Below are 115,343 nucleotides of genomic sequence, written 5' to 3'. Positions count from 1 at the left end.
GGAAGATCCATTGTCTGATTTGATAAAGGTCATATCTAAACACCACTTCAAGAAAATCCCGGTGGTGGATGAACATAATAAGGTTGTCGGGATAATTAGCAGGGGAGATGCGCTACGGGCCCTTTATAAAGAGTTCGTCCAAAAGCTATAGTATTAAGTATGAAAATGAAATGGGGCTGTCCCAAAAGGGATAATTACACCGAAATTGAATAAATGGTAAAAGGCAGAAACGTTGATTTAACAACATTTCTGCCTCTTTATTTTTGTCAAATTCCCTGGAATAAAGACTTATTAGACAGCCCCATTTTTGTCGATTCACCCGATTTGGATCACTCGGGATTTGAATCAACCGCCTTGTCTTTCTCTGTTTCTCCTTTTAATCTTTTTTCCTTTAATTTGAAATAAGCATCCATCGCCCTTTCACCAATCCGCTTGTTGATATCATCTGCGGCGGAACCTTGGTAAACCCATGGTGCTACGACGGAAAACGCCACTTCTGGTTTATTGTGTGGGGCGTAGCCTACAAGCGTTAGATTGATAGTTGGTTCGGGTTCGCTATATTCATTTCTTCGAGGCCCGTCATAAAAGGCCTGGGCCGTCCCTGTTTTCGCAGCCGGGCGGTATGACTTGCCGGCAAAAGCACTATATGCCGTTCCACCAGGTTCCTGTGCAACCTGTCTAAAGCCTTCTTGGACACGTTGAATCCAAATTTCTTCCCCGCCCAGATCGTTTAAAACTTTCGGACTCACCGATTGAAATACAGATCCCAATTCCCCATGCTTATCGGAAGGGTTCCTGATTTCCTTAACAACATGAGGCTCAAGTCTTTGTCCACCATTAGCAATCGTCGATACGTACTGTGCCAATTGCATCGGTGTATAGGTATCATACTGTCCAATGGATAAATCGAGTAGCAATCCATCTGTCGAAGTATCGACCCCTTTAAAACCTGCCGATTCATTGGGAAGGTCGATGCCCGTACGAACGCCTAAACCAAATTGGGCATAATGGTTTCTTAGTGTGGTAAACGACCCACTCTTAAGACCCAACTTTTGATGTGGACTATAATGACCGCCGCCAATCTTAATTGCCGTCAGGAACATATAAACGTTCGATGATTTTTTTAATGCAGTTACATCTGATAGATACCCCAAGTTGCTATATGACTTTTTGGGTTTAGCCCCAGCCAGATAAAGTGGCTGGTCATACAAGGTTGTCCCGGGAGAGATGACCCCTGTTTGAAAACCTGTGTAAACCGTCGCCCCTTTTACAGAGGAACCCATCGTATAAGATGTGGTAATTGTTCCAAGGGCAAAATCGTTAATCTCGGTCGCACCGGTTTTAGCGTTGTGCCCGTATTGTTTCCCAGACATTGCCAGGACTTCGCCAGTATTAGGATCCATTAAAACGACGAAGGCACGATCTAACAAATATGTATTACCCTTTGCTTTCGTTCTTCTTAACTCCGTTTCAATGATTTCGTCTACTATTTGCTGCAGCTCCATATCGATGGTCAGGACCAGGTCCTTTCCACTTTCTCCGTCAGTCACGGGAATCGTGTCAACCACTTCGCCTTTACTTAAGATGTTTTCCACTTTCGCCTTTTTCCCACGGAGGACATCTTCATATTGTTTCTCAATATAACTTTTTCCGACTCGATCATTCCGGGTATAGTCACGGGCTAGATAATAGTCTAGATTTTCGCTAGGAAGCCCTTCTTCGGAAGAGGAGACTTTTCCGAGTACCGACCGCAACGTTTCATCATATTTATAGGTCCTATCCCAATCCGTCGTAACATCGACACCAGGAAGGTCGGATAAATGCTCACTGACCCTGGCGAATTCTTTTTTGGTCACGCCTTTATTCTTAACGATGGATGGGGTAAGTGCGTATCCACTATTAAACTCTCGAAAAATTGCGAGAACTTCCAATTCATCCTTGGTGAATTCTTTGATGTTTTCTTCGGTTATTCGCTCTAATTGAAGTTCATATAACTTTTTTTCTTTCCACTTATTTTCTTCGACTTTCTTCCGTTCCGCTTTTGTAATCAAAGCCTCCGCTTTTTTAGGATTTTTTAAGATCCAGAAATCCTTCCTATCCCGCTCCGTAATTTTTTTCGTATCCTTTTTTATCAAGGTAGCGAGGATTTCGGCCGTTTCTAGCATTTCTGCTGTCTTTGTATTTGGATATTTCGTATAGGTGATCGCATTAAGAGGATCATTATCGACGACTGGGTTCAAGTACCGATCGTACATTTTACCACGGGGAACGGGGCTGTTGACCACATCATTTTCGGTTCGATCCACCTCGCGTAAATAATTATCTCCATAAACAATTTGAACGATACCCAGCCTTATAACCAGGGCGGAAAATAATATGAATATGAAAAAGAACATAAAGTTCAGTCGGAAAGGAATTGGATTCTTTTTTTTCTTTTCTTTCTTCAATTAGGTCATTCCCTTCTTAATCAAAAGTAAAAAATTCCTAAATCTAATGATATATAAAAACAGCCTATATATCTATGGTTATTCCATAAAATTATTTAATTAGAAAAAATAGGTCGGAAGAATAAGAGAATAACCAGGAGAATTCGGGAGGACGAGAAGAAAGAAGCAGAGGATGAGGGGGAGTATGTACCCTTTTAGATGGGGGATGGAACGCCGCCAAATTAACTGCGAATTTCCCTTCTTAAGGAATTATAAGGAATATACGGAATGCGAGCAATGCCTAATTGGCTTCTTTTCCCTTTGGTGTTAGCGAATAACTCATACGGTCGGATACGCTGATTACTTCATTGAAATATCCGCAAAGTTCAAGCCACTTTTCAGGATAAATCGTGATAAAACGTTCCATTGTTTCGATTGAATGCAGGACAAGGCAATCAATTCGCTTTACTTGTTTATTCTGCAGGTTAAAGAGAAGTACATGAGGGATAGTGTAATACGGATAGAGCTGATATGGGTTCAGTATGACCGGGGAAATATTCTTTTCTTCTATATACTTGTCCGTCATGATTTTTTGGATTGCAAAACTCTCACTCGGATGTAAGTCTCCTATGGCGTGATTCGGATTCATCAGTACAATGCCTCTCATTTGGTTTCTCCCCTTCTTTTTGGTACTCATTGTTTCCAAATGATGGGAGTTGTATTCGTAATGAGAGGCATGGATTCAAATGAAAGATTTCAGTTCATTGATGGTCTTTAAGTGTTGGACATTTTCTAAAACCTTGCTTGTCAGGTCCACCTTTTGAACAAGCGGCAAGTCTTGTAAATCATAAATGAAGGCTTCTTTCGTAAACCAATCAGTCCGGGGCAAAGGGAAAACCGGACAATCACTCCAGGCGGTGGGGAGGGTTGGGCTGTATACCTTCGATTCCACGCTGGAAATGGATGTAGAGGTATACACATCATCCCAATAGTCTGCCCGAGAAGCGGTGTGGGGATGATTGGTTGCGAATTGCTCGACACCTTGGAGGATCATGGGGTGCTGAAAGAGAAGCTGGTATAGGGTCTTGCCGGTCTTGATTCGTTGAAGGGGATCAGCAAATCGTGAAACGGTCAGGCCGGTTAATGAATAGCGCTTTTTCTGGTATGCATAAGGAAAGAGCACCGTCGTAAAGCCTAAAAGTTCCTGTAGCCGGAAATCGAGCCTCCGGAGGATTTCACCATGACGGGAGCGTTTCAATACGCGTTCCTCCATCATCCTTTGTTCATTGATAATGAGGGCGTTTGTTAAAAGTGGAGAATGGGGCTCATGGATAAAGGATTCCCATATGGGGGCCATGAAGTTGGAGATATGGAAGATCCGCAAATATTTCCTTAAGGGAATATTTTTTTGCTTGGCCTTTTCATATAAAAGGAGCTGTGGAAAGGCATCGGCAAAAATGGCCGAATTTGCCCGTTCTAGGAAAAGGAAGAATTTTTGCCGATCCTCGCTGTTGAGAAGATGGGTCATGGAAGAACTGGCCAAGTCCGTCATATGATAGCCACCGTTCCTAGAAACCATATGAGCTAAAAAAGACCAATGCACCTCGGGGTTTCGCTTGTAATAGGAAAGGTAAGCTTGAGTCCTGGTCACGTTATTCCGGTTCTGGGCCGCAGTCTCAGCTCGGATGTTTTTTATAAGGGAGGATTCTTCAGGAAAGAAAATGATGGATTCTTCCGCAGGCTGCTTAAGCTCGAGTTCCAATCTGGATTTCAATGCATCGAAATTCCCGGCATCCAAGACGGGATGAATCTTTTGTGGAGCTCCACCAAACAGCTTCTGCACATATTGCGAGAACATATAATCACCACGAATGTTTTTCGGTTAGTATATGCAGAGCAGTCAAGAAAGGGGCGTTGCTCCTGCAGAGCCATCGTACTAGATCAACGGTTCTTTTTCTTCTTATTCAAATACATGATGATATAGTAGACGACCCAGAAAAGCCCAACTGGAATGAAAGCTAACGGACTGTATTTTTCGGGAACGACAAATGCAATGAAAATGGATAGTAATAAAAATGGAACAGCCAGTAGTATATAGCTTCTCCAATTCATAGAATGAACCTCCTTTAGGGTTACGTTATCCCTATAGGATAAATGATTATTCAACAATAATCTAGAAAAGTCACAATTGACAAAAATATACACCCGTAGTAATCTTTAAAAACAAGTTAATTATTTCCAATGTATCTTTAAAAGGAGGAGGACGTCATGACGAAATTCGATAAGCAAAAAGAAGCAATGATCGTATATTTTCATACGTCAGCCTGGCCCGAAACATTGTCTATATAAGTAATAGACTTATATGTTTCTTTGGATAGCATGTGCGCAGGTTGTGGATATTCGCTGCCTGCTTTTTGATGCGTTTTCTTACGCATATTGAAAGCTTCTGCTAAATGATGCGGGAGCTTTTCCTGTTTAGAGAGCATTGTGGGCAGGCCAGTATCCTTTCCGTATACACGTGTAAGAGGAGGAAGGTCAAGGGGGGCAAAGCTTTGGGATATCTGCTTCGAGCGGGAGAGCCAAATAGTGGCCAATCAACCTTGGTGGTGACTACATAAGGAGGAGGAATTCATGTTTGCGATATTCAAGAAGCTGAGCTGGTTCTTTAAAGAGCAGTGGAGGCGGTATACCTGGGCTATTATCTTTTTATGTTTGGTAAATGTAATGGAAGTCATCCCCCCACGGCTCATTGGGAATGCCATCGATGATATGAACAATGGCAATATGACCCAAGATGCCTTGGTGCGGTATGTTACTTATTTGCTTGTTCTTATGTGTGTCAGCTATTTATTTGGATACTTATGGAGTTACCTTTTATTTGGTGGCGGGAATTTGGTCGAAAGGAAGATCAGGTCAGGATTCATGGGGCATTTATTGAAGATGACACCGACCTTTTACGAGAAAAATCGTACTGGTGATCTGATGGCAAGGGCGACCAATGATTTAAAAGCCATCTCGCAAACGGCTGGTTTCGGAATATTGACACTGGTCGACTCGGTCGTCTTCACATTCATGGTCGTCATCATGATGGGCGTGACCGTCAGTTGGCAGCTAACGATTGCGGCTATACTGCCCCTACCCATCATGGCCCTCATGATGCAGATTTATGTGAAGAAAATTTATAAGCGATTTACGGATGCACAATCAGCATTTGGTGAGCTGAATGACAAAGTGTTGGAGTCCATTTCCGGCGTGCGTGTCATACGTGCATACGTCCAGGAAAGGGAAGATGAAAAGAGATTCGATGAGATGACGGAGAATGTTTATCGCAAAAACCTGGCAGTGGCAAAGATCGATGCCCTTTTCGATCCGACGATCACCATCATCATCGGCATTAGTTACTTAATCGGCCTTGGATACGGAGCGTACCTTGTTTTTCAACAAGCCATCACGCTTGGAGGCCTTGTATCATTCAACGTATACCTAGGCATGTTGATTTGGCCAATGATTGCCGTAGGCGAATTGATCAATGTCATGCAAAGGGGGAATGCATCTTTAGACCGTGTTCAAGATACCCTTTCCTATGAAGCCGATGTGAAAAATCCATTGAAGCCCGGGCAATCTTTGAACGGGGATGATATCGCGTTTCACCAAGTGAGTTTTACCTACCCTTCTTCAAAAGTGGTGAATCTGTCTGATATATCGGTTCAACTGGAACAAGGCCGCACTTTAGGGATTGTCGGTAAAACAGGAAGCGGGAAAACGACGTTCGTGAAGCAATTGCTGAGGGAATACCCACTGGGAAGCGGGGAAGTCGTATTTGCGGGAATGCCGATTGAACGGCTTGAACTCGGGGATGTCCGCGGCAAAATCGGGTATGTCCCACAGGATCACTTTTTATTTTCAAGGTCCGTGAAAGATAATATCCTCTTCGGAAAGCTGGATGCCTCGGAAGAAGAGCTTGCAGAAGCGATCCGGCTTGCAGATTTCGAGAAGGATGTAACGATGCTACCTAACCGGCTTGAAACGCTCGTCGGTGAAAAGGGGGTCGCTCTATCAGGAGGACAGAAACAGCGGATATCGATAGCAAGAGCCTTGATTAAAAATCCGGAAATCCTGATCCTGGATGATTCCCTTTCAGCCGTGGATGCTAAAACGGAAACGACGATCATCAAAAATATCCAAAATGAACGGGCGGGGAAAACGACAATCATCACGACCCACCGCTTATCGGCCGTTCAACATGCGGACCATATCATCGTCCTCGACAATGGGACGATTATCGAAGAGGGAACACATGCAAGTTTACTCAAGAAAGAAGGCTGGTATAAGGAGCAATATGAACGGCAACAAGTTAATGAAGGAACGGAGGTCGGGGCATGAAGGTTGTAAAAAAACTCGTTCAATATGCTTCCCTTTACAAAAAGATAATCATCGGAGCACTGATCATGCTGGCCCTTTCCGTTGCCGCCGATTTAAGCGGTCCATTCGTCGCTAAAAAAATCATCGACTCTCATATAATGGGAATCGAATCATCTTGGCATGAAACGGAAAAAGGGCAAGATGCCGTGGAATACGAAAATCACTGGTACAAAAGGGATGCCTATTTTTCAAAAGGGGAAGAGAAAGGGAAAGAGGTCCGGGTGCTACAGGTCGGTAGCCAATTCGTCTTCGTCGATAAAGCGGTCCCGGTGGATGGGCGCCGCAGTTTAGATGGAAATACATTAGTCATTGAAAAAGGCGGAAAAGAAACGAGGACGGCATTTGAACCCTTATCAACCCAGGAATTGATGGGGTTTTATCAACCGGAAATTCCAAGGATATTGGGACTGGTCGCTTTTTATTTCGGTCTAGTCCTCATTTCCTCCGTCTTTCAATACGGACAGAGCTTTTATTTACAGAAAGCCGCCAACCGGATTATCCAGCGGATGAGAAATGATATTTTCACCCACATTTCCCGTTTGCCAATCCGCTATTTTGACAATATGCCTGCTGGTAAGGTCGTTGCCAGGGTTACAAATGATACAGAGGCCATCCGCGAATTATATGTAACCGTCCTGGCCAATTTCTTTTCGAGTACGATCAACATCATCGGTGTACTTATTGCCTTATACATTTTGGATGCACGTGCGGGTCTCATGGGTCTCCTACTTGTTCCCATCATTATTATCTGGACGAAGGTATATCGTAAATTCGCCTCGAAATATAATCATATCATTCGGGAACGAGTCAGTGATATCAATGGGATGATCAATGAATCGATTTCAGGAATGAATATCATTCAAGCATTCGGACGTGAAAAGGAAACGAAACAGTCATTTGAAACCTTGAACCGAGATCATTACTTTTATCAAAACAAGATGCTTCATTTGAATTCCTTGACGGGGGGAAACTTGATTGGAGTCATCAAGGTTATCGCACTCATCGCATTTGTATGGTATTTTGGCGGGATGTCTCTTACAGCGACCTCAGCCGTTTCACTCGGGATGATGTATGCCATCGTCGACTTGATCAGCCGACTGCTTCATCCGTTACATGGAATCGTCAATCAGTTCGCGAACCTGGAACAGGCATTGGTTGCGGGGGAGAGGGCTTTCAGTCTGTTGGATGAGCCGGGCATTCAAGTCAGCGATCGAAACATTCCCAGATATAAAGGCAATGTGGCATTCGAACATGTATCGTTTGGCTATAAGGAAAATGAATATGTCTTAAAGGACATATCCTTTTCAGCTAGTCAGGGAGAAACGGTAGCATTGGTGGGCCATACTGGTTCAGGGAAAAGTTCCATCATGAATTTACTGTTCCGTTTTTATGACAGCAATGAGGGATCCATTAAGATTGATGGAAAGGATATTTTGGATATTCCCCATCAAACCTTAAGGGAACATATGGGAATCGTCCTTCAGGATCCTTACTTATTCACGGGAACGATTGCTTCCAATATCAGTCTAGGCCAGGAAAGGATCACAAGGGCCACCATAGAAAAAGCGTTAAAGGATGTTGGTGGAGATAAAGTGTTGCGGCATTTGCCATTAGGGCTTGATGAACCGGTGATTGAAAAAGGTGGGACATTGTCCTCGGGACAACGACAGCTGATTTCCTTTGCTCGCGCCCTGGCCTTCGATCCGGCGATTTTGATCTTGGACGAAGCAACAGCGAGCATCGATACGGAAACAGAGGCCATCATCCAAGAAGGCATGGAAGTGTTGAAAAAAGGAAGAACGACTTTCATCATCGCGCATCGATTATCCACGATCAAGAATGCCGACCAGATTCTCGTATTGGATAAAGGGCGGATAGTGGAACAGGGGACACACGAAGGGTTGATGGAACAAAAGGGGAAATACTATCAAATGTATGAACTGCAGGCTGGACCTAATAAGGGGATGGCTGGATAGATTCATAATATGTAGGATGAGAAAGAAGAGGGGCATTTGCTCCTCTTCTTTCTCATTTGCTCATATAGATTACATTTCCTTGTAAACAAATTCTCGGTATTTTACAAACTCATTCTTCTTATAAAAGTGCCTTGCAATTTCGTTATCGAACCAATAATCCAGTTCAATCCTGTTAATGCCGTTTTCTTTTGCAAAATCAGTAATTCTATCCATCAACGTAGTAGCATATCCTTTTCTTCTTTGACTATCCACTATACTTATTTGATGAACATATACAGATTTATACGCTTTTTTAAAGGCATTTTCGGGAAGGTTTCTTAACTCAATCCAAGCATATCCCAAAGGTTTTCCTTCATCCTCCAACTTCAGGAAAGTGAATTCGTCTCGATGGATGATTCCTTGGAAAAAAGCTTTAACTTCTTGGAAGTTATATGGCTTAAAATAATCAGGATATAAATTCGCATGTAAATCGTGCACGTATTTATTCAATCTAGCAACTAATTCATAATCGTCTGTTCGATCGATTTTCAAATCCTTTTCTCCTTTGAAATATCCTGAATTAAAATCCTAACATTACTTGTTCCTTTTATCCTTCTCATCCGATTATTTAGTAGAAACGGCCTGTTTTTCTGCACTTTTCTTAAGGGCTAAATCAAAGTCCCTGATCAAATCATCAGGATTTTCCAAACCGACGGACAAGCGAAGCAAGCTGTTCGTGATGCCGCGTTTTTCCCTTTCTTCTGCAGGCATGGCCGCATGGGACATTTTAGCCGGGTAAGATAGAATCGATTCGACGGCCCCGAGGCTTACAGCAAATACGGGTAACTCGACATGGTTTACGAACGAGCGGAAAATTTCTTCGCTTTCCAATTCGAATGATAGAACAGCTCCCGCTCCCCTGGCTTGATTTTCCTGGATGCCGTGTTGTGGGTGGTCGGAAAGACCAGGGTAATACACGTTTTTCACTAACGGTTGCTGTTTTAAATATTCCGCAATTCTCTCAGCACCTTTTTGAGAGTGCTCCATCCGGACGGATAGGGTTTTCAGACCTCTCATCACAAGCCAGGCATCCTGAACACCGAGCACCGCTCCAAAAGAGTTTTGGAGGGAACCAAGTCTATCGGCAAGGTCCGGGTCTTTTACGACGGCAAGGCCTGCTACGACATCACTATGTCCAGACAAAAATTTCGTTGCACTGTGCAGGACAATATCGGCCCCGAGGTTTAACGGTCTTTGCAGGGCAGGTGTCAGGAATGTATTGTCTACAAAGCTTAATGCGCCAATGCTTTTGGCGATATCACATACCGCTTTAATATCGGTTACTTTAAGCAAGGGATTGGAAGGCGTTTCAATATAGATTGCTCGCGTATTTGGCTGGATGGCCGCTTTTACACTCTCAAGATCCGTCATATCCACGAAGGTATGTTCGATGTTAAAACGGGTCAGCACGGTTGTTACCATTCGGAATGTGCCTCCGTATACATCTTCAGAGATGACGATATGGTCACCGGCAGAAAGCAGGAGGAAAGCCGTTGAAATGGCAGCCATCCCGGATGAAAAAGCGAATCCGCGCGTGCCTTCTTCCAGTTCCGCAATGATATCTTCCAGTGCTTCTCGCGTCGGATTCCCGCTCCGGCTGTAATCGTATTTGCCAAATTGATCAATGTCGGTTTGATGGAAGGTGGAAGCATGCTGGATCGGAACACTCACCCCACCTGTTGTTGGATCAAATTTATGTTGGTTGTGTAGTAATTTGGTTTCAAAACTGAATTCTTGGTTTGTCATCGTATTGCCTCCTTTTTTACTTGAGCAAATGCCTGCTGCAGGTCTTCGATTAAATCTCCGCTGTCCTCGATGCCGACAGAGAATCGAAGGAGTCGATTGCAAACTCCATTTGCCGTTCTAACTTCAAGAGGCATATCGGCATGTGTCTGTGTCGCCGGATATGTGATGAAGCTTTCAACACCACCAAGGCTTTCGGCAAATGAAATCAATGAAAGGGACTGTAGAAATGGGTTGACCACCGCTTCATCATTGACCCGGAATGAAATCATGCCGCCACGACCAGGATAGAGAACATCCGTTACACTTTCATGTTCCGTCAAATAATCAACGATAACCTTGGCGTTCTTTTCATGACGCTCCATTCTCAGTGCCAAGGTTTTCATCCCGCGCATCAACAGCCACGAATCAAATGGGCTCAAGACCGCACCCATACCATTATGGTGGAAAGCAAGGGACTCACATAACTCGGCGCCTTTTGCCACAATCAAGCCGGCCAACACGTCATTATGGCCACCTAGATATTTCGTTGCACTGTGAATCACGATGTCAGCACCAAGTAAGAGGGGCTGTTGGATGATCGGCGTGTAAAAAGTATTGTCAACAATCAATAGTAAATTGTATTGTTTGGCAAGAGCGGCGACGGCTGGAATGTCCGTTTGCTGCATAAGAGGGTTTGTGGGAGTTTCAATAAAGATGGCCTTTGTTTGAGGGGTGATTGCTTTTTCAATATCCTCCAGGCAACATGTATTGACATATTCGCATTGTAGCCCCCATTTTTTAAAGCCATGCTCTAATAAACGATATGTACCGCCATATAAATCTTCGCTACTGATCCATGCATCCCCTGATTTGAATAAGGAAAGGATGGTGGCAATGGCAGCCATTCCCGAGCTACATGCATATCCTTGATCGCCATGTTCTAGTTTGGCGATAGATTGCTCCAATAGCTGGCGTGTAGGGTTTCCTGTTCGTGTATAGTCGAATCCTGTTGATTGACCAATTCCTTCGTGACGGAAAGCCGTCGAGAAGTAAACGGGCGGATTGACCGTTCCTGTCGCCGTTTCACTGCGGTTTCCAAGCTGAGCAAGATAGGTTTCTGTTTTGTACATAATTTTTCACTGCTCCTTTTAGTTAAATAAAATAAAAAAAGTCTTCTTTAAGAAGAAGACTTGAATAAGTAGGATAGAGTCATTCTTCTTATCTTCCAAGTTACACAAACTTGTGGAATTAGCACCTTTTCATTGGTTTGAAACAAATGAAGGTTGCTGAGGTGTCATAGGGCCATTCCCTCTACCTCTCTCGATAAGAGTTTTGATTATTCAATTTCTTTTGAATTTACTATAAATATAGGATTCTGTCAAGGACATTCCTAATAGACGGTTATTTGGGACTAGCTATTATGGAACATGTATCAGATTTATCATTATAAAATTACGAATTCAACAGAGTAATAGAACCGGATTCAGATTAAACGGACTTTTCTGAAGGAAAAGGTCATTTGTGTTCCGTTTTTTTTGCTTTACAATAATAATGTTTGTACAATATATAGGGGATCATATAAAACGTCATTATTCATTACATATACATATTGTTTCTCAGTGGATAGTGCGAATATAGGAGGAGAACACATGGAATATAGAATCGAACGAGATACAATGGGGGAAGTAAAAGTTCCTGCTGATAAGTACTGGGGTGCTCAAACGGAAAGAAGCCGTAATAACTTCAAAATCGGTTATGAAAAAATGCCGATTGAATTAGTTCATGCATTTGCTTACGTAAAACAAGCGGCAGCAAAAGTGAATTTTGAACTTGGCGATCTTTCAGAAGTGAAGAAGGATGCCATCGTTAAAATTTGTGGTGAAATCCTTGAAGGTACGCTTGACGAACATTTCCCACTTGTCGTCTGGCAAACTGGTAGCGGCACACAAAGTAATATGAACGTGAATGAGGTGGTCGCAAACAAAGGCAATAAATGGTTAGAGGAAAAAGGCGAAACTGAGATGCTTCACCCGAATGATGATGTTAACAAAGCGCAAAGCTCTAACGATACATTCCCGACAGCCATGCATATCGCAGCTTATATGGAAGTTGCCGAAAAATTGGTACCGGCCATTAAAGTGCTTCGTGACACATTCGAAGCCAAAGAAAAAGAATTCTGGGATGTCGTGAAAATTGGACGTACCCATCTTCAAGATGCGACACCACTAACTCTTGGCCAAGAAATCTCCGGTTGGAAAGCAATGCTTGATAAAGATTTGGCGATGATCGAAGAAAGTAGCCAAAAATTATTGAACCTTGCATTGGGCGGTACGGCTGTTGGGACTGGAATCAATACGAAAAAAGAATTCCCGGCACTTTCTGCTAAACAAATCGCAGCGGATACGGGACATTCATTTGTCACATCGGATAATAAGTTCCATGCTTTAACAAGCCATAACGAAATTGTTTATGCACACGGTGCTCTTAAAGCGTTGGCTGCTGATTTAATGAAGATTGCCAATGATGTTAGATGGCTGGCAAGTGGCCCAAGAAGCGGAATCGGTGAAATCGCCATTCCTGAAAATGAGCCAGGCAGCTCCATCATGCCAGGTAAAGTGAATCCGACCCAATGTGAAGCAATGACAATGATTGCGACACAAGTTGTCGGAAATGATGCTACAATCGGTTTTGCAGCAAGCCAAGGGAACTTTGAATTGAACGTTTTCAAACCGGTCATCATTTACAACTTCCTGCAAACCGTTAAATTATTGACTGATGGCATTCATTCCTTCAATGATAACTGTGCGGTAGGAATTACAGCGAATGAAGATAAGATCAAAGAAAATGTTGATCGTTCTCTTATGCTCGTAACGGCATTGAACCCACATATCGGGTATGAAAAAGCGGCTAAAATTGCGAAAACTGCATTCAAAGACAACTCCACTTTAAAAGAAGCGGCGTTGAAACTTGAATTCCTAACGGAAGATGAATTCAAAGCATGGGTTGACCCTGCTAACATGGTCAATAAATAATCAACAGGTAAGCATCCTTCCTCGCATGTAGGGAGGATGTTTTAATGTGTTAAAATGATGGAATAAACGAATACTTAAACTAGATAAATCGAACAGGAGGAATGGTCATGTCTTTATGTCCACTATGCAATGGTCTTAGAAAAATGCATTTAGAATGCCCTAAATGCAGCAGTGACCTTGAAGATCAAGGGAAATTGATGGATTATGCCGATGATTACAGTGCTTATATGGATATTGATACATTGAAAAAAAATGACGGTTTTCCCGAATCCCTTCAAAAGGGACAATGCCCGCATATTATGAAGTGCCCCAACTGCGGACACGATGAAGTGATTTTGGTACAGGAATAGAGTTCTTGAATAATAGGGTGAGACCTTAGAATAATTAATGATCGAGACTTTTTCATAAAAATGAAGAAGTCTCTTTTTTGTGGATCGTTATTTCAAGAAGAGGAGGTTACCTAAACTCGGATTTGGAAATTCATAGTGGGAAAATAGAGGGATAGTGGGCTTGTCTCGCCGTATAATGTTATGGTAGTGAGTTATTCGTGGAGAATGGAAAGTAGGGTGGTATCCTTTGGCAATGCTCTTATTGGTTATGATTTACTTGGCTTTCATAAGCCTGGGTCTTCCAGATTCCTTACTGGGTGCTGCCTGGCCGGTCATGCAGTCTGATTATGACCAGCCACTGGAGACTGCAGGCTTACTTTATATGATTGTTGCAGCAGGGACCATTTTCTCAAGCCTGGCTAGCGGCTGGCTAAATAAACGACTGGGGACGGGAAAGGTCACGTGTATAAGTGTGGCCCTGACAGCGGTGGCCTTATTTGGCATTGCCTATTCTCCCTCTCTGGATTGGCTTATTATCTGTGCGATCCCTTTGGGGCTGGGTGCAGGAGCTATCGACGCTGCGCTGAATAACTACGTGGCGTTGCATTATAAAGCCCATCATATGAACTGGCTTCATTGCTTTTGGGGAGTGGGGGCAAGCATAGGCCCAATCATGATGTCTTATTATATGGCTAATCAAGGCACATGGAGAGCTGGTTATGTAACCATTTCCTATATCCAGTTCACCCTAGCCCTTTTACTCGTGTTAACCCTCCCATTATGGAATCTAGTCTCTCAGAGGGTGCCAATCGATGAAGGTAGCACAGTGAATCCGGATTACTCGGAAGAACGGGTATCCAAGGAAAAGCCGCTAAAAATCAAAGGAGTCAAGTATGCATTGTTCACGTTCTTTTTCTATTGCGGCGTTGAATCAACGCTAGGACTGTGGGGAAGCAGCTATCTTGTGAATAGCAAGGGCATGTCTGCAGCTTTGGCCGCTCAAGGAGTCTCTTTTTTCTATACGGGTATTATGCTAGGACGGCTTATTACAGGGTTTATACTTTTGAAGGTCACCAACCATCAGCTCATGATCCGATTAGGACAGATTACAGCACTTATTGGGACGGTACTCCTTATCCTGCCCTTGCCGGTTACGATGTCGCTTGTCGGTTTTGTTATAGTCGGATTGGGCCTGGCCCCCATTTATCCTTGCATGATTCATGAGACCCCCGCCAGGTTCGGTAAAACCCATTCACCGTCCATCATAGGGTATCAAATGGCTGTGGCATACACGGGGACCACCCTTTTGCCGCCCTTTCTAGGGTTAATTGGTTCGTACACTACGCTTGATGTATTTCCGTACTTTGCTCTGGTTTATGTGATGGCCATGCTGTTCGGATCTGAAAAGTTGAATGGAATGTTGAAGAAGCGTTGGGCTAATTAAGATCCCTACCTTGGATGGGAGGACTACCTCATGAATCGTTATGAAGTGATGAACGTGAATGCCATATTTTAAAGTCTTATTGCTTCGTGGTAGGCAGGCGATTAGACGCAGGATAATGAAGCTGAAAAAAGAAACGTGGAGCGGGTCGATAGAAGTGGATGAGGTAAGTTTTTGGAATAGAATAGTTCGGCGAATCGTCCATATATCGAGGAAAAGAGGAGTATAAAGGAGCATGTAATGTGAGTTTAGCGAGCTATATTGGGTGGAACGTGGAACTCCTTCCTTGTGAAGATGGGGAGCATAACGCCTTAATTCAGATTGGAAATTGTTTTTCAAGTAAGTACGACAAACAACATGTGAAAAAGTATCAATTCACGGCACAGTTTGTTTATGAAGTGTCATCCGACTGGGGAATTGAAATTTCAAAAGATATGAGTCCAAGCCAGTGTTTTGAATCAAAAAAGAAGCTTACAGCATTATGCGAAATGATGAATGACTATCTTGAGAAAGGTGAGTATTTCGAATTGTATAGTTGGTGGGTAGGGGAGGAGAAAGAAAAACGAGTAGGTGAGTTAACGTTAAAAATGGATACATTGAATGTTGATTCGATTGAAATGCCTAAAAAGACATTGGTTCGATTTGAGAAATAAGTTGAGGGAAGCCTTGGTCGATAAGGCTTCCCTCAGTTGTATGCAAATCCAAATCAAAAAGTAATTACTTAAGCCATCTTCGTTTGCTGGTTGCCTTCCATTTCTGATTCTTCGTCAAAAATGCGTTGCTCGGACTCTTTATCGAAGAAATGGGTTTTATTCATATCAAGGGCCAGGTCAATGGCATCACCAGCCTGGATGATATGTTTGGCATCCACCCGGGCAACAAAGTCCTGTCCTGCGAATGTCGAATAAAGCATGATTTCGGCACCCATTAGCTCGGCCACATCGACTTGTGCCGTGAAAGTTGAAGTGGGCGATGCGGAAATGAATGTTTCTTCGTTATGGAAATCTTCAGGCCGGATGCCAAGAATGATGTCTTTTCCGATATAGCCTTGATTACGAAGCGTATCCATTTTGAAAGGGGGCACCTCAAGTGTTTGCTCCCCAATTTGAATGAATCCATCCTGCAAGGTACCCGTAAAGAAGTTCATGGCAGGTGAGCCGATGAATCCGCCTACGAAGACATTTACAGGCTTTTCATAGACATCCTTCGGTGCGCCCACTTGCTGGATGATGCCATCCTTCATGACTACAAGCCGGGTGGCCATGGTCATGGCTTCTGTTTGGTCATGGGTGACATAAATCGTTGTTGTATTGATCCGTTTGTGCAGTTTAGCGATTTCTGCGCGCATTTGTACCCGAAGTTTTGCATCAAGGTTGGAAAGGGGCTCATCCATCAAGAAGACTTTGGCATCCCGAACAATGGCCCTTCCAAGTGCCACACGCTGGCGCTGCCCGCCAGAAAGGGCTTTAGGCTTCCGTTGTAAGAAGTCTTCAAGTCCAAGGATCTTGGCAGCATCATGGACGCGTTGCTTGATTTCCTTCTTCGGCGTTTTCCTTAGCTTCAGTCCAAAAGCCATATTGTCATAGACGGTCATATGAGGATATAAAGCGTAGTTCTGGAAAACCATCGCAATGTCCCGATCTTTTGGAGGCACATCATTGACCCGCTTGCCATCTATAAAAAGATCCCCTTGGGAGATGTCCTCAAGGCCGGCAATCATCCTTAAAGTGGTCGACTTTCCACACCCCGAGGGTCCGACGAAAACAATGAATTCCTTATCGGCCACGCTAAGGTTGAAGTCTTTAACGGCTGTCACCTTATTATCATAAATCTTGAAGATATGATCCAATACTAACTCTGCCATGAACTATTCCTCCTCTTAAACTCCTAAATTCGTAATGATATTTATAGTCTACTCTATCAATACTGAAATAAATATGGGCACACTGCACAAAAGGGATAATTATCCTTTTTGCTCATTTAAGAGAATGAGGAGGTAGGCAGCCAAAGCATGCGGGAAATTCCGTACATCCAGTCCTGTTTTTTCAGCGAATTTATCTATCCTGTATTGCAGGCTGTTCCGATGGATATAAAGTTGTTTAGCTGCCGATGAGGCGTTGGAATTACATTCGATATACGTTTTAACCGTTTTGATCAATTCATGATCCTGCCGCGTCTTGCCAAGCAATTCATTGATGTACCATCTTTTATCCATGTCAGTACAGGCATTCATGAGTGCGTAGGGGATAATATTGGGTAATTCTGTCACCTTAACATCGGATAGATGGAGCAAAGAAAGTGTGAAACATTTTCTCTCTTGTATCAGATGGTGATGAAGGTCCGCATCGACAGGGTGAAATTGACCGGCATAGACCCTGATCTTCACGTAAAAGTCACTCTCGAGTGTAGATGAGATGGCGAGAAAATCATGCGTCGATAAGGGTTCATCCATGTCTGATTCAATTAAGGTTCCCGCCGTTCCATTCTCCCAGACCAGGATGGAATCGGATGGTACGAATGAGAGAATCGCTTCCTCGAAATGATCGTGTGAAAAATCCCCATGGGCCAGGTTAAAGTAGGTGAACCGGACATTCTCCCAGTTCGTTAGGGGCTGGGAGGCACGCGGCCCAAATAAAAAATCATTCCAAGTAGTTTGGGTAGTGGAGGTGTTTGGACTTTGGAGTGATGGAGTGTCAAAGAGTAGCGTAAGCAAACGGATTTCCTCCGCCGATATGTCTGAGCGGGGAATGCCAATTGTATGGCCGAATGGATCTTCCAACCAGAAATATGCCGAGATGTCCTGTGCATCTTTTTTATCTGAAAGGGAGTTTGGGAATGTATGTTTAAGCTTATTAAGCATCATGTTCACCTTCTTTCCATTCCATTATATCCAAAAAGGGCAAAGCGGAAAAGAAAACAATGACTGAATTCATAGGTATTGTTAATCAGTAAAGGCCTGCCCCAGACAGGAGCAGACCCATACTTGCTGTTTCCTTATTTCATCCAATCGGGTTTACCGAAGCCTTGGAACTTGTCATCAATCACTTTTTCAAATTCGGCACTTTCTACAACTGATTTAATATCTTTTGCAAATTGGGCGTCTTTATCCTTAGTGTTTACAGCCACGACATTGCGATACGTATCTGGCATGTTTTCTAATGCAAGAGCATCTTGAAGGTCCATTTTGGCGGCAATCGCAAAATTACCAGGAACGGCCGATAGGTCAACACTGTCCGTTGCACGAGGTAATTGTGCCGATTCCAGTGGTTCGAATTGAATGTTCTTCGGATTCTTTGTTACATCTTTCTCAGATATTCTTAATGGATCAACATCCGGATCCACTTCAATCAGGCCCTCATCCAATAAAACTTTAAGTGCACGGGAGAGGTTGACTGGGTCATTGGGAACGGCGATGGTCGCACCATCTTTAATATCGGCCAATGATTTGTATTCCGTGGAGTAAATGCCCATCGGTGCCGTTGGAACAATAATAAGGTCAGAGAGCTCTAAATCATGTTCCTTTGCGAAATTATCCATATACACTTTATGCTGAAAGAGGTTGGCATCGATCGAACCATTACCAAGTGATTTATTCGGCTGGATATAATCACTGAATTCGACGATGTCCACTTTGTAGCCAAGGTCTTCAAGTCCGGGTTGTATGGCCTCTATGACCATGTCGGCATAAGGGCCAGTCGTTGCCCCGATTTTTAATTCTTTTTTGTCCTCCGTTTTAGTTGTCGCATCGTCATTTCCGCAAGCTGACAACCCAAGGGCTAATGCACATATAGATAATAATGAAGTGATTTTTTTCATGAAAAATTCCTCCTTGTTTAATGTAGTGTCATCGTTAACATTCATGAATCTTATCGTTTGTTTACATAGTGAGAGGCCTTATCGCCTATCATTTGGATGATTTGGACAAGACAGATCAGAACGACCACCGTTGTGATCATGATCGTGTTGTCATAACGGTAATAGCCGAAACGAATCGCGAGGTCACCGATTCCTCCTCCGCCGATTGTTCCTGCCATAGCCGAGAAGCCGATGAGTGATATCGTCGTTAATGTCACGCCTTGGATGATTCCAGGCCTTGCTTCAGGAAGAAGCACATCCTTGATGATCATCCATGGGGAAGCGCCCACTGCAATGGCGGCTTCGATCACTCCCTTATCTATTTCCCTCAATGCAGATTCTACGATCCTAGCGAAAAAAGGAATGGCGGAGACTGATAGGGAAACGGAAGCCGCTAGCGGTCCAATCGTTGACCCGGTAAGGAATTCGGTTAAAGGAAGCAAAGCGACTAAAAGAATGATAAACGGAATCGAGCGGACTAGATTAACCACGAAACCGAGGGATCGATTCAACGTGATATTTTCAAAGAACAAATTCCTGGTCGTCGTAAACAGCAATACTCCTAGAGGCAGTCCAATCAGGAGGGCAACCGCAAGGGAAATTCCGACCATATAAATCGTTTCCAGAAAGGCTTTATTAAGGTCAGGTAAAATATTGATGATGGAATCAAGCAGTGACATGCTTTAACACCTCCACAGATTGGGTCCGGCTTATTATGTATTCAAGGGCTACTTGCACTTCTTCAGGCTCACCAATCAATTCGATGATCAAGATTCCTAGAGGGACATCCTGGATATATTCAATTTTCCCGTGCAGGATATTCCCTCTGACAGAATAGTTTTGTAGAGTATCCGAGAGAATCGATTCACCAGCGGTTTGCCCTTCAAATTGTATTTTGATAATCGTTCCTTTGTTTTCCCTTATAAGGTGGGGAGGAAGTTCAAAATCCAACACGCTGCTGATGAACTGCTTAGTCAGTTCTTGTTTGGGTTGGGAAAATATTTCATAAACAGGGCCATCTTCGATAATTCGTCCATCTTGCATGACGGAGACACGATGGCACAGTTCCTTGACCACTTCCATTTCATGGGTGATCAACACGATGGTGATGCCCAGTTCTTTATTGATCTTTTTCAACAACTGTAAGATCGACTTCGTAGTGGTTGGATCAAGGGCTGATGTCGCTTCATCACATAATAGGACGGTAGGGTCATTCGCTAAGGCCCGTGCAATGCCTACCCGCTGTTTTTGTCCGCCACTGAGTTGAGCCGGATAAACATCTTTTTTATCACGAAGGCCAACGATATCCAATAGTTCCAGCACGCGGTTAGTAATGACCTCCTTTGGTTGATGGGCGGCTTTCAAGGCGAAGGAGATATTGTCAAAAACCGTTTTGGAACTGACTAGGGAAAAATGCTGAAATATCATGCCGATTTTCTGGCGTTGTTTGCGAAGCTCCTGGCTTGATAAGGTTGTTAAGTCGACGCCATCGATGATGATGCTACCATTGGTCGGACGCTCAAGAAGATTCAGACAGCGAATCAATGAACTCTTTCCCGCGCCGCTATACCCGACAATCCCATAAACCTCTCCCGTTTGAATGGTTAAAGATACATTATCCACTCCGATAACTCGGGTATTCTTCGAGATATATTCCTTTCGAACTGAACGAATTTCAATCATGATGCTATCCTCCTTATACATAAAAAAGCTACCTCTATCATTCAGAAAGAGGCAGCGAAATTATATCCCGTCTTATCTTTCAGAATGGTATTTCATTCTGCAGGAAGGGGCACCATTCCCGATGTGGGGCGGTTGCCGGACGTCATAGGGCCTGGTCCCTCAGTCACTCTTGATAAGTTAATTACTATTTTAGTATTTTATTATTTTTTTAATATAATCTATATTATTTGTTAAATACAGTAATGTCAATTATTTTTTGAATTTTATCAAGATTATGAATCGAACGATCTACTTGCCCAGATTATAGTGGCCATTTGCTAAGTTACACGGAACGTCCCGGATCTTACATGGCCTGTCTGCGTAAGAATATGGACTTTGATCACTCCCATCATTAGAAAAAATATTATACTTGTAAAAAGTATGGAGAGATAATACATTTATTGTAAGTAAATTAGAAAATAAAGGATGATGAGTTTTTCCAAAAAAATGATTGGGGTGGAAAGTCATGCTGGAAATGAAAACGATAAATGATGTGGTTTGCGTAAAAGGGACACCGGAAGGAAACAAATCAGGCATGAGCGTGAATGTGTTCTTAACCGATGGCATGTTAGTTGATACGGGGGCAAAAATCTTGTTGAAGGAACTTACTCCATTCTTTGAAACCGCTGATTACGATATGGTTGCGCTGACGCATTATCATGAGGACCATACGGGTGGGGCCGCATGGATACAGGAACATAGGAACGTTCCCATCTATATTCATCCGATGTCCCTCGATATTTGTGCAAAGGATGCAGAATATCCCGATTACCGTAGAGTTTTTTGGGGAGATAGGGATGCCTTCAAGGCAGAACCATTAGGAGGGGTCGTCCATTCACGCACTCAAACATGGGAGCCAATCTTTACGCCAGGGCATTCGAGGGACCATATGGTTTACCTGAACCATAGTAATGGCATGCTGTTTTCGGGTGACCTGTTTGTAACGCCGAAAACGAAGCTAGTTTTAAGGGAAGAATCTATCCCGGTCATCATGGAATCCATCAAGAAACTGCTTCAGTATGATTTTAAAGAGGTCTTTTGCTGCCATGCCGGATATGTCCCGAACGGAAAGGAAATGTTTGAAAGAAAGCTCAGTTACTTGGAAAATCTGCGCGGTGAAATTCTGCGTTTGCATGATCAAGGATTGGAAGTCCATGAAATTCAGCAAAACGTGTTGCCTAATCGGTATCCGCTTATCGAGATATCCGGTCATGAATGGGATTCGGAGCATATCATTACATCGATCCTGAAAGAGAGTAGGGTGTATTCAGAGGACAGGAAGAAATGATGAATAAGAGGAAAGAGGATAGATAGGGCCCAAGAACAAGGCAGGAGTCTCATTGTAATCCTAGTGAAAATTTGATACAGTTAAACTGAAAAATAGTATTTCGTCTAGAAATGGGTGCAGATAAGAAAGTGTAGCTTATCTGCTTAAAAGGGAAGTCGGTTAGAATCCGACGCTGTCCCGCAACTGTAAATGAGAGCGATTCGAAGGAATGCCACTGTCTTTTTTGCAAGAAAAGATGGGAAGGTTCGAAAAGCGATGATCATGAGCCAGGAGACCTGCCCGTTTTTAGCACAACGCCAGAAACCTACGAGGATAGGGGGTGTTAAGTGCGAAAAATTAGCAAGAACATGCTTTCTTATTTTTGTAGAAAAATGGGGAATCATGGTCATTTTTGTTATGTTTCGTTTGCACTCTAACAACTTCTGAATGGGAAGTTGTTTTTTGTTTTTTACAAGTCCATATTGGACAACATTCAAAAAGAATCCTGTTAATTAGACAGGACAGCTATCATAGGGGGCCATATCATTGTTTGGTACAGTTGAGCATTTTACGGACTATTTAAAAGCGCAAATCATGCGTAACTTTTGTGTGGAAGAAATGATATCTTTAGATGATTGCCGAGCAAGCTTGATTGAGGAAATCCAGGTTCATGGCAAAAACGTAGAAGATAGGAAAGAATACGAAGCAAATCTTGAAAGAGCCTTTAGCCAAGTGAATCTAGAAATATTCGGCTATCAAGAAATCAAATAAAGAGCCGCCCATAAGGGAAGCCCTTGTTTTCAATCTTTATTGATGTTCGGTTCCGTTTCATCATGAAAGTCATGGGCTTCCTCAATGTTCAAGGTGTCCGCGGCTTCATAGACGTTTCCGCCAGCAAGTCCTTCATTGATGATACGATCGATATCGAGGTATACAGAATCCTTACCGTCATACTCGGTATCCTTCAGAAATGTAATCTTTTCTTTATCCAAATGAAATCCCTCCTTGGCTTTTTAATAGTGTTAGCCAAAGAGGGATTCTTTATTCTGTTTATTCGTACACGTGATACACCATTAAATCATGGATCATGCCCTTAAGTTTTTCTTCCTCTGATTCTTCAGGCGGATTGGTTAACCACTCGATGGACCCATCTTTATGATAGAGGGCTTGGACGGCCAATTTATTGAAGTAAAAGGAAATCTTCCAGCCAGGTAAATTCTTGTGCAGCGGCTTCCATTGAAAATGTGTAATCATATGTATAACCTCCATATCGCTGTTTCTCATTTCATTATAATGGAAAAAGCAGGATGGAGGTTATTTTCTTATGTGATTCGGAAAAGTTAATTCAATGAACAGGTTTTTTAAATGTAGTAGGCGGCTCGCTTCAATTTCCTCTTCATCAAATTGCATGGGTTTTGAATTGACTTCATAAATGAATAGAGCACCGGATGTATCTTCCCCGATATCAATGGAGAATTCCCCAAGAAAGCCAAACTTCCTGGAGAGGATGATTCCACATCTTTGCGCAATGTTCGCCAACTTCCTGTTTAACGGCCTCGTTTGTAGCTGCTGATAGGGAAAAAGCTTTCCCCCCCTTGGCGTATGGGTTGTGATTTCCTGGGTTTGCGACATCCTCACGCCCTTGCCGGTCACTTTATAAAACCCATTTTCATAATGAACAAGAATACGGTAATCGTATCGGTGTCCATTCAGTTTCTTTGGAATGACCGCTCGTTGGGCCAGATACCCCCTCTTTTTGAGCGACGCCTTATTGGCTTCCCAAAACGCGGAGAAATCAGGGTACAATTCCTGATGTTTCAGGCTATTGAATTGGAGGGTGCCATCAGGTTTTTCTAGCAGGGTGTAGATGCCCTTACCTTGGCTTCCTTTGCATGGTTTCAAATAAATATGTTTGTGGAAATGAAAGAAGTCCGCTAGTTGGGTAGGGTCGGATAGGTCTATGGTCGATGGAAGATGGCGGGCTAGAGATCCATCTTCCGTCAATGCTTCGTACATCAAGTACTTATCCAAAAAATGAGGGTTGAATAAAGTGATGCGATGTTCTTTAAAAAAGGAAAGGAGTTCTTGAAAACTTTCCGATGCTTCGAATCCCCTTTTGGGAATGCGATTATAAACGATATCGGGCAGTGGTAATTTTACCTCATTCCATGTGTTCGTTTGTGAAGAAAAGATGAAGCCTTTCATGTAGTTGGAAAGCAAGGATTCAACCGTGAATACATAGGCCAATATCCCATGATTCGATAAATATTGAGATAAATTCTGAAAAAGCGTCAAATTCCCCCCTATACCTGATTCCTTCCTTGGATCTAGAGAGGTCAAGATACCAACGACTAGCACCCGGTTTCCCGGAAATAAAGTAATCGGAAAAAGTGCCTGATCCTGGGTGTCCTGCTTAAAAGGGATTTCCTCATTCGCGGCTCCCGCATATAGCTGCATATCTTCCTCGTTATGGCTCCATCTCTCAGAGGGAACATCATAAAAAATGTTCATTTCTGTGTACCAATCGTTTGTGAAATCGTCTGTTCGGTAAGATAAATGGCATAATCAAGGCTGAGCTTCCTGGTTAAAAGTTCAAATTCCTTTAACTTTGGATGGGAAAAGATAGAACGGCCTGGTTTAGAATTAGCTTCGAACATCCATACTTGCCCTTTTTTATCCAATCCGAAATCGAAGCCGATTTCTCCTATGATGCCATCTAGGTGCTCCTCGATGCTTTCACTTAATATAAGAGCGGCCTCTGATAGCTTTTCCTCGATCCGTTTAGCTTCTTCGTCATCTCCGTATAGTTCGGCAACCGTCTTGATGACCCCGCCGCTTTTAATATGGGTCGTCACACTGCCAGCCCCGGAAACTTTTGCGGCGATGGCCGTCACTTGCCAAACCCCATTGCTGTCCTTGTTCGTATGGACCCTGAAATCCACTGGCCGCTTTGAAGAGCGGATTAACGGGATGCCTTGTTGAACGATCAGGTTCTCAAGCGGTCGATTATGAAATACATGTTTGAGGATGGATTCGAGTGTGGAGAACTTTTGTAATTTGTTTTCCTGTTCCTCATTTTTATACCGGCAATAGTAGACATTTTCATGCTTATCATACAGAATTTGATGAATGCCGAGGCCAAGGCTACCATGAATGGGTTTGATATAGACTTGGCGATAATGCGACAGAAGCGTCTCGACGACGGATAGAGATTGAAAAGGGTAGGTCTCCGGTAAAAATGGCAAAGCCCGATCATCCGCATTCAACCGTTCGTAAACATCCCATTTATTGAAGAAACCAGGATTGTACCAAGGAATCTTATATTCCTTTTGGAACTTTTGCTTCACTTCCTTTGGCCCCTCGCGGTTTTCCGTCATTCGGTTGGGAAGCCGGTCATATACGACGTTGGGAAAAGGGAATTCGTTGATCTGCCAGTTTTCCTTCTCATAGACATATCCTTTAATCGTTTCTTGATCCCAATTGATGACATTCTCACCGAAAACAAAGGGGATACAACCGGTTGTTTGACTGAGCGACAGTAATTTTGAAAAAAAGCCGGAACGTTCCCCAAGCGGTTTATTGGAAATGCCTGTGAAGCCTGATGAGAAAATTCCAATGAGCGGGCCGATATGAAGGCTCTTCCCGTATATAAATAAATGAAGGGGAGTATCGATCTCGTTGAACATCAAAGAATCTGCAAGACTATTCGAGAGTACGATTGATTGCTTGATGGCTGGATTTGGCTTGACGGCTGCAGGGCAGGAATGCTGCCCAAAATAAATTAATTCGATATCCCCCAATTCCCCAAGGTCAGACGGATAAAAAAGGACGTGGCCGGGGATGTTGGCAATCTCTGCAGGGTATGTCTTTCGCATGGGTCATTCACCTGCTTTCAGAAGATGTTCGGATAAATATTGGCAATATTTGAACGGGGCTTGATAAATTTCTTTCATGGACTCTGGTTGGAGTGTTTGGATGATCTTTCTTCCGGGCTTGGAGTTAATGTCCAAGATCCAAATTTTCCCCGCCTTATCGATGCCTAAATCGATTCCAAGTTCGAATAGCCTTTGAAAAGCGCCTTCCGTCTCCACAGGGAGAGTCCGGAGGATATGCTGGATGGTTTGTTCGACGGTTACCGGGATGGAATCAGGATTCTTTTTCATGAAGGCTTCAAGCGATAAGGCTTCTCCGCCAGTCGTCAGATTGGAAGTGATATGATCTTGTTTCCCAAGACGAATGCCCCGCCCCCGTTCCAGCCACTGGTTTTTTTCGTTTTTCTGAAGCAAAATCCGTAAGTCGAATGGTTCGTTCTTCTGGTTGCTCAATTCTAAATAAGGTTGACATAGGTAACTATAGCGAGTTAATAAGTGCTGTAGCCATTTATTCAGTTGCGATTTTGATTCGAATTGGCGGTCATATTTCGTTCCTTTTTTGGTCATGGAGACGGTTGTGCCTTCCTTAGTTTTCGTCAGAAGGTAAATGCCAAGACCGCCTGATCCAAACTCGGGCTTAATGATGATTTTTTCCAGGCGTTCCATGTGCTCGATTATTTGCTCAGATGTCGTGACCCGCTCCGTCTCTGGGATAAAGGCTTGAAGCAGGGGATTGGTTTTCAATGTTTGGTAAACATCCCATTTGCCAGGGAGGCCAAGCCCAAGAAAATTCGAGTTTTCTTTTAACCAACTTATTTTCTCACGTATATCATTATGCTCACGGGAAATGCCATGAAAACAACGGTCATATACAAAATCAGGAAGGTCAAGTGAAGCAGAAAGCCAAACTTCTTTTTCCCCATCAAAGCGCTCGCCCTTGATTTTCTTCGAATCAACGTCAATATTTTCCGGTACGAACTTACAAACATTCATGCCAAGGGTTTTAGCCGTCTTGGCTAGCTCGGTGAAATAATGATTTTCTTGTGTATCTTTCGTGGACATTAGCCCTATTAACACGTGCCAGCAACTCCTTTTATGGATGGTCTTCACTCATTTATCGCATACATAAACTCAATAATCGACTTTACAGATGGCCGGAATGTTTCATAGGTACCTTGGAATTTTTTTGAGGGCTTCGAATTCACTTCTATGATCCAAGGATGCTTGTTACTATCAAGGGCTAAATCGATACCCAGCTCCCCGAATAATTCCGGATGGTTGTCATCAAGCGCAACTGCCGTCTTCTTGGCTAAACGGATGAGGCTTTGATATAAACGTTTGGCTTCTTGGTGATCCACGACCTCTTTTAAAAAGTCGGAACCGTTCTTCATGACACCACCTTGTGCGAGGTTGGAAACGATATTTCCCGAATCCCCGATTCGTGCAACCATGGAGGTGACCTTCCATTGATGCTGTCCGTTTTTATGAAGCAGGATGCGGAAATCCACTAATTTCTGATCGATCTCGAACAAGGAAATCCCCTTTTGAAGGATGTAAGCTTGATTCCGGCAAAACTTTTTCAAGGCCGAGAATAATTTCTCCTTCGTTTCGATAGTATGGATATTGTTTTCTGTTCCGGCATGCTCGATTACCCATCTGCCCGATGATTCGGTCAGCTTGCAGATATTCCGCCCCTGACTGCCTGTCGAGGGCTTTAGATAGCTTACTGGATGCTTATCTAAAAATGTCATGAAGGGTTCCTGTTCATTAAACATCACCGTCTCGGGTAAATGTGGAAGCAGGCTATAATCTGAGAGCAGGAGCTCATGCACATCATGTTTGGAAAGGAACCGCCCGTTGAACATGGGAATGGCAAGGGATTTCAATTCCGATGAAAAGTTTTCGAATAGTGGTGTTCCTTCCACCTTCCGGGAGTGGATCCGATTGTAAAACACATCAGGAACGGGGAGCTCAAGGGTCTCCCACCCATTCGCCCCTGGCCAATATCCTGTAAGGATCCCGTCCGCAAGTGGCTGTGGTTTTGCCAAAAAGAAAGGAAAGCCTTTTTGATTACAATAGGCTATCATCTCCTGATAAAATGGTTCCATTTCACCGAATGTGCCGCTCTGCAAGGGCCCCTGGTTAATGAGGACGGCAAGGAAAGGCGCTATTTGCAACGTTCTCTCCTCTGCATGAAAGGAAACGGAGACCGGTCCCGAGAAGGGAGGCAGAGATAAGAATTGGTTCGTATCATGTGAGATCTTTATGGTGGATTCCGGTGAGGCGAATGTTTGGACAAGTACCGGGACAGAACGCCGTCCGGCAATGAGAGTAAGAGGTTCTCCATATTGAAGGTCCCATTCCTGAAATAGTTTTTCTTCGACAAACAACAGTGCCTTCTTTCTTGTAGCAGCTGAATTTACCGTAATAAAAACTTTTTGGTATTTCAAGGTCATAATAATTCCCCGTTTGCACTAAGTTTGATATCCTTTTATAATTAAATGATGGGCAAAAGTGGATATCACATTCTATGTTTTTCAAAGTAGAACGTGTCATATAGCCCCTATTTCAAGCAATAAAAGGAGAAAAACATCATGGATGAGTTGTGGGTAAAAATACTGTTTATGGTCGTTGTCGGTGCAGTCATAGGAGGGTTCACCAATTTATTGGCAATCCGCATGCTGTTCAGACCCTATAAGCCCATATTTATTTTTGGAAAGCAGGTGCCGTTGACACCGGGTTTAATTCCGAAGCGGCAGGATGAGTTAGCCAAGCAGTTAGGGAAATTGGTCGTCGAACATTTAATCACACCCGAGAGCATTCAAAGTAAGGTTATCAATGATGCCTCTATAAAGAATATGAAGATTTTCGTACAGTCAGAAGTGAAGAAGGCATTGTCCTCGGAAAAAAGTACGGCACAACTGTTGGACCAATTGGGGATGAAGAATTCTTCCCTGACAATGGAACAGCGTTTACAGACATTCGTCCTTGGTAAATACGAAACATGGGCAGCGGAAAACCGAGGAAAGAGTCTACAAGACATCATTCCTTTGAATATCCAGCAAAAAGCGGTGAAATCAATCCCGGACATTTCGAAATATATCGTAACGAAGGGGAAAGAATACTTCAACAGTGCCGATGGCAAGGGACGACTCGAAGAAATGCTTGATGATTTTTTCAAAGAGCGAGGAAAAATGATTAACTTGATTCAAATGTTTATCGGAAATGAAAAGTTAATCGATAAGATTCAGCCTGAGATCATTAAATTCTTTGATCAATCCCGGACGGTCGACTTATTATCGGTCATGATGGAAAAAGAGTTGAGAAACCTTGAAAAATGGGATATGGAGAAAGTGGAAGGGTTAATTGGAAAAGACACGATCCGCACGCTGATTACAGAAAAAACGGGAGAATGGATTCCGGTCGCTTCCATCATGGAAAAACCGGTTCGTGAACTGACGGCTAGTTTTGCGGATACCATCGTCAACAAAGGCGTTCCGATTTTTGTTGAAAAAGCCGCGGACTATTTAATTGTCCATTTCCAGCCACTCTTCCAACGACTGCATTTGGATGATATCGTGGAGGAACAGGTATCTTCCTTTTCCGTTTCACGATTGGAGCAAATGGTCGTCTCCATCACTAAGAAGGAATTATCGATGATCACATACCTAGGTGCCCTTCTTGGTGGGATCATCGGTCTATTCCAAGGATTTGTGACCGTTTTATTAGGATGACGTGTAATTAGTAAAGGGATTTGTTATAGTGGGAAAGGTGTAGGAATACAATGATTACCGGGAGGGGAAAATTTTATGAGTAACGTGTATGATGCAGCATATGAAATGGAAAAAGCGATTCGAGCAAGCAATGAATATGCAGACTTGCAACGGTTATATGATTTAGTCAATTCAGACCCAGCTACGAAAGGGATGTTCGAAAACTTCCGTAACTTACAGATGACATTGCAACAAAAGCAAATGATGGGGCAGGAAATTGATCCCGAAGAAGTGGCACAAGCTCAAAAAACTGTGCAACTTGTTCAACAGAACCCAACGATTTCTCAATTGATGGAAGCGGAACAACGGATGAGCATGGTCATTGCCGACCTTAACAAAATCATCATGAAGCCACTAGAAGATTTATACGGCCCAGCTGAACAACAATAATACCAAAAAAAACTCCTTTGCCTTATGGCGAAGGAGTTTTTTTGAAAAAGAAAGACAAACTGATCCTGTTCTACTCTACAAATTTTAGTCATAAATTTGAAAGAGGATATTACAGATGGGGGAGATCTACATGGTATATCGTCTATTAGCGGTTAACATTGATGGAACATTGCTTCAGTCCAATGGCCGTTTAAATAAATCGACCAAAGAGGCCATTGAGTATGTTCACGATAAGGGTGTCCATGTTGCACTTGTAACGTCAAGAAACTACCATTCTGCCAAAAAAGTGGCCAAAGCCCTAAAAATAAATCCAATGATTGTTGCCCAACACGGAGCTTTTGTCGGTGCATCCATCGAGAAACCCATCATGGTAAAAAGAATGTCAGAAGAATTGACCGTGGAACTCGTGCAAATGCTGGAGAAGACCAATTCCCAAATAATGCTCCATCATGAAAAGTACTCCCTTGGCAATCGAGTTAATCTCCCGGAAAACTTACTCGGTAAAACGGTCATGTATACGAATGACCAAAACATTTATGCCCAAAACTATGTGGATGACATAAGCGAAGAGCTTATGGATCATCCTATGTCCCCGACAAAAGTTGATATCATATTTACTGAGCAGAAAGATCAAGTGGAAATGCACAAACTGGTAAAAGACATGTTTCCGGAAGTTGAAGTGACTACAAATCCTGGGCACAGGCTGACAATCGTTCCGAGAGGTGTTTCAAAATGGAGTGGCGTTTTGTATTTAGCGGATCATTTAGGCGTGAAGCGGACCGAAATCGTATCGATTGGGGACGGACTGGATGATATAGAGATGATCGCGGGATCAGGTTTGGGTGTTGCCATGGGAAATGCGGACCCTGAAGTCAAAAAAGCTGCCAAATGGGTCACCCGCTCGAACGATGATGACGGGATTGCCTATATGTTGAAAGAGTTCTTCCGCAAGCAGCACCCGATTGGATTCTTACAGAAGATGAATATGCTCAAGTGAAAGATGCTGCTCCCTTCCATTGAAGGGTTCTTTTTTTGTATGGTTAGGTTTATCTTTCCAATAAATAATTTCGTTCATTATCCATAAACTAAGTAAATCCCTAAGGAAAGGAAGAATGTAATGGACGTTATTAATGCAAAAGAAGTACAAGTTGGCGATGAGGTGTTTGTCATTTATAATAATCCGCACGTTCCCTCAGTTTCAAACGTAAGGGCTGCAGAAATTGTGCAGCATCCGAAAGATCCTAATGCAGTCGCTTTATTCCTGAACGATACCTTTCATACGATTGAAGATGATGATGCATTATTTTCATCAGAAGCGGCTGCGGAACAAGCCTATAGTAATTTCATTAATGATCAATTGACATGAGAAAAGTAAGAAGGGGCTGTCCCAAAAGGGATAATTACACCGAAATTGAATAAATGGTAAAAGGCAGAAACGTTGATTTAACAACATTTCTGCCTCTTTATTTTTGTCAAATTCCCTGGAATAAAGACTTATTAGACAGCCCCTTCTGTTTATGTCATTTTGCAGCGTGAATCACACGTAGCATCGCATGAATTTGGCCCATATGGTAAGTTTCATGGAAGAGGGCAAGGTTCACCATTTCCCCATATGTTTCGAACCCTTTGAATGGTTCTTCGAGTTTTTCGGCCAAACGCTCTTCAGGAATGGCAAGAAGACGATCAAGTTGTTCTTTAAATTGCTCAATTAATACTTCAACAGATGGGACTTCATCCGTCCAATCAGCAGGACTGGTTCCTTGAGCAAAGAATTCAGCGTAATTGGCGGGCAAGTTACCTGTTGCCGGATGGTCAAGCAAGAACTTTTCCGTTACAAATAATGTATGGCCAAGATGCCAGTGAATATTATTATTAAATCCTTCGGGTTGAATATCTGTCAGTTCAGGGGTAATCCGGTCGATGACCCTCTCGAAGAACTTACCTCTAATTAGGGAAAAACGTTTTTGTAATGGGTTCATGTTAGTAGCTCCTTCTAGTTGTCGCAATAAAAACGTCCACCGCCAACGACAATGGTACGCTTGTCAGCTTGTAATGAGATTTCAGTCTTTCTAATGATAATCTATTTATGAATTAAATCAAGTGATGCATTAGTGTGCTTTTCTTATTTCTGATAAAAGGTGGGGCGCCGCGTTTTGTTATCGTGCATCAATATAAATGAAAATATCCCTATCAAGGCTCGGACGAAGCCTTGATAGGGATAGGTTGAATAGCTATGAATGAACGATTAAGTAAGTACAACTTGTTTTTTGTTTTCTTGTTTCTCACCTAAATCGTTAAAATCATAAGCATATTCTATATAAATTTGATGCCAAATCATAAATACAATGATGGTCCATAACTTCCTGCTATTATCCTTTTTGCCAGCGACATGTTCCTGCATCAAGTCAAAAATCGCTTTTTTATTTAAAAGATAATCTGTGGGGCTAGTACGAATCAAATTGTTGGCCCAATCATACATTTCATCCTTTAACCAATGGCGGATAGGCACAGGGAAGCCTAATTTCTTCCGATTTAATACATGGTCAGGGACGATCCCCTCGGCTGCTTTACGAAGTATATATTTAGTCGTATTGTTTTTGATCTTTTGCTCTGAATGAATCTTTGTCGCGACATTAAACACTTCTTTATCCAAGAAAGGAACGCGTAGTTCAAGAGAGTGAGCCATCGTCATTTTGTCGGCCTTCAACAGAATGTCTCCTTGCAGCCAAGTAAGAATATCTAAATGCTGCATTTTCGTAACGGCATCATATGATCTGGATTGATTGTAAATGGGATCAGTCACGGTCGTATAGCCCAAGTTTGGTTTATATTCCGAAAGCAATGATTTCTTTTCACGTTCTTCAAATATTTTTGCATTACCGATGTACCTCTCTTGCAAAGGGGTGACACCACGTTCAATGAAGTTTTTCCCCTTCACTCCATCCGGTAAAATCCTACTCATCACTTTTAACAGGTGTTTGATCGGATTCGGGATATGGTTGAACATTTTCAATGATTGAGGTTCCCTATAGATATTATAACCACCGAAAAGCTCGTCCGCCCCTTCACCGGATAATACCACTTTTACATGTTTTCTGGCTTCACGAGCCACGAAATATAAAGGGACGGCCGCTGGGTCTGCCAGTGGGTCATCCATGTGCCAAATGATTTTAGGGAGTTCAGCAAGATATTCCTCAGGCGAAATGATATAGCTGATATTCTCTAGATTAAGGGCGTGGGCTGTTTCTTTCGCCACGTCGACTTCACTGAATCCATCCCGTTCAAAACCGACAGAGAACGTTTTTAGTTTGGGGTTGACCTCCTTGGCAAGGGAAACGATGATCGAAGAATCAATGCCTCCGGATAGGAACGATCCCACCGGTACATCACTTCGCATATGCACATTCACCGAATCTATTAAAACATCACGAATTTCCTTGGAAAGTTGTGTTTCGGATAGGCCCATCGGTTTGAAAGTCGGTGCCCAATATCGGCTGATATTCATCTTGCCACCTGGCTTTTTCGTGAAGCAATGGCCTGGCGCTAGTTTTTTAATTTGGCTTGTCATCGTATCGGGTTCAGGTACATATTGAAAGCTAAGATAGTGCTGTAAGGAGTCGGAATCTATCTTTCCTTCCATCGCTAGAAGAATACTCTTCTTTTCTGAAGCAAAATAAGTTAGTTCCTCTTGTTCTGAGTAAAAGAAGGGCTTGATGCCAAACTGATCTCTGGCCCCGAATATCGATTGCTCCACTTTATCCCAGATGACAAAAGCAAACATGCCTCTTAATTTGCTCACCATACGTTCCTTTTGGTCACTGAACAGGGCAATGATGACTTCTGTGTCCGATTCGGTAGTAAATTCATAACCTTTTTGGATTAGTTCTTCGCGTAATTCTATATAGTTATAGATTTCACCATTGAAGATGATCCAATACCGATCATTTTCATAAGAAAGGGGCTGGTGTCCACTTTCGATTCCTATGATACTGAGTCGTCTGAAACCAAAATTGACATACGCATCATTATAATAACCTTCATCATCCGGACCTCTATGTGTAATAAGCGTATTCATTTTATTTATTTGATCTTTCATGTCTATATTCATTTGATTGGGTTTTTGATGCATACAACCAACAAATCCACACATTTTGGGGGTCACCTACCTACTTAATAGTATTAATCTCTGATTCTCGTTTTTTTTAGGAATGATCCATGACTGACAGTAGTTCATCTACATTACATTCGAGGGAAGAGGAGATTGAAGAAAATTGAAAATCCATACATTTTTATCCTAAGATTAAATATTATTACAAACAATCTCATCATTATAATGGAAGAAATTACATTTTTCAACCATTTCACCGGTTTTTATACATCACGCGCTGGATAAATTTTGTTTTTGTGTATAGATTTGAATTCTTTTGTCTGGAATATGAAGGAAACGTAACGAGGAGTAAGTTTCCTACATGACGCGTGCTTGTGGTTTCTATAATAGAAAGGGTTAAAATAGAACGGCTTCTTATCGTGAAGATCGACATGGGCATGGGAAAAAATTGTGAATGGGATGGTCGGAGGGACTCGATCCATTTATTTGCTTTGATGACCATAACATAAAAAAGCCAGGCACCCGGATTTTCTGGAAAATCGGTGTGCCTGGCTTTTGAGTTATCAGTTAGAAGCTTGAACGAGAAGCTTCATCGCATGAATTTGTCCGATATGATTCGTTTCGTGTAAGACGACAAAGCTAATGAAGTCCTCCACTGTTTCCATCCCCTTGAATGGATTTTCCACTTTATCAGCATATTTTTCTTCTGGAATCGCAAGAAGGCGATCGAGTTGCTCCTCTAACTGTAGCTTCAGTGTATCAGTGGATGGGACATCCTCTGGCCAGTCAGCTGGCTTTGAACCATATCCGAATAGTTGTCCATAGTTGTCAGGTAGGTTACTGCCATTTGGAGAGTCCAATAAGAATTTTTCCGCTGCACTCAATACATGACCAAGGTGCCAATGGATCGTATTGTTGAATCCTGAAGGCTGGACATCCATAAACTCTGGCGATAATCCCTTGATTTCACTTAGTAAACTGCTCCGGGTGACTTTTAACTGGTTTTTTATGTAATTCAATTTATATTCCTCCACATCTTGTTAGAAAATTTCTTCTAAATAAAAGTATAACAAGGTTATGGATATTCACCAAGTTTGAGTGAAAGGGTTTTTACGTTTTTCATTTTTCTTCTTGAAATTGTCAGAAAATTATTTATAATGAGAATATGTTATAAAATCTTACATTTCTGTGTTATATATGTGGGTTGACTCGTTTGTAAATCAGTTCTTTTAGAATGATAGAAGGAGAGAAGTCATGCGTTTAACGGCAAGGGAACAGGAGAAATTAATGGTCGTGGTTGCAGCGGATTTGGCTAGAAGAAGAAAAGAGAGAGGAGTGAAATTGAATTATCCGGAGTCCATTGCCTTGATCACGTATGAAATCATGGAAGGGGCACGGGATGGACGCTCTGTTGCGGAGCTTATGCAATTTGGCCGGATGATTCTATCCAGTGAGGATGTAATGGAGGGGATCCCGGAGATGATCCACGATATTCAAGTGGAAGCGACGTTTCCGGATGGAACAAAGCTTGTGACGGTCCATAATCCAATTCAGTAAGGAGGCTGGGGCATGATACCAGGTGAATATATCTTGAAAAGAGATTCGATTGTGTGCAATGAAGGGAAGCTTGCGACAGGCATTTCTGTCATCAATCGGGGAGATCGACCGATTCAGATTGGCTCCCATTTTCATTTTTATGAAGTGAACAACGGGTTGGAATTTACTCGTGAAGAAGCCTATGGGAAACGGTTGAACATTCCTGCGGGAACGGCGGTCCGCTTTGAACCAGGCGATGAAAAGGAAGTGGAGCTGATTCCTTTTGGCGGCAAAAGGGAAGTGTACGGATTAAGCAATCGAACGAACGGACCGCTTGATGTGGAGGGTGAAGGATGAGTCATGAAATGTCACGGAGGCAATATGCCGACATGTTCGGTCCGACGACCGGGGATTTAGTCAGACTGGCAGATACAGAGCTTTTCATAGAAATAGAAAAAGATTTCACTAGATATGGAGATGAAGTGAAGTTCGGCGGGGGAAAGGTCATACGTGATGGGATGGGACAGCATCCAACAGCTGAAAGGGAAGGGGTCATGGACCTTGTCTTCACGAATGCAATCATCGTCGATTATACGGGCATCTATAAAGCGGATATCGGGGTGAAGGATGGGCAGATTGCGGCAATCGGTAAAGCAGGAAATCCCCTATTGATGGATGGGGTGACCATGACGATTGGTGCGGCGACTGAAATCATCGCTGCCGAAGGAAAGATCGTGACCGCGGGAGGCATTGACGCACATATTCATTTCATTGCACCCCAGCAAATAGAGACGGCATTATCGAGTGGGATTACGACGATGATTGGCGGAGGAACAGGACCGGCAACCGGAACGAATGCCACGACGTGTACACCCGGAGCCTGGAATATCCATAAAATGCTTGAGGCGGCTGAACATTTCCCCATGAATTTCGGTTTTTTGGGAAAAGGCAATGCCTCGGCAAAAGAACCACTCATCGAGCAGGTCAAGGCAGGGGCCATCGGGCTGAAATTGCATGAAGATTGGGGGACCACGGCAGCGGCCATCGATACAAGCTTGTCCGTAGCGGATGAATATGATGTCCAGGTAGCCATCCATTCCGATACCCTTAATGAAGGCGGCTTTGTCGAGGATACGATTGAAGCCATCAAGGGCCGTGTGATTCATACCTATCATACCGAGGGAGCGGGTGGCGGACATGCACCGGACATTATTAAGGCCGCGAGTTATCCGAATATTTTGCCTTCTTCCACGAACCCGACGCGCCCGTATACCATCAATACGCTGGAAGAGCATTTAGACATGTTGATGGTATGCCATCATTTGGATCCCTCCGTACCGGAGGATATCGCCTTTGCCGATTCCCGGATAAGGAAGGAAACGATAGCTGCTGAAGACATTCTCCATGATTTAGGCGTCTTCAGTATGATCAGCTCGGATTCCCAGGCAATGGGCAGGGTGGGAGAAGTCATCCTGCGGACATGGCAGACGGCGGATAAAATGAAAAAACAACGGGGAAAGATGTTGGAAGAGAAAGGGGATGGCGATAATTTCCGTGTGAAGCGATATGTCGCCAAGTATACGATTAATCCTGCCATCACTCATGGAATCTCCGATGTTGTCGGATCATTGGAAGAAGGGAAATTTGCAGATTTGGTCGTGTGGGACCCGGCCTTTTTTGGAGTGAAACCGGATATGATCGTAAAAGGGGGAATGATTGCCCACAGCATCATGGGAGACCCCAATGCCTCCATTCCGACCCCACAACCGGTTTTGTATCGTCCGATGTTTGCGAGTTTTGGGCAAGCCGTTTCGGGTACATCAATCACCTTTCTATCTAAAGCTGCTTATGAAGCGGGAATCCACAAGGAAATCGGGTTGAAGAAAATTGTGAAAACCGTCTCGAATATCCGGAATCTTACAAAGAAAGACATGAAGTTAAACGGGGAAACACCCGTCATCGAAGTGGATCCACAAACATATGAAGTGACGGTCGACGGTGATTTAATTACGTGTGAGCCGGCAGAAAACCTGCCAATGGCACAGCGATACTTTTTATTCTGAGGTGAATAGCATGATTGTCGAAAAGGTGATAGGAAACGTTGAGTCCATTCAAAATAAACCGAAACATATGGAACGGGTTTTTCTAGAAAGCGATGCTTTAAGAAAAAGAATTCAACGTGTGAAAACGGACCATGGCAATGAGATTGGAATAAGGCTCAAGGAAAACAAAGATTTAATGGATGGCGATATTTTGTATATGGATGAAAAGAATATGATCGTGGTTCAGACGATCGATGATGATATCTTAACCATCACGCCTACATCCGTCGGGCAGATGGGCAATATCGCACATCAATTGGGAAATCGCCATTTGCCGGCACAGTTTGAAGGGGATGAAATGCTGGTTCAATATGATTATCTGGTTGAAGAGCTGCTTGCAGAGCAAGGCATTCCCTTTCGCCGTGAGAAAAGAAAGGTAAAACAGGCATTCCGTCACATCGGCCATTCCCATGAATGAACGGTTGTTTCCGCTCATCCAGCTTTGTGATTCGAATTTTCCGTCCGGTTCGTTTTCCCACTCCTTCGGGATGGAGACCTATATACAGGAAGAAAAGATTCATGATGCACACTCTTTCAAAGAATTTTTAAAGGTCTATATCTTGAAGTCCTTATCTTATACCGATGGCCTGGGGTGCCGTATCGCATATGCACTCATTCTGGATCAAGATGAGGAAGGGATTTGGGATTTGGATGAAAAGCTATTTGCGAGCTGTTCTGCCAAAGAATCAAGGGAAGCTTCAAGAAGGATTGGGCAGCAGATGGCAAAGCTTTGTATGACACTGTACCCATCCGATATGTTGTCAATCTATCTAATCAAAATCAAAGAAAAGAAATGTTACGGTCATCCGGCAATCGTCTTTGCACTTGTCTGTACGGAGCTTGGCATTTCCGTGGACATGGCCATCACAGCTTGCCTGTATGCGGCCGTTTCTTCACTCATTCAAAATGCAGTCAGAGGAATCCCGTTAGGACAGACGGCTGGACAATCATTGTTGTTATGGACACATGGCATCATACAATCAGCGGTGGTAGTAATCAAGGGAATGACAGAGGATGAGCTTGGGAGGACTTTACCGGGATTGGAAATCTCCCAAATGAGGCATGAGCAATTACATGTAAGGCTATTTATGAGTTGAATAGAAAAGAGGTGAAAGGTTTGCTCTTAGAAGGGACAAACCGATTATGATGAAGCAGGTTGTAAAAATTGGTGTAGGTGGCCCGGTTGGTGCCGGGAAAACGATGCTCGTCGAAAAGTTGACGAGGGCAATGGCAAATGATTTCAGCATGGCCGTCGTCACGAATGATATTTATACGAAGGAAGATGCTCTTTTTCTCATGAAAAACGGTGTGTTGCCTGAAAATCGAATCATCGGGGTGGAAACGGGAGGCTGTCCGCATACGGCGATTCGGGAAGATGCTTCGATGAACTTCGCGGCGATTGATGAATTGGAGGACCTTCATCCTGATCTTGATTTAATTTTCGTTGAAAGCGGCGGTGATAATTTAGCAGCCACATTTAGTCCGGAGCTCGTGGATTTTTCGATTTATATCATAGATGTGGCCCAAGGGGAGAAAATCCCGCGAAAAGGCGGACAAGGGATGATCAAATCGGATTTGTTCATCATTAATAAAACGGATTTGGCCCCTTACGTTGGAGCTAGTCTTGAAGTGATGGAACGCGATACATTGGCAACACGCGGAAATAAGCCCTTCTTTTTTACGAATTTAAAAGATGAAAAAGGATTAGAGGATGTGGTGAACTGGATTAAATCCGAGGCCTTTTTCATAGGGTTAGAGCAATGAATTGGACCGGTAGCATCCGCTTGACGTCAGTACTGAAAAAGGGGCGGACGATTGTGAAGGACAGTTATCATGAGGGAGCTTTCAAACTGTCCCGTCCTGTTTTTCTCGATGAAACTTCACCCACCTACTTTCTCATTCATGTCGGGGGTGGTTATGTCGGAGGTGATTGCTACCAACAGTTTTTCTGTTTAGAAGAAGGAGCACATTTGACGTTGACGACCCAGTCTGCGACAAAGGTATATAAAACTACGGGAGAACCGGCAAGGCAGGAGACTGAAATGGTATTAAGAAAGGGAAGCTTCCTTACCTACGTTCAGGACCCATTGATTGCATATGAAGGTGCACGGTATATACAAGATACGACCATACATATGGATAAAGGGTCAGGGCTACTGCTCACGGATATCTTCACCCCGGGATGGTCCAAGAGTGGCAAGGATTTTACATACGATTGGATTCGTTCGAAAATGAATGTGTTTTATGATGGGAAAAGGCTGATTATGGATCATGTATTATTGCAACCATCAGATCAGATGGAATCCATTTTGTTATTGGAAGGATACAGCCATTTTGGTTCATTATTGTTCATACATGATGGGCTAAGTGAGGACATGATTACGCAATTAGAAGAATCGCTATCTGATTTCGGGCAAAAGGCAAGAATCGGTTTTTCGAGATTGCCTATACGAGGACTGATGGTAAGGGTATTGGCGAATCAAACTCAGTTAATCGAGAAAATATTCGCCGTTTCCGAGAATCTTTTACGGAGCCTTGCATTGCAGAAAGATGTTGTGTTTTACCGTAAATACTAACTTATTAATAGACGGGATTGAGTGGTATGGAAATGAGTTTATTGCTAGTTTTAGGAATCGGATTTTTATTAGGCATCAAGCATGCTCTTGAACCGGACCACGTGATCGCTGTTTCGACCATTGCCAGCCGAAGCAAGAAAATCTGGAGGTCGTCGCTCGCCGGGGTGTTTTGGGGAATTGGTCATACACTGACACTCTTGGTTTTCGGTGTCGTCCTGATCCTGTTGAAAGATGAGATACCGGAAGCTTGGGCAATGTCACTCGAGTTTCTTGTAGGAATCATGTTGGTGTATCTAGGAATGACCACGATTTTTTCCTGGAAGAATGCTCATGAACATGACCATTTTGAAAGAAATACCTACCTGAAATCGATGTTCATTGGGGTCGTCCATGGACTTGCCGGAAGTGCCGCGATGGTCCTTCTTACGATGAGCACGATAGACTTTGCCTGGCAGGGAGCTTTATATATCATTGTTTTTGGGGTGGGAACCTGTTTAGGCATGCTCTTGTTTACGACCATATTGAGCATTCCTTTTGTGACTAGCGCTTCCTCAAAAAAAATGAATCGCTCTCTCGTTCGGTTGACGGGTGTGGTCAGTACGGTTTTCGGAATTTATTATATGTATAACCTTGGTGTGAATGAACAGCTATTTACGATTTGGTTTGGTTGATTCACTCAAATATTCGAGTCGGAAACTTTCAGGCAATCAGCTTGGAGGTTTTTTCCTCTTTCAACTTGAACAATCCTATTATTTTCCATGGGTGAACGAGTATAATGAATATATGGGAAAGTAGTTTGCTCTATAGGGGGTGGTGGTAATGAAGTGGAGATTAATGTTATTCGCACTATGCCTAGTATCATTAACATTTGCTTCGGGTTGTTCTGATAGGGAAGAACGTATTTCAATCCAAAAACGAATAGGAAAAGATACATATAGATTTGAAGCCTATAAAGAAAACATAAACATGAAAAAGACTGTAAAGCCAAAAGAAATTTTGGAAAATGTGACGTGGAAGGAAAATCCCATGGAGAAAGATGACCGGAAAGCAGATTTCATCTTCTACTTTAATGATCGCAACTTTGGGGATGAAATCCCTGTTTACTTTGTGTGGTTGAATTCCGGTGAACATGTGCTGGAAGTTACGAAAGACGATCAAAACAAGTATGTGCAATTAAACGAAGAAGACTCTGCTGTCATCTTGGACTTACTACAATAACCGATTCTTATAAGAAATGGGGGAGAAAAACATGAAAAGTAATCATCCGGTTTTACATTTTCCCAAGACGGGCGTTGAGAAAATGATGGATATCATTTCACTTCTCTTCATCGTAATCAACCTGGTTTATTTAATCAGTGTATGGAACACATTACCCGCCGAAGTCCCGATTCACTTTAATGGAAAAGGAGAAGTGGATGGATGGGGAGGAAGAGCGTTGATTTGGCTCCTTCCTACCATCAGCCTTTTTTTATGGGTTGGCTTGACGTTGATGGAGAGGGTCCCGCACCTTTTTAATTACCCAATCGAAATAACCGAAAAAAATGCTGCATTTCAATATAGAAATGCTCGAATGATGAGTTTGTTTTTGAAGGTGGAGATCATCCTCTTTTTCCTGTATACGAGTTGGGAATCGGTTCATGTGGCGATGGGGAAGGAAGAAGGCCTCGGAACATTAGCTCTGTCCATTTTCCTGATCTTGCTTTTAGGTTCCGTCGCTTTCTTTGTAACCCGGTCGGTCCGTAACGCAAAATAAACCGGGTCTGCCGTGATGAAGACCCGGTTTAAACACCCCGTTTTTAACGGAGTTCAGTGACCTTGTTTTTTGAACGTAAAAGTGGCATCGTACAGCAGCGGAAAGAGCCACCGGATTTGATGATTTCACTTATATCGACTTCAATTACTTCATATCCCCGTTCTCGAAGTTGCTTATTGACCTTTTTATTGCAAGGAAGACTGAATAATTTCTTGTTTCCGATGGAAAGAACATTCGTGCCCAGCGTGAATTGTTCATCTCCGTTCACTTCGATCAGGTCATAACGCGAACCTAAAAAGTCTAGTTCCTTCTTGGTAAGGGCATCAGGGAAAACGAGAGCCTCGGTCGGTGAAAGAATATTGAATATGCAGTCCAAGTGGAGATACTTTGCAACGAAAGGAACCGGTATGACCTCGTATTCGGGTAATAAGCTCTGTACTTCCTTAATGGCCTTCTCATTGGTTCTATCGCTAATGCCTATATAAATCGTATTTCCATCAAGAATAACATCCCCACCCTCAATATTTCCTTTCCTTATATCGAAGTATGGGATTTCATTTAATTCAAGCCACAGTTTCAATAATAGTTCTTCGCCTGAACGTATCGCATTTGCCATTTCGGCAACATAAACGGTATTACCTATGGTAAAGCCGATATCCCTAGTGAAGACTTGTTCTGGATATGTAGATTGGGGTGGTAGTTTTATGACGTCCACTCCTTCATTCCTTAGAGCCGTCACAAAATTTGCATGCTGTTTCATCGCTAATATCCTATCTATGTTATCCTCTTTAAATTCTTTTTGAGTTTCATTGATGATTTCGCGTATTTCCATATACCTTGGTTCACAGACGATTACCTGAGAAAGGATAGAGTATTCACTTGTACAGGAAGCGTCGAGTTCCTCATTAAGATTGTTTGCCATGGATTAACTCCTCTACATATCATTTATCTATACTTTACCTCTATTTTCTATAAAAAAAACAAAATAGAAGTCGATTTATAAAATAAAATGTAAAATCCTGATCAGTTGAAAAAGGATTATTTTTGATGTGGTCGAATATATAGATGGAAGCGTTTTCTATATAAGGAGGAGATTGTTATGATGGACACTCCATTGATTATGACGCAAATCATTGAGAGAGCTGAAAAGTATTTCCCGAAAAAAGAAGTGGTCTCCCGTACGGACGGCGGGGTCCATACATTTACGTATGCAGAAACTGCCCAGCGTACAAGAAGGCTCACAAGCGTTTTCGAAAAAATGGGCATCAAGACCGGTGACAAAATTGGAACACTGGCATGGAATCATCACCGACACCTGGAAGCTTACTTTGCCATCCCTTGTCATGGAGCGGTCCTCCATACAATCAATATGCGTCTATCTCCTCAGCATATTTCTTATATCGTCAATAGTGCGGAAGATCGCCTTTTACTTATAGATCCAGATGTGATTCCATTACTGGAAATGATCAAGGATGAGCTGACTACGGTTGAAGGATACATCATAATGACCGATGAAGAGGCGCTTCCCGAGACTACTTTATCACCCGTCTATCATTATGAAACATTATTGGCTGAAGGAAATCCAGCACAGCCATTCATTAAGGATTTGGATGAAAATGCTCCAGCAGGTTTGTGTTACACATCGGCCACAACAGGGAACCCAAAAGGAGTCCTTTATTCACATCGAGGGATTTTATTGCACGCGATTGCATTGGGCCTGGCTGATTCGACGGCAATAAGCGAGCGGGATGCAGCGCTTCCGGTCGTGCCGATGTTTCATGTAAATGCGTGGGGCATGCCATTTGCAAGTGTTTGGTTCGGAACGAAGATGGTCTTGCCGGGACCGAACTTCACACCGAAAATATTGGCGGAGCTCATTGAAACCCAGAAGGTCACAATTGCGGCCGGCGTTCCGACAATCTGGCTTGGGCTGTTGAAGGAGCTTGAGACGGGAAATCATGACACAAGTAGTATGCGCACCATTTTATGCGGTGGGTCGGCTGCCCCCAAAAGCATGATCAGGACATTCGAGCAAAAATACAATATCCCATTCCTTCATGCCTATGGAATGACTGAAACAAGCCCGCTTGTATTCGTTGCGAAACCGAAGAGCTACCAGGATGACCTGCCTGAGGAAGAACTTTATGACCTGAAGGCCAAACAGGGACTTGTCGCGCCCATGATTGAAATTAAAGTCGTAGGCCAAGATGGTGAAGTGAAGCCCGATGGAAAAGAGATGGGTGAGTTACTTATAAGAGGACCTTGGATTGCCAATGAGTATTTTAAGGATGAACGATCAGAGGAAACCTTTAAAGATGGCTGGCTCTATACCGGTGATGTCGTCACAATCGATGACGAAGGGTTTGTCAAAATTGTCGATCGGACGAAGGACTTAATCAAAAGTGGAGGCGAATGGATTTCCTCGGTTGATATAGAAAACACCTTAATGGCTCATGAAGGGGTTTTCGAAGCAGCTGTCGTTGCCATGCCGCACGAAAAATGGCAGGAACGGCCAGTCGCCTGTGTCGTTTTAAAAGACGGGTACAAAGACCAAGTGACGCAGGAAGACATCCTTGAATTTTTAAAACCACAGTTTGCGAAATGGTGGCTACCGGATGAAATCATTTTTATGGATGAAATTCCAAAAACGGGTGTAGGAAAGTTCTTGAAAAGGGCGCTTCGTGAACAGCTTAAGGATACATACCTGCAAAGTTGAACGCTAAGAGAACCATGGATAGGAAAAAAATGAAGGAATGAAAAAGAGGAGGAAAATTAGTGAATATTGAATCGACTTCATCTACAGGTACTGTTTTAGTTACATGCACGGAGAGAACGGCGACGGTCACTTTGAATCGCCCGGAGTCCATGAATGCAATAAATCCAGCCATGCTAAACGACTTTATTTATGCCCTTAAGGAAGTGGGCGAGAATGAAGATATTGACGTCGTCATTTTAAAAGGGAATGGGAAGGCATTCTCTTCAGGTGGAGATATCAAGATGATGCTTGAATCCGATGAGGAAAATGGTTTTGATAGCCTCATGGATGGAATAAGTGAATTGGTTACAACCTTATATTTCATGCCTAAATTGACCATCAGTGAAATCCACGGTGCAGTGGCAGGTCTTGGCTTAAGCATTGCCCTTGCAACGGATTACCTCATTGCGGACTCACAAAGCAAGGTGGCCATGAACTTTATTGGTATCGGACTGATCCCAGATGGCGGAGGACACTTCTTCCTTGAACGCCGTCTTGGTGAAGTGGGGGCGAAGGAATTGATTTGGGAAGGAAAAGTCCTTACCGCCCATGAGGCAAAAGAAAAAGGCCTCATTCATGAAGTGGTGGAAGGGTCCTTGGAACAGGCGGTCGAGAAAAAAGTGCAGATCTGGCTGAAAAGTCCGGTACAGGCGATGATTAAAACGAAAAAGATCCTCAGTGAAAAAAATCGTCCCTTGTTAATAAAAATGCTTGAAATTGAAAAAGCTGCCCAAATGAAAATGCGTCAAACAGAAGATCATAAAGAGGGAATCCGAGCTTTTGTCGAGAAAAGGAAACCCGTTTTTATCGGGAAATGAAATCAGAGAGACCGTCAGGATGACGGTCTCTCTATTTTTATCCCATTCTTAGATTATCCAAAATATAAAAAAGCGCTTCCACTTTTCAACCGTTTAACGATGAAAGAGTAATAGTGCCCCTGCAGGTGAGGTGCAGCGGTGCGTTTGATCTTGATAATTTTTTTCATTCAGAATTTTTTGACCGATTTCTTTTGCCTGTTGATCAGTTTCAGCGGTGAATGCTTCGTCTAAAAGCTTTTCCCCTGTCGGTTCAAAAACGGTTAATTTATATACTTTACTCATGTTAAAACTCCCCTTTTCTCATCAATGACCGTTCAATCATTTTTCTGTATAGCATATAACCTGTTAATGAAAATTTTATCATTTTATGTCATTTTTGACCATTATTATATAAGGACGTGGAATCTTTCCCGAGAAGGCAAGTAAATGTACCAATTTATGTGAATATCTTGGGTAACTAAATTAATCCTATAGAATATGAAGTATTTCCTTTACTAAACAAAAATTTATAAATGATATAATAATGAAGAAGTAAGTAAATGATGAATGTGAATGAGTTGAAAGGGGATTTTTAAGAAATGACTGTAAGAATCGTAAATAATGTTACTGAATTGATTGGGGATACACCAGTCGTAAAACTTAATCGTTTAACCGCGGAAGGCGATGCGGATGTATATGTCAAACTGGAATATTTCAATCCAAGCCGAAGTGTAAAAGACCGGGCAGCCTTTAATTTGATCCGTCAGGCTGAGCTGGACGGGCTAATTCAACCTGGGGCAACGATCATCGAGCCGACTTCAGGGAATACGGGAATTGGTCTTGCCATGAATGCTGCTGCCAAAGGCTACCGCGCGATCATGGTCATGCCGGATAATATGTCAAAAGAGAGAATCAATATACTGAAAGCCTATGGAGCGGAAGTGGTCCTTACTCCAGCGGCAGACCGGATGCCAGGTGCGATTCGAAAAGCGGAGGAGCTAGCCGCAGAGATTCCTAATAGCTTTATCCCACAGCAATTTGAAAACAAGGCTAATCCAGATATTCACCGGGTTACGACTGCAGTCGAGATATTGGACCAAATGGATCGGAATCTCGATGTGTTTATCGCAACTGCTGGTACAGGTGGAACAATTACAGGAACAGGTGAAGCTTTGAAAGAAGCGCTGCCTGAGCTAAAGGTTGTTGTCGTCGAGCCTCAAGGCTCACCTGTTCTTTCAGGAGGGAAACCAGGTCCTCATAAGCTTGTCGGAACAAGCCCAGGTTTTGTTCCAAGCATTTTAAATACGGATGTCTTTGATGAAATCCTTCAAGCAACGGATGAAAATGCCATATCGACAATGAAGGACATGGCTGCGAAGGAAGGTATTTTAATTGGGCCTTCAGGTGGGGCCGCTGTCTGGGGTGCCCTTCAGGAAGCACGCCGCCTTGGAAAAGGAAAACGCGTACTATGTATTGCACCGGATAATGGCGAGCGATATTTAAGCATGGATATCTTCAAATAAAAACAAAGACCGAATGGAGTGCATCTAAAAAGTGCCTGCGATTCGGTCTTTTTATTTATAAAATGGTCTATACTGTTTTCACCTAAACTAACTGGAATCATTCCTGTCATTAAAATGGGAAAGTATGTTCTGGATATGATAAAATAAAAGTAAATAAATGTTAGGGGACGAGGTGGTTATGGTGAGTGCCGTTACGTTCATTCATGCGGCAGATCTTCATTTGGACAGCCCTTTTTCAGGATTGAGGAATTTGCCGGCATCCATATTAAAAGACATCAGGGAAAGTCCATTTAAGTCTTTTCAAAGAATTGTGGAGAATGCGATCTGTCGTCATGTCGACTTCATGGTGATATCAGGTGATTTGTTTGATGGGGAAAATCGGAATCTTCGGACACAGGTCCGTTTTCGGAGTGAAATGGAAAGACTTCAGCAACATGGGATTCCGGTTTTCATCGTTCATGGGAACCATGATCACCTTAGTGGCTCTTGGATTAAAGTGGACTTTCCTGAAAATGTGCATATTTTTTCAGACGAAATGGAAGTCAAGCGGTTTGAAAAGATGGACGGAACAACAGTCCATTTATATGGCTTCAGTTATCCACGGCGGCATGTAACGGAACGAATGATAGAATCGTATGTAAAATCAGAAGCTGCCGATTATCATATCGGCCTTCTTCACGGGAATTTAGAAGGAAATTCGGATCATGGAAACTATGCTCCCTTTTCATTGAATGAGCTTACTGAAAAGGACTTTGATTATTGGGCATTAGGTCATATACATAAGCGCCAGGTCGTTTCAGAATATCCACTTGTCATCTATCCGGGAAATATACAAGGGAGGAATCGGAAGGAGTCGGGTGTAAAGGGCTGTGTGTTGGTCGAAATGGACGGAGAAGAAAAAAGGCACTCCTTTATCGAAACATCCGAGCTGATATGGGAAAGTGTACTCTTTAAAGTCCCGGCAACCGCTGGCTTTGATGATCTTTATAAGCAGTGCAAGGAGATGATCGGGCAAAAACGTTCGGATGATAAGGGTTATCTCCTCGACATCCAGCTGGATGTCGAGGATCCTTTTGTCTTCTCACGTGAATTACTAGAAGATTTAACCCGGCTTTTACAGGAAGAGGAAGAGCAGGAGCGATCATTCGTGTGGGTACATAAGATCACCCTTCAGCCATCTTCCTTACGTAAAGCGGGAAAAAGGCTGACACCTTTTACAAATGAAATATCCAAATTGACTGCTGATTTTGCCGATATAGAAAAGGTCCTAGCGCCACTTTACAAACAGGCTGCATCAAGGAGATTTCTCGATGCCTTGAGTCAGGAAGAGGAGCAAGAGCTCATGAATGAGGCTGAAAGATGGCTGTTGCAGGTATTTGAATCATAATGGTCAATTGAAGGAGGAACCCGATTTGAAAATTAAAGACCTCCATGTTTATGGCTATGGGAAACTGGAAAACCAGAGGTTCTTAGAAATGGGGCAGCTGCAGGTTTTCTTTGGGGAGAATGAGTCAGGTAAATCCACAATCATGTCATTCATACACAGTCTTTTATTTGGTTTTCCAACAAAGGTTCAAAATGTTCGGCGATATGAGCCTAAACTTCATGCCAAGTATGGCGGGAGACTCACGCTTATTACAAAAAAAGATGGTGAAGTCATCATAGAACGGGTGAAGGGGAAGGCAACGGGAGATGTGAAAATCACATTCCAGGATGGGAGAACCGGAGGCGAAGAAGAGCTCAATGAAATTCTTCATGGCATGGATAAAAACTATTATCAGTCCATCTTTTCTTTTGACCTTCAGGGGTTACAAGGCTTGTCAGCCCTTAGTGAAGGGGACATGAGTAAATATTTACTTTCGGCAGGCCTGATAGGGAATGATCGGTTGCTGGAGGCTGAAACGAAGCTACAGAAGGAGATGGATCTCCGGTTCAAACCTTCCGGGCAGAAACCACTATTAAACGTGAAAATAAAAGAGCTTAAGGAATTGGAGAAACAAGTCAAAGCTGCCGAAGTGGAACAACAGTCTTATACTGTTTTGTGCCAAGATGAAATCGAGCTGAATAGTCAACTGGCCAGCTGTCTGGAACAAATCCAAGAGATGGAGAGAAAACTTGTTGAATCGAGATCTTTTTTACGAATTAAGCCATTATTCGAGGAACGCCGGGAAATTGAAGCAAGATTGAATGACATCGGGGACATGAATTTTCCTTCGGATGGTTTGAGGCGGTTAGAGCAGCTGCAAGCCGTTGAAGTTCCATTAAATGCTCAACTGGAGGCCTTGAATGAGAAGGTGCGTAAAATCGAAAGGGACCTTATGCAAAATGAAAGTGGTTCGTTCCTTAGAAAGCATAAAGAAAAGGTCGAATTTGCCATCGAACAAGGGGCGATGCTGGATAAGCTAGAGCTGGAAATAAGGAAAGTAGAACATGAAATTCAAGCTGAAGCAAAAAAAATCGAAAGGATTAAGCAGGATTTATTTTGGGATGCTGCTGATCAAGATATCAGTAAGCTTGATACCAGTACGTTCATGAAAGAAAAAATAAAGAGAGCGGAAAGGGAAAAGCATCATTTGCACCAAAATGAAAATCTGCTTGATGAAAAATACAGTCGGCAAAAAGTGGGCCTGGACACGACGGAAGCACAGATGAAGGAATTAAAGGCAAAACTTATGCCTTCGGAAAAAAGAAACGAGTTGGAAGCCATCGTCAACAAACGACAGGATTCCAACTTTGACGAAGTGAAAAGGCAATTTCTTGATGAGCAAATTTCAGAGCTGGAGGACCAACTAGACTCCCGGAAGAAGCGACAGGATCATCATAAGCGCTTCCACTTACTAACTGGTGGGTTGATTGTCCTCATATGTGTGATTGCGATAGGAAGCTTCGTCAAAGGCCAGAGCCTAGGCGGCTTTATTTTACTGAGTGCAGTCATTGTATTGGCTGTTTCTCGGTTCCTTTCCAAAGGTGACGATAGTCTGGTTGGACAGTCTGCGCAACTTGAGCAAGCGAAAAGGAAACGAGCAGCGTTGGATCGGGTCGATAAGTCTCACGGAGACATGAGTGCAGAGGCGATGGAGCGACTCATCAACCAAGATTATGACCTTCAAAAACAGCTGGATCATGAAATGTTTAAATATAAAGAACGGGAGGATGCCTTCGAATCCACCATCCAGGAATATGCCGCATGGGAGGAGAGAAAGGTCCAGCTACTAGAAACCGTGAATGCCATCATGACTTCTTGGGGCTTCCCGCATCCAGGTTCGGACGTCAATCTAGAGTCTACCTTTGACGAGTTGGTGAAGTGGAAGGCAGCAGTTGAAAGAAAGAATGAATATATCGAGACCCATCGCTTATTAAAAGCCGATTTCCATAGTATATCGGATGCATTATTTGATTACGCCTTACAGATTGGCAAAGAGCCATCCACATGGAGGGATGCCATCCTAACGTTGAAAAAGAAAGTCCACCTCATGGCGGATCAAACAGCCAAGTTGGTGCAATGGAAGCAGGTACTCAGAGATTTAATGAGTGAAAAAGAAAGCCTGATGCTGGAAAAAGACTATCTTGAAAAGGAGAAGGACCAGCTATTTACGAAAGCTAAGGTGGATAGTGAAGAGACATATCGTGAAAAAGCCATTTTGGCCGATGAAAGAATCATGCTGCAAAAGCAATGGGAATTACTCAACATTCAATTGAGCCAAGCGGATATGCAACCGGAACGAATCCAAACACTTTCCGAACAAGGAATCAGCGTTTATTCGGTTGAAAACTTGGAACAAAGACGGAAGGATCTAGTAAAGGAAAAAACAGTTTTACTGGAGAACCAAGCTGATACCCGATATAAGATCAAACAGTTGGAGGCAAATGGCGTTTATGAGGAGTTGCTGCATCGTTTCCATGAAGAAAAAGCCACTTTTAACGAGGAAGCAAAGGAATGGGCAAAATTGGCATTGGCTAAAGGCTTATTAAATAAAACCCTGGACCGATATAAAAGGGAACGGCTTCCAAAGGTAATCGCGGAAGCGGAGCGACATTTAGTTTTTCTAACGAATGGTCGCTACCAAAGAATCATCCTGGAGCCAAAAGGTGAAGGGTTACGTGTAGAGCGGAGCGATGGGTTGAATTTCGAGGCCGAGGAAGTCAGCCGGGGAACGGCTGAGCAGATTTATGTATCCTTAAGGCTAGCACTTGCCGATCATACTTTTGCGGATGATCCTTTTCCCCTTATCATCGATGACAGTTTTGTTAATTTTGATGGGAAGAGGACAAAACGGATGCTTGAGCTGTTGAATAAGGTATCCCAAAGGCGTCAAGTTTTATTTTTTACGTGTCATGATCATAATTTGCACCATTTCGAGGGAACTGACGTGATTCATCTGTCCAAGCAAGTTTTGACTCCAAAATGATCATATTTTATCCTCCCCGACATAAAATGAAAAAAACCTATAATAAAGAGAGTGAACGAATTTGGACATGCATGATTTTTTGAATCGATATGATGCTTCGCTACAGTTACTCATCGAGGATGAATTTCCTGACAGACGGTGTGTTGGCGGGAAGTATTCGGTTTCGAAACATACCATCACGTTATATAAAAAAGATATCGAAATCCAATTGCAACGTTTACTTGGTTCCCTCGAAAGGCTTGAGGAATATGTATGGATCATCTTTGCCCATGAGATGGGCCATGCATTGGACCCGGACCTTTCCATGTTGAGCATGGAATTGGTTGGTCCGAGTAAACGGGAAACGCTCTATCAAATAGAACTCAATGCATGGAACATTGCAGGTGAATTGATTCCATTCATCGATCAAGGCTTATTTAGTAGAGTTAGGGATGAGTCGCTGAGCTATTGTACAAAAGACGTACTTGTTGGTTGAAAACCCTCCGGAATTGGAGGGTTTTTTGTTTTCACATCGACTCATGACTTCGAATGGAGATAGTTGAAGGGTCTTCGGGATTCCTATGGACGCGTATGTCGGTTTCCAGTATATAAGCTGAAGGATCTGAGCGTAAATGAAGGCATCGTTCTTTTTTTAAATTGACATTGAGAATCATTTTCATTAAACTAGGATTAATAGACTAAAAGGGGAGTAGTATAATGAGTCCATCTCTTAAAACCCAGTCTTTATCATGTGGTAATGCTGAAAAATCAATTATAAATGGAATGAATATAGAAATGCCTCAACCTCATAAGGTGTCACCTTCAATCGAAGAAGAGCTGCAAACGTATCGGATTTCCTTTAAAGAGGAGATAAACAATCCAAGAAACGTGGAGGATATCGAAGAACTGATCGGTTATGCAATAATCCGCTCTGGAGCAGATACTCCTAGGGTTGCCGCTTCCATGTGGTTCAGGCGTTATGCATTTTTTATTACGGCACAATTGTACATGATCAGTAAGCATCGGCTTGTTTGGAATGGTTCGCTTTCTGATTTGGCCATTCTGGATGATCCTGCAGATGTGCAATGGTTTCCAAAATTCTGGCTGAAAGACAATAGTTGGAGCGATGTTCCGGAGAAGGAAAGCCAACAAGCATTACATACTGTATTAAATAAATTTGGCGCTGATGTCATTGTCCCACTTTCCAAATCTACTAAAGTATCAAGACTTATACTTTGGGAAAATATATGGGGGTATACGGTCTGGATGTATTCAGAGTTGTTGAAGCAATGTGATATCAAAGATAGAGTGGAAGCCGATATCGAAAATCTGCTGGATGATGAAATCTGGATGGGGATGGAAAAGCGGTCACCATTCAAACGCTTCATCGGGGAAAAGACGGTACCTGAATCCATGAATTCTTATAAGCGTGTGACATGCTGTTTATATTATCAAATCGAAGGTCAAATGAAATGCCCTTATTGTCCCAATAGTAACTGTTGAATGATTTGTCTAGGAACCAGGCTGTAAGTAAAGCCTGGTTTTCTTATGTGCACTTTAATAGAAACTAAACGCACTAACCAAATTGGTATGTTATAATGTTGATATTTAATTGAACGGAGGCAGTCGCATGAACAATGGGATCATTCATTATGGAATTGGTGAAGTAGTAGATATATATATGTACATCAAAACGAGTACAAAGGCGGTTGCGAGTAATGGCAAGCCATTTTTGACGCTGATTTTGTCTGATAAAACGGGTGAAATCGAGGCTAAACTCTGGGATGTATCAGAGGCTGATGAAAAAACGTACAGTGCCGAGGCTACGGTGAAGGTACAAGGAGAGGTTCAGAATTATCGCGGTCGGAGTCAATTGAAGATTCGTCATCTTAGACTGACTACGGATGCTGATGGCGTCACAAAAGGCGATTTGATTCAAACGGCACCTCTAAGTCAGGAAGAAATGATGGAGACCATCACCCAATTCATCTTTGAAATGAGAAATCCGAATATCCAAAGAGTGACTAGGCATCTGGTCAAGAAGTATCAGGAAGAACTCTTAACATTCCCTGCTGCCACTAAGAACCATCATGAGTACATGTCGGGCCTAGCTTACCATGTCGTGTCCATGCTGGGGCTTGCAAAGGCCATTTCAGGCTTATATCCATCCCTTGATAAGGACCTTCTATATGCCGGGGTCATTTTACATGATTTAGGTAAAGTCCATGAGCTATCGGGTCCTGTGTCGACTGTTTATACGGTTGAAGGGAACCTGCTTGGCCATATCACGATCATGGTGAATGAAGTGGGCAAAGCTGCGGAAGAACTTGGAATCGATACCGAAGAAATAATGATTTTGAAACATTTAGTTTTGAGTCATCATGGAAAAGCGGAATGGGGAAGTCCGAAACCGCCAATGGTGAGGGAAGCGGAAGTCCTTCATTATATAGATAACATGGATGCCAAAATCAATATGATGGATCGGGCCCTTGAAAAAGTGAAACCAGGGGAATTCACCGAAAGAGTCTTTGCACTGGATAATCGTTCATTCTATAAACCAACCTTTAAATAATGAATATGCTTCTTTCCTAACCTGGAAAGAAGCATATTTTTTTATCTCCTGCATATGCTCTAGTAAAACAATGGGGGATCTTGAAAGGAGAATGGACATGCCAATATGGATCTGGTTCGTGTTTATTGGAATCATTGTCAGTGCCGTTATGTCAATATGGACAGCGAGGAAAGAACGCATGATAGACGAAGCGTGGATTGAAAAGGAAGGGCAGAAATATATAGACCGTATGATAGAGGAAAGAGAGAAACGAAAAGAGGCCTAAGATAATAGTAAAAAGCGACAGGGGGTGGTCCCTGTCGCTTTTTACTATTATTTTTCTGTAGCAGTTTCGGATGTGATGGAATCTTTCAATTCTTTATCCTTGACCTTCACGTCTGCTTTTTTAATTTCGGAATCTAAAATATTTTGAACTTTAGTTTGGTCAATTTTAGCCACTTTTAGTTTATATTCAAGATCCTTTTTCATATCTTTATACGATTCTTTTTCTTTCTTATCCTGCAATTGGATGATATGGTAGCCAAATTCAGATTTTACTGGCTTGGAGATTTCGTCTTTTTTCAGCTTAGCTGCAGCTGTTTCGAATTCCGGAACCATTTCACCTGTACTGAACCAACCAAGATCTCCACCCTTTGCAGCCGTTCCTGTATCAGTGGAATATTCTTTCGCAAGTGCGGCGAAGTCTCCACCCTTGTCCAATTTAGCTTTGACTTCTTCAGCCGTTTTCTTGTCTTTCACAAGAATATGTCTGGCTTTAAGGTCTGGTTTGTAGTTTTCGTAAGCTTCTTTCACTTCCGCTTCCTTCACGTTAATGTCCGCGATGGCCGCTTTTTCTTGAAGCATGCCGATTCTAAGTGCACGCTTAAGATCTGCTTCACTATTATATCCAGATGAAGCTAAAGCCGAGTCGAAGTTTTCGCCCATTTGATCTTTAAGCTCTTTTACTTTAGCTTTAACTTCTTTATCCGTTACCGTGTATTTATCTGAAAGAACCTTTTCGTATACCATTTCCTGAAGGACTTGGTCACCGTATCTGTCTTTCATCACATTGTAAAACTCTTCTTTTGATATATCTCCAGCTTTTGATTCCACTACTGCTTCTTTGTCGCTGTTGCATGCTGTAAGTCCGATCAGTCCAGCAGCTACGGCAACCGATAATGCCCACTTCTTCATTTAGTAACAACTCCTAATTTTTAAGTTTCTTTTTTTTGTAATTATTCGATTATCCACAAAACTAACTATAACATATTTTGGCTGTTTTACAAAAAATAATATATTGATGTACCTTTAAGAATTTCAAAAAAACTGGGTGTATGCCCACCCATATCCTGAATCCCTACATATGATAAATCGAAGACAACAATGGAGGTAGTTTTATGGGTAATCGATATGGCAGTGGGTTTGCTTTATTGGTTGTTTTATTCGTCTTATTAATGATTGCTGCGGTCGCATATTGTTAGCCGAACACAACATTAATATGAAAAGTGCCCACTCCTTTTGGAATGGAGATGAATAGGATAGGGTAGCCGCTCATGAAATTTACACATGGTGAATAAACCTGATGAAATGTATTTTTTTTACGGGTTATAAGAGTGTGCATGAAAGTAATCTTAATCTGGAATGGGAAGGAGGAAGATCAATGTCTGGAGGAGTTGGTGGGGGCTTTGCCCTAATAGTCGTTCTTTTCATCCTATTAGTAATCATTGGCGCATCCTGGTTATAAGAAAAGACAAAAAAGACGAAGCCGTGTGCTTCGCCTTTTTCTTTATGTGGATAGAAGCGTTGGAATACCACATTAATGCAGGTATGTAATGATTATTATCAGTATATACGCAAGGGCTTCCCTTTACACATATAAAACTTCAATATAGGAGGATAATAACAAAATAGTGATCAACACATTAATGGTCCTGAATACTTTAGGTTGCTTTTCTTCAGAGATTTCCTTTTGAATACATAAAGAGTTTGTCATTCTATTAATATTATAAAGAATCACGATAGCAAAAATAATAAACCAGAACGAGATCAAAAAATCCCTCCTTGCATAACATCATGTATAAATACGATACCAAATATTAATGAAAAAAGATACCTAAAAATCTTGGTAGCGTCGGAAGGAGGCAATATTCATTTTTGGACTAGGATATCGTATCCTTCTCCGTGCTCCTCAATGAAGGATCGCCCGGGTGATCCTATCAGGTTCTTGACATAAATGAAATCCGACACGCACAAACCTGTATGCAAAGATAGTAAAATGGTGAAATAATGGGTGTAGTGTGGGAAAGCCACGGCGCAACCGATAAAAATAAAGGACATGATGAAAAAGGGTAGAACCAAGGTGATAAGATAGAGATTTTTCCGAATCGGATGATGCACGTATACTTTGCATGTAAGTACGAGATGCCACCTGAGGGACCATGATGTTTTTACCTTTTTACATATTAATCTCATAGGTAAGTAGTGTAATAATTTGTGAACAGGATATAATAAGAGCAATAAGCTAAAAAATCCCATCGTTTGATCGTCATACAAAATGACATGGGGTGAAAATACGCTTAATAATGTATATATTAAAACAAATGACATCATTATAGTGAAAACTGTAAATAGGAGTAGACGGCAACTCCCATACTGTTTTGAAAGGTCAATTGTTTTCCATGAATTCATGTTGAAATCAGCCTCCATAGACCCTTAAATTTACTTACATACATTACGATGAATGAATGGAAAAAGCAATAGGTTTTATGGATTTTGTTTTTAGATAAAAAAGGATGGAGTTTCCAGGCTCAGGATTGGTGGGGCATTTCGTGGAGTAACGAAAATTAACTGAAAAAATAATAATGGATTTTGTATGCATATGCTAAATAATGATTGATTGGGGACTATAGAATGAGAAGTGTAAATGAGGAAATCGAAATACTCCGTTTTCACCAGCGACTGCTACTAAAGTTAATTCATAATCCACAGGCAAAATTGGATTATCTTTTCGTGGAAAAAAATTTCACGAAGAGGGAAGCCGAAGAATTACATGCCTTATGTGATGTATTGAGCAAACGCTTTGAAATAGAAAAAGCGGAAGGGTACATGAATTTTCGACCGCTTTTTAGTCAACTGGAGAAAAATTTGAATCCCAAAACAACTATAAAAGAATGCATTGAGGCTTGCCTCTCACAAGGTATATATGTATCGTTCATGAAGGAAATGGCTAAAATGTGAGATTAAACGGCCTCAGTTTCTTTCTCTATCTTTTTTTTTGTAATTTTGCCCTCCACGTCAGTAAAGTCCCGATCGATGTTAGCAAAGGATTTTTCGAATATTTCCATGAAATCTTCCCCATAGATATTACGGATGACAGCCATCATCTCAATCATTTCGGGGAACTTACCGTAAAGTTCACGAAGGGGCATCGCTCCGGAGAAAGCGGAGTTATTACTTGGTTCATAAGTCTCCATTAAATCAAGTATGACTTTTTCTCCCTCATCGGTGATTTCGATATACGTGTTTCTTTTATCATTCTCTTTTTTTGAGAACGTCAAGAATCCACGTTCTTCCAATTTCTTAGAAAAGTTAAAGGCAGTAGAAACATGCATGACCCCAAACTTGGCCACATCGGAAATGGAAGAGCCATTAAGATGATAGGCAATCCATAGAATGTGGTGCTCATTAATGTTTAAATCATGAGGCTTAATCCATTGTTGCCAGTCTTTTTCAATTGATTTCCATAAAGCTTTACTTAATTGAGCGATTCGCTGACTGAATATCATTGCTTCTTTCATAGAATAATTTTTATTCTGCATCTTATGGGCTCACCTACTTATCAGATTCTGTATATATTATTATGACAATAAAATAAAAATTAATAAAGAGAATATTAGCAAAATTTTTAGAAAATTTAATAATCGCCAATGAATTCTCCATTTTTCCCTAAAATACGATGTATTTTTATGGTAAAAATGGAGATTCGACAATGTGCTTCCTTTTGCCTTCAGTTTTTAGAAGAGGGTATTGTTGTTTCCAATTCTCTTAAAGATTCCTCTATTTCTTGAACATTCCTCAATAACTCCGTTTTATTCGGTTCGATGTCCTGCTTCCAGTTCTCTATGACGACTTGTACATCCGAAATGAAAGTTTTCACCGTTTCTTTGCTAATTTGAGTCGCTTCCATCGTGTCCTCTTTAATATTCAGCAATTTAACCTTCAACTCTTCAATCGTTGTTTTAATTTCATCGGAATTTGTTTTAATGCGACTCCGTAGGTCTTTCCCTGAAGTTGGTGTAGAAAGTAATGTGGCTGCACCCGCTACAACTGTTCCGGTAATAAAGCCGATCAATAATGATTTTGCCTTCATTTAGAATCACCTCATTTTATAATTATTCATTTCGCTTAACATGGCCTAAATCCCTGCTAGGAAAAACATCAATTGGAAATTATGTTATATAGGGATATAAATGCTATTGATAACAAAATACCATAATTTTCTTCCTTATGGAAGAGGATCTACCATTTTATCTTTATATCACAAAAATATTTTTTTAAACTTCTTTCTTTCAATAATGATAGGGAAACCAAGCGTGAAGACTCTGGAAGTTTACATATAAAGGGAGGTTCAGCATATAGATAATAAAAAACATGCTGTCGGCTCTGTTGATGGCATTGGTGGGTTTACAATGAAAATGATATTTTTATTAGGTCTACTATGCCTGTGCGGGATGGGGTATTTTTTAGCAAGAGCAAAACATCCAGGGAGTTACCCCCCTAAGAGGGTGCTTCAGTCCAATGCAGTCATGCTGGGGGTCCCAGGTGCCTTTCTGCTTTTGGTCTGGTTATTATGGGTTCTTGTTCATTAAGCGCCCGAATGGTTTTAAGATGAGTTGGCGAGATCTAGTGGGTGTTGGTTCGAATCCAGATAGGAGTGTAAAAAAAAGCACCGGGCATCCGGTGCTTTTTAAAGTATGTTAATCCTGCTGATTAAGCATGAACGGGTATCTTTGTTTTTTTTACAATGCCATTCACAATTGGATAAATAACGATGATTGCCACTGTGTTAAGCAGTACGGCAGGAAGTACGACAGCTCCGAATAATGCAACGAAAGGTCCTGGAAGGGAAACGATGTAATAAGCCGAACCAAGGAAGACAGCACCAGATATGATGGTTCCTATGGCAGTCAGGATACTCACGCTGATAACGGAAGTTGAAAACTTCCTAATCCCGATGAATAAAAGGTAAAACAAAAAGGCTGTGACCAACTTATCGATGATATTGGGGATTTGTCCTCCAGGGAATGTCGTTGTCATGGCAGAAATGGCTCCAGCAGCCAGGGCGACGATGAATACATTCTTTTTCTCGGGAAACAGTACAATCGCCAAAAACATCATCAGCAACATCATGTCAGGCTTCATTCCTAAGAAGAATCCAGGAATGATAAAATGGAGGGCTGCTCCAATCCCAATTAATAGGGACATCGACACAAGGGTTTTCGTTTTCATTTACTCATCTCTCCTATTCTCATCTCAACTAAATTTCTTCAACAATGCCCTATTGCTTGTTGCAAGAAGTTTAAAATATTATATCATAGGACCTAGCCTTTTAGAAGTCAAAATTACCTACATATCAAAGGGCTTGAGTTTCTTTTGCGCTGTAAGATTCTTGGAACTTTTTCATGAACGCAGCAAGTTCCAGACAATGGGAAAGTGGAACGGCATTATAAATGGATGCCCTGCAACCTCCGATGGAGCGATGTCCGTTAAGCCCTACGAATCCAGCTTCTTTTACTTCCTTTAGGAACTGCTTTTCAGCTTCTTCTGTTGGAAGCGTGAACGTAACATTCATATGTGAACGGCTATCGGAAAGGGCGTGTCCTTTATAGAAGCCATTGCTGTTATCAATGGTATCGTAGATGGCTTTAGCCTTTTCTTCATTGATTTGTGCGAGTTTTTCAACACCGCCTTGTTCTTTTGCCCAATCCAATACAAGGGATAATAAGTAAATGGCCAATGTTGGCGGTGTGTTGTATAAAGAGTTACTTTTAGAATGAATAGAATAATTAAGCATGGAAGGAATCTTGTCATTATCAGTTATTAAATCTTTACGGATAATCACGACCGTGATTCCTGATGGTCCCAAGTTTTTCTGTGCTCCCGCATAAATGATGCCGAACTTACTAACATCAATTTTTCTGCTAAGGATATCGCTCGACATATCAGCCACGAGTGGGACGCTTCCTGTTTTAGGGAATTCCTTCCATTGAGTGCCGTAGATGGTATTGTTGCTTGTAATGTGCAAATAGGCAGCATCTTCATTCATTTCGATATCAGTAACTTTGGGAATGAACGTATATGTATCATCTTTAGAAGAGGCAACGACCGCTGTTTCCCCAACTTTCTTCGCTTCCTTTAAAGCCTTTTCCGACCAAGAACCAGTCAGGACGTAATCTGCACGTTTCCCATCTTTCAATATGTTCATGGGAATCATGGAAAATTGGAGGCTGGCTCCACCTTGCAAAAGCAAGACTTCGTAATTGTCCGGAATTTCCATGATTTCTTTCAGCGTGTTGATCGCGTGATTGTGAATTTTTTCGAATTCTGCGCTTCTATGACTTAATTCCATGACAGACATGCCAGAATCCTCGATATTCAACCATTCATTTTGAGCTCTTTGTAAAACTTCCAATGGAAGGGCAGCAGGCCCCGCGTTAAAATTACGTGCACGTTTCAATGTGTGTTCCTCCTATACAGTAATGTGTGAAAGTATGTAAGACTATATATATCCTAACAGAAAACGAATTTAAATAGGAGGAAAATTTAGAATTTTTAGTGTGGGAAATCATTATGTAAAAACATGTAAAAAATAGGCCCCTAAAGGAATCAGGAACCTATTTGGTCTTGGCATTTCCCGATATAAACAAAAAAGGGAAATGTTATTTGATGTGTTGCGAAATGGAATCGGCAATTCCTTTTAAAGCTTCAGGAGTATACTCGCTTGTATGGGTTTTCCAAACGGCACCGAATCCATCATGCTCACCATGGCGTGGAATCAAGTGCATATGGAAATGGAAGACGGATTGTCCGGCGGCCTCTCCGTTGTTGTTTAGGATATTCAATCCTACAGGCTCGAATTCCTGTTTCATGGCACGGGCAATTTCCGGTACGACTTCAAACAGATTCTTGGCGATCTCAGGTGTTAACTCATAAATGTTTTCCTTATGTACTTTCGGAATCACCAGTGTATGTCCTTTTGTTACTTGGCTGATATCAAGAAAGGCAAGTACATGTTCATTTTCATATACTTTCGTACTTGGAATCTCTCCATTGATGATCTTGCAGAAAATGCAATCGCTCATATAAAACACTCCATTCACTATTTTGGTTAATCGTACCATAGCATGATTCCCCAGGAAAAGAAAAAACATAAAAACAGGATGCAACGAAAACGTTGCACCCTGCCTGTTTGAAAAAGGGGAAGTGGGCTTCAATTATATATTCGCATTAGCATCTAAATTCTCTGCGACAAACACCTCATCTACAATAGAGTAAAATTTTGGTCATCTGATTAGAGATTCTGCATTCAAAGCAACCATCTCCTATATCTTTAAAGTTTTTTAACTTCCAAAGTATATTCGATAATGAATGAATGATTTTTCAGCTTTTACGTGCAAGAGAACCATCTCCTTGCTCGAAACGATTTTAATAATGAAGCTTCTGGTATCGTTCAGTTATACGTCTTTGACTGACACCTCATTTACAATTTTGAATGTGAATAAATTGTAATGGAACTTCTGGGTATTTCAGTGTTATACGTCTTTAACTGACACCTCATTTACAATATGATGTGAATCACTTGCAATGACTAGCCCCTTCTTCCTTAATTATGATGGCCCAGAAGTAAGAAAAATATAATTGGTTATTTTTAGGAAATTTTAAATTAGATACACTCGACTATATAAAAACAGGAGAATTTGGTAAAATGGTAAAAAGAACGTTTATATAGAAAGGATCGTTTATATGTCCTTATTGGAAATTAAGCAACTAGTTGGGGGATACACGAAAATACCCGTACTGAAAGGAATAAGTTTCGATATTCAGCCTAATGAGCTTGTTGGGTTAATCGGACTCAACGGTGCTGGGAAAAGTACGACGATAAAACACATTATTGGACTCATGGAGCCTAAAGGTGGAAGTGTCTCGATTCATGGAAAAACACTCGCCCAAGATCCTGATACATATCGGAAGCAATTCACATATATTCCGGAAACACCTATTTTATATGATGAACTGACGCTTGAGGAACATTTGAAGCTAACGGCCATGGCTCATGGTCTGGAAGAATCCGAGTATAAAGAGAGAATGACCGGTCTCTTGAAGGAATTCCGCATGGAGAAAAGGCTTAAATGGTTTCCGGCCCATTTTTCTAAGGGCATGAAACAGAAAGTCATGATTATGTGCGCCTTTTTAATACAACCATCATTATATATCATCGATGAGCCATTTGTAGGCCTGGATCCACTAGGCATTCAATCTTTGCTTGATTTGATGAGGAAAATGAAGGAGAGTGGGGCAGGTATATTAATGTCGACGCATATCCTGGCTACTGCGGAACGTTATTGCGATTCTTTCATTATCCTGCACAACGGAGAAATACGGGCAAAAGGTAATTTGGAGCAGCTTCGCGAACAATTCTCCATGCCTGGAGCCACGCTAGATGATTTATACATCCAGTTAACGAAGGAAGAGAACGGTCATGAATAGTCAAGGTCTCTGGAAGGAAAGGTATATTCTCTACATCCAGGAAATGCAAAAATACCTTCGTTACATTTTTAACGGTCACCTCGTTTTCGTGATGGTGTTGGTTTTAGGCGGTTTGGCTTATTATTACAGTGACTGGGTGAAAACACTGGATGGTGATTTTCCGGCTGAACTGATCATGGCCTTTGTGTTGGGCATCCTTGTAACTAGAAGTCCCATCAATACATTCTTAAAAGAACCGGATACCGTGTTTTTACTGCCGCTTGAAACGAAGATGAAAAGCTACTTCAAAAATTCTCTGATGGTCAGTTGGGTCATGCAAGGATTTTTGCTATTAATCATGTTAATCGTATTCGTACCATTGTATGCAAAAGTTACGGGTGCAAGCGGTAAGCAGCTAGGGTTCATACTCGTTGTGTTACTCGTATTGAAGTATCTGAATTTGTCCATGCGCTGGCATGTGCTGAAGTACCAGGATGTATCAGTGAGCCACTGGGATTCGATTCTCCGCCTGGTACTTAATGGCGTCATACTTTACTTTGTATGTTCCAGAGCCCATATCCTATATGTACTGGTCACCTTCGTATTGCTGATTGGCTTATATCTGTATTACCGCAGTGCCACTAAAAGCCTTGTTTTGAAGTGGGAACGTTTGGTGGAACTCGAAAACAAGCGGATGACATCTTTTTACAGAATCGCGAATATGTTCACGGATGTTCCTCACTTGAAAGGGAAGGTAGCACGCAGGAAATGGATGGACTGGCTTTTAGCCTTCATCCCATACGGTGAAAAATCCACCTATAATTACCTGTATGCCCGCACATTGCTTAGATCGAATGATTATGTAGGTCTATGCATACGGTTAACGGTAATAGGCGGCATCATACTTATGGTGTTTACTAACATCTGGGCGCATTTAATCGTCACTTTCTTATTCCTATTCATGACAGCCCTTCAGCTTTTACCAGTTTGGAAGGTGCATGAATGGAAAGTCTGGGTATCCTTATATCCATTGCCCGCAAAAATGAGGGAAGCCGCAGTCATTAAACTTATATCCTATTTCCTTTTATTTGAGGCTGTACTGTTTTCCCTCATCCTTTTAATAAAAGGAGAATGGGTTTCCACTTTAGCCGTATTGGTTCTAGGGATCATCTTCATTCTGGGATTCAAAAAGTACGCCACCAAAAAAATCAAGAACTTTTAAACGCGAAGCTGATTTTTCTTTTGAAAAGTCAGCTTCATTTTTTAGAAATTAAAGCTAAAACTTGTATGGACGGTATATACATGAAATATGGAGGTGGGAAAAATGGATGCATACGAGCAAAAGGCGCTATCTGAACTCGCCTCATGGACAAAGAAAGTCAATAAGAAGTCAGGCAAGTTTGAGCGGGTTTCCAAAAAGGTTCAACTCAAAGTGAATAGTTATATCCCGACAAAGGTCCATAAAATGATTTCCGAGAGCATTAGAAGCATGGTGGGGGCTGTGTTGTCAGGATCTAAGTATATATCCAAAGAAAAAAACGTCATGCTGTTATCTTTGCAACAAAAGGAAGAGTGGGTAAAAGAAAAGGTAACGAGCCATCGTAGAACGGCGGTCATTGAAGGGGTGGGGACGGGTGCGGCAGGCCTATTGGTTGGGATGGTCGATTTCCCCCTGCTATTAAGCATAAAAATGAAGCTATTATTTGAGATTTCCCGCCTATATGGATTTGACCCAAACGAATATGAAGAACGATTGTTCATCCTTCACGTCTTCCAAATGGCTTTTTCAAGCGAGAAAAAGAAAATGGAGACTTTAAGGGTCATACAGGACTGGAATAGGGGCAATCACCCGGAAATCAATTGGCAGGATTTTCAGCAAGAATATCGCGATTATATTGATGTGGTCAAAATGTTCCAGCTTGTTCCGGGGTTTGGCGCGGCCGTCGGTGCCTATGCCAACCACCATTTACTTGAACAGCTTGGGGAGACGGCGATCAATTGTTATCGGATTCGTCTTTTATCCAGTAAAGAATGATTAGAGTACCCGTCGGTTTCTATTTAAAACTTCGTTTCACTTTTATGAACAGACATGAATATAGTTATTTTTCATACTATATATTGAGGTGAAAACATGCCAAGAGTAACTTACCGAAGTTCGGATGTAGATTTAATGGCAAGGATGATGAGGGCAGAGGCCGAAGGTGAAGGGCTCCAGGGAATGTTATATGTCGGGAATGTCATTGTGAATCGTGCTGTAGCAGATTGCTTAGACTTTAAAAATGTTAGAACAATCCCTGAAGTCGTCTATCAGGTTCAAGGAGGAAATTATTCTTTCGAAGCGGTTCAAAAAGGAAATGTATTTTATCAAAGATCGAGAGAGGCTGAAAGAAGATTAGCAAAAAGGAATTTGGAAAGTTGGAGAGAACACCCAGCGAAATATGCTCTTTGGTACTTCAACCCATATGCTGCGTGCCCTCCAACATGGTATGACCAGCCTTTCACCGGCCAATTTAAAAATCACTGTTTTTATGAACCAAAACCTGGAACATGTGAAAGTGTTTATATGGGATAGTTTTTGGATGTTCCGTCCATGTTACAGTTTTTTAAAGAACACGCTTGTAGGTGCTTCATTTCGTGCAAAAGGGAACCCCTGGAATTAATGGGGTTCCCTTTTGCTGTTCGGATAAGTGAATGCCTATCCTTTATTCGCAATAGTGTCTTGTTCTTTTCGTGGTTGTTTTTTCTTTTGATAAGTGACTGCCGCGGTACCTAATGTCTTGGCAGCTATAAGCATGGCCCGTTCATCAAAGTCGAATAGGGGATGATGGTGTGGATAAGTAGGGTCTTTTCGTGGTTGGGCACCAGTAAAGAAGAATGTTCCTTTGACATTCTGTAAATAATAAGAAAAGTCTTCACCTGTCATGTTTGGCTCAACTTCCTCTAGGAATTGGACTTCTTTGATTGAGCTGGTGCAATCGATAAGGAACCTGGTCTCCTCTTCATGGGTGACGACCGCTGGATAGCCTTGATGGAATTGGTAGTCATAGGTGCAATCGGAAGAAAGGCAAATCCCTTTAACGACCCTTTCTATTTCTTCACGAATGAAAGAACGGACATCTTCTTTGAAAGTTCGGACTGTCCCAACTATCTTTGCTTTGTCTGCAATGACGTTAAAGGCATTATCCGCGACGAAGGAACCGATGGTGATGACGGCTGAATCCAATGGGTTAATGCGACGACTGACGATTTGCTGTAAAGCGACCACGAGCTGGGAGGCAGTCACGATGGCATCCCGTGTATTATGAGGTTGTGCACCATGTCCTCCTTGACCTTGTATCAGGATTTCAAAACGGTCGGCTGCCGCCATTAGCGGTCCATATGCGTATTGAATGGTTCCTGTCGGGGCCGTTGCCCATAAATGAGTACCGAAAATCACGTCCACCCCATTTAAACAGCCTGCTTCGATCATTGGTTTAGCCCCGCCAGGAGCATACTCCTCTGCATGCTGATGGATAAAGACATATTCACCTTCCAATTCATCCTTCAGTGCATAAAGGGTCTTGGCAAGAACCAGAAGAGTCGCGGTATGGCCATCATGTCCACAGGCATGCATGACGCCAGGAACGGTGGACTTATAAGGAACTTCCTTTTCATCCTGAATGGGAAGTCCGTCAAAATCGGCTCGCAATGCAACGGTCTTACCGGGTTTACTACCATAGATCTTTGCCACTACTCCGTTTCCCCCGACGTTGGTTCGAACATCTATCCCTAGTTTCCGATAAAACTCGGCGATAAAGGCAGCTGTTTTGGTTTCATGAAAGGAGAGCTCAGGATATTGGTGAAGGTATCGTCGGATCGATACCATCTCCCCGTAGGACTCCTCGAGAAGAACATCTAATTGTTCAATCATCACAAACCTCCTAATCATTGGATTATTTGTAAATAGTATATCATAATTAGAGGGAGTAAAAGGGAAATCGGTCATACATAAAGGAGCATTTATGATGATTAAATATTCGAAGCTTGCTGCCATACTAATATGCTTGTTCATTTTCATTATGATCATGAACGAAGTAGAAAAAGGAGTCATATTACCCTTTGACAGTACTATTTCGAGAATCTTTACAGGGGTGGATACTACATATTGGTTTCCTTTTTTTAAAACAATCACTTATCTCGGCTCATCCATTTTTATAGGTTGTGGCAGTCTTGTTCTCGTTCTATATTTATGGTTTGGAAAGAAGGATTACACGGCAATGGCAGTCGTCTCGATAGGAGTAGCTGGAGGCGACCTCTTAAAGAGATTGATAAAGAAATGGATCCAAAGAGATCGTCCTGAATATAGCTTGGTGGAAGCTCCGGGTTTCAGTTTTCCAAGCGGGCATTCCATGGTAGGGATGATCTTTTACTGTATGGTTGCTTATTTCACCATTAAAGCAATAAAGTCCAAATCACTGAAATGGGTAGCCGGCATTGGATTTCTTTTGCTAATCCTTCTCATCGGAATGAGCAGGATCGCCCTTAGAGTCCATTTTCCTACCGATGTCTTGGCTGGCTTTGCCCTCGGGGTGGCGTATAGCGTAGGTTGTCTATCCATATATCAATGGTTTAAGAGGAAAGAGGTTAGGGGAAAAGAGGGGCCTTGAAACCAGGGGCAAGGGTGATTCGTCCGTTTTTTGCCAGTCTTAAAAAAGAAAAGGCCGATACCCAAAAATGGGTGGCCTTTTCATGTATGGTTGATGCCTATTCATCGGAATCCTTCACTAAAGTGTATTGGGTCAGATAGGCTTCGCCTGAGAACATTTTCTGGCTTGAATTGGTTACCGGGGAATTGGATCCATTATTATGGAAGGCTTGCTCGAAGGAGCTTGAGTTCTTCCAACTTAAAAAATTCGTTTGTTTTTCCCAAATGGTCAAGATGACGTATGTTTCGGAATGGATTGGCCTTAGGATACGAAGGGCGACAAGGCCAGGTTCCTTTTCAATGAAACCAGAAATATTTTTAAAGCGATGCTCGAATACAGGACGGCCCTCTTCGCTGACAGGGATATTGTTCATGACGACATACCCGTTTTCAGGAAGTTCGCCCGTGCCACCCACGACTTCGTATTTACGTGGCGAGGCAAAAATGGTTTTACTTGTTGTCTCATGTAAGAGAACGGTAGTTTCCGCATTTTGCATGAGCAATATTTTTTCAGCTGGATGCTTATCTTTTTTTATTTTCATGAAATTGAATGTGCCTGATGTGATGTATATATTCATATTTTCCCCTCCGGTAGTTAATAGTAGTCTCTATACCCATTTTACCCAACAGGTAATGTTTTTACCATGATCCTTCAACTGGTTTTGTCACTTCGTTTGCTCAGGTTTTTATCGAAAAAGGTCGAATTTCTGACAAATACTTAGGTTGGCTATACTTCTATATTAGAAAAAGCTATAGTTTAAGGAGATTCAATTTGAAATTCAACTACCATCTGATATTCTATGTAAGTGATACATAAAAAAAGGAACGTTGAGTGTGTGAAAGGTGGATATTAATGAGTATGGATATTAAGAATGATACATTTTTAAAAGCTGCTAGAGGAGAGAAAACGGATCATGTGCCAGTTTGGTATATGCGTCAGGCAGGTCGTTCACAGCCGGAATACCGTAAATTGAAGGAAAAGTATTCTCTTTTTGAAATTACACATCAGCCGGAATTATGCGCTTTTGTAACAAGATTGCCTGTTGAACAATATGATGTGGACGCAGCGATTTTATATAAAGATATTATGACACCGCTACCAGCATTGGGCGTGGATGTTGAAATCAAGTCAGGAATTGGTCCAGTCATTTCCAATCCGATACGATCATTGAAAGATGTTGAAAAATTAGGGGAATTGACTCCGGAAGAAGATATTCCTTATGTACTGGATACGATTAAATTATTGACGAACGAACAATTGACTGTCCCATTGATAGGGTTTTCTGGTGCACCGTTTACGATCGCTTCCTATATGATTGAGGGTGGTCCATCGAAAAACTATAATAAGACGAAAGCATTCATGTATTCCGAGCCAAAAGCATGGTTTGCGTTAATGGACAAGTTAGCGGAAATGATCATTGTCTATGTGAAGGCACAGATTAAAGCTGGCGTTAAAGCCGTGCAAATCTTCGACTCATGGGTAGGTGCTTTAAATGTCGAGGATTATAGGGTGTTCATCAAACCTATCATGAATCGTATATTCACTTCGTTACGTGAGGAAAGTGTACCGCTAATCATGTTCGGTGTCGGGGCAAGCCACTTGGCATTGGAATGGAATGACCTTCCTATCGATGTAGTAGGACTGGATTGGAGATTACCTATTTCACAAGCAAGGGAAATGGGCATTCAGAAAACGGTTCAGGGGAACCTGGATCCTGCCATCTTATTATCATCATGGGATATCATAGAGGAACGTGCTAAACAAATCCTTGATCAAGGCATGCAACAGGATGGCTATATCTTCAATTTGGGACATGGAGTATTTCCTGATGTGAACCCGGAAACATTGAAGAAGTTGACCGCTTTTATACATGAATATTCATCAAGCATGAAAAAAGGCTGAGCGAATCATTTGAAACGCACTGGCTAAAAGATGCAAAATAGATTAATCGAAATTTTCTAAAGAGGTGTAATTTCATGACAACGAAAAAAATGGGCCTTTTAGTCATGGCTTATGGAACTCCGTACACAGAAGAAGATATTGAAAGATACTATACGCATATCCGTCACGGAAGAAGACCGAGTGATGAATTAATGGATGATCTTAAAGGGAGATATAAAGCAATTGGAGGTTTGTCCCCCCTTGCAAAGATTACAGCAGGGCAAGCTGAAGCGCTTGAAAAACAATTGAACTCCATCCAGGACGACATTGAATTCAAGGCTTATTTGGGCCTTAAGCATATCGAGCCATTCGTCGAGGATGCGGTTAAACAAATGCATGATGACGGCATCACGGAGGCGGTCAGTATCGTATTGGCTCCCCATTTTTCAACTTTCAGTGTGAAGTCCTACAATGGACGGGCGCAGGATGAAGCGGCCAAATATGGCATGAACATTCAATCCGTTGAAAGCTGGTACGATGAGCCGAAATTCATCCAGTATTGGGTGGATCAATTAAAAGGCGTAATCGGGAAAATGACGTCAGAAGAACGTGATAATTATGCCTTGATCGTTTCGGCACACAGTCTTCCGGAAAAGATTTTACAATTGGGGGACCCATATCCGAAGCAGCTTGAAGAGACGGCAAAATTGATTGCCGAGGGTGCGGGTGTCTCCAATTATGCGGTAGGTTGGCAAAGTGCTGGACAGACGCCAGAACCTTGGCTTGGCCCTGACGTTCAAGATCTTACAAGAGACCTTTATCATGAAAAAGGATTTAAGGCTTTCATTTACATTCCTGTAGGATTTGTAGCAGAGCATCTTGAAGTCCTATACGATAATGACTATGAGTGTAAAGTGGTTACTGAGGAAATCGGGGCTGGATATTACCGTCCTGATATGCCAAATGTAAAACCGGCATTTATCGATGCCTTGGCTACCATTGTTTTAAATAAGCTGGATGAGAAATAATTTTTAAAAAGAGGGCGATGAATGGTGGATCAGCCTATAAAAACGATTGCCATAATCGGCGGAGGGATAACCGGACTTGCTTCAGCTTATTATCTTCAAAAAAGGTTGAGGCAGGAAGGTCTTCCTCATGAAGTGCTTTTAATAGAAGCTGACCCTCGCTTGGGCGGGAAAATAAAGACCACCGTAAGGGATGGCTTTATCATCGAAAGAGGACCAGAATCATTTCCAGCCCAGAATTCACATGTAGTCCGCCTAGCGAGAGAAGTAGGTATGGAGGAACAGCTTGTAAGCATGAAGGATGGCAGTCTTTCCGTGTTAGTACGGGAAACGCTCTATCCTTTACCAAAGGGTACTTTAATAGGAATTCCGATGCAACTTGCTCCCTTTTTAAGGACCCAATCCATCAGTCTTTTCGGAAAGTTGAGAGCTGTGGCTGATTTAATCCTGCCTCGTTCTAAAGAAAAGAAGGATCAGTCGTTTGGCGGTTTCATCAGAAGGCGACTGGGTGATGAGGTATTTGAGAACCTAACAGAACCGGTGTTATCGAACATTGTTGCGGGGGATCTGGACGGAATCAGTCTAATTTCCACGTTTCCTGATTTCTACGAAACCCAGCAAAAGCATCGTAGTCTCATCATGGGCTTGAAGAAAAATACAGCTTCCAAGGAATATTCCACGACAAGAAGAGACCAGCAAACGTTTAAAGCAGGGATGGAGTCGTTCATTCAGGCAATAGAAGGAAAACTTGCCCCTGAAACTTTCCTTAAGGGCGTAAGGGTAAGGGAAATTGACAAAGTGAACGATGAATATGTCATTCAATTGAATAATAATTCTGCGGTTCATGCCTCCTCAGTCATTGTGGCAACGCCCCATCAGGCTAGCTATAACATGTTTGCGAATTACCCCTACTTTGATATGCTGAGGGAAATGTCAGCCATCAGTGTAGCTACAATCTCTTTGGCATTCGATGAAGACGCATTTAATATGGAATTAAGGGGTAGCGGTTTTGTGGTGTCCCGAAACAGTGATTATACAGTTACTTGCTGTTCATACACTCATAAGAAGTGGCCACATATGACACCGGCCGGAAAAATTCTACTTCGCTGTTACATCGGACGCTCCGGTGACGAAACGGTGGTAGACTTATCAGATGAAGAAATCATAAGGATTGTATTGGATGATCTGAACAAAACGATGTCGATAACCAAGGAACCTGACTTTGCATTGATCAGTCGATGGAAAAAGACCATGCCGCAGTATACGGTCGGTCATAAAGAAAAGGTTGAACAGTTAAAGAAAAGCATCAGAACTGAACTACCCGGTGTCTTTCTTGCCGGCAGTTCTTATGATGGTTTCAGTTTGCCAGACTGCATCGGTCAATCCGAGAAAGTGGTGAAGGAGGTCTTTGACTTCATTCAACAAGTCGATGCCACTCCAATAAAAACAGTGTCTGTCCATTGATGGGTAGTCACTGTTTTATTGATAAACGGGAAGGCCAGTGAATCATATATTGGTAAATCGATTGAATTACAAGAGATGTTTTGGTAAGATATAATAGAACTTATTGACTGTTTCTTTATTTTGGTCAGATTTGGGGTGAGGAATGTCTGTTGATCGTAAAAAATTGATTTTAGAAGCTGCTACTAAATCCTTTTCTCTCTTTGGATACAAGGCAACGACGATGGATCAAGTAGCTAAAATTGCCAATGTAGGTAAAGGTACGATCTATACCTTTTATAAGAATAAAGAAGAGCTGTTCAAAGAAATTGTCCAACGGATGATAGAGGAAATGAAGTATGAAGCTGAACAATCCTTCGATCAAGAATTACCCTTCTTCGAGAATCTGCATAGAGCTGTGTATCGTATTCTGGAATTCAGGCAGGAACATCAATTATCCTTGAAACTTCTTCAGGAAGAAAGGGAAATTGGGACGCCGGCTGTTCAGGATATGGTGAATGAAATGGAAGAAGCCATAGTGTCGTATATTAAAGAAAAACTAATAGCGGCGATTGAAAAGGGTTACATTCAGGACTGTGACCCGGAGATAACCGCTTTCCTCATGTTAAAAATGTATCTTGCCCTCATTTTTGATTGGGAACGGTATCATGAACCATTAGGGAAAGAAGAAATTGCCGAGTTATTCAAAGTATATTTATTCAAAGGGTTATCAGTTACTTGATAATTCTTTTTTTTGTCTTTTGACCTTCATACCTGTGTTCATCTGTTGTAAAAGAACAGATAAAAAGACGATTCCAAAAAAGGAATCGTCTTTTTATCTGGGGATAGGTCAGTTGGTGTAACCCTATATGGATCATCCTACTGGATGGTAAAACACTTAAACTCTCATTCTCCAGTAAGGCAATGATCACATTGGTTTCCGTAACATTCGTGCTGTTCTTCAATTTTCTTTCCACAATCCACACACTGCTTTGGAGGTAAGTTTCTAAAGAACTCTACGCTACTTTGAATCATGAACATCATCTCCTGAATTTTTTTATTAATCTGATTTCTATAGATTTATTGTATTATAACAGAGTGATAATGTCAACGAATGTTTTATAACATATATGAAAAAGATGAAATGAGGGGGAGAATAGTTTATATTTATGGGGAAGTCATGAGAGAATAAAGGAGTGCCAAAGATGAAAATCACCGTAATTGGCTGCTGGGGCGGCTACCCAGCTAAAAATGAGGCAAGTTCCGGCTATTTGCTTGAATATGAAGATTTTCGCATTCTGCTCGATTGTGGAAGCGGTGTTTTATCGCAGCTACAAAATCACATGAAACCTGAAGAACTTGATGCGGTCGTGCTATCACATTATCACCCAGACCATGTAGCGGATATTGGTGTCTTACAGCATGCGGCACTAATACAGCAAATCTTGGGCAGTGAAAAAAGGACCATTCCTATATATGGCCATGATTTGGATACTACGGAATTCGCAAAGTTAACATATAAGGATATTACAAATGGAGTGGCCTATTCCACTGATGAACCTTTAACGATTGGACCGTGCACTTTTACTTTTATGAAGACGAAACATCCTGTGCCATGCTTTGCCATGAGAATCGAAGCTGAAGGTCATGCCCTTGTTTATACGGGGGATAGTGCCTATATGGATGAATTGGCTGAATTTGCGAAGGACGCCAATGTTTTATTGTGTGAAAGTAATTTTTACAGCAACATGGACGGCACGAAGGCTGGTCATATGACGGCAAGGGAAGCGGGAATGCTCGCCGATAAGGCCGACGCCCAACTTTTGTTGTTGACCCACCTCCCACATTATGGAGACCTCAACCAACTCAAAAAAGAGGCTTCCGAGGTTTTTAAACGGGAAATTGCTATAGCCAAAAGCAATCTTGAATTTCAATTATAAAAATATTTGAACGAACAAATGGATGAAGAACGCCGACAAGGGGGAGCTACGTTGCTTTTTATTGATAATAAAGGTATTACAGATCCACAGATTAATTTAGCTATTGAAGAATATGCGCTCAAACACTTGAATATTGATGAAACTTTTCTTTTATTCTACATAAACCGTCCGTCCATCATTATCGGGAGGAACCAAAATACGATAGAGGAAATCAATTCGGATTATGTTGAAGAAAACGGGATTACCGTTGTCCGCCGACTTTCAGGGGGAGGGGCTGTTTATCATGATTTGGGGAATCTTAATTTCAGCTTCATCACGAAAGATGATGGGGACAGCTTTCATAATTTCAAAAAATTCACTGAGCCGGTCGTTCAGACGCTCGAAAAATTGGGAATACATGCTGAACTAAGCGGACGTAATGATATCCTCGCCGAAGGAAAGAAAATTTCCGGTAATGCGATGTTTTCAACGAAAGGCAGGATGTTCAGTCACGGTACCTTGCTGTTTAATTCGGAAATGGACCACATCGTTTCGGCCTTGAAGGTGAAGAAAGATAAAATTGAGTCAAAGGGCATTAAATCGATTAGGAGCCGGGTTGGAAATATTGCCGACTTTCTTAAAGAACCGATGTCAGTGGAAGAATTCCGTTCTTTCCTTTTGAAGAATATTTTTGAAGATAGTGAAGTCATTCCGGAGTACGTTCTAACAGAGGACGACTGGAAAAGAATACACGAGATCTCAAAAGAAAGATATCAAAACTGGGAATGGAACTACGGGAAGTCCCCTAAATTCAATGTGCAGAATTCTCATAGATTCCCCGTTGGATCGGTGGATATCCGTCTAGAAGTGAGCAAGGGAATCATTAGGAACTGCAAAATTTATGGTGACTTTTTCGGAGTGGGGGAAGTTACGGATATCGAGCAAAAACTGATCGGCGTCCGGTATGAAAAGGAATCGATTAATCGTATTTTAGATGAAATTGATGTCCACCATTATTTTGGCAATGTAACAAAAGAAGAAATTTTAGCACTCATCTTTTAATGATTACAAAAGCTGTCCTCGTAAATGGGGACGGCTTTTGTGTCTATTTATGACAATAATTGCTTAAAAATGGATAAAATTGTTGATGTTGGTTCTTTCTTTTACTATAATAAAAATGTATTTAGTTTGCGTTAAAAATGAATGACTGCTCATTCATGCTATGTACACAGGGGGAGGGAGAACGATGAATTTATCTGAACAGCTTCATCAAACAGCTTTAATAAAGGCTGATAAGCCAGCTTATTACTTTATGGATCAATCCACTTCATATAGAGAACTGGATGCGGCCGTATCAAAGTTTGCAGACGAACTACATAAGCTTGGTGTCTCAAAAGGTGATAATATTGCCTTGCTTCTCGGCAATTCTCCACATTTCATTATTTCGATGTATGGCGCACTACGAACAGGGGCCACTGTCATACCTGTTAATCCAATCTATTCGCCAGATGAAATCGGGTATATATTGAATAACGGTGATGTCAAGGTAGTGGTGGCTTTAGACAAGCTTTCACCATTATTGGAGAAGTTGAATCCGATTCTTTCAAGTGTTGAGAATTACGTCATTTGTGAAACGCAACCAGATAATGGGGAGATGAGTAAACTTAGCATTTACCCTAAAATGAAATCGTTTACACAGATGATAGCATCAGGGGATGTCCAGTTCAAAGGACCCGATTTAGATCCGGAAGACACAGCCATTATTCTATACACATCGGGTACTACTGGAAAACCAAAAGGAGCCATGCTTTCCCATAAGAATATCTACTCGAATGCACACGATACGGGTGAGTACTTAAACATTACGGAAGATGACCGTGTAGTGACAACGTTGCCCATGTTTCATGTATTCAGCCTGACTGTCGTCGTGAATGCCCCATTACTAAGCGGGGGCACACTGTTGATCGTTCCACAATTCAGTCCGAAGGAAATTTTCAGGCTAATCAAAAAATATGAGGCGACGGTCTTTGCTGGTGTTCCTACCATGTATAATTTCCTGCTTCAATATCCTGATGGTACGGCTGAAGAACTTGAATCATTACGTTTTTGCATTTCGGGAGGCTCGGCTTTGCCTGTATCCCTTCTTGAATCCTTCGAGAAAAAATTCAATGTGAATATCTCAGAAGGGTATGGTTTATCCGAAGCTTCTCCCGTAACCTGCTTCAACCCCTTGGATCGCCCAAGGAAAGCAGGCTCGATTGGAACCAATATAGTCAATGTCGAAAATAAAGTCGTGAATGAATTAGGAGAAGAAGTAGGGGTCAATGAAGTTGGCGAGTTAATTGTCAGAGGGCCGAACGTAATGAAGGGGTATTATAAAATGCCAGAGGAATCGGCTGCCGTTTTAAAAGATGGCTGGCTTTATACCGGAGACTTAGCCCGTATGGATGAAGAAGGGTACTTTTTCATTGTGGACCGTAAAAAGGAACTCATTATTGTCGGTGGATATAATGTTTACCCGCGTGAAGTAGAAGAGGTTCTGTATGCCCATCCCGAAGTCGTGGAAGCGGCAGCGATAGGTGTTCCAGATCCGAATCAGGGCGAAGTCGTCCAATGCTTTGTAGTGAAGAAAAATGACGCGTTGACCGAGGAAGAATTACTTGCTTATTGTTTAGAGCATTTAGCCAAGTATAAAGTTCCGGCCAAAATCGAGTTTATAGACGAGCTCCCGAAAAATACGACAGGCAAGATTTTGCGTCGTAGCTTAAAAGCCCATGTAACCCAAGTATGAATGATACCTAATTAGATAGGAGACAATGGCCTTATGTGCTATTGTCTTCTTTTTTGTACAGCCGATTTGACTAGTAAAAGCATAAATTATATGAAATGAGCCTTTATCTTGCTTATTTTTTTCAAAAGAGATATTATGGTTATTAAAAATTTCCCTAGATGAAAGGAGAAGAGGAAGAATGAGAGATGTAAAACTTTTAGATATTTTCACCCACCCCATTGCTCAAAAATACCTGAACCGTTCAGGAATGGCCCATGCGATAGCCGTATCCTATCATGCATTTCATATGGCAAAAGAATACAATGTGGATCCTGATATCGCCGCAAAGGCCGGACTTCTGCATGATATGGGCCACTTCACATGGTACAGCAATGGAAAATGGGACTATGACCTGTATAAACAGAACGACATCCATCCAATCAAAGGGGCTGAGAGAGCCCATAAGTTGTTAATCCGGCTTGGAGAAAACCCGATTAAAGCCAAGACCATTTCCCTCGCGATCCTATTTCACACCGATTCATTTTTACCTTCAAATGATATAACTCGAACGCCACTTCAGCAGGTCGTCAAATGGGCCGATGAGAAAGATGAAGAAGAAGGCGGAAAACACCATTACCGAAAAATTGATTTCCTGCGTGCAAAAGAAAGCATCATTCAATTAGACACACTAATTGATGAAGAGGAAAGGAAAAAGCTATCATCCTAAGTATCGACGGATGATAGCTTTTTCTATTACAGAAAGTAAGTTTATGATGAATTCAAGTGTTCGGAGTCATCGGCATTTTCATCTTTCTTTTGAGTGGGATGATCTTATTCGACTTCCTTCATAATGGCTTGATATACCTCATCTTTATCAAAATCATATTCCCCCATGCCGAAAACTTCAACAACACGATTATCAGCATCTAGTAAATAAGTGGCCGTACTATGAACGAATTCCCCGGTCCCCGAATCCCGAAATAGAAAATCGAATTGATCCGTGAGTTTTTTCGTATCCTCGGGTGTACCCCGTAAGAACTCCCACCCTTCCGTTTTGTTCATTTCAAACGCTTGGGCATATGATTGCATTTTATCTATGGTATCCATTTCCGGATTAAACGTAACGGTCAAAAACTCCACTTCCTTCCCAAAAATATCCTGATTCACAAGTTCATCCCGAATTTTTTGCATTTGATCGGTGGTGTTTGGGCATAAATCTGGACAATCAAGGTATATGAATTCTAATAGGCGAACTTTGGGCTTTAAATTGGAGAAGCTGTATGTACCCCCGTCATGGGTATTCATTGTAATTTCTTCGGGAAACGCCATTTTTGCCTGGCGGTACTCTGTAAAATAGTAGATGCCCGATCCAATTCCAATGACCAATAATGTAGTGAAAATAATATAAATCTTTTTCATCGTATCTTCCACCTCGAGTCTGATATTCTATCTTCACTATACAGGATGAAATTCCTATAGAAGGAATGAAATTGGGTGTAATCATGAACATTTATGGACAATTATTTATCAAAGGGATTGGAAATACGGTTCTAACCTGTCCATTTTGGATTAAACTATAAAAAAGGCACGATTGTTTTAAAGGAGGGGCTTCATGGTAAGGAAATGGGCTGGAAGAGCAATTCTTATATATATCCTTTTTGTAGCCGTTATGTTTTGGTATATATTCTATGGTGCAGATACGGCAATCCCTCAGGCATTGCGCGGTACGGCGGCCGATCCTGCAGAATTTCTAAGCGCCAGGGAGCTTCAACTTAGTGAGGAGTATTCCGGGCTGCGAAACTTCATCTTTTTTGTTGCGACTCCGTATGAATGGCTAATGTATTTTTTCATACTTTTATTTGGACTTTCAAGGGGTTTTGAAAAATCGGCTACCACGATTTCTAAACGAAAAGGAATTCAAACGACCATATATCTATTTTGGCTCTCATTGATTTCCTATGTAGCGTTGTTTCCAATCAGCTTCATGGGCTATCAGATGAGTAGACGGTATCATATAAGCACTCAGAGTTTTTCTTCATGGATGAAAGACGATATCATCGATTTTTGGGTAAATTTCGGTACGATGTTCATCATCGTTTCCGTGCTATATTGGCTGATGAAAAAAAGTGCAAAGAAATGGTGGCTTTATGCCTGGTTACTATCCATTCCCTTTACCTTATTTCTCATGTTTGTCCAACCGGTATTAATCGACCCTCTGTATAATGATTTTTATCCACTGAAAAATAAAGAGTTGGAAACTGAAATCTTAGCACTTGCAAAGCGAGCAGATATTCCCGCAGAACATGTATACGAAGTGAATATGGCAGAAAAAACAAATGCTCTCAACGCCTATGTAACGGGAATAGGTTCGAACTCCAGGATCGTTCTTTGGGATACCACATTAAACAGGCTGGACGAAGATGAAATCTTGTTCATTATGGCACATGAAATGGCTCATTATGTGGAGAAGCATATTTATATCGGGATAGCAGGATATATCGGCATGACATTGGTGGGGCTATGGCTGACAGCAAAAATCATGAACTACGTCATAAGGCGATGGGGCCATTTACTTAAGGTACGATCCGTTGATCGAATCGCTTCATTGCCTCTTTTTCTCTTGATTATCTCTGTACTGCTGTTTGTTTCCAGCCCGCTATCGAACTATGTATCCCGTTACCAGGAAACGAGAGCGGACCGGTATGCGATTGAAATGACAGAAGACCATGAGGCTGCCATCACTTCATTCCAGGAACTTACGAGGTCAGGGCTTAGCCAGGTGAACCCTCCGCTCCTGGTAAAATGGCTTCGTTATTCACATCCCACGATGCTTGAAAGAATATCTACGATAGAAAATGAGGAAACAACGGGTGATTGAAAGCTAGCTTAACAGGCTGGCTTTTTTTCTTGTCTAACTTCAGGAAAAAGGAAAATTCTGAGTTTATTTTCAGAAAAAACTATCATTTTATAAATTTACCGTTCTCTACTATAATAAATGAAAATTCCCAGTGCGTTTTTAAGGAGACCAGCTATGTATAATATAATTTTAATCACGTTAGGATCAGTGCTTGTTGCCTTAGCCTATAATTTATTCTTGATTCCCCATTTAATTTTGAGCAGCGGACTCAGTGGAATTGCGATCATGTTAGGAATCATCACCCCAATCAATACAGGGGTATTGAATTTTATATTGAACCTTCCGCTACTCATTGTGGGCTATTTAAAGTTGGGGAGACGTTTTATCACTTATACGATATTATCAGTTGTCGTGATATCGGTGAGTTTGTATGTTATACCGATTCATGGCGTTTCGACGGAGCCGATATTATCTTCTTTGTTCGGGGGAGTCATTTCGGGCGTTGGCATCGGCATTATCTTTCGTGCTTCAGGGTCATCGGGAGGATTTGATATCATTGCCATGCTCCTGGCTAAGAAGAGGGACTTCCCGCTTGGGACATTGCTATCAGGGATGAATGCGGTTGTGGTGATTGCTTCTGGATTCAAGTTTGGATGGGATGCGGCATTATACACATTGATTTCGATTTACGCGGCAGGCAAAGTGATCGATACGATCCATTCCAATCATATTAAATTGACGTTAATGATCGTCACAAAAAAAGGTGATGAGATGAAGGATCGGCTACTTACTAATTTATACCGTGGCATTACGGTCATGGACGGGCAAGGTGCCTATTCGGGTGAGCAGAGCAAAGTGATGATGACGGTCATTACACGCTATCAGTTAACCGATGTGAAGGCGATGATCAAAGAAGTGGATCCGGATGCCTTCGTTAATATCACGGAAACGACTGAAGTCATGGGAATGTTTCATAAAGAATGATAAACGGATAAAAGCCCCCCATATAAGGGAGGCTTTTTTGACTTTATATTTCACATGGCTGCTTAATTTCCAAATTGTTTCAATAGAGTATTCATTTCATTACTCAGTTTTAGGAATAGAGGTTTGTCTTTAGTATCTAGAGCATGATCGATTTCTTTTGCCAGGATATTTTTTTTAGTAGTGAGAATGGATTCCATTATAATCATATCGATTAACATTTCCTGAACGGCAGCATCATTTTTAACTTCACTCATGGATAAAGACTTCACTGACTCTGAATATGATTTATCATTTTTCAAAGTAACCACCCCTGACCCTTTTTATTAGTATATGGATTTGAGGATGTAAAATCAACAGAAAATTTAAAATAATTAGAAAAAAATATAAATGTGTCGTTAAAATGACGAGGTAACACGGCTACTCAAAGAATTCTTAATTTTTTGTGAACTTAAATGTTACCTGTATTATTTATGCTATTATAGTGGAGAATTTAACAAGTTTTCGGATAAATCTTTCATGTGGAAGTCATCATCCTTTTTTGCAAAGTTGATATTCCATAAAAATAAATGAGGTAGAGGTGGATGTAATTTGAATGAAAGCACTCAGGGATTAATCGAGGAATATGAAATCACCCCGTATACACTTATGGTCATGCCCATTAATTATGGAAGTAAAATTTACTCCCGGATCATTGAATTGGAAGATGAGTTCATTTCCCCATTCAAGCCTTTGGATATAATCAAGAAAAGCTGTGAGTACTTTGGCTCCAGCTATGGAGGAAGGAAAGATGGTACAAAACAACTCATAAATATCACCCATAAGGCACCGATAGCAATCGATCCAACCAGTTCCATTTTCTTCTTTCCGACTACATCTCCCTTGCGCCCCCAATGCACCTGGTTAGCACATGAACATGTAGTCTCCTTTGTCCGACTCAATTCCAAGCAGACCACCGTCACATTCAGGAACAGGAAAACATTCGACATAGATGTATCAAGCAGTTCATTTGAAAATCAGCTGCACCGGACCTCCTTTTTGAAATCCAAGTTGATTCAAAGGATTGAGGAAACGAAAAGGAAATCCTTTTACTTATTTACCGAAACGGATGGTCTTAAAGCTTCGGAAATGACATCGAAATATCCATTGCTAAAATAATCAGTGTGTTCAGGAAAAGGCGTTGTTTCTCTAGTGGAGGCAATGTCTTTATTTAGGTTATTTTCAAAGGGGAGGAGGACCTCCTTCGATTCATGATAAAGAATAGGGGGTGAAAAAATATTTACTAAAGGGGGAATCTTTGGTAATATTTAGCCTTAGAATAAGGATGGAGTGTTACAGCAATGTATAACAGAATGTACGGAAAAGTCGAATCGCTAGAAAGTTTAGTAAATATGGTACCTATAATTAAAGCTGCTGTGCCTTCTGATTTGTCGATTGCCATATGTGATTTAGAGAAATTCATTGCTTATTTTCCAGGTGAAAGTATAAATATGCATATCCAAAAAGGGCAGCCGTTAAATCCAGAAGAACCCCTCGCCGTGGCATTGAGTGAGGATAAACCATTAAGGGCTGATGTACCAGCTGATTTTTATGGGTTCGAGTTTACTGGAACGGCCGTGCCCCTACATGATAAAAATAATCAAGTCATCGGTGGCATAGCTATCCAGTTACGCAGGCAAAGTGAACTAAGAACGATTGCGGATCAAATTTCTGTATCGCTGAGCCAGGCCAATGAGCGGATTACGGATATTGCAAAGGGATCCTATACCTTAGCGGATGTTTCCAACCAACTTCTTACATCTTCCGAAAAAGCCGAAGAGGACGTTAAAAATACGGATGAGATCTTGTCAATGATTAAAAGGGTGGCGACCCAAACCAATTTATTGGGATTAAATGCCGCCATAGAGGCCGCACGAGCTGGTGAAAAAGGCAAAGGGTTTGAAGTGGTGGCTAAGGAAATCAGGAAGTTTTCTAAAGAAACTGTCGCATCCACGGAATTGATTCGTGAAAAACTTGTGCAAATCCAAGAAGTGACCAAACTGATGGGGACCTCGATTAATCGAATAGCTTCCGTGGGTCAAGAGCAGGCTGCTTCCATTCAGGAAATTTCAACTTTTGTAGAAGAAATCAAAAAGATGTCTGATGAGCTCAATCAATTTACCGATAAGTTATAAGAGGAAGTCAACAGCTTTTGTTGGCTTTTTATTTGTTCACCGAAAAAAGCAGGGGTGTTAAATTTTTTCAGGTTTATACACCCTTTCAAAAAAGTAATAACACAGAATCTCTTCCGTTTTATTACGAAGGCGGGGATTGAAATAGTTATGATGCTCTTCATACCCTTTATATAAAAAGCAATACATCGTGAATGATTCGTCGCCGTTTAATTTGCTTACCTTGATATTCCCCTTGCGCAAATAGCGACGAACCTCGACGAGATCCTCCTGGACTGACTTTAGAGCACGCTCAATAAGTTTTGAATAGGGCCTTTTTAATTTAAACGGACTTGATTCGATGACCTTGAGATCCCGGTTTAAGATTGTAATCACCATGGGAAGGTAGATGGCTTTTTCAATCATATTTCGGTCAGCCTCTGGAATACGGGTCATCATGACCGCCCCTTTCTAATTAACGTTCTCTTATTTTATGTATGTCGGATAATTTATAGAACGTACGTTCTGTTTAATATCCTAACTTAAGTGGATTTGATATGCAAGCGCTTTTGTCAATCACGTGAAATTTTCGTTAATAAGATTATGATTTCCTGAGTTAGGGAAAGTATGATGATAGATGGGTAATTATTCTTGCAATTTAAGAGGAAAGTGTTATATCTAAATTAGAACGGTTTTATTATGTGATGCTGCTTGATAGAAAGCAAGCCAAGGGAGATTGTCATGAATTTGGATACTATATTTGAGTGGATTACTCTTGAACATATATCAGGGCTTATTCAGCAATATCGTTCATTCGGCCCGATTCCAGGAATTTTACTGCCGATGTTAGAAGCGTTTTTGCCTTTTTTACCTTTATTTGTGTTTGTGGTGGCCAATGCTACAGCTTTTGGCCTATGGTGGGGATTTTTATTTTCTTGGATTGGGGCGGTAGGTGGTGCGTTTCTGGTCTTTTTTGTTTTTAGACGATACGGACAGATGAGGTTCTTCCGTTTTCTTCAGAAACATAAACAGGTGCAAAGATTGATGAACTGGGTGGAAAGCCATGGTTTCAGTCCATTGTTTCTCTTGCTTTGTTTCCCCTTCACGCCATCTGCGCTCGTTAATATCGTTGCAGGGCTCTCGAAGGTTAGCACGTTACAATATGCGCTGGCGGTAATCGGCGGAAAGGCAGTGATGATCTTTACGATCAGTTTCGTCGGATACGATATTGTATCATTGATTCAAAAACCATTACGTACCGTGATTGTCGGAATCATCATTTTCATCCTTTGGGTTGTCGGAAAAAGATTGGAAGTAAGGCTAAATAAAAGCATGAAAAAAGAAGAAGGGAAATAACTTAGAATATACAACTAGTAGGGGTTGGGGAATCTGAGAAAATCAAAAAAGCATTCAGTATCCGACTGGATAAAATCAGGCATGATAGCCTTTATCATTTACATCTTGATCCGTACCTTTTTCATTTCAAGCTATACCGTAGAAGGGGAGTCCATGCAACCTACACTGGGTGAAGGCGATAAACTCATTGTAAATAAAGTGAAATACCAAATCAGCGATATCAATCGATTTGATGTTATAGTTTTCCATGCGCATGTCGGGGAGAATTATGTAAAACGGGTAATAGGTGTTCAAGGAGACGATATTCGTTATAAGGATGATTGGCTTTACATAAACGGTAAGAAAGTGCCTGAACCTTACCTTGATCATTTAAAGGTAGGATATCCGGGCCAGGATTTTACGGGTAATTTTACATTGAAAGAATTGACGGGCAAATCCATAGTTCCTGATGGCAAGCTTTTCGTTATGGGTGATAATCGACTCGAAAGTGAAGATAGCAGGCACCTAGGTTATATTTCAATAGATAAGGTAGTAGGCAAAGTCGATGTAAGATATTGGCCAATACAAGATTTTAATGTGGATTTTATAGGTGAATGACTGTGGGAGCCCTCTATAGGAAGGGCTTTTTTTTGAAAGGAATACGAACGTATGGTTGGTTTTCGTCGTTAGAAAGCGGTAAACTATAGGGAAAAGAGACATAATTGGAAGAAGAATCGTGTCAAAAAATAGACAGTATTTCTGGTATGATAGGTCTAGAGATATTGAAATAAAAAGGGGGGAAACAGATGTCACTCCGGTTTTTAATTGGAAGGTCGGGCACAGGTAAAACATCGAAGGTATTGGATGAAATCCGCAACGGGCTAATGGAGAATCCTGAAGGGAATCCGATCATCTATCTGGTTCCTGATCAGATGACATTTTTATCAGAATATAAATTAATTAAGACGCCGGGACTCGAAGGAATGATTCGGACGCAAGTATTCAGTTTTAGCCGGCTTGCATGGCGAGTTCTCCAGGAGACAGGTGGCATGAGCCGAATCCATTTGGACAGTGTCGGCGTTAATATGTTGATACGGAAAATCATGGAGGATAAAAAAGATGAATTGAAAATGTTCCGCCGATCAGCGGACAAGCAAGGATTCGTCTCCCAGATGGAGCAGATGCTTGCCGAATTCAAGCAGTACTGTTTCCAGCCGGGTGATATTCGGAGGTATTTGGACGAAAAGTCACCGGGTGGTGGTGGAGTACAAGATAAATTATCTGATCTTGAGCTCATTTATCAGTCATTTGAGGATGAAATGATCGGAAAATATTTAGATTCAGAGGATTATTTCACTTTACTGATAGAAAAAATGGCAGAGTCTTCGTATATAAAAAATGCAGATATCTATATAGATGGTTTTTACAGTCTGACGCCACAGGAATTAATGATCGTGGAGGAAATGATGAAGCTATGTAAGAGTGTGACCATCGCATTGACGCTCGACCAGCCTTATAGGCAATTTGCGCCGGATGATCTGCATTTGTTCAGGCAAACGGGAAATCTCTATAACCAACTTTATCAAGCGGGACAAAGAACGGGGGTCTTTATCGAAGAGGACCACATTCTGAACAGCACGGCGAAGTTCAATCGAAATCCTGGGCTGAAACACCTTGAAACATATTTTGCGCTTCGTCCCGCACAAAAGTACGATCAGCCATCTGGTGTAACGATTGCTCAGGCCGTTAACCGAAGAGCGGAGATTGAAGGGGTGGCTCGGAACATCCTGACGCTTGTCAGACAAGGTCAGTGCCGTTTTCGCGATATTGCGATTCTAATGCGAAATGGGGATGCGTACGAAGATATCCTCCAGACGGTCTTCCGTGATTATCAAATTCCGCTTTTCGTGGATTCCAAGCGGACGATGCTCAATCACCCATTGATTGAGCTGATCCGGTCGACACTTGAGATCATCAATGGGTTCTGGCGTTATGAACCGGTCTTTCGTGCCATTAAGACCGAACTTCTATTTCCCCTGCAACAAAGTCATGACAGAATGCGCGAACAAGTAGACAAGCTTGAGAACTACGTGCTTGCCAGGGGAATCAAAGGGGCTGGATGGACCACAAAAGATCGTTGGACCTACCGTCGATTCCGTGGATTGGAGCTTGAGGACCGTCCCCAGACGAGTAAGGAAATGCAACTGGAGCAAGAGCTCAATGATTTGAAACACCTATTTACAGAGCCCATCATTAAGCTATCAAAACGGGTGAAGAAGTCGGCGAATGGAAGAGAATTATGCGAGGCCCTTTATTTGTATTTGGAAGAATTGCATGTACCGGAAAAATTGGAAAAGATGAAGCTTGAAGCAGAAGAGGATGGCGATCTGGTGTCAGCCAGGGAACATGAACAATCGTGGAATGCGGTTGTTGATTTGCTTGATCAATTCGTGGAACTGTTAAGTGAAGAGGAAATCTCGATGAAACAGTTTGCAATCATTATAGAAGCAGGTCTGGAATCATTGGAATTTTCCTTAGTGCCACAGGCAATCGATCAAGTCCTTGTCGCTAATCTGGACCTGTCCCGATTGGATGACGTGAAGACGGCTTTCGTCATTGGCCTGAATGAAGGGGTCTTACCAGGAAAAGCCGTTTCTGATGGAGTGTTTTCCGATAGTGACCGCGACATGCTTTTGGCGAGCGGGCTTGATGTTGCTCCAAGTTCAAAAGTTCGTCTTTTGGATGAGGAATTCACGGCCTATAAAGCCTTCACTACACCTTCGGAATCCCTTTATTTATCTTATCCACTCGCTGATGAAGAGGGAAAATCCCTTCTCCCGTCCTCTTATTTAAAACGAGTGAGGGATGTATTGCCGCATGTGAACGAGGCTTTTTATATGAACGATCCATCTGATCTGCCTGCCGGGGAACAGGTGAAATATGCAGCGAACTCAGAAGTGGCCCTGTCTTATCTGGCTGCGCAATTACAGTTGAAAAAACGGAACTACCCAATCCATCCGCTTTGGTGGGATGTCTATAATTCCATCATGGAGGACGAGACGGTTGGACCGACAGCCACAAAGGTGCTATCGAGTCTTTTTTACCAAAATAAAACCATGAAACTATCAGAGGAAACGAGTAAGCAATTATATGGCGAAACCATTCTGACTAGTGTATCGAGAATGGAAATGTTCAATAGCTGCCCGTTTTCCCATTATGCCGCACATGGCTTGAAACTAAGGGAACGACAGGTTTTCCGTTTGGACGCACCGGATATCGGTGAGATGTTCCATGGGGCGTTAAAAATGATTTCGGATTATTTAAATGAGCATGATATCCCGTGGTCTTCTTTGACCAAGGAGCAATGTTTGGAGTTGGCTAGGAAAGCGGTGGAACAGCTTGCACCAAAGCTCCAGAATCAAATCCTGCTAAGTACGAACCGCCATCATTACTTGCGCAGAAAGCTGGAGCATGTGATTGGCCGGGCTTCGATTGTCTTGAGTGAACATGCCAAGGTTAGTGGGTTTGCCCCAATCGGTTTGGAACTGGGCTTCGGAAAAAATGGAGAACTGCCCCCACTTTCGTTCACTTTGAAAAATGGGACGAAAATGGAATTGATTGGTCGGATAGACCGTGTTGATAAGGCCGATGAGGATGAGGGTGGCGTCTATTTGCGTATCCTTGATTATAAATCGAGTGAAAAGGAATTGAACATGAGTGAAGTCTACTATGGGCTTGCCCTGCAAATGCTGACCTATCTCGATATCGTCGTTTCACAATCCCAATCGCTTATCGGTAAAGAGGCGATTCCAGCCGGCGTCCTTTATTTCCATGTTCATAATCCGGTCGTGAAATCAAAAGGCATGCTTAGCTTGGATAAAATCGATGAAGAAATTTATAAGAGTTTTAAAATGAACGGCCTAGTATTAGATCAAACCAACGTAATCAAGATGATGGACACGTCCCTTGATATAGATACTTCCAGTAAATCGGATGTCATACCTGCCGGATTTAAAAAAGACGGTTCTCTTTTAGCAGCCTCTAAAGTGGCCAGCCGTGAAGACTTCTCCTTGCTTAACCAGCATGTTCGAAAGGTCTATCAAGAGTCAGGTGACCGAATGGTCGACGGGGATGTTGGCATAACCCCATATAAAATGAAAGAAAAAACGCCATGTACTTTCTGTTCATTCAAATCCGTCTGCCAATTCGATCAGTCGCTCGAAGAGAATCAATTTAGGAATTTGCCACAGAAAAAGCAAAATGATGTTCTCGATTTATTAAGGGGGGAGGGTGAAAGATGAGTAAAACGATGATTCCCGCCATTCCTGAAGGCGTGACATGGACAGAAGAACAATGGAAAGCAATTTGGGCGAAAGACCAGGATATTTTGGTGGCCGCCGCTGCAGGCTCCGGGAAAACAGCGGTGCTTGTCAACCGGATTATCCAAAAGGTCATATTGGAAGATAATCCAATCGATGTGGATGAGCTATTGGTGGTGACCTTCACGAATGCATCAGCCGCCGAAATGCGCCATCGAGTTAGTGAAGCATTAGAAAAGGAAATCAATGAAAATCCCCATTCACAGCATTTGCGTAAGCAGTTAAGCCTGATTAACCGTGCGTCCATTTCCACGCTTCATTCTTTCTGTTTAGAAGTGATCAGGAAATATTACTATTTGACGGATATTGATCCTGGATTCAGGATTGCCGATTCCACGGAAGCGCAGCTTCTGCGCGATGAAGTGATGGAAGAACTTTTCGAGGAGCAATATGGCCAAGGTGACAATGAAGCATTCTTTAAATTGGTCGATGCCTTTACAAGCGATCGAAACGATGATGCACTGCAAAATATTGTCCGGTCATTGTATGATTTCTCCCGTTCGAATCCAGATCCCGATCAATGGCTAAATCATGCAGCCCAGATGTATGATCTGGCGGAAGGGGCAGGGATAGATGATCTTCCATTTATCGAGTCCCTACAATTCGATATTGGTTTGCAGTTGGATACGGCAAAGGATTTGTTGGAGCAATCTCTAGAATTGACAAAGGTTCCGGGTGGTCCTGCTCCAAGGGCAGAAAACTATTTAGCCGATCTTGATTTGGTCGCGAAACTGGCCCGCGTGAAAGATTCTTCCTGGAATGCTCTTTATGAAGAAATTCAAAACGTGAAGTTTGGAACGGTAAAGCGTTGTACGGGAGAAGATTTTAATAAGGAAATTGTGGATGAAGCCACGAAGCAACGTGATAAAGCGAAGAAAATTATTAAATCTCTGCAAGAAGAGCTTTTTTCACGTAAGCCTGAAAGCTATCTACGTGATATCCGGGAATTGAAGGGGTATGTCGATACACTCATCATGCTCGTAAAACAGTTTGAACAAAGGTTCTTTGCTGCAAAGTCCGAAAAGAACTTGGTCGATTTTGCCGATTTGGAGCATTATTGCCTTGATATTTTGACGGGTGAAACCATAGATGGGGAACGCACGCCGTCAGAGGCCGCCATTGAATATCGGAATCAATTCAAAGAGGTGCTTGTCGATGAGTATCAAGATACGAATCTAGTTCAGGAATCCATTTTAAGATTGGTGACGGCAGATGGTGAATATAGTGGAAATCTGTTCATGGTGGGCGATGTTAAACAATCGATTTACCGTTTCAGGCTTGCTGAACCGAATTTGTTCCTTGGAAAGTATGCGCGCTTTACCCATGATGGCGCTGATTCGGGATTGCGAATTGATCTAAACCGTAATTTCCGGAGCCGGAGAGAAGTGCTTGATGGGACGAATTTCTTGTTTCAGCAACTAATGGGGCTGACTGTCGGTGAGATTGATTATGATGAGGATGCGCAATTGAAAAAAGGTGCGCCATATCCCGAAGATAAGGAATATCCCATTGAACTTCATTTAATTGATGGAGCAGCAGATACAAGTGAAGCCGGACAGGATAACGAGGATTCAGAGGTAGGTTTTGAAGCCGAGGAATTGGAAAAAGCGCAACTGGAAGCTAGGATGATGGCGAGGCTCATAAAGCAGGCCATAAACGAGAAACAGCAAATCTATGATACGAAAACCAAGCAATACCGTTCTGCAACATACCGTGATATGGTCATTCTTCTTCGTTCTTTGCCATGGGCTCCGCAAATTATGGAGGAATTCAAGAAGCAAGGGATTCCTGTCTATGCCAACTTGTCCTCTGGATACTTTGAAGCTACCGAAGTTGCTATCATGATTTCTTTATTGAAAGTAATAGATAATCCGCAGCAGGATATCCCATTGGCATCCGTTCTCCGCTCTCCGATTGTAGGAATGGATGAGGAGGAAATGTCTCAAATTCGTTTATACCACACAGGTACGTATTATGAGGCGTTAGCCGATTTCTATAGGAAGGGTGACCCGGATGAGCATCCGGACCTATATCGTAAAGCTTCTACCTTTTATAAAAAGCTGGTGAAGTGGCGGAAACTGGCTAGACAGGAAGCGTTGTCGGATTTAATTTGGCTTTTGTACCGCGAAACCCAATTTTACGATTTTGCTGGTGGAATGCCGGGCGGTAAACAGCGCCAGGCCAATTTAAGGGCCTTGTATGATCGGGCCAGACAATATGAAGCGAGTTCATTCCGTGGGCTCTTCCGTTTCTTGCGTTTCATCGAAAGAATGCAGGAGCGTGGAGATGATTTAGGTGCGGCACGGGCTTTAGGTGAACAGGAAGATGTCGTCCGCCTGATGACGATCCATTCCTCAAAGGGATTGGAGTTTCCGATTGTATTCATTGCAGGCCTTTCGAGACAATTCAATATGATGGATTTGCGGAAGCCATATTTATTGGATAAGGATTATGGATTTGCGGCGAAGTATGTCAATTCCGAGTTACGGATAACGTACCCATCACTCCCACAGCTCGCTTTCAAGAAAAAGAAACAGTTAGAGTTAATTGCCGAAGAAATGCGTGTTCTCTATGTAGCGTTGACGAGGGCGAAGGAAAAGCTCCATCTGATTGCCAGCATAAGTGATGCCGAAAAAACACAGCAAAAATGGATAAGTCAAGCAACGCATGGAGAATGGCTCCTGAAAGACCATGCGCGGGCAGGAGCTAAAAGTTACCTCGACTGGATTGGTCCATCCCTTGTGCGTCATCGTGATTTTCAGGGCTTTACTGGGTTTGGTTTTGATATGGAATCCCATCCGTCAAATTGGTCAATCTCTGTCATTCCAATGGAGGAATTGACTGTTCTGGATGAGGAAGAAGCTATTTTACAGGAGCAATTGCTGGAACATGTTCGGAAATCCGAAAAGGTGGACTTGGAATCTGAGTTTGTCGATGCTGTTAAGGACCAACTGAACTGGGAGTATGGGGAACATGAGGCGACTGTGCATCGATCCAAGCAGTCCGTTTCAGAGTTGAAGCGTCAATATGAGCTGAGAGACGAGCAGAGTTCTACTGAGTTATTACGTAAATTCAAGAGCCCGATAACGAAACGCCCTGTCTTCATGCAAGAAAAATCTCTGACACCCGCTGAAAGGGGAACGATTACGCATCTAGTCATGCAGCATATCGATTTGACATCGGACATCACCATTCCCTCCATTGAGCGATTACTCGTTGACTTGATTCAGCGCGAGCTGTTGACTGAAGAACAGAGAGAAGCCGTGAATCCGGAAACGATTATCGATTTCTTTGAAAGTGATATTGGAAAGAGGCTGCGTAAGGCGCCGACAATTCGACGTGAAGTACCGTTCACGATGTCACTTCCAGCTAAAGAGGCTTATAGTGATTGGGAAAAGGGTGAAGAGGAAGTCTTGATCCAAGGTGTCATTGATTGTATTTTTGAAGATGAACAAGGCCTTGTTCTGCTGGATTATAAAACGGATGCGATAACTGGACGTTTTGCTAGTGGATATGAAGGTGCGAAAGACATTCTTGCCGACCGTTACCGTATGCAATTGGAACTTTACACAAGAGCGGTTGAAGGGATTTTGAATAAAAAAGTGACAAGCCGTTATTTATTTTTCTTTGATGGCTCGCACTTATTGGAAATGTAAAAGAGAAAGGGGGGGTCTGCAGCTGAGGGACACCCCTTTTTTTGAATGGCTGTTTTCGTAGGTAGGTATTTAGAAATTTCTTACACCAATTACACGTAATCTTTTATAATCAGCTACCCAATTTCCGTCTTTATACAAAGTATCTTTTAAATTATTCTCAACGTTTGTAATGATATCTTTTATCCTATGTTCAGGAACATCATCAAATAAATGATTACCAAACATAGCAATCCAATTTTTCAGCCCTTTATCTCCGTCCAATTGTGTCGGCCTATCGTAGTGTTGAGCAAAGGTTACTCTAAATCCTACCTCTTCCATTAAAGTTGCGTATTCAGCAATACTAGGATAAAACCACGGGAATTTTTCTTTTTTAAACGTTATCCCTTCTCTTTCGATTTGTTGAATGATTTCATCTGTTATGATTTGAACGTTTCCTTTTCCTCCGAACTCAGCTACAAATCTTCCCCCTGCTTTTAAGCTGTGGTAAATACATTGTAGGGCTTGGATTGGTGGTTTTACCCAATGAAGAGTTGCATTAGAGAATACAGCATCAAATTCGCTATGGAAGTCTAATTCTACTGCATTTTGAACCATGAACTTTATTTTTGGGTATTTGTGTCTTGCTTGAGTAATCATATTTTCTGAGTTATCTATACCAACGATATCAATACCGAAATTAGATAATTCATTTGCTAAATCACCCGTCCCGCAGCCTAAGTCAAGAATTTTTTCACCTTGCTTTGGTGCTAATAAATCTACTAAGTCCTGACCATACTCAGAAACAAATGAATGCTTTTTATCGTATAAATCTGCATTCCAGCTATCATTCTTATTTTGAAGTGTTTTCAAGTTAATTCCCCCTTTGTCAATATGGATATATTCAGTAAATTAATTATACATGAAAGAATAAATGAAAGTTAATGATGAAATTTAATTGCCACAATGGACATAGGCTAACCCTTCGTTGAAGCGTGTTTCTCCACTTGCAGTAAATGCATCTTTCATTTCTTCCTCTTCATCGGAGAAGAATTCGTGTTTTGGCAAAACAGTAAAGTTAGCCTTTACGTCTTTCCAAAACGACCATTTTTAGGTATATATACAAAAGAATTTGAGAAAAAGCGGTTCGTTCACGTATACTTGAATTGTAAAATAAAATAGTGCATGTAAAGGAGAAGAGTTGAGTATGACGAGAGAACAGACGAGCAGAGGATACTTTGGAGATTTCGGTGGTAGTTTTGTACCTAAAGAACTTCAAGAAGTAATGGATAATTTAGAAGCGGCTTTCATGAAATATAAGGATGATCCTGAATTTAAAGAGGAGTTTCAATACTATTTAAAAGAATATGTGGGAAGGGAAAATCCGTTGACCTTTGCACAAAATCTAACAAAAAAAATAGGCGGTGCAAAAATTTATTTGAAGCGGGAGGACCTGAATCATACGGGCGCTCACAAAATCAATAATGCCATTGGGCAAATACTGCTCGCTAAACGGATGGGGGCAAAGCGTATCATTGCAGAAACCGGAGCCGGACAGCATGGTGTAGCGACTGCGACGGCTTGTGCGATGTTCGGCTTGGAATGCGTCATCTATATGGGCAAGCTGGATACGGAACGGCAGGCATTGAATGTATTTCGAATGGAATTGTTAGGGGCTAAGGTCATACCGGTGGAAAAGGGCCAGGGCAGGTTAAAGGATGCGGTCGATGAGGCGCTGAGTGACTTGGTTCAAAACTATGAAAATACGTTTTACCTCCTGGGTTCTGCTGTCGGGCCTCATCCTTATCCTTCAATCGTCAAGTATTTTCAGTCCATCATCAGTGAAGAATCGAAAAAACAAATCCTTGAAAAGGAAGGGAAACTGCCAACGGCAATCATTGCGTGTACGGGTGGTGGAAGTAATGCCATTGGTGCTTTTGCTCACTATATCGATGACGCAGAGGTTCGTTTGATTGGTGTAGAACCCGCCGAAGCCCCGAGTATATCTCAGGGAGTTCCAGCAGTGCTGCATGGATTTAAAAGTTTGACGTTATTGGATGAGGAAGGGGAACCACAGCCGACTTTTTCCATTGCGGCAGGCTTGGATTACCCTAGCGTAGGTCCGGAACACAGTTTCTTGAAGGAAAGTGGCAGGGCCGAGTATCTAACCATAAAAGGGGAGGAAGCGCTCGAAGCCTTTCAAGTACTATCCAAAACGGAGGGAATCATCCCGGCGCTTGAAAGTTCGCATGCCGTTGCGTGTGCCCTGATCTTGGCAAAAGAACTATCAAAGGATGACGTGTTGATTGTGAACTTATCAGGACGCGGCGATAAAGACGTTGAGCAAGTATTCAAGATGCTGAGTGAATGATGTATAGAGACAAAAGGGTTTCGGGATGAATTCGTCCTGAAACCCTTTTTAATTTGCTTAAAGATTGAGAGTCCAAGAGTTTTACCTACATATGAATCGTTTGAAGAAGCATCGCCGCCACCCGAATTTGTTGTTGAAACAAGGTCGAGAAGCTATTTAGTGTTGATGAATGATATGAATCTTTTGCCCTGTCTTTTCTCTATCAAAATAATTCGGCTAAGATCTACATAGGTATTTATTCTATTTTCATTCTTGACGATAAGATTTCTGAATATTTTGTCGTATTTAGTCTTATCACATGTCTTTCAAAGTGAGGAGTCTAGACTAGTAGTCCGATTATTTGTGCGGAAAGCAGGTGGCTTTACCTATATTTGTCCTGTAGTGTAATTGAGTGTTTCGACTGATAGTTAATTAATGGCAAATTAAAATAAAATAGTTTTACAGCTTGAGAGCTTCATACATAGCAAATACAAAGCGAAAGCGAGAGAGGGGAAACGGGATGAAGACTGGAAAAAGGATTGGAATGGCTATGCTGTGTTTCGGGATGAGCTTCTCCATTTTTGCCAATGGAGCGGATGCCAAACAAAGCGAGAAGGTACAAAAGGAAGATATTCGCGTTTACCTAAAAGGGTCTGAGAATGAGATAACGCAAGCCAAGAAGAAGTTTGGGCATGAGCGGAGTTTTGGAAAGGAAGGCTTTACGGCAAACGTAAGCAGCGAAGAATATGAAGCGTTGACTAAGAATGGCAATCTAGAAGTTGAAAAGGTAAACAAGTATACAACTGCGCAAACGGTTCAACCGACTAGCCAGGCCACGACTGCTGCGGTTCCGTCCGCGAGAACGCCATGGGGCATCAAGGCTATCTACAATGATTCGTCCATCACTAAAACATCGGGGGGAGACGGTATTAAAATCGCAGTGTTGGATACTGGAACAACGGTTTCCCATACGGATTTGTCAGCAAATGTGGAGCAATGCAAAGATTTCACTACCTCATCCACATACACCAATAACTCTTGTACAGACAGGGACGGACATGGAACACATGTATCCGGAACTGTCTTGGCAAACGGTGGCTCTGACGGACTTGGGGTATATGGAGTGGCTCCTGAAGCCGAACTTTGGGCATATAAAGTACTGGGTGATGATGGTTCGGGATATTCCGATGACATCGCGGCAGCTATCCGTCATGCAGCCGATCAAAGTGTGAGCACAGGGTCTAAGACCATCATCTCGATGTCCTTGGGTTCAAGCAGGAAAGATTCCTTGATTTCAAGTGCAGTGGACTATGCTTATGGCAAAGGTGTCCTGGTCATTGCGGCTGCCGGAAACAGCGGATATTCAGCGAATACAATCGGTTATCCAGGAGCTCTTCCCAATGCAGTGGCTGTAGCGGCTCTTGAAAATGTTCAGGCTAACGGGACATATAGAGTGGCTAATTATTCTTCCAGAGGGAATCCGAATACGGACGGAGATTATGTGATTCAGGAAAAAGATGTCGAAGTATCAGCTCCGGGTTCAGCCATTGAATCAACTTGGCTAAACGACGGCTATAACACTATTAGCGGAACTTCGATGGCAACACCACATGTTTCAGGGTTGGCGGCTAAAATCTGGTCCTCTAATAAGAACCTGACTAATGCGCAGGTGCGAGCTCAATTACAAACAAAAGCAAAAGCTTATGACATCAAGGGTGGATACGGTGCAGCGACTGGTGATGATTATGCATCCGGTTTTGGATTTGTCCGTGTAAAATAACGGAACCCTTATACAGATGATATCACTGAGGGATAAATGCCTTTGAACGTGTATCATTTCATAATTCATTCATCATCTATATTTTTTTAATATAACAGAAACATCACTATTAAACTTTATTAATAAAATCATCAATTCAACAAATTGAAGCCTCCTAGAAATAGGAGGCTTCCATGCATTAATTATTTCCGGCGATAGGCTGATCTACCCCATTAACATCAAGGACGTTGCTTCCGTTCAGACCATTGGCGGTAAAAACGAATGCACCTGTGTTAGATGAGCCGGAGCCGGTGACGGACTTGCTGGCGGATTTCGGTGAAATGACGGCCGCATCCCCGAATAAGAGGTTTCCTGACCCGACATTAAATATTTGTACTGGACCTACAATGGCTGGCATATGATTTCTCCTTTATACAGTTTCTGTTCCATCCGATGTATTATCGCCTGTTCCTGCCTCATCGTTTTTCCTCGGAATCTGACGGATGTGTTTAATCCTTGATTCCATGCGGATATGACCTACGTTTCCTACGCCTACGATAGCAGATGAAGATATCCCGATGATATCGACATTCCCAACACGAATGAAGGGGTTGGGATTCGAGAATGTTGTCGCGACTGGTTCAGAAATCCTCGGGATATAGAAAGGACGTGTAAAGACTTCATAATCACTGAAGTCGGGTTCCGGTTCGGAAAAGCTATCACTTTTTTTCTGGACTGCCAATGCTTTGGCGGCCCCATCGATATAAGCAGTGTCTCCAATTTGTAGGTTGGATGAAAATGAGACGGTCTTGGCTGACAAAGACTTCACTTTCGATATTCTTGTGAACATCTGATTTATCCTTTTGGAGTGAGTGGAACGAATGGTCCGATGATGAGTGATTCGGGGGGAGTATCGAATGCTGAGGAGAGCTGGATGGTTTGTACGTCCCCAATGAGGAATAAGGCGGAACTCGCTACCCCAGTCACTTTAATATCACCGACACATAGCTGGTGGTTTGTTACATTAAACTCCATTTGGATTTCCTCCTGTCTCGGAATGTGAGTTGGTAATGAATTGTATCAACGCTGTTTGAATATCCGATCTTACTTTTTCCGTGATCTTTTCTTTCACATTATCACGCTGCTGAGGTGCACGTTCAGCATGTGAAAGGTTGTCAAAGTACATATTGATACGCTGATGAAGCTGGCGTTCCACATCCTGTCTCATGAAGTCGTGATATGAGGGTTCCAATGTGATCTGAAGCTGGCCTTCCGTATCACGGATCATATCCTCCAATCCTGAAAGAATGTCATTATAAATCTCCTGAGCGACAATTTCACGTCCTGGAAATAGAAAAGGGGCAGGTTGGATGGGTTGATTGTTGACAGCGAACTCCTCAATATTATTTAAATCATTAGGATTCAAACCGATATTCAACGTTCCATCTAATGACTCGACTTTTAACTGATCAAATTTATATTCAATTTTATCCACATGGATTGGGGGTTTATTCTTCATTTCGGCAAGTTCATCTGTCAGGCGTTTGAGTTCGTGTTCAAGCTTCATAATTCGTTTATCCTGGGCTTCAAGAAATCGCTGCATTTGTATGGAATACGAATATAAATCATGATTCACGATTAAACACCTCACCTTCACCTAATGATAATTTCATATATGGCAGTATATGAAATTGCCTCATGTAGGTGAATGCCTATGGATTACGGATTAGGGAGGGCTAAATGGGACAAAGCTAGTCTCTGGAACCATATCCTCTTCAAGCATTGGAGCGGGTTCAGTGAATCCACCTGTATTGGCTAAGGTGGAGTATGGCTTAATCACTCCGGCACTCCCTATTTGAAAAACAGATGAATTGGTTATGCTTTCGATTTTTATCATATTGATTTGGATCGTTTGGTGGATATTGAAAATCATGATGTCCTCCTTTCAAAAAAATGCTAGAGGTTCAATGCTACTGGCTGATCGACGCCATCTGAATCGTTTGTGTTAGTGGTACTGTAGGCGTTGTAAAGTGAAATGGATTCGCCTGTATTAAAAGAGCCAGCTCCCGCAAACGTTTTTGAAGCGGAATATGGGCTGATCTTAAAAACATCGCCAATATGGACAACGCCACTGCTCCCGACATTGATCACTTGAATAACTCCTACGATGGCCGGCATGAAAATCACCCTTTTTTATTCTGGTTTATCACGGATTTACAAGCAGCAAGTCTATTTTGAATGGATGCTTCACTGTATTCTATGTTTTTTCCTTTATTGATGTGATTCAATTGCCTATACCTTAGCAGCTTAGAAACCTGTGATGTTTGGTGTTGGTAAATAATATACAAATATGGTAATATAATGATAAATTCATAATTTTCAAACAAATTGAATGAGGGGTGATTGGATGAATGTGCCTTTAGTGCTATCACATTTTCTGGACAGGGCAGCTTCACTTTATGCTGACAAGAAAGCGATTATCGGGGACGATAAGGTCCTGACATATCAGGAGCTGAATGGAAGGGTCAACCAGCTTTCCAATGGATTGAGTGACCTAGGGATTAAAAAAGGGGATAAAGTGGCTTATCTTGCACCGAACTCGATCGAAATGCTTGAAGGTTTTTATGGGGCGTTCCAGCTTGGGGCTGTAATGGTGCCTTTGAACATTCGGTTGACGCCGGCGGATTATGTATTCATTTTGAATCATAGTGAATCAAGGGTCCTTTTTGTGGATCAGGATTTGTATCACCTTATCTCATCGGTTAAGGACCAGCTGAAATCAGTGGAGCATATCATCGTGCACTATAAAGCAGGCGATACAAATGAAATCGATTACAATGTCTGGCTGGAGAGGTTTGACAAAGAAGGCTTCTATCGGGAACAAGTGGATGAGAATGACGTATCGAGTCTCTTATATACAAGTGGCACAACCGGTAACCCTAAAGGGGTCATGCTCACCCATCGCAATAACTATTTACATGCCCTTAGTGCCATGCACCATTTCAGGGTCAATGATCGCGATACATATATGCATGTCCTGCCGATGTTCCATGTGAATGGGTGGGGTGCTCCTTTTTATTATACGGCCAATGGTGCGACGCAAGTTTGCTTGAGAAAAACAACACCAGATTCCATATTCAAGGCGCTTGAGAAACATAAGGTAACCATCATGCATATGGCGCCAACCGTCCTTAATTCATTGTTCCAATATTATGAAAAGAATGTACCGAAGCTGGAACAGGAAATTCGAATCGTCGTGGCTGGTTCGGCACCCCCGCCCGCCTTTGTCACTAGGGTGGAAAAAGAGTTGGGGTGGGAGTTCATCCAAATCTATGGCATGACGGAATCCACTCCAATGAGTTTGCTTTCGGTACCCCGCTCTGAATTCGATGGACTTCCGGAAAGGGAAAAATACAAAATGAAGGCGAAAGCCGGTTACCCCTCCATAGGCAGTGAGGTAAGGGTGGTACATGACAATGGTGACGAAGTAGCACGTGACGGGGTTGATGTCGGTGAAGTCATTGTTCGCAGTCATGGAGTCATGTTGGGATATTGGAAAAATGAAGAGGCCACGATGCAGGCGTTGAAAAATGGGTGGTTGCATACAGGTGATATGGCGACCATGGATAGTGATGGGAATATAGATATCGTAGACCGCAAGAAAGATATTATCATAAGCGGTGGGGAGAATATCTCATCCATAGAAGTGGAAGGGACTTTATATGAGCACGAGGGCATCTTAGAAGCGGCAGTCATCGCAGTGCCCCATGAAAAATGGGGGGAGACACCACATGCTTTCATCGTGCCAAAACCAGGCGTTCAATTAACGGAAGCCGATATTCTGGCTTTCACAAGAGAAAAACTAGCCCATTTCAAGGCAGTGACCAGCGTCTCATTCGTAAGGGAGTTGCCAAAAACGGCATCGGGAAAAATCCAGAAAATCCATCTTCGTAATGATTATTGGGAAGCTAAAGGGAAAACGGGAAGATTCGTCAATTAAAAGACGGTCCGCGCTGCTCTATGATGAGCAGCGTTTTTTCTAGTAGTTTGTAAGCCATTAATGAATGGGAAAGGAAATATACAACTAAATTTTCCAGGCTCATTTATAATGGAGTAATTAGTGAATGAGGATGTGAAATGATGAAAACTGCAATGGCCCCTTTACAGGAAAGCAAAAGGATTGCCAGTATTGATCTATTAAGAGGTTTGGCCATTTTAGGAATTTTTTTAGTGAATATGCCTTCGTTTCATACACCCATCTTGTATAGTAGTGGTGTTGAATATTGGGATGAAGGCTGGGATCGTATCTTGTACATATGTAGCGATATTATCGCCCAGGCGAGTTTTTACCCCTTGTTTGCATGTTTGTTTGGATTTGGGGCCGTTATCTTGGCTGCACGGAGTGAAGATAAAGGCATCTCGTTTCCTTTGCTGTTTACGAAGCGGCTTTGCTTTTTATTAGGGGTAGGGTGCATACATGCCTTTTTCATTTGGCATGGAGACATCCTTGTTAATTACGCAATGTTCGGGTTTGCGTTTTTATTATTCTATAAATGGAAAGGGAAGTATCTGATTTGGCTTGGATCGTTCTTATATATTGTTCCTTTCGGCGTGTTCGGGCTTTTTTTCCTTATTATGAGCTTTGTGGATAGTGGATTGATGAAAATTCAAAATGAGGTCGAGTTAATCAAACAATCCCAAGAGATATATTCTGCGGGTTCTTTTATGGAAGTGACGGGACAAAGAATGGCAGACTGGTATATGGTTAATGGTCCAACGAATGTCATCTTCCTCTTCCTCTCCATTTTTCCTTTCTTTTTAATTGGAGCTGGTGTAGCCAAGCAGGGATGGCTTCAAAATCCTGCCCGTTATAAACGGCCAATAAGGAAGATAGTGATTATAAGCCTGTTAACAGGGGTGGCGATCAAGATCCTACCGTATGTGACGGATTACGATTATGGGACGACATTCATCCAGGATTACTTTGGCGGACCGCTGCTGACGATGTTTTATATTACCGCAATCACACTGTTGGTTGAAAAGGCGTGGGCTTACAAGTTGCTATATCCCTTATCTTTGGTAGGAAGGATGTCGATGAGCAATTACCTATTTCAATCGATTGTCTGTACATTCATTTTTTATTCATATGGTTTTGGGTTGTACGGGAAAGTGACTTATACGGAAGGGTTTCTCCTGATGATCGTTGTCTTTTCTATACAAGTCTTGCTAAGCTTCTGGTGGATGAAGCGATTCCGGTTCGGTCCGGTGGAATTTGTCTGGCGATATGTTTCGTATGGCAAAAAGCCCGTTATGATACGGAATGATAAGTGAGGGGGAAGAATGTTCGCAGAACTGCCTTATTTGAGCGAGATACTGGCACCTTACTTTTGTTTTTATGTAAAAGCCTATGTTATGATGAAATGGATATTGAACGAGGGGGCAAGTAAATGGGAACTCACTTACACATAACGACTTGGGTTATCGGAATCATTCTTTTCTTTGTAACATATTCCATGCTTAAAAATGGAAGCCCGAAAGCCAAAATGATGCACATGATCACACGTGTATTCTTCCTTTTGATTTTCCTTACAGGTGGAATGCTAATTACTGACTTTGGTGCATATGCAGTGAAAATGATTGTAGGAATCATCGTGATTGCCGCGATGGAAATGGTATTGGTCCGTAGGAAAAAAGGAAAAGCTGTAAGCGCGATGTGGGCATTATTCGTCGTTGCTTTTATATTCGTCCTTTATCTAGGATTATCCCTACCACAAGGTTTTGACTTGTTTTAATCATGATTGAAAAAGGACAAATGGGTTTCATCTCATTTGTCCTTTTTTGTATGCAAACTTTACAAGGAATTAGTGGGAATTCACTTTTTCGATGATGATCCGTTTCCCTGTATTAAGGGTGAATTCAAAACGGTCATGATCCTTTTTACCATAGGAAAAATGGTGCTGGACGAGACAGATTTGGGTCTCGTTATCAAAAGTGAAGAAATTCACGCCGGATTGATTGGTGAGCTCCCTTAAAAAAGTGAGCTGATTGTAGCTATATATACAATCATAAATAGAGAAGTCCAGCGAATTCAGGGTCGTGACAAACTGGAAAAAAGAATCATCGTTCAATTCCTCCAATAAACGTTCAAACGAATATAATAGTTTTTTTCGAATCCTTATGGGTTCATTGTCCCTCAGGAAAGTGAAATCCCTGTGAAGGTGGATTTTCCCCTCCGCTTCCAATAAACCCTGCTGCCATCTTCCCCCTCTATAAACTTCAATGATGCTCTGAACGTGATCTTCAATCGATGATGCCTCATCGGTTTCATCGTCAAAAAAGATCCATTGCTGATTGATATTTTCCACAGTTCCTTCGGTAAACGCTCGTGTTTGTCTGTTCATTAACTTCGTTCGATGTTGCTGACTCATGCTTATACCTCCAATAGGGGAATCCTCACCTACTTTTTAGTCAAAATCCAATGAAAATATAACGGTATATTTTAAAATATTATGGACAAATAACCAACTTTCCATCTTTGCATAGGCTATGTTAAACAGGGATGCCTTCCTTTCCCACTCTTTTTTGTCACAACAAGGGTGGGGGCAAAGGGCTTCTACGGAATGGTGCTGTAACGATACTAGGATTTGAAGCCAGAACATAAATATGGATACCTAATTGCTTAAAAGGCAGAAGGCTATATGATTTGATCGTCCAGATGGAAAGGGTGAAGTGTGATGTGTGGAATTACAGGTTGGGTGCATTTTCAAAAGAATTTAAGGACGGAAACTGAAACACTCGAACAGATGACGAAAACTTTGGCTAAGAGGGGTCCAGACGAGGAGAATGTATGGAGTGATACCCACGTCGCCTTTGGTCATAAAAGATTAACGGTTGTCGATGCAGAGGGTGGAAAACAGCCGATGACAAAGGAACATGGAAACGGAAGATATACCCTTTGTTACAACGGCGAATTGTATAACACCGAAGACATTCGAAAACAGCTATTATTAAAAGGATATTCCTTTAAGGGGCATTCTGATACAGAAGTTTTACTAACTTCTTATATAGAATGGAAAGAAAAATGCGTCGAACTGTTCAATGGGATTTTCGCCTTTTCCATTTGGGATGAAAATGAACAGAAATTATTCATTGGAAGGGACCGAATGGGAGTTAAGCCTTTCTTCTATGCTGAAAGGAAAGGCGGGTTCATTTTTGGTTCGGAGATAAAAGCCATTCTAGCCCATCCCGATGTCAAAACAGAAATTGATAGGGAAGGCTTAGCCCAAGTATTAGGGGTGGGCCCATCCCGGACGCCCGGTTCTGGTGTCTTTCACGATGTTAAAGAATTAAGGCCGGCCCATGCCCTTACTCTATCAAGAAAAGGGATGAGAATATGGAGATACTGGAATGTTCAGAGTGAGGAACATCGTGATTCACTAGATGAGACATCTGAAAAAGTACGCTTTCTGGTAAAAGATGCCGTGACCAGGCAACTCGTCTCCGATGTTCCGCTATGTAGCTTTTTGTCAGGTGGGGTGGACTCAAGCGCGATTACGGCCATCGCGGCGAATGCCTATTTGGATGAAGGTAAAGGAAGGCTTCATACGTATTCCATCGATTATGAAGATAATGAAAAATACTTCAAGGCAAATGAATTCCAGCCTAATTCAGACGGACCCTGGATCAAAAAGATGTCGGATACATTCAACACCGTGCATCATTCCGCCGTCATCTCTCAAGAGCAGTTGACCGACTATTTAATCGAAGCTGTCCAAGTCCGGGACCTACCGGGAATGGCGGATGTCGATTCCTCTTTGCTTTGGTTCTGCAAAGAAATAAAACAAGATTTCGTGGTGGGGTTATCAGGGGAATGTGCGGATGAAATTTTCGGTGGCTATCCATGGTTTCATCGTGCCGATGATTTAAATCGCACTGGTTTTCCTTGGATGAGGTCGACTGGTGAACGGCAATCTCTGTTGAAAGAGGGCTGGCATGACAAATTAAAACTGGAGGAATATGCAAATGATGCGTATTTGACCACGGTTCTAGAAACTCCTAGATTAGAAGGGGAAAGTGGGGAAGATGCTAAGCGCAGGGAGCTATTCTATGTAAATTTATTATGGTTCATGACAACATTGCTCGATCGGAAGGATCGGATGAGTATGGGCGCAAGCCTTGAAGTGCGCGTACCGTTTGCGGATCACCGACTTGTTGAATATGCTTGGAACATCCCTTGGGAAATGAAGATGACCGGTAACCGGGAGAAGGGGATATTACGTAAAGCATTAGAAGGAATGTTGCCAGATGAAGTGTTATACCGCAAGAAGAGCCCGTATCCCAAGACACATAACCCTGTCTACACGGATCGAGTTCAGACGTGGTTGAAAGATATCCTGACTGACAAAAGCTCGGTTCTTCACGAGTTATTCGATCAACAGAAAATGACTGATATAGTTGATTCGAAAGGCGCCGCCTTTAAGGTCCCTTGGTTCGGTCAATTAATGTCAGGTCCTCAGTTACTCGCCCACTTGGCTCAAATAGATGTATGGTTCAAGCAATATGATATCCAAATCATTGAATGAAAAAAAGGGGCTCAGCGTATCGTACGCTTTGCCCCTTTTCGTTTGCTTCAGTGATCAAATGCAAGAATTCTATATTGATAGCCACCCAATTCAGAGTGGTCTTCCTTCGCGATTTCCTTCGTTCTTAAATCAATCATTGAGTCCTCTTTTACATCAAATGGGAGTTTATAAGACTGTGACCGGTCTGTCGGGTTAAGAAGAATGACAACAGAGCGTGCCTCATTGAACTTTCGATAAGCGACGATGTTTGTGTTATTGATCTTTTCAAGGAATTCGAAATGTCCTTCATTTGCAAGCAAGCCTTCCTCTTTCCGTAAAGCAATCAATTCTTTGATTTCGTTATGGAGTTCGCGATTCTGTTTGTCTTCCTCCCAGACCATACATTTTCGACAACCGGGATCCTGGTCGCCAGTTAAACCAATTTCATCTCCATAATAGATGCAGGGACTGCCCTTGAACGTCAGTAGAACGGCATGAATGAGCTTTGCCCTATTCACATCTTCCCCGCAGTCTGTGAAAATCCGTGGTGTATCGTGGCTTCCAAGAAGGTTGAAGGTGACATCGAATACATTGGTCGGATAGCTGTGATAGACAGCCGTCATTTCTTCAATAAACTGCCGGGCATTGATTTTTTGCGAAGCAATGAGGCGGAACACGTTATTGGTAAATGGATAATTCATGACTGCATCGAATTGGTCGCCTCTTAGCCATGGCATGGAATCATGCCAAATTTCCCCGAGAATATATAGATCAGGTTTAATGTTTTTCACCGTATTCCGGAACTCCCGCCAAAACGGTGAATCGACCTCATTGGCAACATCAAGTCGCCAGCCATCGATATCGAACTCCTTAATCCAATAAGCGGCGGTTTCCAAAAGGTATTTTTTGACGTCAGGATTGGCTGTATTCAATTTGGGCATCGATTCAAAAAAACCGAATGTTTCATAATTGGGACGTTCTCCTCCTTTTAAAGGGAAGCCGTGGGGGTGGAACCAATCTTTGTATTCTGAGTCCTCACCTTTTTCAAGGAGGTCTTGAAAGGGAGGGAAATAATAGCCGCTATGGTTAAAGACGGCATCGAGCATCACACGGATATTCCGTTTGTGGCATTCTTCCACAAGGGTTTTCAAGTCCTCTTTCGTCCCGAATTGGGGATCGATTTCCATGTAATCGATCGTGTCATATTTATGGTTGGAATGGGCGTGGAAAATGGGCGTGAAATAGATGCCATTGATGCCGAGGTCCTCTAAGTAATCAAGATGCTCTAGGATCCCCTCGAAATCCCCTCCAAAAAAGTTGTCCACTTTCGGTTCTTCACTGCCCCAAGGCTTTGCACCTTCAGGATCATTATCGGGATTTCCATTCGCGAATCTTTCCGGGAAGATCTGGTACCAGATTGTTTCTTTTACCCATTCAGGCGTGTTAAACACTTCATTTCGATGAAGATAAGGTATGGCAAAATAACAGCCTGTATCATCAGGAGCCTCATCAAAAAAACCTTTTTCCGTATAAATGAGTTCTTCCTCACCCGATTGTAGCTTAAATCCATACCTTATTCTCCGGTAAGGTGGCTTCACATAAATATGCCAGTAATCATAATGGCCATCACTGCCAGAGAGGTACATTGGCACTTGTTCATACTGCCAATGACCTTCATCAAGTATATTGGGGTCTCCAAAGAGGAGTCCAACGTAAGAAATATCTTGTTTTTTTGTACGAAGGCGGATATGAAGAGTTTCTGCATCGATGCTATAAGCAAAATTGTCTGTAGGCCGGTGCTGGATGGACGAACGTTCCATAGAAAACCACTCCAATTCTAGTCAGGTTAATTTTGAAAGCTGAATGAACTTTAAGACTGGAGATTGAGAGGACATTACTTATGTACTGATGAAAAGTTAAAAAAATTAAATATTTCAAAAACTATCCAGTCATTTTGATTATATACCCATTTTATATAAAAAAAGCACCTGGTTCTTAAAAAATATGAAATAGAACGCTTCCATTTAAGAAATAAAATTGATAAAGGAAAATGTTGTAAAAATTGAGTCCTCTCATATAATGATAACAATAAAGATTGATATCGTTTTCATCGTGAATCCACGTTCTTTCCTTTCGATTTTCTAACGGTGGTGTAAACAATTCGAAGCTTTGGGACATGATAGAATCAAACATTTTTAAAAGGAGAATAAAAGTGAAGAAGTTGATGATCTATTTACTCATGTCCCTCATCTTTATCGCTATCGGAAGTGCTTGTGATGCCAATACAGATAAGGAAAATGAAGTGGTGAAGGAAAGGATGCCGCGAGAAAAAGAAACCACGAATGAAAAAAAACCGGAAAAACTGATTGTTTGGGAAGAGGAGAATAAAGGGGAAGCCCTAAAACCGATCCTGAAGGAATTCGAAAAAGAATATGGAATCAAAGTGGAATATAAAGAGCAAAAAGTGAACGATGGGATGTACACACAATTACGCCGAAATGGGCCTATCGGGACATCCCCGGATATCGTGACACTTACCCATGAAAAAATAGGTCAGCTAGTGGAGGAGGGACTGATACAGGAAATCAAGGTGAATGATGAAGTTACAGATGCCTTTTTAGAAGCTTCCATATTCGCCGAAATGTATCAGGGAAAACTATTTGGGCTGCCCAAGTCTGCTGTCACTTCCGTTTTGGTGTATAACGAGAAGATGATGCCGAAGGTCCCGGACACGATGAATGAATTGTATAAAAAAGCAAAAAAGGCTAGGGCAGGTAAGGAGTATGGATTTGCGGCTGAATGGAACGATTTCTATGATGCATATGGAATTATGACGGGAATGGGAGGGTATGTATTCGATCGGGATAAGAAGAAAATAAATCCTTTGGATATAGGATTGAACAATGAAGGTGCAGTGAAAGGTGCGCAATTCATTCAAAAATGGTATAAAGCGAGTGCCATCCCAGAGGGTGACAAAGAAGATATGGAAAAAATGTTTAGGGAGGGGAAGGTAGCCTCCATCATGAGTTCAAAAACTGCATGGTTGGATGGGAAGAATGTCGGCGTCGCTCCGATGCCCCAATTGCCAAATGGAAAGCCAATGAAAACAATCATGGAAATACAGGGCTGGCATATTACCGCATTCACCAAATATCCCTATTGGTCTACAAAATTTGTGGAATATGTATCAAATGAAAAAAATGCAGTGCTCCGTTTTGAACGAACGGGAGAAATCTCCCCTATAAAAACAATCAAAGGGCATGAGGCAATAAAAGATAGTGAAAGGGCACAAGCCATCGCCATACAATTACAATACGCAGAACCGATACCGAATATTCCAGAAATGAATAAAGTCTGGGGACCGATGAATTCCGCGATGCAGGACATAACGGCGATTAAAGCCAAACCGAAAGCCGCTTTGGATGAAGCCGTAAAGAAGATCGAAAAAAGTTACCAGGAGGAATGAAACGGGAAATATGCCCCACTATCAACTGCTCTCCATTTTATCTCTTTTGTGTAAAAAATTTTATAATATGGATTTGACGTCAAGGGGGCAAAACGCTAATCTTAAAGGCGTAAAGAGATAGCTAGGAGGAGAGCGGATATGAAAAAAAGGGTGTTATCACTCGCTTTAATTCCGTTGCTTCTTTTTTACGCCATTCCTGTAGGAGCAGCTGAAAAAGAACAACGAACATGGAAGGATGAAATCGCATACTCATTGATGATAGACAGATTTTTTGATGGAAATCCTAAAAACAATGGGGATGCAGATGTATTGAATCCTTCAGCTTTTAATGGAGGAGATTTCGAAGGAGTCACGAACAAGTTAAATTACCTTAAAGATATGGGGTATACCGCTATCATCCTATCACCTATTTTTGCTAATGAAGATAATGGCTACCACGGGGAATGGGTGAAGGATTTTTATAAAACGGATGAACATTATGGTACGAAACAAGAATTCAAGAAGCTCGTGGATGAGGCCCATAGCCGTGAGATGAAAGTTATTGTTGATTTTCAGGTTAATCAGGTGGGGAAGAATCATTCTTGGCTAAACGAACCTGATAAAAAAGACTGGTTTCACGAAAAAAAGGACATTTCCAAGGATAGCAATCAGCAGAACATGGAAAACGGCTGGGTGAATGGCCTGCCGGACTTAAATCAAGATAACCAGGAAACTCGGGAATATTTGTTGGATGTTGCCAAGTGGTGGATTGCAGAAACGGATATTGATGGGTATCGACTAAATCAAGTTCAACACGTTCCAAAGGACTTTTGGAAGGAGTTTGTTGAAACAGTCAAGTCTGAAAAATCAAACTTCTATACAATTGGCGATGTCCAAGGCAATGAGGATTTGATAAAAGGATATGAGGAAACGGGAATCGATGCTTTCATGGATTACCCACAAAATGCTGAACTGAGAAAAGCATTCGCTGCACCGGATCAGGATCTGGCACCTGTTTTCAATGCTATCGGAACGAGCGGTACACAGGCTTTATTCATGGATACCCAGAATATGCCCCGTTTCACCAAGGATGCTGCCGATCATAATGAAAACCCTGGGGCAAGATGGAAGATGGCCTTATCCTATATGTATACCACTCCAGGTGTACCCATCGTGATGTATGGATCGGAAATCGCCCTTAATGGTGATGAAGCACCGACCAATCATCAATTGATGAATTTTAAGACAGAGCAAGAGCTAGTGGAGTATATCACCAAGCTTTCCGATCTTCGGGAGATGTACCCTGCATTATCAAAAGGGGATATGGAGCCTTTGTACCAAAAGGGCGGTACGGCGGTTTTTAAACGTGTGTATGGCGACGAAACAATGGTGGTGGCCATGAATAATACAACCAAAACGCAAACGATTAATCTCAGTGAAAAGGATCTTGACGAGAACAAAGAGTTGAGAGGTATGCTGAATGGAGATTTGGTTCGTAGTAAGGATAATGGCTACTCGATCGTAATCGACAGGGAGTCAACGGAAGTCTACACTCTTGCATCTAAATCGACCATCAATACTCCCTATTTGATCATTATCGGGTTGGTCCTTGTCATTTTTGCCATTTTCATTGCTTTGGTCATTAAACGTTCAAAAAGGAATCAAGTAAACTAACCATGTACCTCTCGATTTTTGGCTGCAAAACAATGTCCCTTGGCTTTGTGGAATACAGAAACGGGAGGCTACAGCATGAGCAAAACCTGGTGGAAAGAGGCTGTTTGTTATCAAGTTTACCCCCGCAGTTTCATGGATAGCAATGGAGATGGAGTGGGGGACTTAAGGGGATTGATCTCCAAACTGGATTACTTGCAGGAACTTGGGATCGATGTCATTTGGATTAGCCCGTTTTATAAGTCCCCCAACGCAGATAATGGATACGATATCAGTGATTACCAATCGGTTTCTGAAGAATTCGGCACGATGGAGGACCTGGAACAATTGCTGGACGATGTACACCGACGTGGCATGAGGGTGATTCTTGACTTGGTGCTTAACCACACTAGTGATGAGCATCCCTGGTTCGTGGAGTCGCGTTCTTCAAAGGATAACCCGAAACGAGACTGGTATATTTGGAGAGATGGCAAGGATGGTAGGGAACCTAACAATTGGGAAAGTATATTCTCAGGAAGTGCCTGGAAATTCGATGAAAGGTCAAAACAATTCTACTTACATTTATTCGCAGAGAAACAACCGGACTTAAATTGGGAATGTAAAGAAGTCCGGCAGGCTCTATACAGCATGGTGACATGGTGGTTGGATAAGGGCATCGATGGTTTCCGGATTGATGCCATCACCCATATTCACAAGCGTGAGGGGTTGCCGGATATGCCCAATCCATATTGGCATCAATATGTCCCTGCGTTTGAGATGCATACCAATCAGGAAGGGATATTGGATTACCTTCAAGAGCTTAAGGAAGAAACTTTTGCGAAGTATGATATCATGACGGTTGGTGAAGCCAATGGCGTAAGGATTGAACAAGCGGATGATTGGGTCGGGGGAGAAAACGGTAAGTTCAATATGATTTTTCAATTCGAACATCTGGGCCTATGGAATCGGGGACATGATCATCATGTCGACGTCTATGAACTGAAAAGGACCATGACAAAATGGCAAAAGGGACTTCAGAATAAAGGCTGGAATGCTTTGTTTTTTGAAAACCATGACCAGCCGAGAAGTGTGTCCACTTGGGGAAATGATCATCAATATTGGTTGGAGAGTGCGAAAATGATTGGTGCATTGTACTTTTTTATGCAAGGGACACCATTCATTTATCAAGGGCAGGAAATTGGGATGACAAACGTACAATTCGACTCTATCGATGATTATGATGACATTGGCATGAAAAACTTTTATCATATTGAAACCTCCAAGGGACGTTCACATGATGAAATCATGCAGATCATTTGGCATAACGGTCGGGACAATTCACGTACACCCATGCAATGGAATGATACGGAGCATGGAGGGTTTACAGAAGGAACACCCTGGATGAAAGCAAATTCCAATTACCGTGCAATCAATGTGGAAGAGCAAAGGAATAATCCTTCATCCATCTACCATTTTTACAAAAAGATGATTAATCTTCGAAAGAAGTACCAGGTTTTAGTTTATGGAGAATATGATTTATTATGGGAAAATCATTGTGAACTTTATATTTATACAAGAAAAATGAATAGTGAATCAGTGAAAGTCATATGCAATTTCAGTACGAATCACCATTCCATCGATATATCTGATTGGGGGAATATGGAACTATTACTGGGCAATTATGACAATGTGGAAGACGAATGTGAGATTCATTTGCGTCCTTACGAGGTGAGGGTCTACCATCATTAGTTGAAGCTATGTAGTCGTTGGTGCTACTGTAGTTAGTCGTCTGACTTCTGTCCTCTTCTCTAAACAAATCATACGTTTCAATGAAGGAGTTGATTTAAAATCAACTCTCTTTTTTATGATAAAAGTGAAGGCTGACTCTAAAAGCCGATATTTTCTGAAAAAAATAGAAAATTTAAAAAAAGTAATGGATATAAGCATTGAGTTGAGTGTATGATAGATACATATAATTGTATATTTATTTAATATATTGGAAAAGTATTTATTGACTTTACACAAAGTTGTCCAAAAAGTCTGTAATACGATGAGGGGAGACGGGAAATGCATGGCTATTACGATTAAAGATGTAGCTCAACTGGCGAATGTAGCACCTTCAACAGTTTCTCGAGTGATTGCAAATAATCCTCGAATTAGCGAGAAAACGAAAGTGCGCGTGCGTAAAGCGATGGAGAAATTGGGATATCACCCAAATTTCATTGCCCGCAGCCTAGCAAACCAATCAACGAAAATTATAGGGTTGGTCTTACCAAGTTCATCGAATGTCATCTATCAAAATCCATTTTTCTCAACAATCTTGCAAGGACTTAGCGAAGGGGCCCAGGAAAAACAATATTCGCTATTGCTCAGCACGGGAAAAACGGAGAATGAGATTTATGAAGGAATCGTGAATATGGTCCAGGGGGGGATGGTAGATGGTATCGTCCTGATGTATTCAAGGATGAATGATCATATCCTTACTTATTTGCGATCAAGGGATTTCCCATTTGTCATGATTGGAAAGCCATACGATTTTATCGAGGAAATATCATATGTGGATAATGATAACGTCTTGGCGGCTGAACAGGCCTCAGATTATCTAATCCAATTGGGGCATGAAAGAATCGGTTTCATCGGTGGGGATATAAAGTCTGTGATGACACTCGATCGCCTTTCTGGATACGAACGGGCATTAAAAAGGGCTGGGATCGTTCCAAGAAGTGAATATACGATACTTGAGAACTTTGTACATAATGGGGAACTGGAAGTAGCAAATAGGTTGCTATCCATTAAGGAACCTCCGACCGCTTTAATCGTCAGTGATGACTTAATGGCACTTGGAATTGTCCATTCACTAAGGGAGATGGGCATACGCACTCCTGAAGAGATATCAATTGTCAGCTTTAATAACCTTCTTTTCACTGAAATGTCACTACCTGCCCTAACTTCTGTCGATATTAACATTTTTGATCTGGGTTATCAGGCAGCCAAATCGATCATCCAAAAGTTACAAAAGGGAGCAGAGCCGGGGGGAATCATCATACCCCATCAGTTTGTGGAAAGAAGTTCCTGCCGACCTTTAAAGCAAGAATCGTTGGTCATGAATTATTAAAGGGAAGAGCATTGTGTGTCACAATGCTCCTTTGATTTGCATGCATATCCTTAAAACTGGACGCTGAAGCTTCTAAATGAATGGATGCCTGTTCCGTGTCTGTCCAAGTTATGTTTCCGAATGTAGTGGACCGCATCCATCACGTCAAAAAGGATGATTGGCTCGAGGCCTAGCTGATTATGCCCTCCATATATTTTGGTGATGTCTTTTATTTGAGCCACCCTCTCTAAAGAATTAACGAGATCAACCGGGTTCGTGGATGGATAAAATGCGTAGATAGGAGTATCAGCATACAATAGGTCTCCGGTAAATAAATAACCTGTTGATTGGTCGAAAATCGAGATGTGACCCGGTGAATGCCCGGGGGTATGGTAAATGGTTAGGTCACGTTTCCCGAGGAGAATGGTGTCCCCGTCTACAAGCACATTATCAGGAATTCCTTGAAAAGGATGATATGTAAAAGGATTAAATGATTTCGGTACAGGCAAGGTGATGTCACGGGCCATACCTTTTCGTATTTGGTCTAAAGACAATCCTTTAATTCCATTCATCAACCAGTCAGCATCATCTTCATGAACATAGAGCGTATCGAACTCTCCATGGCTTCCAATATGATCAGCATGGACATGTGTAGTGAGGACAATGATGGGAAGTTCTGTTATTTGATCGGTTATCCGTTTTATATGGTCTATTCCTAATCCGGTATCAATCAAGGCAGCCTTTTCCTCGCCTAGCAATAAAAAGGAATGAACTTTTTCCCAATGTCCATATTCACTAATTGCGAATGTTTTCGGGTCTAATTCTGTAACGGTGAACCAAGGATCGATAATAAGAGTCAAAAAATCACACCTTTCTTGTCCTTATATTCGTTACGAGCTTTCTAAATCCTTCTTAATAAAAAAGCAGCGGATCTCAGAAATGAAATCCGCTGCTTCCTTCTCGTAATTAACCGTTTACCACTGAACCGCCGTTGACATGGATGACTTGTCCGCTGACGTAAGATGAATCATCACTTGCTAGATATACATAGGCAGGTGCTAATTCTTCTGGCTGTCCTGCACGACCCATAGGTGTATTTTGTCCAAATTTGGCCACATCTTCTTCACCGAATGAAGCGGGAATAAGCGGTGTCCAGATAGGACCTGGCGCTACACCATTCACTCGAATGCCATCTTTTGAAATGGAATTCGATAGAGCGCGTGTAAAGGCTAAAATGGCGCCTTTAGTTGATGAGTAATCGATTAGCTTTGGATTACCCTGGTAGGCTGTGATTGAGGTTGTATTGATGATGCTGCTCCCTTTTTTGAGGTGCTTCAAAGCGGCTTTCGTTAAGTGGAACATGGAAAAGATATTAGTTCGGAATGTTTTTTCCAACTGCTCGGCTGATATGTCGAGAAGGCTTTCTTGCACATGCTGTTCGCCGGCATTGTTGACAAGGATATCCAACCCGCCGAATTCTTCAATTGTTTGCTTGACGATATCCTGACAAAACGTTTCATCACCGATATCCCCTGCAAGTAGCAAGCATTTTTGTCCTTCTTGTTCGATTAATTCCTTAGTTTTCTTTGCATCTTCGTGTTCATCCAAGTAGGCTACAACTACATTGGCTCCTTCTTTCGCATAATAGATGGCGACCGATTTACCAATGCCGCTATCTCCGCCGGTTACAATCGCTGTTTTTCCTTTTAATTTCCCACTACCTTTATATTCCGATTTTACAGACTCAGGATTCGGATCCATCTTCGTTTCTACTCCGGGTTGATGTTGTTGATGTTGTGGTGGAAACCCTTGTTTATTTTGGTTTGTCATGATTACCCCTCCTATATTTTATTGTATTTTTTATATTCCTTATTTTTGAATTGCTTAAACATAAGAGCAAGAATAGCATCTCACAACTCCTTGGAATCGATACATTGGTTTGAATAACAGGAAATGTGAAGGCGTTATGTGTGAGATATCCAGATAGGGTGTATGGGGAGGAATGGAGGGGGAAATAGGCATGGGGAAACGGGCACCTTGTGCCTTCAACTAAATGAAAAAGGGGCTGTCTAATAAGTCCCTAAAATAAAACAGGTGGAGAAAAACGAGTTGTTTTTCTCCACCTGTTTTTCTATTTTTATAATTATTCATTGAAAGTAGCTGATGCAAGCCAGCTATCTTCAGTAAATTATGTGCCATGGCTACGATGCCAAACTCCGTTTGGACTTTCGTTAAGCCCCGAAGCGAAAAGCGACGGAACGACCTATTGCCCTTGATATGACCAAAAACACTCTCTACCTCGATTTTTCGTCGAGCGTAAATTTGTG

General features: G+C 42.0%; 114 protein-coding genes, 1 pseudogene and 3 riboswitches (1 of these 118 running past the window's edge). Of the genes and pseudogenes, 66 read left to right on the top strand and 49 right to left on the bottom strand.

Going from position 1 to position 115,343, the window contains the following annotated elements; genetic code table 11:
* On the top strand, positions 1-151 hold the 3' portion of the coding sequence (locus ACQKL0_RS12785; RefSeq protein ID WP_402955599.1) for a CBS domain-containing protein. The gene continues 314 nt to the left of window position 1, outside the view; 151 of the gene's 465 nt are visible here — the last part of the coding sequence; its start codon lies beyond the left edge, outside the window; it ends in the stop codon at positions 149-151.
* Between the two features lie 178 nt (positions 152-329).
* On the opposite strand, the gene ACQKL0_RS12780 is transcribed toward ACQKL0_RS12785, so the two are convergent.
* From ACQKL0_RS12780 to ACQKL0_RS12765, 4 genes are all read right to left on the bottom strand, one after another.
* On the bottom strand, positions 330-2,396 hold the full coding sequence (locus ACQKL0_RS12780) for a peptidoglycan D,D-transpeptidase FtsI family protein (protein ID WP_427688113.1): 2,067 nt from the start codon (positions 2,394-2,396) through the stop codon (positions 330-332).
* 331 nt (positions 2,397-2,727) lie between these two features.
* Positions 2,728-3,093, bottom strand: a complete 366-nt coding sequence (locus ACQKL0_RS12775) for a hypothetical protein (protein WP_402990237.1) — start codon at positions 3,091-3,093, stop codon at positions 2,728-2,730.
* 75 nt (positions 3,094-3,168) lie between these two features.
* Entirely contained in the window at positions 3,169-4,284 is a 1,116-nt protein-coding gene (locus ACQKL0_RS12770; RefSeq protein WP_427687949.1) for a DUF2515 family protein, read from the bottom strand.
* Positions 4,285-4,367: 83 nt separating this feature from the next.
* Entirely contained in the window at positions 4,368-4,538 is a 171-nt protein-coding gene (locus tag ACQKL0_RS12765; protein ID WP_402867658.1) for a hypothetical protein, read from the bottom strand.
* Positions 4,539-5,057: 519 nt separating this feature from the next.
* On the opposite strand from ACQKL0_RS12765, the gene ACQKL0_RS12760 reads away from it, so the two are divergent.
* Together ACQKL0_RS12760 and ACQKL0_RS12755 are read left to right on the top strand one after the other, a co-directional pair.
* Positions 5,058-6,809: an ABC transporter ATP-binding protein gene (locus ACQKL0_RS12760; protein WP_402955608.1), complete on the top strand. Its 1,752-nt coding sequence runs from the start codon at positions 5,058-5,060 to the stop codon at positions 6,807-6,809.
* Complete coding sequence (locus ACQKL0_RS12755; RefSeq protein ID WP_402955611.1) at positions 6,806-8,824, top strand: ABC transporter ATP-binding protein; 2,019 nt, start codon at positions 6,806-6,808, stop codon at positions 8,822-8,824. The genes ACQKL0_RS12760 and ACQKL0_RS12755 overlap by 4 nt, the downstream gene beginning before the upstream one ends.
* Before the next feature lie 69 nt (positions 8,825-8,893).
* Here the strand turns inward: ACQKL0_RS12755 and ACQKL0_RS12750 are convergent, their stop codons facing one another.
* The 3 genes from ACQKL0_RS12750 to ACQKL0_RS12740 form a co-directional block, all read right to left on the bottom strand.
* Entirely contained in the window at positions 8,894-9,355 is a 462-nt protein-coding gene (locus ACQKL0_RS12750; protein ID WP_427687946.1) for an N-acetyltransferase family protein, read from the bottom strand.
* Positions 9,356-9,427: 72 nt separating this feature from the next.
* Positions 9,428-10,609, bottom strand: a complete 1,182-nt coding sequence (gene metC, locus ACQKL0_RS12745; RefSeq protein ID WP_402955616.1) for a cystathionine beta-lyase — start codon at positions 10,607-10,609, stop codon at positions 9,428-9,430.
* A complete protein-coding gene (locus ACQKL0_RS12740) occupies positions 10,606-11,718 on the bottom strand; it encodes a methionine biosynthesis PLP-dependent protein (RefSeq protein WP_402867662.1) in 1,113 nt (370 codons plus the stop codon). Before ACQKL0_RS12740 ends, metC begins: the two co-directional genes overlap by 4 nt.
* 85 nt (positions 11,719-11,803) lie before the next feature.
* Positions 11,804-11,918, bottom strand: a riboswitch (SAM riboswitch).
* A gap of 319 nt (positions 11,919-12,237) precedes the next feature.
* Between ACQKL0_RS12740 and fumC the strand changes: the two genes are divergently transcribed.
* The 4 genes from fumC to ACQKL0_RS12720 all read left to right on the top strand — a co-directional run bounded on the left by fumC (position 12,238) and on the right by ACQKL0_RS12720 (position 16,043).
* Positions 12,238-13,620 carry a class II fumarate hydratase gene (fumC, locus tag ACQKL0_RS12735; protein ID WP_402867663.1) on the top strand — a complete coding sequence of 461 codons (1,383 nt, stop codon included), beginning with the start codon at positions 12,238-12,240 and terminating at the stop codon, positions 13,618-13,620.
* Positions 13,621-13,727: 107 nt separating this feature from the next.
* Positions 13,728-13,970, top strand: coding sequence for a hypothetical protein (locus ACQKL0_RS12730; protein ID WP_402867664.1), 243 nt, complete (start codon positions 13,728-13,730; stop codon positions 13,968-13,970).
* Between the two features lie 226 nt (positions 13,971-14,196).
* On the top strand, positions 14,197-15,393 hold the full coding sequence (locus ACQKL0_RS12725; RefSeq protein WP_427687944.1) for an MFS transporter: 1,197 nt from the start codon (positions 14,197-14,199) through the stop codon (positions 15,391-15,393).
* A gap of 239 nt (positions 15,394-15,632) precedes the next feature.
* Complete coding sequence (locus ACQKL0_RS12720) at positions 15,633-16,043, top strand: hypothetical protein (RefSeq protein WP_427687942.1); 411 nt, start codon at positions 15,633-15,635, stop codon at positions 16,041-16,043.
* Between the two features lie 68 nt (positions 16,044-16,111).
* On the opposite strand, the gene ACQKL0_RS12715 is transcribed toward ACQKL0_RS12720, so the two are convergent.
* The 5 genes from ACQKL0_RS12715 to ACQKL0_RS12695 all read right to left on the bottom strand — a co-directional run bounded on the left by ACQKL0_RS12715 (position 16,112) and on the right by ACQKL0_RS12695 (position 20,928).
* Positions 16,112-17,254 (bottom strand): ABC transporter ATP-binding protein, encoded by a 1,143-nt coding sequence (locus ACQKL0_RS12715; RefSeq protein ID WP_402867667.1) that lies wholly within the window; start codon positions 17,252-17,254, stop codon positions 16,112-16,114.
* A gap of 99 nt (positions 17,255-17,353) precedes the next feature.
* Positions 17,354-18,250 carry a PucR family transcriptional regulator gene (locus ACQKL0_RS12710; RefSeq protein ID WP_427687940.1) on the bottom strand — a complete coding sequence of 299 codons (897 nt, stop codon included), beginning with the start codon at positions 18,248-18,250 and terminating at the stop codon, positions 17,354-17,356.
* Positions 18,251-18,384: 134 nt separating this feature from the next.
* Entirely contained in the window at positions 18,385-19,206 is an 822-nt protein-coding gene (locus ACQKL0_RS12705; RefSeq protein WP_403123518.1) for a MetQ/NlpA family ABC transporter substrate-binding protein, read from the bottom strand.
* Between the two features lie 50 nt (positions 19,207-19,256).
* A complete protein-coding gene (locus ACQKL0_RS12700) occupies positions 19,257-19,925 on the bottom strand; it encodes a methionine ABC transporter permease (RefSeq protein ID WP_402990204.1) in 669 nt (222 codons plus the stop codon).
* Positions 19,912-20,928: a methionine ABC transporter ATP-binding protein gene (locus ACQKL0_RS12695; RefSeq protein WP_427687938.1), complete on the bottom strand. Its 1,017-nt coding sequence runs from the start codon at positions 20,926-20,928 to the stop codon at positions 19,912-19,914. The genes ACQKL0_RS12700 and ACQKL0_RS12695 overlap by 14 nt, the downstream gene beginning before the upstream one ends.
* Before the next feature lie 69 nt (positions 20,929-20,997).
* Positions 20,998-21,107, bottom strand: a riboswitch (SAM riboswitch).
* Between the two features lie 326 nt (positions 21,108-21,433).
* Between ACQKL0_RS12695 and ACQKL0_RS12690 the strand changes: the two genes are divergently transcribed.
* Positions 21,434-22,255 (top strand): MBL fold metallo-hydrolase, encoded by an 822-nt coding sequence (locus ACQKL0_RS12690; protein WP_407407208.1) that lies wholly within the window; start codon positions 21,434-21,436, stop codon positions 22,253-22,255.
* Between the two features lie 95 nt (positions 22,256-22,350).
* A riboswitch (cobalamin riboswitch) is annotated at positions 22,351-22,552 on the top strand.
* Positions 22,553-22,780: 228 nt separating this feature from the next.
* A complete protein-coding gene (locus ACQKL0_RS12685; RefSeq protein ID WP_402867673.1) occupies positions 22,781-23,005 on the top strand; it encodes a hypothetical protein in 225 nt (74 codons plus the stop codon).
* Positions 23,006-23,034: 29 nt separating this feature from the next.
* Here the strand turns inward: ACQKL0_RS12685 and ACQKL0_RS12680 are convergent, their stop codons facing one another.
* The 6 genes from ACQKL0_RS12680 to ACQKL0_RS12655 are packed head-to-tail and all read right to left on the bottom strand — an operon-like array spanning position 23,035 to position 28,562.
* Complete coding sequence (locus tag ACQKL0_RS12680) at positions 23,035-23,226, bottom strand: hypothetical protein (protein WP_402867674.1); 192 nt, start codon at positions 23,224-23,226, stop codon at positions 23,035-23,037.
* Between the two features lie 58 nt (positions 23,227-23,284).
* Complete coding sequence (locus tag ACQKL0_RS12675; RefSeq protein ID WP_402955652.1) at positions 23,285-23,488, bottom strand: YheE family protein; 204 nt, start codon at positions 23,486-23,488, stop codon at positions 23,285-23,287.
* Positions 23,489-23,548: 60 nt separating this feature from the next.
* Positions 23,549-24,691: a YheC/YheD family protein gene (locus ACQKL0_RS12670; protein WP_427687935.1), complete on the bottom strand. Its 1,143-nt coding sequence runs from the start codon at positions 24,689-24,691 to the stop codon at positions 23,549-23,551.
* Between the two features lie 50 nt (positions 24,692-24,741).
* Positions 24,742-26,109, bottom strand: coding sequence for a YheC/YheD family protein (locus ACQKL0_RS12665; RefSeq protein ID WP_402867677.1), 1,368 nt, complete (start codon positions 26,107-26,109; stop codon positions 24,742-24,744).
* A gap of 3 nt (positions 26,110-26,112) precedes the next feature.
* Positions 26,113-27,183 carry a YheC/YheD family protein gene (locus ACQKL0_RS12660; RefSeq protein ID WP_427687934.1) on the bottom strand — a complete coding sequence of 357 codons (1,071 nt, stop codon included), beginning with the start codon at positions 27,181-27,183 and terminating at the stop codon, positions 26,113-26,115.
* A 29-nt stretch (positions 27,184-27,212) separates the two neighbouring features.
* Entirely contained in the window at positions 27,213-28,562 is a 1,350-nt protein-coding gene (locus ACQKL0_RS12655) for a YheC/YheD family protein (RefSeq protein WP_427687932.1), read from the bottom strand.
* A 138-nt stretch (positions 28,563-28,700) separates the two neighbouring features.
* Here ACQKL0_RS12655 and ACQKL0_RS12650 point away from each other — a divergent pair, with 138 nt between their 5' ends.
* The 4 genes from ACQKL0_RS12650 to ACQKL0_RS12635 all read left to right on the top strand — a co-directional run bounded on the left by ACQKL0_RS12650 (position 28,701) and on the right by ACQKL0_RS12635 (position 31,635).
* On the top strand, positions 28,701-29,840 hold the full coding sequence (locus ACQKL0_RS12650) for a DUF445 domain-containing protein (RefSeq protein ID WP_427687930.1): 1,140 nt from the start codon (positions 28,701-28,703) through the stop codon (positions 29,838-29,840).
* 75 nt (positions 29,841-29,915) lie between these two features.
* Positions 29,916-30,269 carry a YlbF family regulator gene (locus ACQKL0_RS12645; protein ID WP_427687928.1) on the top strand — a complete coding sequence of 118 codons (354 nt, stop codon included), beginning with the start codon at positions 29,916-29,918 and terminating at the stop codon, positions 30,267-30,269.
* Between the two features lie 130 nt (positions 30,270-30,399).
* On the top strand, positions 30,400-31,266 hold the full coding sequence (locus ACQKL0_RS12640; RefSeq protein ID WP_402867682.1) for a Cof-type HAD-IIB family hydrolase: 867 nt from the start codon (positions 30,400-30,402) through the stop codon (positions 31,264-31,266).
* A 120-nt stretch (positions 31,267-31,386) separates the two neighbouring features.
* Positions 31,387-31,635 (top strand): transcriptional regulator SplA domain-containing protein, encoded by a 249-nt coding sequence (locus tag ACQKL0_RS12635; RefSeq protein WP_402867683.1) that lies wholly within the window; start codon positions 31,387-31,389, stop codon positions 31,633-31,635.
* A gap of 154 nt (positions 31,636-31,789) precedes the next feature.
* Here the strand turns inward: ACQKL0_RS12635 and ACQKL0_RS12630 are convergent, their stop codons facing one another.
* From ACQKL0_RS12630 to ACQKL0_RS12620, 3 genes are all read right to left on the bottom strand, one after another.
* Complete coding sequence (locus ACQKL0_RS12630) at positions 31,790-32,248, bottom strand: DinB family protein (RefSeq protein WP_427687926.1); 459 nt, start codon at positions 32,246-32,248, stop codon at positions 31,790-31,792.
* Positions 32,249-32,514: 266 nt separating this feature from the next.
* Positions 32,515-34,419: an asparagine synthase (glutamine-hydrolyzing) gene (asnB, locus tag ACQKL0_RS12625; protein WP_427687924.1), complete on the bottom strand. Its 1,905-nt coding sequence runs from the start codon at positions 34,417-34,419 to the stop codon at positions 32,515-32,517.
* Positions 34,420-34,940: 521 nt separating this feature from the next.
* On the bottom strand, positions 34,941-35,396 hold the full coding sequence (locus tag ACQKL0_RS12620; protein ID WP_402867686.1) for a DinB family protein: 456 nt from the start codon (positions 35,394-35,396) through the stop codon (positions 34,941-34,943).
* A gap of 235 nt (positions 35,397-35,631) precedes the next feature.
* Between ACQKL0_RS12620 and ACQKL0_RS12615 the strand changes: the two genes are divergently transcribed.
* From ACQKL0_RS12615 to ACQKL0_RS12570, 10 genes are all read left to right on the top strand, one after another.
* Positions 35,632-35,934 (top strand): urease subunit gamma, encoded by a 303-nt coding sequence (locus ACQKL0_RS12615; RefSeq protein WP_402867687.1) that lies wholly within the window; start codon positions 35,632-35,634, stop codon positions 35,932-35,934.
* A gap of 12 nt (positions 35,935-35,946) precedes the next feature.
* Entirely contained in the window at positions 35,947-36,270 is a 324-nt protein-coding gene (locus tag ACQKL0_RS12610) for an urease subunit beta (protein ID WP_402867688.1), read from the top strand.
* Positions 36,267-37,976: an urease subunit alpha gene (gene ureC, locus ACQKL0_RS12605; protein ID WP_402955699.1), complete on the top strand. Its 1,710-nt coding sequence runs from the start codon at positions 36,267-36,269 to the stop codon at positions 37,974-37,976. The genes ACQKL0_RS12610 and ureC overlap by 4 nt, the downstream gene beginning before the upstream one ends.
* 10 nt (positions 37,977-37,986) lie before the next feature.
* A complete protein-coding gene (gene ureE, locus ACQKL0_RS12600; RefSeq protein ID WP_427687921.1) occupies positions 37,987-38,433 on the top strand; it encodes an urease accessory protein UreE in 447 nt (148 codons plus the stop codon).
* The gene (locus ACQKL0_RS12595) at positions 38,426-39,112 is read left to right on the top strand and encodes an urease accessory protein UreF (protein WP_427687920.1); all 687 of its coding nucleotides are present in this window, start codon (positions 38,426-38,428) and stop codon (positions 39,110-39,112) included. Before ureE ends, ACQKL0_RS12595 begins: the two co-directional genes overlap by 8 nt.
* A 46-nt stretch (positions 39,113-39,158) precedes the next feature.
* Positions 39,159-39,779 carry an urease accessory protein UreG gene (ureG, locus tag ACQKL0_RS12590; RefSeq protein WP_402955708.1) on the top strand — a complete coding sequence of 207 codons (621 nt, stop codon included), beginning with the start codon at positions 39,159-39,161 and terminating at the stop codon, positions 39,777-39,779.
* Positions 39,776-40,591: an urease accessory protein UreD gene (locus ACQKL0_RS12585; protein WP_402867693.1), complete on the top strand. Its 816-nt coding sequence runs from the start codon at positions 39,776-39,778 to the stop codon at positions 40,589-40,591. Before ureG ends, ACQKL0_RS12585 begins: the two co-directional genes overlap by 4 nt.
* Before the next feature lie 26 nt (positions 40,592-40,617).
* Complete coding sequence (locus ACQKL0_RS12580; protein ID WP_407407221.1) at positions 40,618-41,262, top strand: urease accessory protein UreH; 645 nt, start codon at positions 40,618-40,620, stop codon at positions 41,260-41,262.
* Positions 41,263-41,410: 148 nt separating this feature from the next.
* Positions 41,411-41,809, top strand: a complete 399-nt coding sequence (locus tag ACQKL0_RS12575) for a hypothetical protein (RefSeq protein WP_427687917.1) — start codon at positions 41,411-41,413, stop codon at positions 41,807-41,809.
* 31 nt (positions 41,810-41,840) lie between these two features.
* A complete protein-coding gene (locus ACQKL0_RS12570) occupies positions 41,841-42,344 on the top strand; it encodes a DUF1648 domain-containing protein (RefSeq protein ID WP_427687915.1) in 504 nt (167 codons plus the stop codon).
* Positions 42,345-42,387: 43 nt separating this feature from the next.
* Here the strand turns inward: ACQKL0_RS12570 and ACQKL0_RS12565 are convergent, their stop codons facing one another.
* Positions 42,388-43,266 carry a dimethylarginine dimethylaminohydrolase family protein gene (locus ACQKL0_RS12565; RefSeq protein WP_427687913.1) on the bottom strand — a complete coding sequence of 293 codons (879 nt, stop codon included), beginning with the start codon at positions 43,264-43,266 and terminating at the stop codon, positions 42,388-42,390.
* 177 nt (positions 43,267-43,443) lie between these two features.
* Here ACQKL0_RS12565 and ACQKL0_RS12560 point away from each other — a divergent pair, with 177 nt between their 5' ends.
* Positions 43,444-45,060 (top strand): long-chain fatty acid--CoA ligase, encoded by a 1,617-nt coding sequence (locus tag ACQKL0_RS12560; protein WP_427687911.1) that lies wholly within the window; start codon positions 43,444-43,446, stop codon positions 45,058-45,060.
* Positions 45,061-45,125: 65 nt separating this feature from the next.
* Positions 45,126-45,917: an enoyl-CoA hydratase gene (locus ACQKL0_RS12555; protein ID WP_427688111.1), complete on the top strand. Its 792-nt coding sequence runs from the start codon at positions 45,126-45,128 to the stop codon at positions 45,915-45,917.
* 93 nt (positions 45,918-46,010) lie between these two features.
* Here ACQKL0_RS12555 and ACQKL0_RS12550 read toward each other — a convergent pair whose 3' ends face one another.
* Positions 46,011-46,199, bottom strand: a complete 189-nt coding sequence (locus ACQKL0_RS12550; protein ID WP_402867699.1) for a YhzD family protein — start codon at positions 46,197-46,199, stop codon at positions 46,011-46,013.
* A 296-nt stretch (positions 46,200-46,495) separates the two neighbouring features.
* Between ACQKL0_RS12550 and cysK the strand changes: the two genes are divergently transcribed.
* The 7 genes from cysK (at position 46,496) to ACQKL0_RS12515 (ending at position 54,644) form a co-directional block, all read left to right on the top strand.
* Positions 46,496-47,419, top strand: coding sequence for a cysteine synthase A (gene cysK, locus ACQKL0_RS12545; RefSeq protein ID WP_402955726.1), 924 nt, complete (start codon positions 46,496-46,498; stop codon positions 47,417-47,419).
* A 178-nt stretch (positions 47,420-47,597) separates the two neighbouring features.
* The gene (locus ACQKL0_RS12540; protein WP_427688109.1) at positions 47,598-48,806 is read left to right on the top strand and encodes a metallophosphoesterase family protein; all 1,209 of its coding nucleotides are present in this window, start codon (positions 47,598-47,600) and stop codon (positions 48,804-48,806) included.
* Positions 48,807-48,831: 25 nt separating this feature from the next.
* On the top strand, positions 48,832-51,828 hold the full coding sequence (locus ACQKL0_RS12535; RefSeq protein WP_427687909.1) for an AAA family ATPase: 2,997 nt from the start codon (positions 48,832-48,834) through the stop codon (positions 51,826-51,828).
* A 67-nt stretch (positions 51,829-51,895) separates the two neighbouring features.
* Positions 51,896-52,303 carry a hypothetical protein gene (locus ACQKL0_RS12530; protein WP_402956034.1) on the top strand — a complete coding sequence of 136 codons (408 nt, stop codon included), beginning with the start codon at positions 51,896-51,898 and terminating at the stop codon, positions 52,301-52,303.
* Positions 52,304-52,524: 221 nt separating this feature from the next.
* Positions 52,525-53,310, top strand: a complete 786-nt coding sequence (locus tag ACQKL0_RS12525) for a (2Fe-2S)-binding protein (RefSeq protein WP_427687907.1) — start codon at positions 52,525-52,527, stop codon at positions 53,308-53,310.
* Positions 53,311-53,437: 127 nt separating this feature from the next.
* Positions 53,438-54,379 (top strand): 3'-5' exoribonuclease YhaM, encoded by a 942-nt coding sequence (yhaM, locus tag ACQKL0_RS12520; RefSeq protein WP_402867705.1) that lies wholly within the window; start codon positions 53,438-53,440, stop codon positions 54,377-54,379.
* A gap of 97 nt (positions 54,380-54,476) precedes the next feature.
* Entirely contained in the window at positions 54,477-54,644 is a 168-nt protein-coding gene (locus tag ACQKL0_RS12515) for a sporulation YhaL family protein (RefSeq protein ID WP_402867706.1), read from the top strand.
* A 47-nt stretch (positions 54,645-54,691) separates the two neighbouring features.
* On the opposite strand, the gene ACQKL0_RS12510 is transcribed toward ACQKL0_RS12515, so the two are convergent.
* Complete coding sequence (locus ACQKL0_RS12510) at positions 54,692-55,552, bottom strand: peptidylprolyl isomerase (RefSeq protein ID WP_402867707.1); 861 nt, start codon at positions 55,550-55,552, stop codon at positions 54,692-54,694.
* Positions 55,553-55,755: 203 nt separating this feature from the next.
* On the opposite strand from ACQKL0_RS12510, the gene ACQKL0_RS12505 reads away from it, so the two are divergent.
* Both ACQKL0_RS12505 and ACQKL0_RS12500 read left to right on the top strand, forming a co-directional pair.
* Positions 55,756-55,839, top strand: a complete 84-nt coding sequence (locus ACQKL0_RS12505) for a YjcZ family sporulation protein (protein ID WP_402868524.1) — start codon at positions 55,756-55,758, stop codon at positions 55,837-55,839.
* A 179-nt stretch (positions 55,840-56,018) separates the two neighbouring features.
* On the top strand, positions 56,019-56,102 hold the full coding sequence (locus ACQKL0_RS12500) for a YjcZ family sporulation protein (RefSeq protein WP_402868526.1): 84 nt from the start codon (positions 56,019-56,021) through the stop codon (positions 56,100-56,102).
* Positions 56,103-56,225: 123 nt separating this feature from the next.
* Here the strand turns inward: ACQKL0_RS12500 and ACQKL0_RS12495 are convergent, their stop codons facing one another.
* The gene (locus ACQKL0_RS12495; protein ID WP_402867708.1) at positions 56,226-56,408 is read right to left on the bottom strand and encodes a hypothetical protein; all 183 of its coding nucleotides are present in this window, start codon (positions 56,406-56,408) and stop codon (positions 56,226-56,228) included.
* A gap of 98 nt (positions 56,409-56,506) precedes the next feature.
* Positions 56,507-56,893 (bottom strand): DUF3267 domain-containing protein, encoded by a 387-nt coding sequence (locus tag ACQKL0_RS12490; protein ID WP_402990353.1) that lies wholly within the window; start codon positions 56,891-56,893, stop codon positions 56,507-56,509.
* Positions 56,894-57,268: 375 nt separating this feature from the next.
* Here ACQKL0_RS12490 and ACQKL0_RS12485 point away from each other — a divergent pair, with 375 nt between their 5' ends.
* Positions 57,269-57,595, top strand: a complete 327-nt coding sequence (locus ACQKL0_RS12485) for a DUF1878 family protein (protein WP_402867710.1) — start codon at positions 57,269-57,271, stop codon at positions 57,593-57,595.
* A gap of 2 nt (positions 57,596-57,597) precedes the next feature.
* On the opposite strand, the gene ACQKL0_RS12480 is transcribed toward ACQKL0_RS12485, so the two are convergent.
* The 5 genes from ACQKL0_RS12480 to ACQKL0_RS12460 form a co-directional block, all read right to left on the bottom strand.
* The gene (locus ACQKL0_RS12480; RefSeq protein WP_402867711.1) at positions 57,598-58,176 is read right to left on the bottom strand and encodes an HTH-type transcriptional regulator Hpr; all 579 of its coding nucleotides are present in this window, start codon (positions 58,174-58,176) and stop codon (positions 57,598-57,600) included.
* Positions 58,177-58,364: 188 nt separating this feature from the next.
* Positions 58,365-58,727 carry a YtxH domain-containing protein gene (locus ACQKL0_RS12475; RefSeq protein WP_402867712.1) on the bottom strand — a complete coding sequence of 121 codons (363 nt, stop codon included), beginning with the start codon at positions 58,725-58,727 and terminating at the stop codon, positions 58,365-58,367.
* Between the two features lie 620 nt (positions 58,728-59,347).
* Positions 59,348-59,866, bottom strand: a complete 519-nt coding sequence (locus ACQKL0_RS12470; protein WP_427687905.1) for a tryptophan transporter — start codon at positions 59,864-59,866, stop codon at positions 59,348-59,350.
* A gap of 124 nt (positions 59,867-59,990) precedes the next feature.
* Complete coding sequence (gene serC / locus ACQKL0_RS12465; protein ID WP_427687903.1) at positions 59,991-61,094, bottom strand: 3-phosphoserine/phosphohydroxythreonine transaminase; 1,104 nt, start codon at positions 61,092-61,094, stop codon at positions 59,991-59,993.
* Between the two features lie 202 nt (positions 61,095-61,296).
* Positions 61,297-61,719 (bottom strand): HIT family protein, encoded by a 423-nt coding sequence (locus ACQKL0_RS12460; protein ID WP_402955763.1) that lies wholly within the window; start codon positions 61,717-61,719, stop codon positions 61,297-61,299.
* A 661-nt stretch (positions 61,720-62,380) separates the two neighbouring features.
* Here ACQKL0_RS12460 and ACQKL0_RS12455 point away from each other — a divergent pair.
* From ACQKL0_RS12455 to ACQKL0_RS12440, 4 genes are all read left to right on the top strand, one after another.
* Positions 62,381-63,124 (top strand): ABC transporter ATP-binding protein, encoded by a 744-nt coding sequence (locus ACQKL0_RS12455; RefSeq protein WP_402867716.1) that lies wholly within the window; start codon positions 62,381-62,383, stop codon positions 63,122-63,124.
* Positions 63,117-64,325, top strand: coding sequence for an ABC transporter permease (locus ACQKL0_RS12450; RefSeq protein ID WP_427687900.1), 1,209 nt, complete (start codon positions 63,117-63,119; stop codon positions 64,323-64,325). The genes ACQKL0_RS12455 and ACQKL0_RS12450 overlap by 8 nt, the downstream gene beginning before the upstream one ends.
* A gap of 102 nt (positions 64,326-64,427) precedes the next feature.
* On the top strand, positions 64,428-65,138 hold the full coding sequence (locus tag ACQKL0_RS12445) for an EcsC family protein (protein WP_402867718.1): 711 nt from the start codon (positions 64,428-64,430) through the stop codon (positions 65,136-65,138).
* Positions 65,139-65,234: 96 nt separating this feature from the next.
* Positions 65,235-65,675: a cell wall hydrolase gene (locus ACQKL0_RS12440; protein ID WP_402867719.1), complete on the top strand. Its 441-nt coding sequence runs from the start codon at positions 65,235-65,237 to the stop codon at positions 65,673-65,675.
* A 123-nt stretch (positions 65,676-65,798) separates the two neighbouring features.
* Here the strand turns inward: ACQKL0_RS12440 and ACQKL0_RS12435 are convergent, their stop codons facing one another.
* Positions 65,799-67,013: a M20 family metallopeptidase gene (locus tag ACQKL0_RS12435; RefSeq protein ID WP_427687898.1), complete on the bottom strand. Its 1,215-nt coding sequence runs from the start codon at positions 67,011-67,013 to the stop codon at positions 65,799-65,801.
* A gap of 94 nt (positions 67,014-67,107) precedes the next feature.
* Here ACQKL0_RS12435 and ACQKL0_RS12430 point away from each other — a divergent pair, with 94 nt between their 5' ends.
* The gene (locus ACQKL0_RS12430; protein ID WP_427687896.1) at positions 67,108-67,749 is read left to right on the top strand and encodes a phosphatase PAP2 family protein; all 642 of its coding nucleotides are present in this window, start codon (positions 67,108-67,110) and stop codon (positions 67,747-67,749) included.
* Between the two features lie 97 nt (positions 67,750-67,846).
* On the opposite strand, the gene ACQKL0_RS12425 is transcribed toward ACQKL0_RS12430, so the two are convergent.
* The gene (locus ACQKL0_RS12425; RefSeq protein WP_407406190.1) at positions 67,847-68,365 is read right to left on the bottom strand and encodes an antibiotic biosynthesis monooxygenase family protein; all 519 of its coding nucleotides are present in this window, start codon (positions 68,363-68,365) and stop codon (positions 67,847-67,849) included.
* Positions 68,366-68,646: 281 nt separating this feature from the next.
* On the opposite strand from ACQKL0_RS12425, the gene hemE reads away from it, so the two are divergent.
* From hemE to ACQKL0_RS12405, 4 genes are all read left to right on the top strand, one after another.
* Positions 68,647-69,690 carry a uroporphyrinogen decarboxylase gene (gene hemE / locus ACQKL0_RS12420; RefSeq protein ID WP_402868528.1) on the top strand — a complete coding sequence of 348 codons (1,044 nt, stop codon included), beginning with the start codon at positions 68,647-68,649 and terminating at the stop codon, positions 69,688-69,690.
* A 74-nt stretch (positions 69,691-69,764) separates the two neighbouring features.
* A complete protein-coding gene (gene hemH, locus ACQKL0_RS12415) occupies positions 69,765-70,697 on the top strand; it encodes a ferrochelatase (RefSeq protein WP_427687894.1) in 933 nt (310 codons plus the stop codon).
* Positions 70,698-70,718: 21 nt separating this feature from the next.
* Entirely contained in the window at positions 70,719-72,158 is a 1,440-nt protein-coding gene (hemY, locus tag ACQKL0_RS12410; protein WP_427687892.1) for a protoporphyrinogen oxidase, read from the top strand.
* A 142-nt stretch (positions 72,159-72,300) separates the two neighbouring features.
* The gene (locus ACQKL0_RS12405) at positions 72,301-72,876 is read left to right on the top strand and encodes a TetR/AcrR family transcriptional regulator (RefSeq protein WP_402867725.1); all 576 of its coding nucleotides are present in this window, start codon (positions 72,301-72,303) and stop codon (positions 72,874-72,876) included.
* Positions 72,877-73,040: 164 nt separating this feature from the next.
* On the opposite strand, the gene yhfH is transcribed toward ACQKL0_RS12405, so the two are convergent.
* Positions 73,041-73,169 (bottom strand): protein YhfH, encoded by a 129-nt coding sequence (yhfH, locus tag ACQKL0_RS12400; protein ID WP_402867726.1) that lies wholly within the window; start codon positions 73,167-73,169, stop codon positions 73,041-73,043.
* A gap of 170 nt (positions 73,170-73,339) precedes the next feature.
* Here yhfH and ACQKL0_RS12395 point away from each other — a divergent pair, with 170 nt between their 5' ends.
* The 4 genes from ACQKL0_RS12395 (at position 73,340) to ACQKL0_RS12380 (ending at position 77,550) form a co-directional block, all read left to right on the top strand.
* Positions 73,340-74,074, top strand: a complete 735-nt coding sequence (locus tag ACQKL0_RS12395) for an MBL fold metallo-hydrolase (protein ID WP_427687890.1) — start codon at positions 73,340-73,342, stop codon at positions 74,072-74,074.
* A 51-nt stretch (positions 74,075-74,125) separates the two neighbouring features.
* The gene (locus ACQKL0_RS12390) at positions 74,126-75,115 is read left to right on the top strand and encodes a lipoate--protein ligase (protein ID WP_402868530.1); all 990 of its coding nucleotides are present in this window, start codon (positions 74,126-74,128) and stop codon (positions 75,113-75,115) included.
* A gap of 184 nt (positions 75,116-75,299) precedes the next feature.
* A complete protein-coding gene (locus tag ACQKL0_RS12385) occupies positions 75,300-76,844 on the top strand; it encodes a fatty acid--CoA ligase family protein (protein ID WP_403123557.1) in 1,545 nt (514 codons plus the stop codon).
* A gap of 178 nt (positions 76,845-77,022) precedes the next feature.
* The gene (locus ACQKL0_RS12380) at positions 77,023-77,550 is read left to right on the top strand and encodes an HD domain-containing protein (protein WP_427592191.1); all 528 of its coding nucleotides are present in this window, start codon (positions 77,023-77,025) and stop codon (positions 77,548-77,550) included.
* A gap of 104 nt (positions 77,551-77,654) precedes the next feature.
* Here the strand turns inward: ACQKL0_RS12380 and ACQKL0_RS12375 are convergent, their stop codons facing one another.
* Positions 77,655-78,242, bottom strand: a complete 588-nt coding sequence (locus tag ACQKL0_RS12375) for an SCO family protein (RefSeq protein ID WP_427687888.1) — start codon at positions 78,240-78,242, stop codon at positions 77,655-77,657.
* A gap of 193 nt (positions 78,243-78,435) precedes the next feature.
* Here ACQKL0_RS12375 and ACQKL0_RS12370 point away from each other — a divergent pair, with 193 nt between their 5' ends.
* Both ACQKL0_RS12370 and ACQKL0_RS12365 read left to right on the top strand, forming a co-directional pair.
* The gene (locus ACQKL0_RS12370; RefSeq protein WP_402990111.1) at positions 78,436-79,701 is read left to right on the top strand and encodes a M48 family metallopeptidase; all 1,266 of its coding nucleotides are present in this window, start codon (positions 78,436-78,438) and stop codon (positions 79,699-79,701) included.
* Between the two features lie 153 nt (positions 79,702-79,854).
* A complete protein-coding gene (locus ACQKL0_RS12365; protein ID WP_402867732.1) occupies positions 79,855-80,664 on the top strand; it encodes a YitT family protein in 810 nt (269 codons plus the stop codon).
* A gap of 62 nt (positions 80,665-80,726) precedes the next feature.
* Here the strand turns inward: ACQKL0_RS12365 and ACQKL0_RS12360 are convergent, their stop codons facing one another.
* The gene (locus ACQKL0_RS12360) at positions 80,727-80,963 is read right to left on the bottom strand and encodes an IDEAL domain-containing protein (protein ID WP_402990109.1); all 237 of its coding nucleotides are present in this window, start codon (positions 80,961-80,963) and stop codon (positions 80,727-80,729) included.
* A gap of 289 nt (positions 80,964-81,252) precedes the next feature.
* Between ACQKL0_RS12360 and ACQKL0_RS12355 the strand changes: the two genes are divergently transcribed.
* Positions 81,253-81,819 (top strand): competence protein ComK, encoded by a 567-nt coding sequence (locus ACQKL0_RS12355; protein WP_402867734.1) that lies wholly within the window; start codon positions 81,253-81,255, stop codon positions 81,817-81,819.
* A gap of 182 nt (positions 81,820-82,001) precedes the next feature.
* Positions 82,002-82,835, top strand: coding sequence for a methyl-accepting chemotaxis protein (locus ACQKL0_RS12350; protein ID WP_403123564.1), 834 nt, complete (start codon positions 82,002-82,004; stop codon positions 82,833-82,835).
* 57 nt (positions 82,836-82,892) lie between these two features.
* Here the strand turns inward: ACQKL0_RS12350 and ACQKL0_RS12345 are convergent, their stop codons facing one another.
* Entirely contained in the window at positions 82,893-83,267 is a 375-nt protein-coding gene (locus tag ACQKL0_RS12345; protein ID WP_402867736.1) for a hypothetical protein, read from the bottom strand.
* Positions 83,268-83,552: 285 nt separating this feature from the next.
* On the opposite strand from ACQKL0_RS12345, the gene ACQKL0_RS12340 reads away from it, so the two are divergent.
* From ACQKL0_RS12340 to addA, 4 genes are all read left to right on the top strand, one after another.
* Positions 83,553-84,167 (top strand): TVP38/TMEM64 family protein, encoded by a 615-nt coding sequence (locus ACQKL0_RS12340; RefSeq protein ID WP_402867737.1) that lies wholly within the window; start codon positions 83,553-83,555, stop codon positions 84,165-84,167.
* A 33-nt stretch (positions 84,168-84,200) separates the two neighbouring features.
* On the top strand, positions 84,201-84,764 hold the full coding sequence (gene lepB / locus ACQKL0_RS12335; protein WP_427688107.1) for a signal peptidase I: 564 nt from the start codon (positions 84,201-84,203) through the stop codon (positions 84,762-84,764).
* A gap of 188 nt (positions 84,765-84,952) precedes the next feature.
* Entirely contained in the window at positions 84,953-88,447 is a 3,495-nt protein-coding gene (addB, locus tag ACQKL0_RS12330; RefSeq protein WP_427687885.1) for a helicase-exonuclease AddAB subunit AddB, read from the top strand.
* On the top strand, positions 88,444-92,181 hold the full coding sequence (addA, locus tag ACQKL0_RS12325; protein WP_427687883.1) for a helicase-exonuclease AddAB subunit AddA: 3,738 nt from the start codon (positions 88,444-88,446) through the stop codon (positions 92,179-92,181). Before addB ends, addA begins: the two co-directional genes overlap by 4 nt.
* 69 nt (positions 92,182-92,250) lie before the next feature.
* Here addA and ACQKL0_RS12320 read toward each other — a convergent pair whose 3' ends face one another.
* Positions 92,251-93,030, bottom strand: a complete 780-nt coding sequence (locus ACQKL0_RS12320; RefSeq protein ID WP_427687882.1) for a class I SAM-dependent methyltransferase — start codon at positions 93,028-93,030, stop codon at positions 92,251-92,253.
* Positions 93,031-93,364: 334 nt separating this feature from the next.
* Between ACQKL0_RS12320 and trpB the strand changes: the two genes are divergently transcribed.
* Positions 93,365-94,528 (top strand): tryptophan synthase subunit beta, encoded by a 1,164-nt coding sequence (gene trpB, locus ACQKL0_RS12315; RefSeq protein ID WP_427687880.1) that lies wholly within the window; start codon positions 93,365-93,367, stop codon positions 94,526-94,528.
* A gap of 499 nt (positions 94,529-95,027) precedes the next feature.
* Positions 95,028-96,287, top strand: a complete 1,260-nt coding sequence (locus tag ACQKL0_RS12310; RefSeq protein ID WP_427592184.1) for a S8 family peptidase — start codon at positions 95,028-95,030, stop codon at positions 96,285-96,287.
* A gap of 178 nt (positions 96,288-96,465) precedes the next feature.
* On the opposite strand, the gene ACQKL0_RS12305 is transcribed toward ACQKL0_RS12310, so the two are convergent.
* The 6 genes from ACQKL0_RS12305 to ACQKL0_RS12280 form a co-directional block, all read right to left on the bottom strand.
* Complete coding sequence (locus tag ACQKL0_RS12305) at positions 96,466-96,684, bottom strand: spore germination protein (RefSeq protein WP_402867743.1); 219 nt, start codon at positions 96,682-96,684, stop codon at positions 96,466-96,468.
* 12 nt (positions 96,685-96,696) lie between these two features.
* On the bottom strand, positions 96,697-97,116 hold the full coding sequence (locus tag ACQKL0_RS12300) for a spore germination protein GerPE (protein ID WP_407408432.1): 420 nt from the start codon (positions 97,114-97,116) through the stop codon (positions 96,697-96,699).
* A 5-nt stretch (positions 97,117-97,121) separates the two neighbouring features.
* Positions 97,122-97,301 (bottom strand): spore gernimation protein GerPD, encoded by a 180-nt coding sequence (locus tag ACQKL0_RS12295; protein WP_402964212.1) that lies wholly within the window; start codon positions 97,299-97,301, stop codon positions 97,122-97,124.
* Positions 97,291-97,902: a spore germination protein GerPC gene (gerPC, locus tag ACQKL0_RS12290; protein ID WP_427687878.1), complete on the bottom strand. Its 612-nt coding sequence runs from the start codon at positions 97,900-97,902 to the stop codon at positions 97,291-97,293. The genes ACQKL0_RS12295 and gerPC overlap by 11 nt, the downstream gene beginning before the upstream one ends.
* A gap of 90 nt (positions 97,903-97,992) precedes the next feature.
* Positions 97,993-98,199, bottom strand: coding sequence for a spore germination protein GerPB (locus ACQKL0_RS12285; protein ID WP_407406513.1), 207 nt, complete (start codon positions 98,197-98,199; stop codon positions 97,993-97,995).
* 23 nt (positions 98,200-98,222) lie between these two features.
* Positions 98,223-98,444 carry a spore germination protein gene (locus tag ACQKL0_RS12280; protein WP_402867748.1) on the bottom strand — a complete coding sequence of 74 codons (222 nt, stop codon included), beginning with the start codon at positions 98,442-98,444 and terminating at the stop codon, positions 98,223-98,225.
* Between the two features lie 229 nt (positions 98,445-98,673).
* Here ACQKL0_RS12280 and ACQKL0_RS12275 point away from each other — a divergent pair, with 229 nt between their 5' ends.
* The 3 genes from ACQKL0_RS12275 (at position 98,674) to ACQKL0_RS12265 (ending at position 102,058) form a co-directional block, all read left to right on the top strand.
* Positions 98,674-100,266, top strand: a complete 1,593-nt coding sequence (locus ACQKL0_RS12275) for a long-chain-fatty-acid--CoA ligase (RefSeq protein ID WP_407406515.1) — start codon at positions 98,674-98,676, stop codon at positions 100,264-100,266.
* A 140-nt stretch (positions 100,267-100,406) separates the two neighbouring features.
* Positions 100,407-101,597, top strand: coding sequence for a DUF418 domain-containing protein (locus tag ACQKL0_RS12270; RefSeq protein WP_427687875.1), 1,191 nt, complete (start codon positions 100,407-100,409; stop codon positions 101,595-101,597).
* Positions 101,598-101,713: 116 nt separating this feature from the next.
* Positions 101,714-102,058 (top strand): YisL family protein, encoded by a 345-nt coding sequence (locus tag ACQKL0_RS12265; RefSeq protein ID WP_402867751.1) that lies wholly within the window; start codon positions 101,714-101,716, stop codon positions 102,056-102,058.
* 69 nt (positions 102,059-102,127) lie between these two features.
* Here ACQKL0_RS12265 and ACQKL0_RS12260 read toward each other — a convergent pair whose 3' ends face one another.
* The gene (locus ACQKL0_RS12260) at positions 102,128-102,694 is read right to left on the bottom strand and encodes a DUF2777 domain-containing protein (RefSeq protein ID WP_427687873.1); all 567 of its coding nucleotides are present in this window, start codon (positions 102,692-102,694) and stop codon (positions 102,128-102,130) included.
* 306 nt (positions 102,695-103,000) lie between these two features.
* On the opposite strand from ACQKL0_RS12260, the gene asnB (ACQKL0_RS12255) reads away from it, so the two are divergent.
* Positions 103,001-104,848 (top strand): asparagine synthase (glutamine-hydrolyzing), encoded by a 1,848-nt coding sequence (asnB, locus tag ACQKL0_RS12255; RefSeq protein ID WP_427687871.1) that lies wholly within the window; start codon positions 103,001-103,003, stop codon positions 104,846-104,848.
* A gap of 47 nt (positions 104,849-104,895) precedes the next feature.
* On the opposite strand, the gene ACQKL0_RS12250 is transcribed toward asnB (ACQKL0_RS12255), so the two are convergent.
* Positions 104,896-106,647, bottom strand: coding sequence for a glycoside hydrolase family 13 protein (locus ACQKL0_RS12250; protein ID WP_427687870.1), 1,752 nt, complete (start codon positions 106,645-106,647; stop codon positions 104,896-104,898).
* A 392-nt stretch (positions 106,648-107,039) separates the two neighbouring features.
* Between ACQKL0_RS12250 and ACQKL0_RS12245 the strand changes: the two genes are divergently transcribed.
* The 4 genes from ACQKL0_RS12245 (at position 107,040) to ACQKL0_RS12230 (ending at position 113,037) form a co-directional block, all read left to right on the top strand.
* Positions 107,040-108,293: an extracellular solute-binding protein gene (locus tag ACQKL0_RS12245; RefSeq protein WP_407408619.1), complete on the top strand. Its 1,254-nt coding sequence runs from the start codon at positions 107,040-107,042 to the stop codon at positions 108,291-108,293.
* Positions 108,294-108,431: 138 nt separating this feature from the next.
* The gene (locus tag ACQKL0_RS12240) at positions 108,432-109,946 is read left to right on the top strand and encodes an alpha-amylase family glycosyl hydrolase (protein ID WP_427687868.1); all 1,515 of its coding nucleotides are present in this window, start codon (positions 108,432-108,434) and stop codon (positions 109,944-109,946) included.
* A gap of 75 nt (positions 109,947-110,021) precedes the next feature.
* Positions 110,022-111,671 (top strand): glycoside hydrolase family 13 protein, encoded by a 1,650-nt coding sequence (locus ACQKL0_RS12235; RefSeq protein WP_427687866.1) that lies wholly within the window; start codon positions 110,022-110,024, stop codon positions 111,669-111,671.
* A gap of 322 nt (positions 111,672-111,993) precedes the next feature.
* The gene (locus ACQKL0_RS12230) at positions 111,994-113,037 is read left to right on the top strand and encodes a LacI family DNA-binding transcriptional regulator (RefSeq protein WP_427687864.1); all 1,044 of its coding nucleotides are present in this window, start codon (positions 111,994-111,996) and stop codon (positions 113,035-113,037) included.
* A gap of 50 nt (positions 113,038-113,087) precedes the next feature.
* Here ACQKL0_RS12230 and ACQKL0_RS12225 read toward each other — a convergent pair whose 3' ends face one another.
* From ACQKL0_RS12225 to ACQKL0_RS12215, 3 genes and pseudogenes are all read right to left on the bottom strand, one after another.
* On the bottom strand, positions 113,088-113,876 hold the full coding sequence (locus ACQKL0_RS12225; RefSeq protein WP_427687862.1) for an MBL fold metallo-hydrolase: 789 nt from the start codon (positions 113,874-113,876) through the stop codon (positions 113,088-113,090).
* Positions 113,877-113,982: 106 nt separating this feature from the next.
* A complete protein-coding gene (locus tag ACQKL0_RS12220; protein WP_402867759.1) occupies positions 113,983-114,846 on the bottom strand; it encodes an SDR family oxidoreductase in 864 nt (287 codons plus the stop codon).
* A 348-nt stretch (positions 114,847-115,194) separates the two neighbouring features.
* Positions 115,195-115,343 (bottom strand): annotated as a pseudogene (locus tag ACQKL0_RS12215) (transposase); the annotation flags it as partial.

It is taken from the genome of Peribacillus sp. NPDC097264, from assembly GCF_050277925.1.
In the GTDB taxonomy this organism is placed as follows: domain Bacteria; phylum Bacillota; class Bacilli; order Bacillales; family DSM-1321; genus Peribacillus.
This window is presented reverse-complemented; position numbering and strand designations above follow the sequence as displayed.

Bases quoted from the DNA above. Each gene is read 5' to 3' on its own strand.
- ACQKL0_RS12780 (WP_427688113.1), bottom strand. From the start codon at position 2,396: ATGTTCTTTTTCATATTCATATTATTTTCCGCCCTGGTTATAAGGCTG.
- ACQKL0_RS12775 (WP_402990237.1), bottom strand. From the start codon at position 3,093: ATGAGAGGCATTGTACTGATGAATCCGAATCACGCCATAGGAGACTTA.
- ACQKL0_RS12770 (WP_427687949.1), bottom strand. From the start codon at position 4,284: ATGTTCTCGCAATATGTGCAGAAGCTGTTTGGTGGAGCTCCACAAAAG.
- ACQKL0_RS12765 (WP_402867658.1), bottom strand. From the start codon at position 4,538: ATGAATTGGAGAAGCTATATACTACTGGCTGTTCCATTTTTATTACTA.
- ACQKL0_RS12760 (WP_402955608.1), top strand. From the start codon at position 5,058: ATGTTTGCGATATTCAAGAAGCTGAGCTGGTTCTTTAAAGAGCAGTGG.
- ACQKL0_RS12755 (WP_402955611.1), top strand. From the start codon at position 6,806: ATGAAGGTTGTAAAAAAACTCGTTCAATATGCTTCCCTTTACAAAAAG.
- metC (WP_402955616.1), bottom strand. From the start codon at position 10,609: ATGACAAACCAAGAATTCAGTTTTGAAACCAAATTACTACACAACCAA.
- ACQKL0_RS12740 (WP_402867662.1), bottom strand. From the start codon at position 11,718: ATGTACAAAACAGAAACCTATCTTGCTCAGCTTGGAAACCGCAGTGAA.
- fumC (WP_402867663.1), top strand. From the start codon at position 12,238: ATGGAATATAGAATCGAACGAGATACAATGGGGGAAGTAAAAGTTCCT.
- ACQKL0_RS12730 (WP_402867664.1), top strand. From the start codon at position 13,728: ATGTCTTTATGTCCACTATGCAATGGTCTTAGAAAAATGCATTTAGAA.
- ACQKL0_RS12715 (WP_402867667.1), bottom strand. From the start codon at position 17,254: ATGGCAGAGTTAGTATTGGATCATATCTTCAAGATTTATGATAATAAG.
- ACQKL0_RS12710 (WP_427687940.1), bottom strand. From the start codon at position 18,250: ATGCTTAATAAGCTTAAACATACATTCCCAAACTCCCTTTCAGATAAA.
- ACQKL0_RS12705 (WP_403123518.1), bottom strand. From the start codon at position 19,206: ATGAAAAAAATCACTTCATTATTATCTATATGTGCATTAGCCCTTGGG.
- ACQKL0_RS12700 (WP_402990204.1), bottom strand. From the start codon at position 19,925: ATGTCACTGCTTGATTCCATCATCAATATTTTACCTGACCTTAATAAA.
- ACQKL0_RS12695 (WP_427687938.1), bottom strand. From the start codon at position 20,928: ATGATTGAAATTCGTTCAGTTCGAAAGGAATATATCTCGAAGAATACC.
- ACQKL0_RS12690 (WP_407407208.1), top strand. From the start codon at position 21,434: ATGCTGGAAATGAAAACGATAAATGATGTGGTTTGCGTAAAAGGGACA.
- ACQKL0_RS12675 (WP_402955652.1), bottom strand. From the start codon at position 23,488: ATGATTACACATTTTCAATGGAAGCCGCTGCACAAGAATTTACCTGGC.
- ACQKL0_RS12670 (WP_427687935.1), bottom strand. From the start codon at position 24,691: ATGCAGCTATATGCGGGAGCCGCGAATGAGGAAATCCCTTTTAAGCAG.
- ACQKL0_RS12665 (WP_402867677.1), bottom strand. From the start codon at position 26,109: ATGCGAAAGACATACCCTGCAGAGATTGCCAACATCCCCGGCCACGTC.
- ACQKL0_RS12655 (WP_427687932.1), bottom strand. From the start codon at position 28,562: ATGACCTTGAAATACCAAAAAGTTTTTATTACGGTAAATTCAGCTGCT.
- ACQKL0_RS12650 (WP_427687930.1), top strand. From the start codon at position 28,701: ATGGATGAGTTGTGGGTAAAAATACTGTTTATGGTCGTTGTCGGTGCA.
- ACQKL0_RS12645 (WP_427687928.1), top strand. From the start codon at position 29,916: ATGAGTAACGTGTATGATGCAGCATATGAAATGGAAAAAGCGATTCGA.
- ACQKL0_RS12640 (WP_402867682.1), top strand. From the start codon at position 30,400: ATGGTATATCGTCTATTAGCGGTTAACATTGATGGAACATTGCTTCAG.
- ACQKL0_RS12635 (WP_402867683.1), top strand. From the start codon at position 31,387: ATGGACGTTATTAATGCAAAAGAAGTACAAGTTGGCGATGAGGTGTTT.
- ACQKL0_RS12630 (WP_427687926.1), bottom strand. From the start codon at position 32,248: ATGAACCCATTACAAAAACGTTTTTCCCTAATTAGAGGTAAGTTCTTC.
- asnB (WP_427687924.1), bottom strand. From the start codon at position 34,419: ATGTGTGGATTTGTTGGTTGTATGCATCAAAAACCCAATCAAATGAAT.
- ACQKL0_RS12615 (WP_402867687.1), top strand. From the start codon at position 35,632: ATGCGTTTAACGGCAAGGGAACAGGAGAAATTAATGGTCGTGGTTGCA.
- ACQKL0_RS12610 (WP_402867688.1), top strand. From the start codon at position 35,947: ATGATACCAGGTGAATATATCTTGAAAAGAGATTCGATTGTGTGCAAT.
- ureC (WP_402955699.1), top strand. From the start codon at position 36,267: ATGAGTCATGAAATGTCACGGAGGCAATATGCCGACATGTTCGGTCCG.
- ureE (WP_427687921.1), top strand. From the start codon at position 37,987: ATGATTGTCGAAAAGGTGATAGGAAACGTTGAGTCCATTCAAAATAAA.
- ACQKL0_RS12595 (WP_427687920.1), top strand. From the start codon at position 38,426: ATGAATGAACGGTTGTTTCCGCTCATCCAGCTTTGTGATTCGAATTTT.
- ureG (WP_402955708.1), top strand. From the start codon at position 39,159: ATGATGAAGCAGGTTGTAAAAATTGGTGTAGGTGGCCCGGTTGGTGCC.
- ACQKL0_RS12585 (WP_402867693.1), top strand. From the start codon at position 39,776: ATGAATTGGACCGGTAGCATCCGCTTGACGTCAGTACTGAAAAAGGGG.
- ACQKL0_RS12580 (WP_407407221.1), top strand. From the start codon at position 40,618: ATGGAAATGAGTTTATTGCTAGTTTTAGGAATCGGATTTTTATTAGGC.
- ACQKL0_RS12575 (WP_427687917.1), top strand. From the start codon at position 41,411: ATGAAGTGGAGATTAATGTTATTCGCACTATGCCTAGTATCATTAACA.
- ACQKL0_RS12570 (WP_427687915.1), top strand. From the start codon at position 41,841: ATGAAAAGTAATCATCCGGTTTTACATTTTCCCAAGACGGGCGTTGAG.
- ACQKL0_RS12565 (WP_427687913.1), bottom strand. From the start codon at position 43,266: ATGGCAAACAATCTTAATGAGGAACTCGACGCTTCCTGTACAAGTGAA.
- ACQKL0_RS12560 (WP_427687911.1), top strand. From the start codon at position 43,444: ATGATGGACACTCCATTGATTATGACGCAAATCATTGAGAGAGCTGAA.
- ACQKL0_RS12550 (WP_402867699.1), bottom strand. From the start codon at position 46,199: ATGAGTAAAGTATATAAATTAACCGTTTTTGAACCGACAGGGGAAAAG.
- cysK (WP_402955726.1), top strand. From the start codon at position 46,496: ATGACTGTAAGAATCGTAAATAATGTTACTGAATTGATTGGGGATACA.
- ACQKL0_RS12540 (WP_427688109.1), top strand. From the start codon at position 47,598: ATGGTGAGTGCCGTTACGTTCATTCATGCGGCAGATCTTCATTTGGAC.
- ACQKL0_RS12530 (WP_402956034.1), top strand. From the start codon at position 51,896: ATGCATGATTTTTTGAATCGATATGATGCTTCGCTACAGTTACTCATC.
- ACQKL0_RS12525 (WP_427687907.1), top strand. From the start codon at position 52,525: ATGAGTCCATCTCTTAAAACCCAGTCTTTATCATGTGGTAATGCTGAA.
- yhaM (WP_402867705.1), top strand. From the start codon at position 53,438: ATGAACAATGGGATCATTCATTATGGAATTGGTGAAGTAGTAGATATA.
- ACQKL0_RS12515 (WP_402867706.1), top strand. From the start codon at position 54,477: ATGCCAATATGGATCTGGTTCGTGTTTATTGGAATCATTGTCAGTGCC.
- ACQKL0_RS12510 (WP_402867707.1), bottom strand. From the start codon at position 55,552: ATGAAGAAGTGGGCATTATCGGTTGCCGTAGCTGCTGGACTGATCGGA.
- ACQKL0_RS12505 (WP_402868524.1), top strand. From the start codon at position 55,756: ATGGGTAATCGATATGGCAGTGGGTTTGCTTTATTGGTTGTTTTATTC.
- ACQKL0_RS12500 (WP_402868526.1), top strand. From the start codon at position 56,019: ATGTCTGGAGGAGTTGGTGGGGGCTTTGCCCTAATAGTCGTTCTTTTC.
- ACQKL0_RS12490 (WP_402990353.1), bottom strand. From the start codon at position 56,893: ATGGGATTTTTTAGCTTATTGCTCTTATTATATCCTGTTCACAAATTA.
- ACQKL0_RS12485 (WP_402867710.1), top strand. From the start codon at position 57,269: ATGAGAAGTGTAAATGAGGAAATCGAAATACTCCGTTTTCACCAGCGA.
- ACQKL0_RS12480 (WP_402867711.1), bottom strand. From the start codon at position 58,176: ATGCAGAATAAAAATTATTCTATGAAAGAAGCAATGATATTCAGTCAG.
- ACQKL0_RS12475 (WP_402867712.1), bottom strand. From the start codon at position 58,727: ATGAAGGCAAAATCATTATTGATCGGCTTTATTACCGGAACAGTTGTA.
- ACQKL0_RS12470 (WP_427687905.1), bottom strand. From the start codon at position 59,866: ATGAAAACGAAAACCCTTGTGTCGATGTCCCTATTAATTGGGATTGGA.
- ACQKL0_RS12460 (WP_402955763.1), bottom strand. From the start codon at position 61,719: ATGAGCGATTGCATTTTCTGCAAGATCATCAATGGAGAGATTCCAAGT.
- ACQKL0_RS12455 (WP_402867716.1), top strand. From the start codon at position 62,381: ATGTCCTTATTGGAAATTAAGCAACTAGTTGGGGGATACACGAAAATA.
- ACQKL0_RS12450 (WP_427687900.1), top strand. From the start codon at position 63,117: ATGAATAGTCAAGGTCTCTGGAAGGAAAGGTATATTCTCTACATCCAG.
- ACQKL0_RS12445 (WP_402867718.1), top strand. From the start codon at position 64,428: ATGGATGCATACGAGCAAAAGGCGCTATCTGAACTCGCCTCATGGACA.
- ACQKL0_RS12440 (WP_402867719.1), top strand. From the start codon at position 65,235: ATGCCAAGAGTAACTTACCGAAGTTCGGATGTAGATTTAATGGCAAGG.
- ACQKL0_RS12435 (WP_427687898.1), bottom strand. From the start codon at position 67,013: ATGATTGAACAATTAGATGTTCTTCTCGAGGAGTCCTACGGGGAGATG.
- ACQKL0_RS12430 (WP_427687896.1), top strand. From the start codon at position 67,108: ATGATTAAATATTCGAAGCTTGCTGCCATACTAATATGCTTGTTCATT.
- ACQKL0_RS12425 (WP_407406190.1), bottom strand. From the start codon at position 68,365: ATGAATATATACATCACATCAGGCACATTCAATTTCATGAAAATAAAA.
- hemE (WP_402868528.1), top strand. From the start codon at position 68,647: ATGGATATTAAGAATGATACATTTTTAAAAGCTGCTAGAGGAGAGAAA.
- hemH (WP_427687894.1), top strand. From the start codon at position 69,765: ATGACAACGAAAAAAATGGGCCTTTTAGTCATGGCTTATGGAACTCCG.
- hemY (WP_427687892.1), top strand. From the start codon at position 70,719: ATGGTGGATCAGCCTATAAAAACGATTGCCATAATCGGCGGAGGGATA.
- ACQKL0_RS12405 (WP_402867725.1), top strand. From the start codon at position 72,301: ATGTCTGTTGATCGTAAAAAATTGATTTTAGAAGCTGCTACTAAATCC.
- yhfH (WP_402867726.1), bottom strand. From the start codon at position 73,169: ATGATTCAAAGTAGCGTAGAGTTCTTTAGAAACTTACCTCCAAAGCAG.
- ACQKL0_RS12395 (WP_427687890.1), top strand. From the start codon at position 73,340: ATGAAAATCACCGTAATTGGCTGCTGGGGCGGCTACCCAGCTAAAAAT.
- ACQKL0_RS12385 (WP_403123557.1), top strand. From the start codon at position 75,300: ATGAATTTATCTGAACAGCTTCATCAAACAGCTTTAATAAAGGCTGAT.
- ACQKL0_RS12380 (WP_427592191.1), top strand. From the start codon at position 77,023: ATGAGAGATGTAAAACTTTTAGATATTTTCACCCACCCCATTGCTCAA.
- ACQKL0_RS12375 (WP_427687888.1), bottom strand. From the start codon at position 78,242: ATGAAAAAGATTTATATTATTTTCACTACATTATTGGTCATTGGAATT.
- ACQKL0_RS12370 (WP_402990111.1), top strand. From the start codon at position 78,436: ATGGTAAGGAAATGGGCTGGAAGAGCAATTCTTATATATATCCTTTTT.
- ACQKL0_RS12365 (WP_402867732.1), top strand. From the start codon at position 79,855: ATGTATAATATAATTTTAATCACGTTAGGATCAGTGCTTGTTGCCTTA.
- ACQKL0_RS12350 (WP_403123564.1), top strand. From the start codon at position 82,002: ATGTATAACAGAATGTACGGAAAAGTCGAATCGCTAGAAAGTTTAGTA.
- ACQKL0_RS12345 (WP_402867736.1), bottom strand. From the start codon at position 83,267: ATGACCCGTATTCCAGAGGCTGACCGAAATATGATTGAAAAAGCCATC.
- ACQKL0_RS12340 (WP_402867737.1), top strand. From the start codon at position 83,553: ATGAATTTGGATACTATATTTGAGTGGATTACTCTTGAACATATATCA.
- addB (WP_427687885.1), top strand. From the start codon at position 84,953: ATGTCACTCCGGTTTTTAATTGGAAGGTCGGGCACAGGTAAAACATCG.
- addA (WP_427687883.1), top strand. From the start codon at position 88,444: ATGAGTAAAACGATGATTCCCGCCATTCCTGAAGGCGTGACATGGACA.
- trpB (WP_427687880.1), top strand. From the start codon at position 93,365: ATGACGAGAGAACAGACGAGCAGAGGATACTTTGGAGATTTCGGTGGT.
- ACQKL0_RS12310 (WP_427592184.1), top strand. From the start codon at position 95,028: ATGAAGACTGGAAAAAGGATTGGAATGGCTATGCTGTGTTTCGGGATG.
- ACQKL0_RS12305 (WP_402867743.1), bottom strand. From the start codon at position 96,684: ATGCCAGCCATTGTAGGTCCAGTACAAATATTTAATGTCGGGTCAGGA.
- ACQKL0_RS12300 (WP_407408432.1), bottom strand. From the start codon at position 97,116: ATGTTCACAAGAATATCGAAAGTGAAGTCTTTGTCAGCCAAGACCGTC.
- ACQKL0_RS12295 (WP_402964212.1), bottom strand. From the start codon at position 97,301: ATGGAGTTTAATGTAACAAACCACCAGCTATGTGTCGGTGATATTAAA.
- ACQKL0_RS12285 (WP_407406513.1), bottom strand. From the start codon at position 98,199: ATGATTTTCAATATCCACCAAACGATCCAAATCAATATGATAAAAATC.
- ACQKL0_RS12280 (WP_402867748.1), bottom strand. From the start codon at position 98,444: ATGCCGGCCATCGTAGGAGTTATTCAAGTGATCAATGTCGGGAGCAGT.
- ACQKL0_RS12275 (WP_407406515.1), top strand. From the start codon at position 98,674: ATGAATGTGCCTTTAGTGCTATCACATTTTCTGGACAGGGCAGCTTCA.
- ACQKL0_RS12270 (WP_427687875.1), top strand. From the start codon at position 100,407: ATGAAAACTGCAATGGCCCCTTTACAGGAAAGCAAAAGGATTGCCAGT.
- ACQKL0_RS12265 (WP_402867751.1), top strand. From the start codon at position 101,714: ATGGGAACTCACTTACACATAACGACTTGGGTTATCGGAATCATTCTT.
- ACQKL0_RS12260 (WP_427687873.1), bottom strand. From the start codon at position 102,694: ATGAGTCAGCAACATCGAACGAAGTTAATGAACAGACAAACACGAGCG.
- asnB (WP_427687871.1), top strand. From the start codon at position 103,001: ATGTGTGGAATTACAGGTTGGGTGCATTTTCAAAAGAATTTAAGGACG.
- ACQKL0_RS12250 (WP_427687870.1), bottom strand. From the start codon at position 106,647: ATGGAACGTTCGTCCATCCAGCACCGGCCTACAGACAATTTTGCTTAT.
- ACQKL0_RS12240 (WP_427687868.1), top strand. From the start codon at position 108,432: ATGAAAAAAAGGGTGTTATCACTCGCTTTAATTCCGTTGCTTCTTTTT.
- ACQKL0_RS12235 (WP_427687866.1), top strand. From the start codon at position 110,022: ATGAGCAAAACCTGGTGGAAAGAGGCTGTTTGTTATCAAGTTTACCCC.
- ACQKL0_RS12230 (WP_427687864.1), top strand. From the start codon at position 111,994: ATGGCTATTACGATTAAAGATGTAGCTCAACTGGCGAATGTAGCACCT.
- ACQKL0_RS12220 (WP_402867759.1), bottom strand. From the start codon at position 114,846: ATGACAAACCAAAATAAACAAGGGTTTCCACCACAACATCAACAACAT.